General features: G+C 65.1%; 109 protein-coding genes (2 of these 109 only partly in view). 61 read left to right on the forward strand and 48 right to left on the reverse strand.

Features of this window, described 5'->3' with window-relative positions:
- The 12 genes from oxlT (XH90_RS23715) to XH90_RS23770 form a co-directional block, all read left to right on the forward strand.
- Positions 1-568, forward strand: the final stretch of a protein-coding gene (gene oxlT / locus XH90_RS23715; protein WP_194476733.1) for an oxalate/formate MFS antiporter. 722 nt of this gene lie to the left of the window's left edge; the window shows 568 of its 1,290 coding nt (coding positions 723-1,290); its start codon lies beyond the left edge, outside the window; its stop codon occupies positions 566-568.
- A 233-nt stretch (positions 569-801) separates the two neighbouring features.
- On the forward strand, positions 802-2,103 hold the full coding sequence (oxlT, locus tag XH90_RS23720; RefSeq protein WP_194476734.1) for an oxalate/formate MFS antiporter: 1,302 nt from the start codon (positions 802-804) through the stop codon (positions 2,101-2,103).
- A 183-nt stretch (positions 2,104-2,286) separates the two neighbouring features.
- Positions 2,287-2,712, forward strand: coding sequence for a CBS domain-containing protein (locus XH90_RS23725; protein ID WP_194476735.1), 426 nt, complete (start codon positions 2,287-2,289; stop codon positions 2,710-2,712).
- A gap of 111 nt (positions 2,713-2,823) precedes the next feature.
- Complete coding sequence (locus XH90_RS23730; RefSeq protein WP_194476736.1) at positions 2,824-3,843, forward strand: 2-dehydropantoate 2-reductase; 1,020 nt, start codon at positions 2,824-2,826, stop codon at positions 3,841-3,843.
- The gene (locus tag XH90_RS23735) at positions 3,843-4,628 is read left to right on the forward strand and encodes a fumarylacetoacetate hydrolase family protein (protein ID WP_194476737.1); all 786 of its coding nucleotides are present in this window, start codon (positions 3,843-3,845) and stop codon (positions 4,626-4,628) included. The genes XH90_RS23730 and XH90_RS23735 overlap by 1 nt, the downstream gene beginning before the upstream one ends.
- A 161-nt stretch (positions 4,629-4,789) precedes the next feature.
- Positions 4,790-5,506, forward strand: a complete 717-nt coding sequence (locus XH90_RS23740; RefSeq protein WP_194476738.1) for a hypothetical protein — start codon at positions 4,790-4,792, stop codon at positions 5,504-5,506.
- A gap of 170 nt (positions 5,507-5,676) precedes the next feature.
- On the forward strand, positions 5,677-5,880 hold the full coding sequence (locus XH90_RS23745; protein ID WP_018647766.1) for a hypothetical protein: 204 nt from the start codon (positions 5,677-5,679) through the stop codon (positions 5,878-5,880).
- A gap of 46 nt (positions 5,881-5,926) precedes the next feature.
- Positions 5,927-6,586, forward strand: coding sequence for a hypothetical protein (locus XH90_RS23750; protein ID WP_194476739.1), 660 nt, complete (start codon positions 5,927-5,929; stop codon positions 6,584-6,586).
- Positions 6,587-6,935: 349 nt separating this feature from the next.
- Positions 6,936-7,931, forward strand: a complete 996-nt coding sequence (locus XH90_RS23755) for a nitronate monooxygenase family protein (protein WP_194476740.1) — start codon at positions 6,936-6,938, stop codon at positions 7,929-7,931.
- A 25-nt stretch (positions 7,932-7,956) separates the two neighbouring features.
- The gene (locus XH90_RS23760) at positions 7,957-8,925 is read left to right on the forward strand and encodes a zinc-binding dehydrogenase (RefSeq protein ID WP_194476741.1); all 969 of its coding nucleotides are present in this window, start codon (positions 7,957-7,959) and stop codon (positions 8,923-8,925) included.
- A gap of 196 nt (positions 8,926-9,121) precedes the next feature.
- Positions 9,122-10,513 carry a cation-efflux pump gene (locus XH90_RS23765; protein ID WP_194476742.1) on the forward strand — a complete coding sequence of 464 codons (1,392 nt, stop codon included), beginning with the start codon at positions 9,122-9,124 and terminating at the stop codon, positions 10,511-10,513.
- A 225-nt stretch (positions 10,514-10,738) separates the two neighbouring features.
- Complete coding sequence (locus tag XH90_RS23770) at positions 10,739-13,069, forward strand: PAS domain-containing sensor histidine kinase (protein WP_194476743.1); 2,331 nt, start codon at positions 10,739-10,741, stop codon at positions 13,067-13,069.
- A 3-nt stretch (positions 13,070-13,072) separates the two neighbouring features.
- Here XH90_RS23770 and XH90_RS23775 read toward each other — a convergent pair whose 3' ends face one another.
- Positions 13,073-13,966 (reverse strand): LysR family transcriptional regulator, encoded by an 894-nt coding sequence (locus XH90_RS23775; protein ID WP_194476744.1) that lies wholly within the window; start codon positions 13,964-13,966, stop codon positions 13,073-13,075.
- A gap of 224 nt (positions 13,967-14,190) precedes the next feature.
- Between XH90_RS23775 and XH90_RS23780 the strand changes: the two genes are divergently transcribed.
- Genes XH90_RS23780 through XH90_RS23800 form a run of 5 tightly spaced genes read left to right on the forward strand, consistent with a single transcriptional unit; the run spans position 14,191 to position 20,174 of the window.
- On the forward strand, positions 14,191-14,679 hold the full coding sequence (locus XH90_RS23780; RefSeq protein WP_194476745.1) for a formate dehydrogenase subunit gamma: 489 nt from the start codon (positions 14,191-14,193) through the stop codon (positions 14,677-14,679).
- A complete protein-coding gene (locus tag XH90_RS23785) occupies positions 14,676-16,232 on the forward strand; it encodes an NADH-quinone oxidoreductase subunit NuoF (RefSeq protein WP_194476746.1) in 1,557 nt (518 codons plus the stop codon). Before XH90_RS23780 ends, XH90_RS23785 begins: the two co-directional genes overlap by 4 nt.
- Before the next feature lie 10 nt (positions 16,233-16,242).
- Positions 16,243-19,116, forward strand: a complete 2,874-nt coding sequence (gene fdhF / locus XH90_RS23790; RefSeq protein ID WP_194476747.1) for a formate dehydrogenase subunit alpha — start codon at positions 16,243-16,245, stop codon at positions 19,114-19,116.
- Between the two features lie 4 nt (positions 19,117-19,120).
- On the forward strand, positions 19,121-19,951 hold the full coding sequence (gene fdhD, locus XH90_RS23795; RefSeq protein WP_194476748.1) for a formate dehydrogenase accessory sulfurtransferase FdhD: 831 nt from the start codon (positions 19,121-19,123) through the stop codon (positions 19,949-19,951).
- Complete coding sequence (locus XH90_RS23800; protein WP_194476749.1) at positions 19,938-20,174, forward strand: formate dehydrogenase subunit delta; 237 nt, start codon at positions 19,938-19,940, stop codon at positions 20,172-20,174. The genes fdhD and XH90_RS23800 overlap by 14 nt, the downstream gene beginning before the upstream one ends.
- Here the strand turns inward: XH90_RS23800 and XH90_RS23805 are convergent.
- From XH90_RS23805 to XH90_RS23870, 14 genes are all read right to left on the reverse strand, one after another.
- A complete protein-coding gene (locus tag XH90_RS23805; protein WP_194476750.1) occupies positions 20,140-23,118 on the reverse strand; it encodes a bifunctional [glutamine synthetase] adenylyltransferase/[glutamine synthetase]-adenylyl-L-tyrosine phosphorylase in 2,979 nt (992 codons plus the stop codon). The genes XH90_RS23800 and XH90_RS23805 overlap by 35 nt on opposite strands.
- Positions 23,115-24,575, reverse strand: coding sequence for an ATP-binding protein (locus XH90_RS23810; protein WP_194476751.1), 1,461 nt, complete (start codon positions 24,573-24,575; stop codon positions 23,115-23,117). Before XH90_RS23810 ends, XH90_RS23805 begins: the two co-directional genes overlap by 4 nt.
- Positions 24,559-25,239, reverse strand: a complete 681-nt coding sequence (locus XH90_RS23815; protein ID WP_194476752.1) for a response regulator transcription factor — start codon at positions 25,237-25,239, stop codon at positions 24,559-24,561. The genes XH90_RS23810 and XH90_RS23815 overlap by 17 nt, the downstream gene beginning before the upstream one ends.
- A gap of 272 nt (positions 25,240-25,511) precedes the next feature.
- On the reverse strand, positions 25,512-27,089 hold the full coding sequence (locus XH90_RS23820) for a Do family serine endopeptidase (RefSeq protein ID WP_194476753.1): 1,578 nt from the start codon (positions 27,087-27,089) through the stop codon (positions 25,512-25,514).
- 221 nt (positions 27,090-27,310) lie between these two features.
- The gene (locus XH90_RS23825; protein WP_194476754.1) at positions 27,311-28,654 is read right to left on the reverse strand and encodes a methyl-accepting chemotaxis protein; all 1,344 of its coding nucleotides are present in this window, start codon (positions 28,652-28,654) and stop codon (positions 27,311-27,313) included.
- Between the two features lie 103 nt (positions 28,655-28,757).
- On the reverse strand, positions 28,758-29,246 hold the full coding sequence (locus XH90_RS23830; RefSeq protein WP_194476755.1) for a cytochrome c-type biogenesis protein: 489 nt from the start codon (positions 29,244-29,246) through the stop codon (positions 28,758-28,760).
- Positions 29,247-29,250: 4 nt separating this feature from the next.
- Positions 29,251-31,233 (reverse strand): heme lyase CcmF/NrfE family subunit, encoded by a 1,983-nt coding sequence (locus XH90_RS23835; RefSeq protein WP_194476756.1) that lies wholly within the window; start codon positions 31,231-31,233, stop codon positions 29,251-29,253.
- A complete protein-coding gene (gene ccmE / locus XH90_RS23840; protein ID WP_194476757.1) occupies positions 31,230-31,751 on the reverse strand; it encodes a cytochrome c maturation protein CcmE in 522 nt (173 codons plus the stop codon). The genes XH90_RS23835 and ccmE overlap by 4 nt, the downstream gene beginning before the upstream one ends.
- Positions 31,752-31,788: 37 nt before the next feature.
- Positions 31,789-32,904 (reverse strand): c-type cytochrome biogenesis protein CcmI, encoded by a 1,116-nt coding sequence (gene ccmI / locus XH90_RS23845; RefSeq protein ID WP_194476758.1) that lies wholly within the window; start codon positions 32,902-32,904, stop codon positions 31,789-31,791.
- 131 nt (positions 32,905-33,035) lie between these two features.
- A complete protein-coding gene (locus XH90_RS23850) occupies positions 33,036-33,305 on the reverse strand; it encodes a hypothetical protein (protein ID WP_194476759.1) in 270 nt (89 codons plus the stop codon).
- 99 nt (positions 33,306-33,404) lie between these two features.
- Positions 33,405-34,808 (reverse strand): hypothetical protein, encoded by a 1,404-nt coding sequence (locus tag XH90_RS23855; protein ID WP_194476760.1) that lies wholly within the window; start codon positions 34,806-34,808, stop codon positions 33,405-33,407.
- A 148-nt stretch (positions 34,809-34,956) separates the two neighbouring features.
- A complete protein-coding gene (locus XH90_RS23860; RefSeq protein ID WP_194476761.1) occupies positions 34,957-36,333 on the reverse strand; it encodes a sensor histidine kinase in 1,377 nt (458 codons plus the stop codon).
- Between the two features lie 105 nt (positions 36,334-36,438).
- The gene (locus XH90_RS23865) at positions 36,439-37,113 is read right to left on the reverse strand and encodes a response regulator transcription factor (protein WP_194476762.1); all 675 of its coding nucleotides are present in this window, start codon (positions 37,111-37,113) and stop codon (positions 36,439-36,441) included.
- 242 nt (positions 37,114-37,355) lie between these two features.
- Complete coding sequence (locus XH90_RS23870) at positions 37,356-37,511, reverse strand: hypothetical protein (RefSeq protein WP_194476763.1); 156 nt, start codon at positions 37,509-37,511, stop codon at positions 37,356-37,358.
- A 235-nt stretch (positions 37,512-37,746) separates the two neighbouring features.
- Between XH90_RS23870 and XH90_RS23875 the strand changes: the two genes are divergently transcribed.
- From XH90_RS23875 to XH90_RS23920, 10 genes are all read left to right on the forward strand, one after another.
- Complete coding sequence (locus XH90_RS23875) at positions 37,747-38,733, forward strand: Ku protein (protein ID WP_194476764.1); 987 nt, start codon at positions 37,747-37,749, stop codon at positions 38,731-38,733.
- Between the two features lie 58 nt (positions 38,734-38,791).
- Complete coding sequence (locus XH90_RS23880) at positions 38,792-39,028, forward strand: hypothetical protein (protein ID WP_194476765.1); 237 nt, start codon at positions 38,792-38,794, stop codon at positions 39,026-39,028.
- A 188-nt stretch (positions 39,029-39,216) separates the two neighbouring features.
- Positions 39,217-39,399, forward strand: a complete 183-nt coding sequence (locus XH90_RS23885) for a hypothetical protein (RefSeq protein WP_194476766.1) — start codon at positions 39,217-39,219, stop codon at positions 39,397-39,399.
- A 186-nt stretch (positions 39,400-39,585) separates the two neighbouring features.
- Positions 39,586-39,750, forward strand: a complete 165-nt coding sequence (locus tag XH90_RS23890) for a Flp family type IVb pilin (RefSeq protein WP_194482787.1) — start codon at positions 39,586-39,588, stop codon at positions 39,748-39,750.
- Positions 39,751-39,901: 151 nt separating this feature from the next.
- Positions 39,902-41,443 (forward strand): thymidine phosphorylase family protein, encoded by a 1,542-nt coding sequence (locus tag XH90_RS23895; RefSeq protein WP_194476767.1) that lies wholly within the window; start codon positions 39,902-39,904, stop codon positions 41,441-41,443.
- Entirely contained in the window at positions 41,440-42,360 is a 921-nt protein-coding gene (locus XH90_RS23900) for a ribose-phosphate diphosphokinase (protein ID WP_194476768.1), read from the forward strand. Before XH90_RS23895 ends, XH90_RS23900 begins: the two co-directional genes overlap by 4 nt.
- A complete protein-coding gene (locus XH90_RS23905) occupies positions 42,357-43,952 on the forward strand; it encodes an MBL fold metallo-hydrolase (protein WP_194476769.1) in 1,596 nt (531 codons plus the stop codon). Before XH90_RS23900 ends, XH90_RS23905 begins: the two co-directional genes overlap by 4 nt.
- 202 nt (positions 43,953-44,154) lie before the next feature.
- The gene (locus tag XH90_RS23910; RefSeq protein ID WP_194476770.1) at positions 44,155-44,580 is read left to right on the forward strand and encodes a hypothetical protein; all 426 of its coding nucleotides are present in this window, start codon (positions 44,155-44,157) and stop codon (positions 44,578-44,580) included.
- 33 nt (positions 44,581-44,613) lie between these two features.
- On the forward strand, positions 44,614-46,338 hold the full coding sequence (locus XH90_RS23915) for a thiamine pyrophosphate-requiring protein (RefSeq protein ID WP_256442521.1): 1,725 nt from the start codon (positions 44,614-44,616) through the stop codon (positions 46,336-46,338).
- A 128-nt stretch (positions 46,339-46,466) separates the two neighbouring features.
- Complete coding sequence (locus XH90_RS23920; protein ID WP_194476772.1) at positions 46,467-48,482, forward strand: GAF domain-containing protein; 2,016 nt, start codon at positions 46,467-46,469, stop codon at positions 48,480-48,482.
- 5 nt (positions 48,483-48,487) lie between these two features.
- Here XH90_RS23920 and XH90_RS23925 read toward each other — a convergent pair whose 3' ends face one another.
- On the reverse strand, positions 48,488-50,074 hold the full coding sequence (locus XH90_RS23925) for an MDR family MFS transporter (protein ID WP_194476773.1): 1,587 nt from the start codon (positions 50,072-50,074) through the stop codon (positions 48,488-48,490).
- 162 nt (positions 50,075-50,236) lie between these two features.
- The gene (locus XH90_RS23930) at positions 50,237-50,752 is read right to left on the reverse strand and encodes a YcgN family cysteine cluster protein (RefSeq protein ID WP_194476774.1); all 516 of its coding nucleotides are present in this window, start codon (positions 50,750-50,752) and stop codon (positions 50,237-50,239) included.
- A gap of 293 nt (positions 50,753-51,045) precedes the next feature.
- Between XH90_RS23930 and XH90_RS23935 the strand changes: the two genes are divergently transcribed.
- The 6 genes from XH90_RS23935 (at position 51,046) to XH90_RS23960 (ending at position 60,606) form a co-directional block, all read left to right on the forward strand.
- The gene (locus XH90_RS23935) at positions 51,046-53,334 is read left to right on the forward strand and encodes a transglycosylase domain-containing protein (protein ID WP_194476775.1); all 2,289 of its coding nucleotides are present in this window, start codon (positions 51,046-51,048) and stop codon (positions 53,332-53,334) included.
- A 9-nt stretch (positions 53,335-53,343) separates the two neighbouring features.
- Positions 53,344-53,922: a DUF1214 domain-containing protein gene (locus XH90_RS23940; protein ID WP_194476776.1), complete on the forward strand. Its 579-nt coding sequence runs from the start codon at positions 53,344-53,346 to the stop codon at positions 53,920-53,922.
- Positions 53,919-54,503, forward strand: coding sequence for a DUF1254 domain-containing protein (locus tag XH90_RS23945; protein WP_194476777.1), 585 nt, complete (start codon positions 53,919-53,921; stop codon positions 54,501-54,503). The genes XH90_RS23940 and XH90_RS23945 overlap by 4 nt, the downstream gene beginning before the upstream one ends.
- Before the next feature lie 451 nt (positions 54,504-54,954).
- On the forward strand, positions 54,955-55,794 hold the full coding sequence (locus XH90_RS23950; RefSeq protein WP_194476778.1) for an SAM-dependent methyltransferase: 840 nt from the start codon (positions 54,955-54,957) through the stop codon (positions 55,792-55,794).
- Between the two features lie 241 nt (positions 55,795-56,035).
- On the forward strand, positions 56,036-60,220 hold the full coding sequence (locus tag XH90_RS23955) for a GAF domain-containing protein (protein WP_194476779.1): 4,185 nt from the start codon (positions 56,036-56,038) through the stop codon (positions 60,218-60,220).
- A complete protein-coding gene (locus tag XH90_RS23960) occupies positions 60,217-60,606 on the forward strand; it encodes a response regulator (protein ID WP_194476780.1) in 390 nt (129 codons plus the stop codon). The genes XH90_RS23955 and XH90_RS23960 overlap by 4 nt, the downstream gene beginning before the upstream one ends.
- Positions 60,607-60,814: 208 nt before the next feature.
- Here XH90_RS23960 and XH90_RS23965 read toward each other — a convergent pair whose 3' ends face one another.
- The 3 genes from XH90_RS23965 to XH90_RS23975 form a co-directional block, all read right to left on the reverse strand.
- Entirely contained in the window at positions 60,815-61,993 is a 1,179-nt protein-coding gene (locus XH90_RS23965; protein WP_194476781.1) for an MFS transporter, read from the reverse strand.
- 85 nt (positions 61,994-62,078) lie between these two features.
- Positions 62,079-63,446 (reverse strand): NAD(P)-binding domain-containing protein, encoded by a 1,368-nt coding sequence (locus XH90_RS23970; RefSeq protein WP_194476782.1) that lies wholly within the window; start codon positions 63,444-63,446, stop codon positions 62,079-62,081.
- A 48-nt stretch (positions 63,447-63,494) separates the two neighbouring features.
- Complete coding sequence (locus XH90_RS23975) at positions 63,495-63,812, reverse strand: helix-turn-helix transcriptional regulator (protein ID WP_194476783.1); 318 nt, start codon at positions 63,810-63,812, stop codon at positions 63,495-63,497.
- Between the two features lie 125 nt (positions 63,813-63,937).
- Between XH90_RS23975 and XH90_RS23980 the strand changes: the two genes are divergently transcribed.
- Genes XH90_RS23980 through arsC form a run of 4 tightly spaced genes read left to right on the forward strand, consistent with a single transcriptional unit; the run spans position 63,938 to position 65,919 of the window.
- Positions 63,938-64,300 carry a helix-turn-helix transcriptional regulator gene (locus XH90_RS23980; RefSeq protein WP_194476784.1) on the forward strand — a complete coding sequence of 121 codons (363 nt, stop codon included), beginning with the start codon at positions 63,938-63,940 and terminating at the stop codon, positions 64,298-64,300.
- Entirely contained in the window at positions 64,293-64,820 is a 528-nt protein-coding gene (locus XH90_RS23985; RefSeq protein ID WP_194476785.1) for an arsenate reductase ArsC, read from the forward strand. Before XH90_RS23980 ends, XH90_RS23985 begins: the two co-directional genes overlap by 8 nt.
- A complete protein-coding gene (locus XH90_RS23990; protein WP_194476786.1) occupies positions 64,820-65,521 on the forward strand; it encodes an MIP/aquaporin family protein in 702 nt (233 codons plus the stop codon). Before XH90_RS23985 ends, XH90_RS23990 begins: the two co-directional genes overlap by 1 nt.
- A complete protein-coding gene (gene arsC / locus XH90_RS23995) occupies positions 65,518-65,919 on the forward strand; it encodes an arsenate reductase (glutaredoxin) (RefSeq protein WP_194476787.1) in 402 nt (133 codons plus the stop codon). Before XH90_RS23990 ends, arsC begins: the two co-directional genes overlap by 4 nt.
- Positions 65,920-65,988: 69 nt before the next feature.
- On the opposite strand, the gene XH90_RS24000 is transcribed toward arsC, so the two are convergent.
- From XH90_RS24000 to XH90_RS24040, 9 genes are all read right to left on the reverse strand, one after another.
- Entirely contained in the window at positions 65,989-66,582 is a 594-nt protein-coding gene (locus tag XH90_RS24000) for a class I SAM-dependent methyltransferase (protein WP_194476788.1), read from the reverse strand.
- Positions 66,583-66,646: 64 nt separating this feature from the next.
- On the reverse strand, positions 66,647-67,495 hold the full coding sequence (locus tag XH90_RS24005; protein ID WP_194476789.1) for an SDR family NAD(P)-dependent oxidoreductase: 849 nt from the start codon (positions 67,493-67,495) through the stop codon (positions 66,647-66,649).
- Positions 67,496-67,634: 139 nt separating this feature from the next.
- The gene (locus XH90_RS24010) at positions 67,635-68,651 is read right to left on the reverse strand and encodes an AraC family transcriptional regulator (RefSeq protein WP_194476790.1); all 1,017 of its coding nucleotides are present in this window, start codon (positions 68,649-68,651) and stop codon (positions 67,635-67,637) included.
- 9 nt (positions 68,652-68,660) lie between these two features.
- Complete coding sequence (locus XH90_RS24015; RefSeq protein ID WP_194476791.1) at positions 68,661-69,491, reverse strand: oxidoreductase; 831 nt, start codon at positions 69,489-69,491, stop codon at positions 68,661-68,663.
- Positions 69,492-69,690: 199 nt separating this feature from the next.
- Positions 69,691-70,155 (reverse strand): DUF2147 domain-containing protein, encoded by a 465-nt coding sequence (locus tag XH90_RS24020; protein ID WP_194476792.1) that lies wholly within the window; start codon positions 70,153-70,155, stop codon positions 69,691-69,693.
- 173 nt (positions 70,156-70,328) lie between these two features.
- Positions 70,329-70,754 carry a hypothetical protein gene (locus XH90_RS24025; protein WP_194476793.1) on the reverse strand — a complete coding sequence of 142 codons (426 nt, stop codon included), beginning with the start codon at positions 70,752-70,754 and terminating at the stop codon, positions 70,329-70,331.
- 200 nt (positions 70,755-70,954) lie between these two features.
- A complete protein-coding gene (locus XH90_RS24030) occupies positions 70,955-71,182 on the reverse strand; it encodes a hypothetical protein (RefSeq protein ID WP_194476794.1) in 228 nt (75 codons plus the stop codon).
- Positions 71,183-71,234: 52 nt separating this feature from the next.
- The gene (locus XH90_RS24035; protein ID WP_194476537.1) at positions 71,235-71,417 is read right to left on the reverse strand and encodes a hypothetical protein; all 183 of its coding nucleotides are present in this window, start codon (positions 71,415-71,417) and stop codon (positions 71,235-71,237) included.
- Positions 71,418-71,589: 172 nt separating this feature from the next.
- Positions 71,590-72,216: a LysR family transcriptional regulator gene (locus XH90_RS24040; RefSeq protein WP_194482788.1), complete on the reverse strand. Its 627-nt coding sequence runs from the start codon at positions 72,214-72,216 to the stop codon at positions 71,590-71,592.
- 129 nt (positions 72,217-72,345) lie between these two features.
- Between XH90_RS24040 and XH90_RS24045 the strand changes: the two genes are divergently transcribed.
- Positions 72,346-72,738: a RidA family protein gene (locus tag XH90_RS24045; protein ID WP_194476795.1), complete on the forward strand. Its 393-nt coding sequence runs from the start codon at positions 72,346-72,348 to the stop codon at positions 72,736-72,738.
- Between the two features lie 39 nt (positions 72,739-72,777).
- Positions 72,778-73,467 carry an L-2-amino-thiazoline-4-carboxylic acid hydrolase gene (locus XH90_RS24050; protein ID WP_194476796.1) on the forward strand — a complete coding sequence of 230 codons (690 nt, stop codon included), beginning with the start codon at positions 72,778-72,780 and terminating at the stop codon, positions 73,465-73,467.
- 143 nt (positions 73,468-73,610) lie between these two features.
- Here XH90_RS24050 and XH90_RS24055 read toward each other — a convergent pair whose 3' ends face one another.
- Positions 73,611-74,516 carry a LysR family transcriptional regulator gene (locus tag XH90_RS24055; RefSeq protein WP_194476797.1) on the reverse strand — a complete coding sequence of 302 codons (906 nt, stop codon included), beginning with the start codon at positions 74,514-74,516 and terminating at the stop codon, positions 73,611-73,613.
- Between the two features lie 123 nt (positions 74,517-74,639).
- Between XH90_RS24055 and XH90_RS24060 the strand changes: the two genes are divergently transcribed.
- The 3 genes from XH90_RS24060 (at position 74,640) to XH90_RS24070 (ending at position 77,322) form a co-directional block, all read left to right on the forward strand.
- Positions 74,640-75,527: an alpha/beta fold hydrolase gene (locus XH90_RS24060; protein ID WP_194476798.1), complete on the forward strand. Its 888-nt coding sequence runs from the start codon at positions 74,640-74,642 to the stop codon at positions 75,525-75,527.
- 27 nt (positions 75,528-75,554) lie between these two features.
- Positions 75,555-76,736 carry an MFS transporter gene (locus XH90_RS24065; RefSeq protein WP_194476799.1) on the forward strand — a complete coding sequence of 394 codons (1,182 nt, stop codon included), beginning with the start codon at positions 75,555-75,557 and terminating at the stop codon, positions 76,734-76,736.
- Between the two features lie 79 nt (positions 76,737-76,815).
- Positions 76,816-77,322: a DUF1993 family protein gene (locus tag XH90_RS24070; protein ID WP_194476800.1), complete on the forward strand. Its 507-nt coding sequence runs from the start codon at positions 76,816-76,818 to the stop codon at positions 77,320-77,322.
- 3 nt (positions 77,323-77,325) lie between these two features.
- Here XH90_RS24070 and XH90_RS24075 read toward each other — a convergent pair whose 3' ends face one another.
- Complete coding sequence (locus XH90_RS24075) at positions 77,326-78,156, reverse strand: MBL fold metallo-hydrolase (RefSeq protein WP_194476801.1); 831 nt, start codon at positions 78,154-78,156, stop codon at positions 77,326-77,328.
- A 94-nt stretch (positions 78,157-78,250) separates the two neighbouring features.
- Between XH90_RS24075 and XH90_RS24080 the strand changes: the two genes are divergently transcribed.
- On the forward strand, positions 78,251-79,111 hold the full coding sequence (locus XH90_RS24080) for a LysR family transcriptional regulator (RefSeq protein WP_194476802.1): 861 nt from the start codon (positions 78,251-78,253) through the stop codon (positions 79,109-79,111).
- A 1-nt stretch (position 79,112) separates the two neighbouring features.
- Here XH90_RS24080 and XH90_RS24085 read toward each other — a convergent pair whose 3' ends face one another.
- From XH90_RS24085 to XH90_RS24110, 6 genes are all read right to left on the reverse strand, one after another.
- Complete coding sequence (locus XH90_RS24085; protein ID WP_194476803.1) at positions 79,113-79,877, reverse strand: hypothetical protein; 765 nt, start codon at positions 79,875-79,877, stop codon at positions 79,113-79,115.
- Positions 79,878-79,879: 2 nt separating this feature from the next.
- Complete coding sequence (locus tag XH90_RS24090; protein WP_194476804.1) at positions 79,880-80,077, reverse strand: hypothetical protein; 198 nt, start codon at positions 80,075-80,077, stop codon at positions 79,880-79,882.
- Positions 80,074-80,517: a hypothetical protein gene (locus tag XH90_RS24095; protein ID WP_194476805.1), complete on the reverse strand. Its 444-nt coding sequence runs from the start codon at positions 80,515-80,517 to the stop codon at positions 80,074-80,076. Before XH90_RS24095 ends, XH90_RS24090 begins: the two co-directional genes overlap by 4 nt.
- 25 nt (positions 80,518-80,542) lie before the next feature.
- Positions 80,543-83,950: a CHAT domain-containing protein gene (locus XH90_RS24100; RefSeq protein WP_194476806.1), complete on the reverse strand. Its 3,408-nt coding sequence runs from the start codon at positions 83,948-83,950 to the stop codon at positions 80,543-80,545.
- A 210-nt stretch (positions 83,951-84,160) separates the two neighbouring features.
- Entirely contained in the window at positions 84,161-84,922 is a 762-nt protein-coding gene (locus XH90_RS24105; protein WP_194476807.1) for a hypothetical protein, read from the reverse strand.
- Positions 84,923-84,936: 14 nt separating this feature from the next.
- A complete protein-coding gene (locus tag XH90_RS24110; protein ID WP_194476808.1) occupies positions 84,937-85,125 on the reverse strand; it encodes a hypothetical protein in 189 nt (62 codons plus the stop codon).
- 251 nt (positions 85,126-85,376) lie between these two features.
- On the opposite strand from XH90_RS24110, the gene XH90_RS24115 reads away from it, so the two are divergent.
- On the forward strand, positions 85,377-86,354 hold the full coding sequence (locus tag XH90_RS24115) for a DUF2336 domain-containing protein (RefSeq protein ID WP_194476809.1): 978 nt from the start codon (positions 85,377-85,379) through the stop codon (positions 86,352-86,354).
- Here XH90_RS24115 and XH90_RS24120 read toward each other — a convergent pair whose 3' ends face one another.
- From XH90_RS24120 to XH90_RS24135, 4 genes are all read right to left on the reverse strand, one after another.
- Complete coding sequence (locus XH90_RS24120; RefSeq protein WP_128952824.1) at positions 86,355-86,699, reverse strand: DUF1491 family protein; 345 nt, start codon at positions 86,697-86,699, stop codon at positions 86,355-86,357.
- Between the two features lie 53 nt (positions 86,700-86,752).
- Entirely contained in the window at positions 86,753-86,962 is a 210-nt protein-coding gene (locus XH90_RS24125) for a hypothetical protein (RefSeq protein ID WP_194476810.1), read from the reverse strand.
- A 127-nt stretch (positions 86,963-87,089) separates the two neighbouring features.
- The gene (locus XH90_RS24130; protein WP_194476811.1) at positions 87,090-87,824 is read right to left on the reverse strand and encodes a peptidoglycan-binding domain-containing protein; all 735 of its coding nucleotides are present in this window, start codon (positions 87,822-87,824) and stop codon (positions 87,090-87,092) included.
- Complete coding sequence (locus tag XH90_RS24135; RefSeq protein WP_194476812.1) at positions 87,817-89,646, reverse strand: ATP-binding protein; 1,830 nt, start codon at positions 89,644-89,646, stop codon at positions 87,817-87,819. Before XH90_RS24135 ends, XH90_RS24130 begins: the two co-directional genes overlap by 8 nt.
- Positions 89,647-90,055: 409 nt before the next feature.
- Here XH90_RS24135 and XH90_RS24140 point away from each other — a divergent pair, with 409 nt between their 5' ends.
- Both XH90_RS24140 and XH90_RS24145 read left to right on the forward strand, forming a co-directional pair.
- Positions 90,056-90,493 (forward strand): DUF5330 domain-containing protein, encoded by a 438-nt coding sequence (locus XH90_RS24140; RefSeq protein ID WP_194476813.1) that lies wholly within the window; start codon positions 90,056-90,058, stop codon positions 90,491-90,493.
- A 70-nt stretch (positions 90,494-90,563) separates the two neighbouring features.
- The gene (locus tag XH90_RS24145; RefSeq protein ID WP_194476814.1) at positions 90,564-90,992 is read left to right on the forward strand and encodes a SufE family protein; all 429 of its coding nucleotides are present in this window, start codon (positions 90,564-90,566) and stop codon (positions 90,990-90,992) included.
- A gap of 4 nt (positions 90,993-90,996) precedes the next feature.
- Here the strand turns inward: XH90_RS24145 and XH90_RS24150 are convergent, their stop codons facing one another.
- Positions 90,997-91,413 (reverse strand): MucR family transcriptional regulator, encoded by a 417-nt coding sequence (locus XH90_RS24150; RefSeq protein ID WP_194476815.1) that lies wholly within the window; start codon positions 91,411-91,413, stop codon positions 90,997-90,999.
- A 160-nt stretch (positions 91,414-91,573) separates the two neighbouring features.
- On the reverse strand, positions 91,574-92,446 hold the full coding sequence (locus tag XH90_RS24155) for a DUF308 domain-containing protein (protein WP_194476816.1): 873 nt from the start codon (positions 92,444-92,446) through the stop codon (positions 91,574-91,576).
- Between the two features lie 313 nt (positions 92,447-92,759).
- Here XH90_RS24155 and XH90_RS24160 point away from each other — a divergent pair, with 313 nt between their 5' ends.
- Both XH90_RS24160 and XH90_RS24165 read left to right on the forward strand, forming a co-directional pair.
- Positions 92,760-94,409 carry a glycosyltransferase family 39 protein gene (locus tag XH90_RS24160; protein WP_194476817.1) on the forward strand — a complete coding sequence of 550 codons (1,650 nt, stop codon included), beginning with the start codon at positions 92,760-92,762 and terminating at the stop codon, positions 94,407-94,409.
- Positions 94,410-94,583: 174 nt separating this feature from the next.
- Complete coding sequence (locus tag XH90_RS24165) at positions 94,584-95,363, forward strand: class II aldolase/adducin family protein (protein WP_028153549.1); 780 nt, start codon at positions 94,584-94,586, stop codon at positions 95,361-95,363.
- Between the two features lie 202 nt (positions 95,364-95,565).
- Here XH90_RS24165 and XH90_RS24170 read toward each other — a convergent pair whose 3' ends face one another.
- The 3 genes from XH90_RS24170 to XH90_RS24180 all read right to left on the reverse strand — a co-directional run bounded on the left by XH90_RS24170 (position 95,566) and on the right by XH90_RS24180 (position 100,092).
- Positions 95,566-96,960, reverse strand: coding sequence for a M20/M25/M40 family metallo-hydrolase (locus XH90_RS24170; RefSeq protein WP_194476818.1), 1,395 nt, complete (start codon positions 96,958-96,960; stop codon positions 95,566-95,568).
- Between the two features lie 42 nt (positions 96,961-97,002).
- The gene (locus XH90_RS24175) at positions 97,003-98,328 is read right to left on the reverse strand and encodes a glycosyltransferase family 87 protein (protein WP_194476819.1); all 1,326 of its coding nucleotides are present in this window, start codon (positions 98,326-98,328) and stop codon (positions 97,003-97,005) included.
- A gap of 141 nt (positions 98,329-98,469) precedes the next feature.
- A complete protein-coding gene (locus tag XH90_RS24180; protein WP_194476820.1) occupies positions 98,470-100,092 on the reverse strand; it encodes a helicase HerA-like domain-containing protein in 1,623 nt (540 codons plus the stop codon).
- 349 nt (positions 100,093-100,441) lie between these two features.
- Here XH90_RS24180 and XH90_RS24185 point away from each other — a divergent pair, with 349 nt between their 5' ends.
- The 13 genes from XH90_RS24185 (at position 100,442) to XH90_RS24245 (ending at position 112,984) form a co-directional block, all read left to right on the forward strand.
- The gene (locus XH90_RS24185) at positions 100,442-100,807 is read left to right on the forward strand and encodes a DUF2267 domain-containing protein (protein WP_194476821.1); all 366 of its coding nucleotides are present in this window, start codon (positions 100,442-100,444) and stop codon (positions 100,805-100,807) included.
- Positions 100,808-100,833: 26 nt separating this feature from the next.
- Complete coding sequence (locus XH90_RS24190; RefSeq protein ID WP_194476822.1) at positions 100,834-101,241, forward strand: DUF4332 domain-containing protein; 408 nt, start codon at positions 100,834-100,836, stop codon at positions 101,239-101,241.
- Positions 101,242-101,427: 186 nt separating this feature from the next.
- The gene (gene folP / locus XH90_RS24195; protein ID WP_194482789.1) at positions 101,428-102,288 is read left to right on the forward strand and encodes a dihydropteroate synthase; all 861 of its coding nucleotides are present in this window, start codon (positions 101,428-101,430) and stop codon (positions 102,286-102,288) included.
- Entirely contained in the window at positions 102,285-102,653 is a 369-nt protein-coding gene (gene folB / locus XH90_RS24200; protein WP_194476823.1) for a dihydroneopterin aldolase, read from the forward strand. Before folP ends, folB begins: the two co-directional genes overlap by 4 nt.
- Before the next feature lies 1 nt (position 102,654).
- On the forward strand, positions 102,655-103,146 hold the full coding sequence (folK, locus tag XH90_RS24205) for a 2-amino-4-hydroxy-6-hydroxymethyldihydropteridine diphosphokinase (RefSeq protein ID WP_194476824.1): 492 nt from the start codon (positions 102,655-102,657) through the stop codon (positions 103,144-103,146).
- An 81-nt stretch (positions 103,147-103,227) separates the two neighbouring features.
- Positions 103,228-105,099, forward strand: coding sequence for a methylmalonyl-CoA mutase subunit beta (locus XH90_RS24210; protein WP_194476825.1), 1,872 nt, complete (start codon positions 103,228-103,230; stop codon positions 105,097-105,099).
- Complete coding sequence (locus XH90_RS24215; protein ID WP_194476826.1) at positions 105,096-105,560, forward strand: GFA family protein; 465 nt, start codon at positions 105,096-105,098, stop codon at positions 105,558-105,560. The genes XH90_RS24210 and XH90_RS24215 overlap by 4 nt, the downstream gene beginning before the upstream one ends.
- 23 nt (positions 105,561-105,583) lie before the next feature.
- Positions 105,584-107,740, forward strand: a complete 2,157-nt coding sequence (scpA, locus tag XH90_RS24220; protein ID WP_194476827.1) for a methylmalonyl-CoA mutase — start codon at positions 105,584-105,586, stop codon at positions 107,738-107,740.
- A 175-nt stretch (positions 107,741-107,915) separates the two neighbouring features.
- Positions 107,916-108,731, forward strand: a complete 816-nt coding sequence (locus XH90_RS24225; RefSeq protein WP_194476828.1) for a DUF3298 and DUF4163 domain-containing protein — start codon at positions 107,916-107,918, stop codon at positions 108,729-108,731.
- Positions 108,732-108,848: 117 nt separating this feature from the next.
- Positions 108,849-109,835: a tripartite tricarboxylate transporter substrate binding protein gene (locus XH90_RS24230; RefSeq protein ID WP_194476829.1), complete on the forward strand. Its 987-nt coding sequence runs from the start codon at positions 108,849-108,851 to the stop codon at positions 109,833-109,835.
- A 39-nt stretch (positions 109,836-109,874) separates the two neighbouring features.
- Complete coding sequence (gene meaB / locus XH90_RS24235) at positions 109,875-110,864, forward strand: methylmalonyl Co-A mutase-associated GTPase MeaB (protein WP_194476830.1); 990 nt, start codon at positions 109,875-109,877, stop codon at positions 110,862-110,864.
- The gene (locus tag XH90_RS24240; protein WP_194476831.1) at positions 110,861-111,520 is read left to right on the forward strand and encodes a pyroglutamyl-peptidase I; all 660 of its coding nucleotides are present in this window, start codon (positions 110,861-110,863) and stop codon (positions 111,518-111,520) included. Before meaB ends, XH90_RS24240 begins: the two co-directional genes overlap by 4 nt.
- Positions 111,521-111,613: 93 nt before the next feature.
- Positions 111,614-112,984, forward strand: a complete 1,371-nt coding sequence (locus tag XH90_RS24245; RefSeq protein ID WP_194476832.1) for a TIGR03808 family TAT-translocated repetitive protein — start codon at positions 111,614-111,616, stop codon at positions 112,982-112,984.
- A 19-nt stretch (positions 112,985-113,003) separates the two neighbouring features.
- On the opposite strand, the gene XH90_RS24250 is transcribed toward XH90_RS24245, so the two are convergent.
- Together XH90_RS24250 and XH90_RS24255 are read right to left on the reverse strand one after the other, a co-directional pair.
- Positions 113,004-113,612 carry a TIGR03809 family protein gene (locus XH90_RS24250; RefSeq protein ID WP_194476833.1) on the reverse strand — a complete coding sequence of 203 codons (609 nt, stop codon included), beginning with the start codon at positions 113,610-113,612 and terminating at the stop codon, positions 113,004-113,006.
- A 482-nt stretch (positions 113,613-114,094) separates the two neighbouring features.
- Positions 114,095-115,343 carry the 3' portion of a S8 family serine peptidase gene (locus XH90_RS24255; RefSeq protein ID WP_194476834.1) on the reverse strand. 434 nt of this gene lie beyond the right edge of the window, so only the last 1,249 of its 1,683 coding nucleotides appear in the window; the start codon falls outside the window, past its right edge; the stop codon is at positions 114,095-114,097.

The following is a 115,343-nucleotide window of genomic DNA, read 5'->3' on the forward strand; positions in this document are numbered from 1 at the left end:
CGTCGGCGCCGGCGGTCTGATGGTGACGGCGAACCTGAAGCCGATCGCGGTCGACTGGAAGGTCGACGCCATCCCGGTCACGCTGATCGGCATGACCATGACCGCGGTGACGTTCGCTGCAACCATCGACCGCGTGCTCAACGGCCTGACGCGTCCGTTCTTCGGCTGGATCTCCGACATGATCGGCCGCGAGAACACGATGTTCATCGCCTTCGGCATGGAGGGCGTCGGCATCTGGATGCTCTACCTCTGGGGCCACGATCCGATCTGGTTCGTGATCCTGTCGGGCTTCGTGTTCTTCGCCTGGGGCGAGATCTACTCGCTCTTCCCCTCGACCTGCACCGACACGTTCGGCGCAAAGTTCGCGACCACCAATGCCGGCCTGCTCTACACCGCCAAGGGCACCGCCGCATTGCTGGTGCCGCTGGCGAACTACGTGCAGCAGACGTCGGGCCATTGGGACAACGTGTTCATCCTCGCCGCCGGCGCCAACATCCTGGCCTCGCTGCTGGCGCTGGTGGCGCTGAAACCCTGGCGCAAGGCGGTTGTCGCGAGATCGACGATCTGAACGCATCGGCAAAGCCGTTCCAGACGGACGCCCGGCCTCATGGCCGGGCGTTTTCGTTTTGGCTGCGCCCGGACATCCGCCGGTCTTACCGCAACGCACCCAAAAATTCGCGCTTGCTTCTTGGAATATATTATACCAAGCTTCCTTTGGCGCTTGCGACGATAAGTCACGACATTTGCGACACTCAGTCACAATGAAGACAAGGCGCGTCATTGGGAGCTCAAGGAGGAATCATGGCTGCAAGCATGAATGCGACGTCGCCCACCGGCGGCTTTCGCTGGGTTCAGCTCATTGTCGGCGTCGTCTGCATGGCGATGATCGCGAACCTGCAATATGGGTGGACCTACTTCGTCGGACCGATGTCCAAGGCGAACTCGTGGGACGTGGGCAGCATCCAGATCGCCTTCAGCATCTTCGTCGCACTCGAGACGTGGCTGACGCCGGTTGAAGGCTGGATCGTCGACTCGCTCGGCCCGCAACGCGGACCCAAGCTCATGGTCGCCGCGGGCGGCCTCTTCGTTGCCATTGGCTGGCTCATCAATGCGAAGGCGACTTCGCTCGAAATGCTCTATCTCGGCGCAGTCATCTCCGGCGTCGGCGCGGGCGGCATCTATGCCACCTGTGTCGGCAATGCCGTGAAATGGTTCCCCGATCGCCGCGGCCTCGCGGTGGGCCTCACTGCGGCGGGTTTCGGCGCGGGTGCGGCCGTCACCGTCATTCCGATCCAGAAGATGATCGCATCCATCGGCTATGCCGACACCTTCTTCTGGTTCGCTCTCGGACAGGGCGGCATCATCTTCATCCTGGCCTGGCTGCTGCGTTCGCCGGAGCCGAGCGAAGTGCCTGCCGCCGGCGCCGTGAAGGTTCTGCAGTCGAAGACCAGCAGCACGCCCGGCCAAATGCTGGCTTCTCCGGTATTCTGGCTGCTCTACGTCATGTTCGTGCTGGTGTCTGCGAGCGGACTGATGGTGGCGGCGCAGATCGCGCTGATCGCCAAGGACTATGGCGTGGCGCAGTCGGTGGTGTTGTTCGGAGCGACAACGCTGATCGTCTCGGGCGTGATCGACAACCTTGCCAATGGCGGCGCGCGGCCGTTCTTCGGCTGGGTGTCCGATCAGATCGGCCGCGAATACACGATGGCCATTGCCTTCACCGCCGGCGGCCTCGCCTACTGGCTGCTCGGCACGGCGGGAACGACGCCCTGGACCTTCGTGATTTGTGCGGCGCTGATCTTCTTCACCTGGGGCGAGATCTTCAGTCTGTTCCCGTCGACCTGCACGGATATGTTCGGTCCGAAATATGCGACGACGAACACCAGCCTGCTCTACACCGCCAAGGGACTGTCCGCTTTCGTCGTCCCTCTCGCCAACGTCCTGAAGAGCTATACGGGGAACTGGCATTCGGTGTTCGCCATCGCCGCGATCATGAACTTCGCCGTCGTCGGCCTGGCGCTGTTCGTGGTGCGACCGATGCGGTTGTCGATCAGCGCTTCACAGGACAAGCAGGAGCGCGCGGTCGGCCAGCCTGCCGAGTAGACCGCCTCAACCAGAAGACCAAACGCAAAGGGCGCACTTCGGTGCGCCCTTTCTCGTTTGACCGCGCAACTGACAAACGTCAGCAATGCTGCCGCAAGATTTTTCGGATCAACCAAATCCAGCGCTTGACGATTGGCATTATGTATACCACACTTCCCCCATCATTCACCCAGGGAGGTTGCAATGCTGGTCGGAGACATTCTGCGCAAGAAGACACCGCGCGTTGTCACGGTGCGAATGAACGAAACGGTGGGTATTGCCGCCAAGCTGATGCGGGCCAACAACATCAGCGCGCTGGTGGTGAAGGACGTGGTCCGCTCCGAAGGCAACACCGCGGTCGGCATGTTCACCGAGCGTGACGTGGTGCGCGCGGTCGCCGAGCACGGCGCCAACGCGGTCAACGTCAAGGTCTCGCAACTCATCTCGGTGCAGCAGCTCGTCTCCTGCACCTCCTCGGACACGATCGAGCACGTCAGGCATCTGATGAACCGGAATCACATCCGGCACCTGCCCGTGATCGACGACTACAGCCTCGTCTCCGTCATCAGCATGCGCGACATCGCCGCTGCCGTCGACGAGGCGACCAACAGCACGCCGCAAGCGGCCTGATCGCCTCAGGCGGCCACACCTCTTCCCCTGCGACTACCGGCCCCGGCTCGGATCCATCCGAGCCGGACCGGATCTTTCGTCCCAAAATTCCGGTACTCCCGCGAGGATTTCATGAAGATCTGCATCTACGGCGCCGGCGCGATCGGCGGATATCTCGGCGTGCAGCTGGCGCGCGCAGGCGCCGATGTCAGCCTGGTCGCACGCGGCGCACACCTCGCCGCGATGCGCGAGCGCGGCCTGACTCTGCTCGCCGGCGAGGAGACGCACACCGTCCATCCCCGCTGCACCGACGACGCAGCCGAGCTCGGCGTGCAGGACTACGTCATCGTCACGCTGAAGGCGCATTCGATCACCGGCGTCATCGAGAAGATGCAGCCGCTGCTCGGGCCGCACACCCGCATCGTCACCGCGGTCAACGGCATCCCCTATTGGTACTTCCACAAGCACGGCGGCGCCTACGAGGGCTCGACGCTCGAGAGCATCGATCCCGGCGGCCGGCAATGGCGCGAGATCGGCGCCGAGCGCGCCATCGGCTGCATCGTCTATCCCGCCACCGAGATCGAGGCGCCTGGCGTGATCCGCCACGTCTACGGCAACAATTTCCCGCTCGGCGAGCCCTCCGGCGACATCACCGCCGACGTGCAGCGCCTCGCCGACCTCTTCGTCGCGGCCGGCCTGAAGGCGCCGGTGCTCGACCGCATCCGCGACGAGATCTGGCTCAAGCTGTGGGGCAATGTCTGCTTCAACCCGATCAGCGCGCTGACCCATGCGACGCTCGACGTGATCTGCACCGATCCCGCCACGCGCGCGCTGTCGCGCGCGATCATGGTGGAGACGCAAGCCATCGCCGAAACGTTCGGCGTCAAGTTCCGCGTCGATGTCGAGCGCCGGATCGAGGGCGCCCGCAAGGTCGGCGCGCACAAGACCTCGATGCTCCAGGATCTCGAGCGCGGCCGCCCGATGGAGATCGATCCGCTCGTCACCGTGGTGCAGGAGATGGGCCGCCTCACCAAGATCCCGACGCCCGCGCTCGACTCGGTGCTGGCGATGGTGACCCAGCGCGCCCGCATCGCCGGCCTCTATGACGGCGTCTCCACGCCATCAGATCCTCGCGCACTGGCGGTGGCGTGATGAGCAACGAAACAAAAAAATGGCTCCGCTTCCGTCACGCCGGCACCACCGGCTTCGGCACGCTGACCGCATCGGGCATCAGCGTGCATGACGGCGAGATGTTCGGCCGCAACGCAGGCACAGGCAAGACGCTGGCGCTGTCGGAGGTCGAACTGCTGGCGCCCTGCACACCCAGCAAGATCGTCGCGCTCTGGAATAATTTCCACGCGCTCGCGGCCAAGCTGAACCAGCCCGAGCCGCCTGAGCCGCTCTACCTGCTCAAGGCCACCACCACCATCACGACGCCGGGCGCCGTGATCTGCCGTCCCTCCTACTACGACGGCAAGACCACCTATGAGGGCGAGCTCGGCATCGTGATCGGCAAGACCTGCGCCCGCGTCTCGCCCGCCGAGGCCGACAGCTTCATCTTCGGCTACACCTGCGTCAACGACATCACCGCCAACGACATCCTGACCAGCGATCCCACCTTTCCCCAATGGGCGCGCGCCAAGGGCATCGACGATTACGGCCCGTTCGGCCCCGTCATCGCGACCGGCCTCGACCCGGCCAAGCTCACCGTCCGCACCATCCTCAACGGCGCCGAGCGGCAGAACTATCCGATCTCGGACATGATCTTCAGTGCGCAGGCGCTCGTCAGCAAGATCTCCCACGACATGACCCTGCTCCCCGGCGACCTCATCGCCGTCGGCACCTCGGTCGGCGTCGGCGTCATGAAGGAGCCGGTGAACACGGTGACCGTCGCCATCGACGGCATCGGCGAGCTGACCAACGAGTTTCGGCTATAGCTGCAAACGCGGTGCCGTAGTCCGGATGGAGCGAAGCGCAATCCGCAAGGACATCGGCGGCATCTTCTCGGCCATCCGCAACAGCCTGAACCGGATCGCGTGAAGGGCCGGACATACAGTCCGGTTCGAACCGCGATCAACCTGGCTGCGACTATCAGCACATGCGCTTCATCCTCGGCTTCCTGTCCGGTCTGCTCGGCGCGCTCGCCGGCTGGGCGGGCCTTGCCGCGCTGGTGGTCCTGCTGGCGGGACCGGACCGCGATGGCGGCATCGCCATGAGTGCCTTCTTCGACATCGGCCCGATCGGCGGCGTGGCCGGCCTGATCGCCGGCATCTGGCTGTTCATGCGCTTCGGCCTGGTCCGAAACGCAGCGCCAGAGCCGCCCGCGGAGACCTCCGATGCCACGCCTCGGCGCACAACGCGGCTCTCCTTCCCCTTTGCCGTCACCGTCGCGCTCATCGTGGCCATTCTTGGCTGGTGGGGATGGTACGAACTCATCCGCTCGCCCAATCTCAGTCACGGCTTCATGACGCTCCAGGTCGAGTTTCGCCTGCCGGCCGGCATGAGCCTGCCGGACAAGGAGGAAGACGTGCATATCGAGGTCGAGGAGGCCTCGGGCTACGCCGATGCGATGTTGCCTCCGAACTGGCGTGCCCATGATGGCGATCGCCGGGCGATCATCGCCACGACCTCGCTGATGTACAAGACACGCCACCGCGCCGTCAGCCTGACCCTGCCTGACGTGCCCACGCAACGCTGGTCGATCGACCTTCCCTCCGATCCCGCCCCCACGCCCGGCTTCTCACCGTGGCGCGTCGCGACCGACGGATCGCCTACGAAGATCGAGATGCATTTCCGGCTGAGCGCCGATCGCTGAAGAGCGCGCGACGCGCCGAAATAATTCGACACACATCACATCTGCGCGTGCCCGACAGATGCCGCCAACATGTCGCTGGGGTGCCCCAACTTGGTCGCATTCGGCCGCCCTTGTGGGAGGCGTGTCTGGGGGCACGGCTCGGCCGTGTTTGGACCAAACCTGCTAGGGGTATGACTGTGAAGAAAATCGTATTTGTTCTGGGTGCGACGCTTGCTCTGGTGACGGCCGCCAACGCTGCCGATCTGCCGCGCCGCCAGCCCGTGCCGGTTTATCCGGCCGAGCAGGCCCCGATCGGCAAGATGCCGATCGGCAAGAGCCCGGTTGGCAAGGCCCCGATCGGCAAGGCGCCCGGCCCGGTCGCCGCGCGCTACTGAGCGACGCGCAGGATTTGCGCAAGCGCCGACAGTCGAGGGGCATCGCGTGACGAACGAATTTGATCGATCGGGATCCTGCATCCTGGCGGGCCTCGCGCTTGCGACCATGATCGCCTGCGCGACGCCATCGGCCTCGGCCCAAGAGAAGAACCACCAAACGAACAAGCGCATGGCCGACGCCAGCGCGCTTGTTTCGACCGACGCCGCTTCGCGCGCACCGCAAGCCACGCGGCGCTCGGCTGCGCGGGCGGAGAAGGGCCCCTACTACGTCGACTTCCGCGCGCGGACGGCGGCGAGCTGGGGCCATGCCTTCGTCTGGTATGGCAAGACCAGCGAGCGCGCCGTCGAGGTCGCCGGCCTGACGCCGGCCGGTGATACCTGGACCTATGTGCTCGGCTATCTCACCTGGGTGCCGTCCGAGACCGGTGCGAGCTATGGCGATCTCGACCCGGACTATCTGACCGCGAGCTATCGCGTGTACCTCAACGAAGCCGACGCCAAGCGCGTCTTCGCCTATATCGAGAAGCTGAAGGCGAGCTCGCCGGTCTGGAATGCCGAGACCACCAACTGCACCGGCTTCATCGGCGACATCGCCGAGTACATGGGATTGAAGGTCCCCAACCGCTGGCAACGCCCGGAAAACTTCGTCAACAGCCTTAAAGACATGAACGGCGGCCGCCAGATCGTACGGCTGTCGGCGGAGTAGCTTCTCAGCCGTCATTTCGAGCGCAGCGAGGCGTCAACCAATGACCGTCGCCCTGAGGCGCGCGCCCTGGGGAGCAACGCGCCGCTGGCAAGCCTCGAACGGCGACAGCCCGGCTGCGTCTCGGCCGTTCATCCATCGCGGCTCCGCATGGGACGCGTTGCGTCCCATGCCTCGGGCCTCAGGATGACGGGGTGAGATACCAATTGTCCGCCCCGCGGAATCACCCTCACCGCCCGCATGACGCCCCGCCCGCACCGCACGGCGGCGCAATAGACATTTCCTGACCCCGGCGGCATCCTCCGCCCATCAACCGATAACAGAGCCTGAAACGCAGGCGGGGGAAACAGCGATGTTGCAGACACGGTTCACCAAGCTCGTCGGCGTCGAGCACCCGATCGTCCAGGGCGGGATGCAATGGGTCGGGCGGGCCGAGCTGGTCGCGGCCGTCGCCAACGCCGGCGCGCTCGGCTTCATCACGGCGCTGACCCAGCCGACGCCGGAGGACCTCACCAAGGAGATCGCGCGCTGCCGCGACCTCACCGAGAAGCCGTTCGGCGTCAACCTCACCATCCTGCCCGCAATCAAGCCGCCGCCTTATGCCGAATACCGTGCCGCCATCATCGAAGCCGGCATCAAGGTGGTCGAGACCGCGGGCAACAAGCCGCAGGAGCACGTCGACGAGTTCAGGAAGCACGGCGTCAAGGTCGTGCACAAATGCACCAGCGTCCGCCACGCGCTGTCGGCCGAGCGGATGGGCGTCGACGCCATCTCGATCGACGGCTTCGAATGCGCCGGCCACCCCGGCGAGGACGACACCCCAGGCCTGATCCTGATCCCGGCCGCCGCCAACAAGGTCAAGATCCCGATGATCGCCTCCGGCGGCTTTGCCGACGCCCGCGGCCTCGTCGCGGCGCTGGCGCTCGGGGCCGAAGGCATCAACATGGGCACCCGTTTCATGGCGACCAAGGAGAGCCCGATCCACCAGCTCATCAAGGAGAAGATCGTCGCCAATGACGAGCGCGAGACCGAGCTGATCTTCCGCACCATGCGCAACACCTCGCGCGTCGCCAGGAACGAGATCTCGACCAAGGTCGTCGCGATGGAGAAGGAAGGCGCCAAGTTCGAGGACATCCGCGAGCTCGTCGCCGGCGCCCGCGGCAAGATGGTCTATGCCACAGGCAATTCGGACGAAGGCATCTGGTCGGCCGGCCAGGTGCAGGGCCTGATCCAGGACATCCCGAGCTGCGGCGAGCTCATCTCCCGCATCGTGCGCGAAGCCGAGGCCATCATTCGCAGCCGGCTCGAAGGCATGATCGTTCAACCAAGCGCGCAGGCCGCGGAATAATCACTGCAAGAAGCGAGAGCAATTCATGAAGGCTTACGTCTACGGTCCTGAAGGCGCTCGGATTTCCGACGTCGCTCAACCAAAGCCGAAAGGCACGCAGGTCCTCGTCAAGGTCCGCGCCTGCGGCCTCAATCGCGCCGACACCGGCATGCGCAAGGGCCACGCGCACGGCGCGGCCGGTGGTGCCGGCACCGTGCTCGGCATGGAATGGGCCGGCGAAGTCGCCGAGCTCGGACCTGACGCGAAGGGCGTCAAGGTCGGCGATCGCATCATGGGGTCGGGCGGCGCGGCCTTCGCGGAGTATACGCTCGCCGATCACGGCCGGCTGTTCCGCGCCCCCTCGAACATGAACTTCGAGGAGGCCGCCACCCTGCCCGTCGCGCTCGCGACCATGCACAACGCCGTCGTCACCGTCGGCGGCGTGAAGCCCGGCCAGGCCGTGCTGGTCCAGGGCGCCAGCTCCGGCGTCGGCCTGATGGCGATGCAGATTGCAAAACTCAAGGGCGCGAGACTCGTGATCGGGTCCTCGACCGACGCCTATCGCCGCGGCCGGCTGAAGGAGTATGGCGCCGACCTATCGGTCGACTCCTCCGATCCCAAATGGGTCGACGAGGTGCTGAAGGCGACGAACGGCGAAGGCGTCGATCTCATCGTCGACCAGGTCTCCGGCAAGGTCGCCAACCAGAACCTCGCGGCGACGAAAGTCCTTGGCCGCATCGTCAATGTCGGCCGGCTCGGCGGCACCCATGCCGACTTCAACTTCGACCTCCATGCCGCCCGCCGCATCAGCTATATCGGGGTCACCTTCCGTACCCGCACCATCGAGGAGGTCCGCGAGATCTTCGAGGAGGTCAGGAAGGACATCTGGGGCGCGGTGGAATCGCGAAAACTCCAGCTGCCGATCGACAAGGTCTATCCGCTCGACCAGATCGACCAGGCGTTCGAGCACATGGAGGCGAACAAGCATCTGGGGAAGATCGTGGTGACGCTGTGACGACCGCCGTCCTTCCGGGGGCGGCTCAAAGAGCCGAACTATGCGCAGTTGCGCACCTGAGAATCTCGAGATTCCGGGTTCGCCTTCGGCGCCCCGGAATGACGGTGGTGAAAGGCATCCGCTCCTGCAACTCACTCGCGACTAGTTCTGTGGATGGTCGCTTGATGTTCACGGTCGCCCTGCTAAATCCCCCGCCATGAGCGGACAACACGACAAGACATCGGTCGCGGCCATCTCGATCCTCGCCAGCGGCGGCATGGCGGCGGCCAAATTCGTGGTCGGGATCGCGATCGGATCGCTGGCGCTGATCTCCGAGGCGCTGCATTCCTCGATCGACCTGGTCGCGACCATCATCACCTGGGCGGTAGTGCGGGTCTCCGACAGGCCGGCCGACGACGAGCATCATTACGGTCACGGCAAGCTGGAGAGCATCTCCGCACTCGGCGTCACCGCGATGCTCTACGTGCTCGCGGGCGGCATCCTGGTCGAGGCCTATAGCCGGCTGCGCGAGGGAACCCCACCGCCGACGATTTCGGCCGTGCCGTTCGTGGTGCTGGTGATCGACATCGTCGTCAATCTCTGGCGCGCCCGCGCGCTGCACCGCGCCGCCCGCGAGACCCGAAGCGAGGCGCTCGCCGCCGACGCACTCCATTTCGCCTCCGACGTCATGGGCTCGTGTGCCGTGATCGCGGGCCTGATTCTCGCTGCCTTCGGCTTCTGGTGGGGTGACGCGGCCGCGGCCAGCGCGGTGGCCGTGATGATCGCGGCTCTCGGCCTGCGGATGGCAAGCTCCACGGTGCAGACGCTGGTCGACCGCGCGCCGGAGGGCGCGCAGGAAAAGGCCACCGCCGCGATCCGCGGCGTGCCCGGCGTGATCGACGTCGAGCGCCTGCGCGTGCGCATGGTCGGGGCGACCACGTTCATCGACAGCATCGTCAACGTGCCGCGAACCTACCCGATCGACCGCGTCGAAGCCATCAAGCGCAACGCCGAAGCTGCCGTCAGCAAGGCGTTCGGCGATGCCGATCTCTCCTTCACCGCCGTCCCCGTCGCCCGCAACAACGAAACCGTGCGCGACCGCATCATGGTGATCGCGCGCAATTCCGGCCTCGCCATCCACCATGTCACGGTGCACGATTTGGGCACGGCGCAGAACCTGGGCGCCAAGCTGATCGTCAGCATCGACCTCGAGGTCGACGCCGACATGCAGCTCGAGGCCGCCCATGACGTCGCCAACACGCTGGAGCGGAACATCCAGGAGGAGTTCGGCGAGGACGTCGAGGTCGATGTCCATATCGAACCGCTGGAACCGGAACTGCCGTTCGGGGTCGACGCCGCGCCGGAACGTGTGCAGACCATCGCGGCGGCGCTCACCGAGTACGCCGCGGGCGGGGAGATCCACGACATCCATAATGTGCGCGTGCGCAACACCGACGCCGGCGAGATCGTCAACTTCCACTGCCGCGCCACGCCGTCGATGAGCGTGATCAGGGTGCACGAGCATGTCGACGCGATCGAGCGTCGGCTGCGTCGCGCGTTCCCGAGCGTGAAGCGCGTCATCAGTCACGCCGAACCGCCCCGCACGTGACGCGCAAGGTGCGAGGAGTCACACGTTCTCGTTTCGGACTCCAGATGCACGTGAGTTTGCGGAGTCGAAGCGCGCAGACTCTTCGTTGGATAAGAATTATTTCGCGTTAACGTTTCGTTGACTCTCGACAGCCTGCGAAAACTGGATTCAAATCGCTGTGATTCGAGAGCGATGTGGGGCTGCTTTCGAACCGAGTAGCAAGCAGGTTTTCAGGGGGCCGAAGGCATGGCGCGTGCAGACGCCGCGAACGCATGCGTCCAATCCGATTCGATCAAGGGATTGGCGCAATCGATCGCGAAACCTGCCTATCATCGGCTCCTGATCGCGGAGCCGGCGTTGCGACGCGCCGTGCCGACGCTCATCATCGCCTTCCTCATCACGATTTGCCTCGGTGCATTCGTCCAGGTCGTCGACCAGACGCGCCAGAAGCGCGTGGTGATCCAGAACGACATCTCGGCCCTCGCCGAACTGCTCGCCGAGCGGATCGACCGCGTCACCTCGGTGCGCGCGGAGCGGCTGAAGAACATCGAGAACCTGCCGACGCTGTTGCCCGACATGATCCCGTCCCGGGCCAGAGTGCCGGGCCGACACGTCGTCGTCACCTCGGCCGGCGTCAACGGCCGTATCCTCGCCCGCATCCCGATCGACAACGATCCGCCTGGCAATGATCGCCTGCTGGACGCGATCACCACCGCACAGCTGCTCGCCGCGCCGCCGCGCGATCATGGCGTCTCCCACATGACGCTGCCGAACGGGAATGCCGCGATGGCGACCTCGCGGCCGATCAAGTCGCTGCCCGGCCTCGTCACCGTGATCCAGGAGCGCAACGAGCCTATCTGGGGCTCTGACGCCGCGCTGTCGGTGACGCTGTCGGCCACCACGGGCTTCGTCGTCCTGATCCTCGGCTTCGCCTTCCATTGGCAATCGACCCGCGCCCGGGAAGGCGACCTCATCAACGACGCCGTGCGCGGCCGGATCGACACCGCGCTCAACCGCGGCCGCTGCGGCCTGTGGGACTGGGACCTGTCGCGCGGACGGATCTTCTGGTCGCAATCGATGTTCTCGATGCTGGGCCTCGACGGCCGCAACGAACTCCTCACCTTCGGCGAGGTCAACGCGCTGGTGAAGTCCGACGACATCGACCTGTTCGAGATCGCCGACCAGCTGATCTCCGAGACGATCGATCACATCGACCAGACCTTCCGCATGCAGCACGTCGACGGTCACTGGATCTGGCTGCGCGTCCGCTGCGAGCGGACCCGCGGCGCCAGCGATTCCGGCATGCACCTGATCGGCATCGCGGTCGACATCACCGAGCAGAAGAGCCTTGCCGAGCGCACCGTGGAAGCCGACCTTCGCCTCCGCGACGCCATCGAGACCATTCCGGAAGCCTTCGTGCTGTGGGACGCCAGCGACCGCCTGGTGCTCTGCAACTCGCACTTCCAGCGCCTGCACAAGCTGCCCGACACAGCCGTGATCCCCGGTACCTCCTACGAGACCGTGCTGGAAGTCGGCCGCATGCCGGAAGTCCGCACCCGTCACAACGAGACCGGCGCCCAAGGCCCAGGCGCCCGCACCTTCGAGGCCCAGCTCGACGACGGCAGCTGGCTGCACATCAGCGAGCGCCGCACCAAGGACGGCGGCTACGTCTCCGTCGGCACCGACATCACCCGCATCAAGGAGCACGAGCAGAAGCTGGTCGACAACGACCTGCGGCTACGCGCGACGGTCATCGACCTCAAGCGCTCGCAGGCGGCGCTGGAACGCCAGACCATCGAGCTCGCCGATCTTGCCGAGAAGTATCAGCGCGAGAAGACCCGCGCCGAGGAAGCCAACCAGACCAAGTCGAAATTCCTCGCCAATATGAGCCACGAGCTGCGCACGCCGCTCAACGCCATCATCGGCTTCTCGGAGATCATGGGCTCGGGCATGTTCGGCGAGCTCGGCTCGGAGAAGTACCAGGAATACTGCCACGACATCCTGACCAGCGGGCATTATCTGCTCGAGGTCATCAACGACATCCTCGACATGTCCAAGATCGAGGCAGGCCGGATGAAGCTCGACATGGAAGAGCTCGACCTCGGACAGACGCTCGCGGAATCCCTGCGCGTCGTCTCCAGCCGGGCCCAGGACAAGAACCTGACGCTGGATGCCGATGTCGAGAAGTCGATCTCGGTCGTCGCCGACCGCCGCGCCACCAAGCAGATCATCGTCAACCTGCTGTCCAACGCCGTGAAGTTCACGCCCGACGGCGGACGCATCGTGGTGCGCAGCCGGCAGTTCGAGGACAAGGTCGTGCTGATGATCGCCGACACCGGCATCGGCATCGCGCCGCATTCGCTGGCGCGGCTCGGGCGTCCGTTCGAGCAGGTCGAGAGCCAGCTCACCAAGACCTATCACGGCTCCGGCCTCGGGCTTGCGATCGCCCGCTCGCTGGCGCAGCTCCACGGCGGCTCGATGAAGCTGCGCTCGAGGCTTGAAGTCGGCACCGTCGTCCGCGTGACGCTGCCGCGCGACGCCATCAAGGCGGCGTCAGGAATATCGGCGGCGGCTTGAATCCTACGATTGCAGCGTCGGCGCCACTTCGCGTGCGACGTTGACCAGCGCCGCGATCAGCGGCGTCATCGGATCGCGCTGCGGAATTACGAGGCCAATGCTGTAATTGACCTCCGGATCGGTGATCGGGATCGAACGCACCTTGTCGGACAGGCCGAGCGTCTCGGCGAGCTTGGCCGGCATCACGCTCGCCCACCGCCCGGTCTTGACGTGGGTGAACAGCACCAGCAGCGAGTTCGAGGTCAGTGTCGGCGTCGCCTCCGCGCCGACCGAGCGCAGCGCGCGGTCGATGATGCGGCGGTTCTGCATATCCGGAGTCAGCAGGCACAGCGGCACCTGCCCGACCTCCTTCCAGGTCACCGTCTCGCGATCTCCGAACATGCCATCGGGCGCGGTGAGCAGGCGATAGCTCTCGTTGTAGAGCGGAATGGTGCGCACCTTCCCGATCGGCTCGTTCTCGATATAGGTCAGCCCGGCATCGACCTCGAGATTCTCGAGCAGCCCCAGCACCTCCGATGAGGTCGTCGAGCGGATGCTGAAACGCACCTCGGGATGCCGCGCGCGGAACGGCGTCGTCAGCGAGGCGACCATGCCGAGCACGGTCGGAATCGCCGCGATGCGGATCTCGCCGGAGAGCTGATGCTTCAGTCCGTTGATCTCGTCGCGCATCGCGCGCGCATCGCCGACGATGCGCCGCGCCCAGTCCAGCGCCCGCTCGCCCTCGGGGGTGAAACCCTGGAAGCGCGATCCGCGCTGCACCAGCATTACGCCGAGGATCTCCTCGAGCTGCTTGAGCCCGGTCGACATGGTCGGCTGGGTGACGCCGCAGGCCTCTGCCGCCCGTCCAAAATGCCGTTCCTTGGCCAGCGCCAGCAGCAGTTCAAGCTTGTCGATCAACCGTCCGTCCCCTTGGTCACCGTCGTGGCATGCAAGCTATCACGGCGGGCCTGCACCAACACGCAAAAACCGGCAGCCGATACAAGTTTCATTACCTGATCGTATCGATCGATTGCGCTTTCAAATCGATCTGAATTCGCAATCGCAGCATGAGACAGCTTTATTGATCTTCGAATGATTCCAAATAGTTTGCGCGCAAGGGACGCTCAATTTGAGAACGAAGAATGACAGCGGTTTTTGAGCCTTGTTACGAGCCTTGGAACGACACGCGCGGGGCGGAGATCATCGCCGAACACGCCAGCCAGGAAGGCGCGACGCTGGTGATTCTGCACGCGCTCCAGGAGGCGTTCGGCTATGTGCCGGAGGCCGCAATTCCCATGGTGGCGCAGGCGCTGAATCTGTCGCGCGCCGAAGTCCATGGCGTCTTCACCTTCTATCATGATTTCCGCCACAAGCCGGCCGGCCGCCACGTGCTGAAGCTGTGCCGCGCGGAAGCCTGCCAGGCTGCCGGCGGCGATGCGCTGGCGGCGCGCGCCGAAGCCAAGCTCGGCGTGTCGCTCGGCCATACCACTGCGGACGATCGCGTCACGCTGGAGCCGATCTACTGCCTCGGGCTGTGCGCGACCGCGCCGTCCGCAATGCTCGACGGCCGCCTCATTGGCCGGCTGGACGAGAAGCGCATCGACGCGCTGGTCGCGGAGGCGCAGCGATGAACATGAAGATCTTCGTTCCTCGCGACGCCGCCGCGGTTGCCGTCGGCGCCGACGAGGTTGCCGTTGCGTTCGAGCAGGTTGCGGCCAAGCGCGGCCTGCCCGTCGAGATCGTCAGGACCGGCTCGCGCGGGCTCTGCTGGCTGGAGCCGATGGTCGAGGTCGCGACGCCGAAGGGCCGGTTCGCCTATGGCCCGGTCAGCGCGGAAGACGTCGCCTCCGTATTCGAGTCGATGGCGAGCAACGGCCCGCACGCGTTGCGGCTCGGCATCGCCGACGAAATTTCCTGGCTCAAGCGCCAGACCCGCCTGACGTTCTCCCGCTGCGGCGTGATTGACCCGCGCTCGCTCGAGGACTACCGCGCCCACGGCGGCTACAGGGGCCTCGAGCGCGCGCTCTCGCTCGGCCCGGACGCGATCCTCAACGAAGTGACCGCCTCGGGCCTGCGCGGCCGCGGCGGCGCGGGCTTCCCGACCGGCATCAAGTGGAAGACGGTGGCGCAGGCCAAGGCGGACCGCAAATTCATCGTCTGTAACGCGGACGAAGGCGACAGCGGCACCTTCGCCGACCGCATGATCATGGAAGGCGATCCCTTCCTCGTCATCGAGGGCATGACGACATCAGGCATCACCGTCGGCGCCACCAAGGGTTACATCTACATCCGCAGCGAATATCCGCATGCGGTCGAGGCGATGAATGCAGCCATCGTCGCGGCGCGGCGCGGCGGCTATCTCGGCGACAAGATCGGGGGCTCGACCCACAGCTTCGACATGGAGGTGCGCGTCGGCGCCGGCGCCTATGTCTGCGGCGAAGAGACCTCGCTGCTGGAGAGCCTCGAAGGCCGCCGTGGCCTGGTGCGTGCCAAGCCGCCGCTGCCCGCGCATCACGGCCTATTCGGCAAGCCGACCGTCATCAACAACGTGCTGTCGTTCGCCGCGATCCCCTTCATCCTCGCCGAAGGCGCCAAGGCCTATGCGGATTTCGGCATGGGTCGCTCGCGCGGTACGATGCCGATCCAGCTCGCCGGCAACATCCGCCAGGGCGGCCTGTTCGAGACCGCGTTCGGCGTGACGCTGGGCGAGCTCGTCGACGACATCGGCGGCGGCACCTTCACCGGCCGCCCGGTTCGCGCCGTGCAGGTCGGCGGCCCGCTCGGCGCCTACTTCCCCCGCGCGCTGTTCGACACGCCGTTCGACTACGAGGCGTTCGCCGCACGCGACGGCCTGATCGGCCATGGCGGCATCGTCGTGTTCGACGACAGCGTCGACATGCGCAAGCAGGCGCGTTTCGCCATGGAGTTCTGTGCCGTCGAGTCCTGCGGCAAGTGCACGCCCTGCCGGATCGGCTCGACCCGCGGCGTCGAGACCATCGAGAAGATCATCCGTGGCGAGCGCGTCAGCGAAAACCTCGCGCTCGTCGAAGACCTCTGCAACACCATGAAATTCGGCTCGCTCTGCGCACTCGGCGGCTTCACGCCCTACCCCGTGCTCAGCGCATTGAAGCACTTCCGGGAGGACTTCGCACCCATCCCGACCACGCTTCAGGCCGCGGAATAGGAGAACGACAATGTCTCTGATCGAAGAGATCGACTTCGGCACGCCGCGCTCCAAATCATCAACGATGGTCACGCTGACCATCGACGGCAACGAGGTTACGGTGCCCGAGGGCACCTCGATCATGCGCGCCGCGATGGATGCAGGCCACCAGATCCCGAAGCTCTGCGCGACCGACATGGTCGACGCGTTCGGCTCCTGCCGGCTCTGCGTCGTCGAGATCGAGGGCCGCGCCGGCACGCCGGCCTCCTGCACCACGCCCGTGATGAACGGCCTCGTCGTCCACACCCAGAGCGAGCGGCTGAAGCAGCTGCGCAAGGGCGTGATGGAGCTCTACATCTCCGACCATCCGCTCGACTGCCTCACCTGCGGTGCCAACGGCGATTGCGAGCTGCAGGACATGGCCGGCGCCGTGGGCCTGCGCGAAGTGCGCTATGGCTATGATGGCGAGAACCACGTGTTCGCAAAGTCCAACGGCGAGGTCAACGCCGCCTGGATGCCGAAGGACGAGTCCAACCCCTACTTCACCTACGATCCCTCCAAGTGCATCGTCTGCTCGCGCTGCGTCCGCGCCTGCGAGGAGGTGCAAGGCACCTTCGCGCTGACCATCTCCGGCCGCGGCTTCGACAGCCGCGTCTCGCCCGGCATGAGCGAGAGTTTTCTCGGCTCCGAATGCGTCTCCTGCGGCGCCTGCGTGCAGGCCTGCCCGACCGCGACGCTGACGGAAAAGTCCGTGATCGAGATCGGCCAGCCCGAGCATTCCGTCGTCACCACCTGCGCCTATTGCGGCGTCGGCTGCGCCTTCAAGGCGGAAATGCGCGGCGAGGAAGTCGTGCGCATGGTGCCGTACAAGGACGGCAAGGCCAATCGCGGCCATTCCTGCGTCAAGGGCCGCTTCGCCTGGGGCTACACCAACCACAAGGAACGCATCCTCAATCCGATGATCCGCGAGCGGATCGAGGATCCCTGGAAGGAAGTGTCCTGGGATGAGGCGTTCTCGTTCGCCGCCGCCAAGATGCGCGGCATCCAGGACAAGTACGGCCGCGATGCCATCGGCGGCATCACCTCGTCCCGCTGCACCAATGAAGAAACCTATCTGGTGCAGAAGCTGATCCGCGCCGGCTTCGGCAACAACAACGTCGACACCTGCGCCCGCGTCTGCCACTCGCCGACCGGCTATGGCCTGTCGCAGACCTTCGGCACCTCGGCCGGCACCCAGGATTTCGACTCGGTCGAGGACACCGATGTCGCCGTCATCATCGGCGCCAATCCGGCTTCCGCTCATCCCGTGTTTGCTTCGCGCCTCAAGAAGCGGCTGCGCCAGGGTGCAAAACTGATCGTGATCGATCCGCGCCGCACCGAGATGGTGGAATCGCCGCACGTGAAGGCGCTGCACCTGCCCTTGATGCCCGGCACCAACGTCGCGGTCGTGACCGCGCTGGCGCATGTCATCGTCACCGAAGGCCTCGTCAACGAAGCCTTCGTGCGCGAACGCTGCGACTGGAGCGAGTTCGAGGAATGGGCCACTTTCGTCGCGCAAGCGAAGCACAGCCCGGAAGCCACCGCCATCCTCACCGGCGTCGATCCGAAGACGTTGCGTGAAGCCGCCCGCATCTATGCGACCGGCGGCAACGGCGCGATCTACTACGGGCTCGGCGTCACCGAGCACAGCCAGGGCTCGACCACTGTGATCGCGATCGCCAACCTCGCGATGGCGACCGGCAATATCGGCCGTCCCGGCGTCGGCGTGAACCCGCTGCGTGGCCAGAACAACGTGCAGGGCTCCTGCGACATGGGCTCGTTCCCGCACGAGCTGCCCGGCTATCGCCACATCTCTGGCGATGCCGTGCGCGACCAGTTCGAGGCGCTCTGGAACGTCAAGCTCAACCCGGAGCCGGGCCTGCGCATTCCCAACATGTTCGATGCCGCGATCGAAGGCACGTTCATGGGCCTCTACGTGCAGGGCGAGGACATTCTCCAGTCCGACCCCAACACCAAGCACGTGGTGGCGGCGCTATCGGCGATGGAATGCGTCATCGTCCACGACCTCTTCCTGAACGAGACCGCAAACTACGCCCACGTCTTCCTGCCCGGCTCGAGCTTCCTCGAGAAGGACGGCACCTTCACCAACGCCGAGCGCCGCATCCAGCGCGTCCGCAAGGTGATGTCGCCGAAGAACGGCATGGCCGACTGGGAAGTCACCATTGCCCTCGCCAAGGCGATGGGCTTAGAGATGAACTACAGCCACCCCTCCGAGATCATGGACGAGATCGCGGCGCTGACGCCGACCTTCACCGGCGTTTCCTACGCCAAGCTAGACGAACTCGGCTCGGTGCAGTGGCCCTGCAACGAGAAGGCGCCGGAAGGCACGCCGGTGATGCACATCGACGGCTTCGTGCGCGGCAAGGGCAAGTTCATCGTCACCGAGTATGTCGCAACCGACGAGCGCACAGGCCCCCGCTTCCCGCTGCTGCTCACCACGGGGCGCATCCTCAGCCAGTACAATGTCGGTGCGCAGACGCGGCGCACCGACAACGTGGTCTGGCATGCCGAGGACCGGCTGGAGATCCATCCGCACGACGCCGAGCAGCGCGGCGTGCGCGACGGCGACTGGGTGCGGCTGGCCAGCCGCGCCGGCGAGACCACATTGCGCGCTGAAATCACCGACCGCGTGTCGCCTGGCGTCGTCTACACCACCTTCCACCATCCGGATACGCAGGCCAACGTGATCACGACCGACTATTCGGACTGGGCGACCAACTGCCCCGAATACAAGGTGACGGCCGTGCAGATCTCGCCCTCGAACGGCCCGTCCGACTGGCAGAAGAGCTACGACGAGCAGGCGCGGCACTCCCGCCGCATTGCGCCGGCCGAGGCCGCGGAGTAACGGCATGCACGTGGCGGTCCAGGCCATCGATCGGGAAATCTGGCGCGATGGTGTCGCGTCCGAGGGCACACGGCTGATCCCCGAGGAGACGCCGCTGGCGCTGACCTATAATGGCGGCACCTACGCCGTCATGATGGGGACGCCGCAGAATCTGGAAGATTTCGCCGTCGGCTTCAGCCTGGACGAAGGCATCATCACATCGGTCGACGACATCAAGTCGCTCGACGTGGTCCGCCTCGACGACGGCATCGAGCTGCGCATGTGGCTCGAGCAGGACAACGCTGCGCGCATCAGCGAGCGCCGCCGCCACATTGCCGGCCCCACCGGTTGCGGCATTTGCGGCATCGACTCGATCGCGGAAGCCGTGCGGCCCGCTTCCATCGTGCCGCCGGGCCAGTCCTTCACACCGCAGCAGATCATGACGGCGATGCAGGCGATCGCCCCGCTGCAATCGATCAACATGCAGACCCGCGCGGTGCACGCCGCGGCGTTCTGGTCCCCCTCGAACGGTATCGTGGCCCTGCGCGAGGACGTCGGCCGCCATAACGCGCTCGACAAGCTCGCTGGCTCGCTGGCGCGCAGCCGGACGAGCGCAAGCGCAGGCCTGGTGCTGCTGACGAGCCGCGTCTCGGTCGAAATGGTGCAGAAGACCGCCGCGATCGGCGCGCCCGTGATGGTCGCCGTCTCCGCCCCCACCGCGCTTGCGGTCCGCACCGCAGCGGCTGCCGGTATCACGCTGATTGCCATCGCCCGCAGCGACGGGTTTGAAGTGTTCACACACCAGGGCCGCATCACGGCTCGTCGTGCTCAGGAGATCATCGATGTCGTCGCCTGACCGCCTCGTCTACATGGCAAACCAGATCGGCACCTTCTTCCGCAGCCAGGGCCACGACAAGGCCGTGCCCGGGATCGCCGATCACATCAGGAAGTTCTGGGATCCCAGGATGAAGCGCGCGATCTTCGCGCATCTCGATGCCGGCGGCGCGGGCCTCGAACCGAACGTGCTCGAAGCCCTCACCTCGCTCAAGCAGACGACTTCCCTTCCAGAAGCGCACTGAACACGCGCCGCACCTCGCTTTGCGTCTCCTTCACGCGCGCCTCCAGCGAGGAGAAATCCGGCGCATCGCCGGCGCGCGCCATCACGCGCTGAAGGTCTGTTCCCGCCGTTTCCGGCTTGAAGCGGTCGCTGACGCAGAGCCGCAGGATCTGCGTCAGATCGTGATAGAGCCGCGCCGCGGCGCGGAGGATCTCGGCTTCCGATTGCGGCAGCACGCCGAGCCTGGCGGCATTCTCCAGCACCTGCAGTGTGCTGACATCGAGAATGTCGGGCTTGTCGTGTGCATGGACGAGCTGGAGATATTGCGCGATGAAATCGATGTCGACCATGCCGCCTGAGGCATATTTCAGGTCCCAATGGTCGGTCTCGCCCTTCTCCTGCGCGATCGCACGGCGCATGTCGGCGACGTCGTTGGCGGTAGTCGCAGGGTCGCGCGGGCGGGTCAGCACCTCGCGGATGATGCGCTCGATCCGCGCGGTGAATTCTCCCGAGGCCGACACCACGCGTGCGCGCGTCAGCGCCATGTGCTCCCAGGTCCATGCTTCATTGGCCTGGTAGTCCGCGAAGGAGACGAGGCTGGACGCCACCGGACCCGCGCGCCCCGAAGGTCGCAGTCGCATGTCGATCTCGTACAGCACGCCGTAATTGGTGCGGGTGGTGAACGCGCTGATCAGGCGCTGGGTGAAGCGGGCGAAATAATGCGCGCCCTGGAGCGATTTCCGGCCGTCGGAGTCCGGATCGTCGCTGTCGAAATCATAGAGCAGGATCAGGTCGAGGTCGGAGGATGCGGTCATCTCGCGGCTGCCGAGCCGCCCCATCGCGATGATGGCGGTCTCCTGCCCTTTGATGCGCCCGTGCTGAGCGGCAAAGCGATCGGCGACGAGACCGTGCACGGTATGGACGATGCCCTCGGCGACGTCGGCAAAGGCCGTGCTGGCCTGCTGCGCCGAGACGGTGCCCGAAAGAATGCGCGTGCCGATCAGGAACAAGCTCTCCTGCCCGAACAGGCGCAGCCGGTCCAGAAATTCCTCGTAGGAGCCGGCATCCTGCACCGTGACCGCAAGCCGCGCCGACAATTCCCGCTTGTCGGGCATCGCGCCGAAGAAGCGCGGATCGATCAGGCCGTCCATCAGCTGCGGCTGCCGCGCCAGCATCTCGCCGAGCCGGGGCGCGGCGCCGAGCACGAGCGCAACGAGCGCGACGAGATCGCGGTTCTGGCCGAGCAGCGTGATCAGTCGGCCGCCGCGCTGGAGCGCCTGGAGGAAATGGTCGAAGGCCACGACGGCGCGGTCCGGCTCCTCGGCATGCGCGAGACCGTCGATCAAAGCCGGCACGAACTCGACGAAGGCATTGCGGGTCTGCTCGTTGCGGAAGACGCGGTAGTCGCCGGTGAGCCAGTCGCGGATGGTCTGCGCCACGGCGGCTGGCTTCTTGAAGCCAAGCGTCGTCAGATGCTGGAGCAGGCGCGGATCGTCGGGACCTGCGCGATAGTCGATCGCGGGCAAGCTTGCCGTACCGGTCGGATCGTCGCCTTCGAACAGCTTTTCGTAGTGTCCCTGGACGATCTCGAGCTGACGCAACAAGTCGCGCGCAAACGTCTCGCGGCTTTGATAGCCGAAGAACCAGGCGAAGCGTTCGACCGCCTCCTTGTCCTCAGGCAGCGCATGGGTCTGCTCGTCGGCAATCATCTGGAGACGGTGCTCGGCGCGGCGCAGGAATTCATAGGCCGTGGTCAGCTCGTCGCGGGCCGATGAGGTGATCCAGTTGCGAGCAGCGAGGATGTTCAGCGCGGCAAGCGTCGGTCGCACGCGCAATTCCGGTTGGCGGCCGCCGGCGATCAATTGCTGGGTCTGCGCGAAGAATTCGATCTCGCGGATGCCGCCGCGACCGACCTTGACGTTGTGGCCCTCGACCGCGATCTCGCTCTGGCCGCGATAGGTCTGCATCTGCCGCTTCATGTCGTGCACGTCGGCGAGTGCGGCGAAATCGAGATGCTTGCGCCAGACAAAGGGCGCGATTTCGGCGAGCAGCGCCTCACCCGCTCTGGGATCGCCGGCGCAGGCGCGCGCCTTGATCATCGCCGCACGCTCCCAGGTGCGCCCTTCCCGCTCGTAATAGTTCAGTGCGGCATCGCGCGAGATCGCCACTTGCGTCGAGGACGGATCGGGACGCAGCCTCAGGTCGACACGGAACACGTAGCCGTCATAGGTGCGCTGCTGGAGGATGCGCGCCACGCCTTGCGTTACCCGGACGAAGAACGGCTGCGGCTCGATTTCGGGTGCGAGCGTCGTGGCATCGGGATCGAAGAACACGATCAGATCGATGTCGCTGGAGTAGTTCAGCTCGCCCGCACCCATCTTGCCCATGGCGAGCACGATCAGACCGCAGCCGATCTCCGGCGCCTCTGGATCTGATGGCACGATCTTGCCGCGTGCGGCTTCCTGTCGCAGCAGGTACTGGAGCGCCGCCTGCACCGAGGACACCGCGAGATCGGTCAGCGCAGCCGTCACCCGCATCACCGGCCAAACCCCGCCGATGTCGCACAGCGCGATCAGGAGCGCCGCTTCCGCCTTCATGCGGCGAAGCAGCCGCATCACCTCGGCTTCGTCGGGCGCCGCCAGCACAGCGGCCCTCGCCTCCGCGATCAGCGCGGCGAGATGCGTATCCGGTTCGCTTTCGAGCAGCCGGATCAGGCGCAGCGTATCGGCGCGCACCAGATCGAACAGATAAGGCGAGAATTCTGCGATCCCGGCCAGGATCTCCCGCGCAAAGGGATGGACCAGCAAGGCTTCAAGACGGGTCGATTGTGCCGGCTCGAGCTCGGCCAGCCAGCCTTCGAAACGTCGCTCGTCTGACATGGAAGCGGCAATATGGGGAGCTTCCGCGAAGCGCGCGACCAGGCTCTCACCATGCTTGTCCGCGTTTCCCGGCGCGGAGTGGTTCATGCCACCTTCTGTGGCACATCCGCTACTGCAGGAGCAACCCTGTCGCCGGCCCCCACGCGCGCCGGCAGCAGCAGCGTGGCAACGAGACCGGGCTGGGCGTCGCCCAGGCGCAATTCACCGCCATGCAACGTAGCGACGGCGGAGGCGAGGCTGAGGCCAAGGCCGGAGCCCGGCATGGTGCGGCTCGCCTCCAGCCGGACGAATCGCTCGACGACGTGCTTGCGGTCGGCCTCGGGAATTCCGGGGCCGCGGTCGGCGACGCTGAGCAGCACCTGATCGCCTTCGCGCTTCGCCTCGATCGTGATCTGACGGGCATCCATGCTGATCACGGTTCCCTGGGGCTGAGCGTCCGGCTTGCCGTACTTGATCGCGTTCTCGACCAGATTGGCGAGCGCCTGGCTGATCAATTCGCGATTGCCGTGAATGGGCGCCGCCTGGGTCTTGACCTTCAAGGTCATGCCGTCGTCTTCGGCCAGCGGCTCGTACAGCTCGTGAATGCCGACCGCGACGTCGGCGGCGTCGAAATCATCCATGTTGCCGCGCGCCTGGCCGGATTCGGCGCGCGCGATCATCAAGAGCGCATTGAAGGTGCGGATCAGCCCGTCGGATTCCTCGATGGTCCGCTCCAGCGCGGTGCGATAATCGGCCTCGCAGCCCGATTTCGCCAGCGCCTCCTCGGCGCGATTGCGCAAGCGCGTCAGCGGCGTCTTGAGGTCGTGCGCGATGTTGTCGGAGACCTCCTTCAGCCCCGACATCAGCGCCTCGATCCGCTCCAGCATGGCGTTGAGATTCTCGGCGAGGCGATCAAGCTCGTCGCCGCTGCGGCCGACCGGCAGGCGCTCGCTGAGATCGCCGGTCATGATGCGATGCGCCGTGCCGGACATCGCATCGATGCGCGTCAGCACCCTGCGCGCGACGAAGACGCCGCCGCCGAGGCCGAGCACGACGACGATCAGGATCGACCATTGCGCGGCCTTGGCCACGATGCTGAACAAGCGCCGCCGCTCGGCAAGATCGCGGCCGATCAGGAGGCGGAAGCCGTTTTCGAGCTGGGTGACGCGCACCAGCGCGCGATGGTCGCGATCGTCGGCATCCTCGATCCGACGATAGGCCGTCTCCGACCAGCCGGTCGTTCCCATCACGCCCGGCGCCAGCGAGCCGACATTGCCGGCGATCGCCTGCCCGGTCGGCGTCGTCACGAGATAGAGGTTGGCGCCCGGCCGCAGCGCGCGGTACTCGATCGTTCGCACGAGGCCGACCAAGCCGCGGCGATCATAGATCACGTTGATCTCCGAGGTCTCGGCATTCACCGTCTGGGTGATTTCCTCGGTGATAAGCCGCCGCGTATTCCAGGCGAAATAGCCGAGCAGCGAGGCCGCGAACATCGCGAACAGCAGCAGATAGACCAGCGTCAGCCGGAATGCCGTGGTGCGGACGAGTTTACCGAATGCCGTCACGGATCATGTACCCGGCGCCGCGGATCGTGTGCAGCAGCGGCCGCTCAAATCCCTTGTCGATCTTGGAGCGCAACCGCGAAATGTGCACGTCGATCACGTTGGTTTGCGGATCGAAATGATAGTCCCAGACGTTCTCCAGCAGCATGGTGCGCGTCACCACTTGGCCGGCATGCTTCATGAGATATTCGAGCAGGCGGAATTCGCGCGGTTGCAACGTCAGCTCGTCCTTGCCGCGGGCGACGCGGTGGGAGAGCCGGTCGAGCTCGAGGTCGCCGACGCGATAGAGCGTGTCCTCCGCCGGACCGCCGCGGCGGCGCGACAGCACCTCGACGCGAGCCAGCAGCTCGGCAAAGGAATAAGGCTTCGGCAGGTAGTCGTCGCCGCCGGCGCGCAGACCCTTGATGCGGTCGTCAACCTGCCCGAGTGCGGAGAGAATCAAGACCGGTGTCGTATCGCCCGTGTCGCGCAGCGCGCCGATCAGCGACAGACCGTCGCGCTTGGGGAGCATGCGATCGACCACGAGCACGTCGTAATCGCCGTTCTCGGCCATGGCGAGGCCTTCCTCGCCGTCACCGGCGTGGTCGGCAATGTGTCCGACCTCGCGAAACGCCTTCACGAGATAGTCGGCGGATTCGCGGTCGTCTTCGATGATGAGGAGGCGCATCGTGCGTTCAGCGGCGGTCAAGGAGGTCAACCTTCTCTAAACATGGCGCGAGCGGCAATCGCATGCAAGCCAAGCGAACGGAACGTGGATAGGCAAAAAGGCGGGCGGTGAAGCTGGGGGGACCTCACCGCCCTAGACCTTCCGACGGAGGGGGGCGTGTTTCCACCGGAAGGTAGGTGTGGGGAGCGAGCGTTGCGCTGCTCCCCGGAAGAGTGCCGGCGGCGGGGGCGACCGATGCCGGCGACACTCTTCATCTCGACGGCCTCCTGAAGCTAGCCCTTGGCGATGGGCACCGCGACGAAGCGCGACTGGCCGCCGCTCTTCACGCGCATCAGGACGCTGTTCTTGTTGTCGGACCGCGCCGTGTTGATGGCGTCGCGGACTTCGCCGGCGGTGCTCACGCTCTTGCCGCCGACTTCGAGGATCACGTCTCCTTCCTTGAAGCCGCGTTCGGCCGCAGCGCTCTTCGGATCGACTTCGGTGACCACGACGCCGTCCTTGCCGGCGCCGGCCACGGAGTTGGCGGGCGCAACGGTCATGCCGAGCTTCGGCACATCGGTGCCCCTGCTCGCACCCTTGCCGCTGCCGTTATCAGTGTCGGCCTTGGCCTCGACCGTGTTCGGCAGCTGGCCGAGGGTGAGGTTGACGACCTTGTCCTGGCCCTTGTGCAGCACGTCGAGCTTTACGGTCGCACCGGGCGCCATGCCACCGATGGTGCGGGCGAGTTCGCGCGCATCCTTGACGGAATCGCCGTTGACGGCCGTGATCACGTCGCCGGACTCGATACCGGCCTTCGCGGCCGGACCGTCCTTCTGCGGCTCCGCGACCAGCGCGCCTTCGGCCTTCTTCATCCCCAGGCTGTCGGCGATGTCGGACGTGACGGGCTGGATCTGAACGCCGATCCAGCCGCGGCTGACCGAGCCCTTGTCCTTGAGCTGGGCGACCACGCTCTTGACGGTGTTGGCTGGAATCGAGAACGCAATACCGACGCTGCCGCCGGAGGGCGAGTAGATCGCGGTGTTGACGCCCATCACTTCGCCGTTGGTGTCGAAGGCCGGACCGCCCGAATTGCCCTTGTTCACGGGCGCGTCGATCTGGATGAAATCGTCATAGGGGCCGTTGCCGATGTCGCGGCCGCTGGCCGAGACGATGCCGGCAGTCACGGTGCCGCCGAGGCCGAAGGGATTGCCGACCGCGAGCACCCAGTCGCCGATCCGCGGCTTGCTGTCCGCGAGCTTGGCGAACGGGAAGTTCGAGCCGCCCTCGACCTTGATCAAGGCGAGGTCGGTGCGCTGGTCGGTGCCGATCACCTTGGCGCTGTAGGTCTTGCCGTCGTCGGTGGTGACCTCGACCTTGTCGGCGCCGTCGACCACGTGGTTGTTGGTCACCGCAAAGCCGTCAGCCGAGATGAAGAAGCCGGAGCCCTGGCCCTGCACGACGCGGCCACGACCGCCGCCCCTGAGGCCGGGGATGCCATCCGGACCGCCGAAGCGGCGGAAGAAGCGTTCCATCGGCGAGCCCGGCTGGAATGGCGAGGAATCATCGCCGTCGTCGTTGCTCGTGGCCTTCTCCTTGATGTTGACCTTCACCGAGATCACCGAGGGCTTCACGCGCTCGACGATGTCGGCGAAACCGATCGGACGATCGACCTTCTTGACCTCGTTGTTGACCTGCGCGTGCGCCGGGCTGGAGAACAAATCCGCAGGCGACGTCGACGGGCTGAAGCCGTGGACGGCGATGCCGAGGCCGGCGACGACCGAGGCCATCAGCGCGATCCTGCGGGCGGAAAACACCGAACGGCGGGACTGCCGGTAGGACGGAAGGTTCGTGAGATCGGGACGGTCGGTCATGCAGAGGTCTCCAGGGCCTTGAAATCCTTCGGGTGCCAGTGGCGGCACCGTAGGGACCTGAAGATGGGGGCTTCAGCCTTACCGCGCGCTGGCTGCGGGGTTAAACTTTTGTAATGAAGGCGGGACCGTGCTGCGGCAGTTTAGCGCAGGCCAAAAGTCGCGTTCTTACAGGAGCTTAAAAGGATTCCGGCGAGATCGGCCAAAGCGCCCTCCGCCCTTCGTCAACTTGCCCTGACGCTGGCGATGAATTCGTCGACTTCGCGCTTCAGGGTCTCCGCCTGCTGCGACAGATCGACGGCGGAATCCCGGGCTTCAGCCGCCATGCGGCCGGTCTCGGCCGAGGTCGAGGTGATCTGAACGATGTGGTTGGAGACGTCGAGCGTGCCGCGCGCGGCGTCCTGGACGCTGCGGCTGATGTCCTGCGTGGCATTGCGCTGCTGGGCGGTGTCGACCTCGATGCCGGACATGATCGACGAAATCTCCGACAGCGTCTTCGAGATCGCGTCGATCGCGCCGCGCGTCTCCGCGGTGATGCCCTGGATGCTGGCAACATGCGCGGTGATTTCCTCCGTCGCCTTGCTGGTCTGATGCGCAAGGCTCTTCACTTCCGAAGCAACCACCGCAAAGCCCTTGCCGGATTCGCCAGCCCGCGCCGCCTCGATCGTGGCGTTCAGCGCCAGCAGATTGGTCTGCGATGCGATCGCCTGCACCAGTTGGACGACCTCGCCGATCTTGTCGGCGGCATCCGACAGCGTATGGATGGTGTCGCGGCTCTTCTCGGCTTGCGCCGCCGCGCCCTCGGCGCGCTGCGTCGCGTCCGTGACGCGGCGACTGATCGTGCCGATCGAGTTCGTCATCTCCTCGGCCGAGCCCGCAACCGTCTGCACGCTGGCGCTGGCCTGGCTCGCGCCGCTAGCGACGGCATTGGCCTTGCTGCTGGTATCGTTGGCGGTCTGCGACAGCGTCTCGGCGTTGCGCTTCAGGTGCACGGCCGACGACGCCACGCTGTCGACCACGCTGGCGACGAGCCCGTTGAAGCCCTTGATCCGGTCATCGAGGTATTTTGAACGGTCAGCCTGGTGCTGCGCTTCGTGCAACTGCTGCTCGGTGAGACGGCGCCGCTCGATCCCGTTGGTCTTGAACACTTCCAGCGCACCGGCGAGCAACCCAATCTCGTTGGTGCCGCCGAGACCCGGGACCGGCGTCTCGAATTTCTGGTCGGCAACCTCGCGCATGGCATGCACGATCGCCGCCAGGGGATTGAGAATGCCGTTGCGCACGGCGAACCAAGTGGTGAGGCAGATCGCGACGGCGATGACCGCGATCACGCCGCAGGCGACCAGGAACCAGGAGAACGCGGCCTGCGCCTGCTGGTAGATCTGCATCGCGTGGTCGCGCGCAGGACCGCTCAGCGCGGCGACGTCGGACGAGAGGCTGGTAATCTCGTTGTTGAGATAGAGCACCGCGACGAAACCCGTGCCGCCACCAATGCCCAGCAGGAACAATAATGCAGCGACGACGGCGCCGACCAGAAAACGGATCGTCAAATTGCTGTTCGTGAACATCGCTCGGAGACCCAGAGTCTAGAATCAAATCTCGCGACAAGCTTCCAGACAAAGGTCAACAGAGCATGAAACGCGCTCCGCCCAACATCCTACGTATCATTACTTAGGGCTGGGACGACTTCGCATCTTCGGACATCAACGCCGCGAGCCTCGCCTCTTCGTCCGGCGTCAGCGGCGGCGTCGGCAGATCTGCACCGTCCTGCGTGCGCCGGCGATTCTGCCGCCACAGCGCGAAGCCGCCACCCATCAGCAGCAGCGGCGCGAGCAGCCACAACAGCATGGTCTGTCGCTCGAAGCGCGGCTTCAGCAGCACGAATTCGCCGTAGCGCGCGACCAGGAAGTCGAGCACCTGCGAATTGCTGTCGCCGGCCGCGATCCGCTCGCGCACCAGGAGCCGCAGGTCGCGCGCGAGCGGCGCATCGGAATCGTCGATCGACTGGTTCTGGCAGACCATGCAGCGCAGCTCGCGCGACAATGCGCGCGCGCGCGCTTCCTTGGCCGGATCCGACATGATCTCGTCGGGCTGCACGGCATGCACCGCAGGCACGGCCAGCAGCATCAGCGCGACGAACGCGGCCATCATGCGGCGCATCGGATCACTCCGCCGGCTGCAGGCGCTGCTTGGCTCGCGCCGGCTTCGGCGCGCCGACGCGCAAGCGACGATCCGACAGCGACAGCATGCCGCCGAACGCCATCAGCACCGGCCCCCACCAGATCATCAGCACCAGCGGCTTGTGGTAGATGCGCACGGCGATCCCGCCCTCGGCGGTGACGTCACCGAGCGAGATGTAGAGCTGGCTCGCGCCGCGGGTCAGCAGCGCGGCCTCGGTGGTCGAGGAGCCGCGCGTGGTAAAGCTGCGCTTCGACGGCGTCATCACGCTGAGCGCTTCGCCGCCCCGGCTGACGTTGAACTGCGCGATCATCTCGCGGTAGTTCGGCCCCTGCCGCTCGAGCAGGCCGTCGAGCTTCAGATCATAGCCGGCGACCTGCGCCACGTCGTTCGGCTTCATCGTCGCGATATATTCGCTGTTCCAGGTCGTCTCGCAGACGATCCCGATCAGCGCGACACCGAGACCGGCATGCGCAAACGCGGTGCCCCAGGCCGAGCGAGGCAGGCCGCGGGCGCGGTGCAGCGTGGTCGCGAAAGGCAGGCGAAACAGGCCGGTTCGTTCGGCGATGTCGGTCACGGCGCCGGCGATGACGAAGATGCCAAGCCCGATCGCCAACGGCGCCAGCGCACTGCCGCCACGCGTCCAGGCCCAGACGATGGCGATCACGACGAGGCCTGCGACGCCCGCCGCAAGCAGGCGCTGGGTCACACCGAGCAGGTCGCCGCGCTTCCACGCCAGCATCGGCCCGAACGGCACCGCAAGCAGCAGCAGTGCGAACAGCGGCACGAAGGTGAGATTGTAGAAGGGAGCACCTACCGACATCTTGAAGTCGGCGAGCACTTCCATCGCGAGCGGATAGAGCGTGCCGAACAGCACGACGGCGCAGGCCACCGTGAGCAGCAGATTGTTCAGCACCAGCGCGCCCTCGCGCGAAATCGGCGCGAACAACCCCCCCTGCTTCAACGAGGTCGCGCGTCCCGCGAACAGCGACAGGCTGCCCCCGATGAACAGGCAGAGGATCAGCAGGATGAACACGCCGCGGGTCGGATCGTTGGCGAAGGCATGCACGGAGGTGATGACCCCCGAGCGCACCAGGAAGGTGCCGAGCAGCGACAGCGAGAAGGTCAGGATCGACAGAAGAATGGTCCAGACCTTCAGCGCATTGCGCTTTTCCATCACGAGCGCCGAATGCAAGAGCGCGGTGCCGGCGAGCCACGGCATCAGCGAGGCGTTCTCGACCGGGTCCCAGAACCACCAGCCACCCCAGCCGAGCTCGTAATAGGCCCAGTAGGAGCCCATCGCGATGCCGAGGGTCAGGAAGATCCAGGCGACCAGCGTCCACGGCCGCACCCAGCGCGCCCAGGCCGCATCGATGCGTCCCTCGATCAGGGCCGCGATCGCGAAGGAGAACGAGATCGAGAAGCCGACATAGCCGAGATAGAGCATCGGCGGATGCACGGCGAGACCGATGTCCTGAAGCACCGGATTGAGATCGCGCCCCTCGATCGGCGGATTGGCGATGCGCAGGAACGGATTCGAGGTGATCAGGATGAAGAGATAGAAGGCGCTCGCGATCCAGGCCTGGACCGCCAGCACATGCGCGCGCAGCGACAGCGGCAGATTGTTGCCGAAGGCCGCAACGAGCCCGCCGAACAGCGCCAGGATCGACACCCACAGCAGCATCGAGCCTTCATGGTTTCCCCAGACCCCGGTGATCTTGTAGATCAACGGCTTCATGGAGTGCGAGTTCTCGTAGACGTTGGCGACGGAGAAATCCGAGTTCACGTGCAACGTCACCAGCGCGATGAACGACGCCCCGACGAACAGGAGCTGCGCCAGCGCGGTGGAACGCGCCACGTTCATCAAGGCGGGATCGCGCAGGCGCGCGCCGATGACAGGCACGAAGGACTGGATCAGCGCCAGCGCGAGCGCCAGCACCAGCGCGTAATGTCCGGCTTCCGCAATCACCGCATCGCTCCCTGCGAATTGCCCTGCGCCGTCGTGGCGGCAGGCTTGGCACCACCAGACGCCTTGTCGGAAGCCTGGGCGCCGTAATCGTCCTTCCAATGTCCCTGCTTCTTCAGGGCATCGGCAACGTCCTTGGGCATGTAGGTCTCGTCGTGCTTGGCGAGCACGGTATCGGCCTTGAACACGCCGTTGGCATCGAGCGCGCCTTCGGCGACGACGCCCTGCCCTTCGCGGAACAGATCGGGCAGAATGCCCTTGTAGGCAACGGGCAACTTGGCGCCGCCGTCGGCAACTTCAAACGTCACCGCCAGATTGTCGCCGCGCTGGAGCGAGCCCGGCTGCACCAGGCCGCCCAGGCGAAAACGGGTGCCGGGTTGGACGTGCTTTTCGGCCACCATGGTCGGGGTCGAAAAGAACACGATGGAGTCGCGCAAGGCATTGAGGACCAGCGCGGCCGCGAGCGCGAGAACGGCGAGCGAGCCGCCGATGATGGTCATACGTCGCTGCTTGCGCGTCATGGCGTATCCGTTCTCCGCTCGTCTCGTGCTGCGACCGTCATCCGTCGAGCCCGAGAGTCTTGAGGCCTTCATTGAGCTGGCGCAGCCGCTCGGCGTTGTTGGCGACCGCCTGTCGGGCGTCGCTCGAGGCGCCCATCGCCTTGTCGCGGTCGCCCATCACCAGATAGGCGCGCACCAGACGCAGCCAACCCTCGACGTCGTCGCCGTTCTGCTTCAGCCGCGTGGCGAGCCGTTCGACCATGCCGCGGATCATCGCATTGCGATCGCCATCCTTCATTTCCTTGGACGCTGCGATCGTCTCATCCGACAGCGCCGGCATCGTCACGCCGCCACCGCCGACACGCGCGAGCGAAGTCTGCACCAGCGGCCGCCACGGCGCATCCGCCGGCGCCTTCGCCAGCAGCGCGCGCCAGATATTGGCCGCGTCATCCCTGCGACCGTCCTGCTCGGCGGCGAGCCCGAGGAAATAGTTCGCCTTGGGATCGTCCGCGTTCAGCGCATGCGCGCGCTCGAACTCGGTCTTGGCTTCCGCCGTCACCACGCCGCTGGCGGCAGCCGCGATGGCCTCGCCGAGATCGGAGCGCCGCTCCGCGCTCTCGCCATTGTAGGCGATCGAATTGCGATAGGCGCGCACGGCCTCGTCGAAACGGCCGAGTCGCTCCAGCACCGGCGCAAGCACGTTCCAGCCGCGGCCGTCGGTCGGGTTCTTTTCCAGATGTTGCTGGACCTGCACCACGAGGTTCTCGAGCGACTGCGCCATGCCGGAACCTGCACCGCGCTCGCGCTCCGCCAGCGGGAAATCACGCAGCGTCGGCGAGCCGAGCGGAACGTAGATGGCAATCGCGGCCAGAGGCAGGCCGACCAGCGCCAGCACGGCTGCCGCGCGGCGCCATTTCAGGCTGGTTGCCGGCGCGAGCGCGGACTCGCTGCCGGCAGCGGCGAGCAGCCTGCGGCTGATCTCGACGCGTGCGGCCTCGGCCTCAGGTAGCGCGATCAGCCCTGCGGCAAGATCCCGCTCGATCTCGGCCAGTTGGTCCTTGTAGACCGCGACCTCGCTGCCTTGATCTTGATCGCGCGCGCCACGGCCGAGCGGCCAGAGCACGGCGAAAATCGCCGCGACCGTCATCAGCGCGAACACGAACCATAGCGTCATCTGGCAAGCTTCCGGCAGCGCGTGAGCCGCGCCCATAGGTGGCTTTACACCACGGCCGGACGATGCGGCAATTGACAATTGTCAATTTGGCGCGAGCACACCCTGTCCCGAAAGGGTGATAATCCAACGGCTTAGCTGATCTCGAAGTCGACGCTTTGAGCGGCGTCCTCGCCATGCCCGTTGAGAGCCCTCAAGAAGTATGTTCCCGGCTCGATGGCCTCGGGCAATCTGATGCGCAACGCCCCGACGGGAACGGGCGATGCGACCCTGGTGACGGTCTCGGGCAGTTGTCGACCGCTCGCCTTTTCGACCAGCACCACCTTCGCACCGACCATCAGTCGTTGATATTTGGCAACAATGACGCGGTTTTCGATTTCGATGGAGCTGATAATGGGTTTCATGCGCCCACAGATAGAAATTCCAATGCTTGCACGGCGACCGTAGGGCCCGCAGCAGGCACCGTCAACCACAAATTGTGATCACGAAAAGATGCGCTTGAATCAGCTCGCGCGCGTCGATTTGCGTTCGCCCGTCGCGGCGTTCTCCGCGGCTCGGCTCATCAGCGAGGCGTAATCGTCGCCGAACAGCACCTGGCAGAAGCGGATCGCCGCCTGCACCTGCTGCTGCCGGTAGGCGCGGACCTTGTGGTCGGCGCCGCGCAACGACTGCACCACCTGCTCGGTCGAGCGTTCGACATATTGCTGGAGGTCGGAATAGGTGCGCAGCGTCACCTCGTTGATGGCGAGCTCGCTGGCGAAATTGCGGCAGGTCGCGACGAAGTCGATCAGCGCGACGGTTTCCTCGACCTCGGTGCTGTCGATCCGCGCGCCAGGCGGAATGTCCTTCTCGGGGCGCTGGCGCAGGATGCGGCGAACGCGGCCGGGAACGCTGTCGATTTCCGATTGCAGCGCATTGGAGATGTCGGCCCGGATCGAGGTCAGCTGCTTGCCCCAGGCGGAATCGTTGCGCAGGTCGAGCTCGGTGCGCAGGCCGCGGACGCCGTCATGCAGCGCCTTGAGATTGTCGGCGACGGTCTCGAAATGGCCGCGCTTGATGTCCATGCGCAAATTGGCGGCAACGCGGGACAGATCGTGCAGGGCCATCGTGACGGCGACGCCATAGGGCGTGGCTGCGACGCGAATCTCGTCGTCGGAGGCGGCGATCTTGATGGCGAGGCGAATGATCTGCCACGGCGCGGTCATGCGCTGGACCACCACCGACAGCGCAAAGGGCAGCATCTGCGGGGTCTGGAGCACCGGAATGTTCAGCGCTGCGGTCACCGAGGCGATCTGGGGATCTCCGAACGCACGCAGGAAGCGCGGCAGTTTTTCTTTCAACGTGCCCATGGCCTCGCGAACGGCGAGCACCGCGCCGATCGAATAGAGGTCCTCGATCACGTTGGGCGGACCGACCCGGGCGAGCGCGCGCGACTTGTCGCCGCCGCCAGGCCCCGTCAGCTCGAAGATGGCGTCCGCAGCCACGGCCTGAAGCTTGAGCGCCAGCGCCTCGACCTGCCCGGAACTGTCCGTGGCCGGCATGCGCGCCAGCGCCGCCTCGAATTCGTTGATCTTGTCCGGGGCGCCATCGCGGCCGAGCCATTGCCAGATCGGATGAAGCGAGGAGCGGCGGATCTGCCCGACCCGAATTGGCGCGCCAGCCTCGATCAGGAACGGTTCCAGCACCTGGAACAGCAACCGCGACAGATCGTCGGTGCGCGGCGGCGTGGCCTCGTCGGCCTCTGTCTTCCGCACGATCTTGCGGAGCTGTTCGAGCACCAGGGTCGCCACAGCCGTGTCCTGGCCGCGCTCGAGCGCGCGCTCGAACTCCCGCATCAGCAGCGCCTGCGCCTGCGGCGGGAGCTGCGCGAGATATTCCCTCAGCCGCTCGATCGATGTCTGGCTCATGCGCCCGGGTAATGCACGGTAAAATGGCGGACGTAGGATGCGTCCTTGCCGATCATAGATGGGTGCGCCTTAAGAAGCCGTTGAGGAAGTCGCTCCGAAACCCTCCGGTTTCGCCCGGAAGCCAAAATAAGCGTTTCGGATCAGAGGATTATATTCCCGGCAGGACCAGCTCGGCCCGCAAGCCTCCGATCGGCGCGTGGCCGAGTGAGAGGCTGCCGCCATAGAGCGCGGCAAGATCGGTCACGATCGACAGCCCCAGCCCTGAACCCGGCTTCGATTCGTCGAGCCGCTGGCCGCGGCGGGAAACCTGGGCGCGCTCGGCCTCCGAGAGGCCGCGCCCGTCGTCGTCGACGATCAGCCGCAGCCTGGGGGCTGCGCCCGTCTCGGTCGGGGCCTCCACCAGCACCTCGATGAAGACGCGCGAGGCCGCCCATTTGCAGGCGTTGTCGACGAGATTGCCGACCATCTCCTCCAGGTCCTGCCGCTCGCCCCGGAATTTCGCCGAGGGATCGGCCTTCGCCTCAACAGCGATGCCGCGGCCGCGGTGGATCTTCTCCATGGTCCGCCGCAACGCCTCGATGGCGGGCGCCACCTCCGTCACGGTGCCGACGATCGAGACCCTCGCCGCGATGCGGGCGCGCTCCAGGTGATGGGCGAGCTGGTTGCGCATCACGTCGGCCTGCTCCATCACCTTGGCCGCGAACGGATCGGCGGCGTGCGTTCCGGCCTCGTTGACGATCACCGAAAGCGGCGTCTTGATCGCATGGGCGAGATTGCCGACATGGGTGCGGGCCCGCTCGACGATCTCCCTGTTGGCGTCGATCAGCGCGTTGGTCTCGCGCGCGAGCGGCGCGATCTCGACCGGGAATTCGCCCTCGAGCCGCTCGGCCCGCCCGGAGCGAATGTCGGCGATGGATTCGGAAATCCGCTTGAGCGGCGCAAGGCCGAAGCGGACCTGGAACACCGTCGTCAGCAGCAGCACGATGCCGAGCGCGGTGAAGGTGCCGCCGAGGTAGTAGTCAAAACTGCGCGTCTCGTCGAAGATCTCGGTGTCGTCGCCGGCGACGCTGACCAGATATTTGCCGTCGGCGCCGAGGTCGACGGGACGTTCGACCATGCGCAGATTCTGGCCTTCCGGCCCATCGACATAGGCGAGACGAATGCCGGCCGCGGTGAGTTCGGCGCCCTTGTCTTCGAGCTTCGGCAGCTTCTTGTCCCAGAGCGAGCGCGACGAGCGCACCTCCGGCTTCTCGGTGTCGGTGCGCGTGATCTGCCAGTACCAGCCCGACAGCGGCAGCTCGAACAGCGGCTCCCCGAGCGACTGGAACTGGCGATCCGGCGGCTCGTCGGGGGTGGCGACCTCGGCGATCAGGGTGCGCAGATAGAGGTTGAGCCGGCGGTCGAAGGCACGCTCGGTAGCGTTCTTGTAGACCGATGACAGCACCACGCCGGTGATCGCCAGGATCACCACCAGCCAGGCGGTCGCCGACAGGAACAGTCGGTTGGCAAGCGAGCTGGCGGGCATCGGAATGATCCCGGAGGCGCGAGATGGCGGCATGGCGTCGGCGGTCATGTCAGGACCAAGGCCCGTGTCGGGCAGCCCGTCAAGCCAATATCCTTCGAAAGGCTCTCAGGCGCCCGGTGCCGGCGGCGGGGTCAGGAGATAGCCGAGGCCGCGGACGGTCTGGATGATGTCGACGTCGAGCTTCTTGCGGATGCGGCCGACAAAGACTTCAATCGTGTTGGAGTCGCGATCGAAATCCTGGTCGTAGAGGTGCTCGACCAGCTCGGTGCGCGACACCACGCGCCCCGAATGGTGCATGAGGTAGGCCAGAAGCCGATATTCGTGCGAGGTCATCTTGACCGGATTGCCCGACACGCTGACACGGCCGGTGCGGGTGTCGAGCGTGACGGGGCCGCAGCTCAATTCGCTCTGGGCATGGCCGGCCGAGCGGCGCAGCAGCGCACGGATGCGCGCCAGCACTTCCTCCAGATGGAACGGCTTGGGCACGTAATCGTCGGCACCGGCATCAAAACCCTGGACCTTGTCGCTCCAGCGGTCGCGCGCGGTGAGAATCAAGACCGGCATGGTGCGGCCGTTGCGGCGCCAGGCTTCCAGCACCGAGATGCCGTCCTTCTTGGGCAGACCGATATCGAGCACCACGGCGTCGTACGGTTCGTTGTCGCCGAGATAGTGCCCCTCCTCTCCGTCGAAGGCGCGGTCGACGACATAGCCGGCGTCCGTCAGCGCCTTGGTGAGCTGGCGATTGAGATCGGGGTCGTCCTCAACAACAAGCAGGCGCACGCTTCTCTCCAGAAATAAGCCGCATGAACACCGCTCCAGATGAGCAATTCCGGCGTGAACTGAATATGAACGCCGGGAACCACCCGCGTTACTTTTTGGTCATATAAGATTTGGCGCGAGTCAATGCGACTGCGCCCGCCAGGCCACCGGAAGAACCGGCGGCATGGCGGGCGCGGTGTGCCGCTGATGGCGGCGAGGCGGAAGGTCCGCCCTTCCTGTTCGATCTGCCCGTCAGATTGCCGTCAGGTCCGGAAGAACACGAACCAGATGACGGCGAGGATCAGGATCGCGAGCCCGGTCGAGATGGCGAGCAGTGCGGCCACCGACGGCCCCGGTTCGCCCTGGCGCGCCTCGGTCGCAGTTTCGACGATCTGATGCTCCTCGCGCGTGGTTGCCATGGTGACCTCGATCCCTGGATGTCGCCTCCGATGGCCGCGACTTCCTCGCAGCCTGTGTCCCGAGCCAACGCCCGATCCGATTTGATGTTCCGGCTCTTGCGCCCCGCATCGGGCCGAACCGCTGAGGTCAGCGACTGGTTAACGCAGTTGCAAGATTCCGCCCGAACCTGTGTATGATTCGGTGTTCCCCGATGGTATCCTCATAGGTCTGTCCCCGTTGCGTTTGGAGTAGCCCATGGCCCCCCGCGCCAATTGGAAGGGTTTTCTGCGTCTCTCGCTCGTGACCTGCCCGGTCGCGCTGTATCCGGCCACATCGGATACCGAGAAGGTCTCGTTCAACCAGATCAACCGCAAGACCGGCCACCGGATCAAATATCTCAAGGTCGACGCCGAGACCGGTGACGAGGTGACCTCCGAGGACATCGTCAAGGGCTACAAGGTCGACACCGACACCTACATCGAGGTCACCAAGGACGAGCTCGACGACATCGCGCTGGACTCCACCCACACGATCGAGATCGACGAATTCGTGCCGAAGTCCGACATCGACAACCGCTATCTGATCCGCCCCTATTACCTCGTGCCCGACGGCAAGGTCGGCCACGACGCCTTCGCGGTGATCCGCGAGACCATCCGCAGCATGGACAAGGTCGCCATCGGCCGCGTGGTGCTGACCAACCGCGAGCACATCATCGCACTCGAGCCGCTCGACAGCGGCCTGATGGGCACGCTGCTGCGCTACCCGTACGAGGTGCGCAGCGAGAAGGAGTATTTCGACGACATCCAGGACGTGAAGCTGACGAAGGATATGCTCGACCTCGCCAAGCACATCGTCGAGAAGAAGTCCGGCGCGTTCGAGCCGGAGCTGTTCGAGGATCACTACGAGACCGCGCTGATCGATCTGATCAACAAGAAGCGCGCAGGCACGCCGATCGCGGCCAGGTCCACGCCGAAGAGCGGCGGCAACGTCATCAATCTGATGGACGCGCTGAAGAAGAGCCTGGCAAGCGAAAAGGATGCAGTTCCGGCGGCGAAGGTCGCCAAAGAAACCGCCAAGGAAACCGCAAAAGCCAAGAAGCCGAAGAAGCGCGTCGAGGGCCAGCGCGAGATGCTGCTGCCGATCTCCGGCAAGGGCGGCAAGGACGCCGCGGCCAGGGAAACCGCGCCGAAGAAGGCCGACAAGCCTGTACGCGCGACCACGCGAACCAAGAAGGCCGGCTGACGGCATCGCATCACCGACCGCGCCGTGACGCCTCCCCTCACCGATCGGGCAGACTGATATGCCCTGGTCGACGCCGTTCGACGATCCGATCGGATTGCGCGGCGGCGCCAGGCTGCGCACGTTGCAGGAGGCCGCGGACTTCATCATGCAGCTGTCCGAAGACGAGCAGCAGGAGCCGCGCTGGCAAACCGCCATCGAGATGCTGATCAACGCGGCAGAGACCGGCGGCGGCTGGCTGATATTCGCCCGCATCGGCATGCTGCGCGCATTGAACGCGGATCGCCGGCCTCGATGAGGCCTCGCTCGGCATGCTTGCCGATCGGTTGACGAACAGCCTCAACAGACCCTTAAGCGGCAGCTCACTTGTCACGTCACGTTGCCATCATGCCGCACCCGGGTATTCCTACGGGACGCAAAATTAACCGTTGATTCCCCTTGCGCGCAGCATGGTCCGGCCATCGAAAAAGCAGGGCTCGCACGACTGTGCCGCAGCAGGACGTCAGAAAAAACTACATCGGCATCGTGAATGAAACGGCCGAGGACGAGCGTATCGCCGACGCGGCGGTGCGGGCGCAGGCGCATGTCGTTGGCTATCTGATCGGACGCCTCGCGGCCGCGCTGGGACGGCCTCCAAAGGCGGCGCCGGGACGCACCACCACGAGTTGAGGCATGCGCGCTTCCGTTCATTTGAATGGATCATGAAACCTTCGCTTAACGGCTGTCACGTTAAGACACATCAGGTCGGGTCGGCCGAACCCGCCTTTATTGATGCGCGACAAGCGCCTCGTCGATCACTTTACCACTTTGATAACGCCGCGCGCCTACATTGGACCGGATGAACAGGAGTTGGCGATGACTTTGCTCAGGTCTTTTCTTGCCGATGAGAGTGCCGCCACCGCGATCGAGTATGGCCTGATCGCCGCCGGCATCGCGCTCGCCATCGTCACCGTCGTGACCAACACGGGCAGCGTCCTCCTCAGCAACAAGTTCAACTCGATCAGCACGGCCATGAAGTAGACCCGACGCGCCGTCGTGGCCACCAGCGGGCCCGTCCCAGGCGCGGCCCGACGACCGGCTGGTTTGGCTGACCCAGCGGACCATGATCTGGGTCAAGCCTGTCGCGTCAGCGACAGTTTAGCATGAGCGACCCGACTTTTGTGGTCCGTCCATGCCCCCCGATCCCTCGCGTTCCCAGCTCAAGATACGCCGCGTCCATCTCGATACGGGCCGCGAGAACGTCGTCGTCGTTTCCAGGCGATCGAAGGCACTGCGCGCGGATATCTTTCGCGGCTTCAGCCGCGTCGAGCTTCGCCTCGACGACAAGACGCTGCTTGCGACACTCCTGATCACCGACGACGATGCGCTGGCGGCCCAGGACGAAATCGGCCTCTCCGAGCCCGCCTTCCACCGCTTCGCCAAACCGGTCGGCACGCTGGTCACGGTCGCACCCGCCGCGCCGCCGGAGAGTCTCGAAGCCGTGCGCGCCAAGATCCGCGGTCGAACGCTCGACAAGGCCGAGATCGACGCCATCATCAGCGACCTCGCGCATTTTCGCTATTCCGACATGGAGATCGCCGCCTTCCTGATCGGCTCGGCGAGCTTCATCACCAGTGACGAGCTCCTGGCCCTGACAGGCGCCATGGCGCAGGCCGGCACGCAGCTCGTATGGCCCGACCAGATCGTGGTCGACAAGCACTGCATCGGCGGCATTCCCGGTAACCGCACCTCGATGATCGTGGTGCCGATCGTCGCAGCCCACGGTCTCCCGATCCCGAAGACATCCTCGCGCGCCATCACCTCGCCGGCCGGAACGGCCGACACGATGGAGGTTCTGGCCCGCGTGAATGTCGGCGTCGAGGAAATGAAGTCGATCGTCTCGTCCTGCAACGGATGCCTGATCTGGGGCGGACACGTGAACCTGTCGCCGGCCGACGACGTGCTGATCTCGGTCGAACGCCCGCTCAGCCTGGACACCCGCGAGCAGATGGTCGCCTCCATCATGTCGAAGAAGATCGCGGCGGGATCGACGCACCTGCTGATCGACATTCCGGTCGGGCCGACCGCGAAAGTCACCACCGCCATGGACGCGATGAGGCTGCGAAAGCTGTTCGAATTCGTCGGCGACCGGTTCGGCCGCACGGTCGAGGTGATCACGACCGACGGCCGCCAGCCGATCGGCAACGGCATCGGGCCGGTGCTCGAGGCCAACGACGTGATGGCGGTGCTCGGCAACGAGGAAGATGCGCCGCGCGACCTGCGCGAGAAATCGCTGCGGCTCGCCGCCCATCTCCTGGAATACGATCCGAAGCTGCGCGGCGGCGCCGGCTATGCCCGCGCGCGTGAACTGCTCGACAGCGGCGCCGCCCTGAAGCAGATGCAGAAGATCATCGACGCCCAGGGTCCGTCGAAATGCAGCACCGATCTCGGACCCAGCAGCTTCGACGTCAAGGCGGCGCATGACGGCACGGTCGCCACGATCGACTGCCTCCGTCTCAACCGCCTCGCCCGCACCGCCGGCGCGCCACTCGACAAGGGCGCCGGCATTCGCCTCTTCAAGAAGATCGGCGACCGGGTCGAGCAGGGCGAGCCGCTCTACCGTGTCTACACGTTCGAAGGGCCGGAGCATGATCTGGCCGCGTCTGCCGCCCAGCAGGAGACCGGCTACATCGTCAACGGTCACGAGGCCCCACCGGGCAGGACGCCGTCGTGAGCACGGTCGTGTTCCAGACCTTGCCCTCCGGCGCCGGCGCGGCGAAGCGCATCGCGGCGCGGCTCGGACTGGCCTGCGAGGAGGTCGCCCTGCACCGCTTTCCGGACGGCGAACTGCGCGTGACGGTCGCGCCGGCGGCCGACACCACCATCCTCTATGCGTCGCTCGATCAACCCAATGACAAGCTGATCGCCGTGCTGTTCGCCGCGGAAGCGCTGCGGCGCGGAGGCGCGAAGCGGCTGGTGCTGGTCGCGCCCTATCTCTGCTACATGCGGCAGGACATCGCGTTTCATGCCGGCGAAGCCGTCAGCCAGCGCGCCGTGGGCACCCTGCTTGCGGCGATCGTCGATCGCGTCGTCACCGTGGATGCACATCTGCATCGCACCGCCGACATCGCTTCCGTGTTCCCTGGCATCGAAGCCGAGAATCTCTCCGCCATGCCGGCGATCGCAGACGCGCTCGCCGCCGGCGGCGTCGATCCCGCCACCATCGTGATCGGTCCCGATGCGGAGTCCGAGCCCTGGGTCAAGGACCTGGCCGGACGGCTGGGCCTGCGGCACGCCGTCGCGCGCAAGATCCGGCGCGGTGATCGTGCCGTGGACATTGCGTTCGCAGATGCCGGGCTGCTGGCAGGACGGCCGGCCCTGATGGTCGACGATATCGTATCGTCCGGGACCACGCTGATGGCCGCGGCGAAGGCGTTACTGTCGATGGGCGCGACGACCGTGGATTCGATCGTGACGCATGCGCTGTTTCCACCCGCGATGATCGCTGCATTCATCAACGCCGGCGTCCGCTCCGTCCGCTCGACGGAAAGCGTACCGCATCCGACCAACGCGATCGCCCTCGACGCGCCTCTCGCGGCCGCCTTGCGGTCCGAACTCGGTACCACACCTTCGCCGGAGACAACGACATGAGCATCACCGTCCGTTTCTGCGGTGCCGCGCGCACCGTGACCGGCTCGAGCTATCTGTTCCAGACCGCAACCGGCCGCTTTCTGGTGGATTGCGGCCTGTTCCAGGGCCAGAAAACGCTCAAGGAGCTCAACTACGGCGCCTTCCCCTTCCGGCCGACCGATATCGACGCCGTCGTGCTGACGCACGCTCATATCGACCACAGCGGATTGCTGCCAAAACTCGTGCGCGAAGGATTTGACGGACCGATCCTGGCGACGCGCGGCACGATCGACCTCTGCTCCTACATGCTGCCGGACGCCGGCAGCATCCAGGAGTCCGAAGTCGCGCAGCTTAACCGGCGCAACAAGGCCCGCGGCCGCAAGGAGGTGCAGCCGATCTACACGCAGGCGGACGCGGTCGCGTCGCTGCAATCGTTTCGCGCCGTCGACTATGAACGCTGGATCGATGTCATCCCGGGCGTCCGTGCGCGCTACTGGAATGCCGGTCATCTGCTCGGCTCCGCCTCGATCGAGCTCGAGATCGCCCAACGAGGCTCCCCGCGCCCGCTGCGCGTGCTGCTCTCCGGCGATGTCGGGCCGGAAGCCAAGCTGCTCCAGCCCGATCCCGAAGCACCGAGCGACCTCGACTACGTGATCTCCGAATCCACCTATGGCGACCGGGTGCGCGCCGCCACGACGCCTGCGCTCCGCCGGCAGCATCTCGCGGCCGAGGTACGCGACGCTGCCGCAGCCGGAGGCGCGCTGCTGATACCCGCCTTCGCGGTCGAACGCACGCAGGAGCTGATCGTCGACCTCGTCGACCTGATGGAGCACGGCGAGATTCCGAAAGCGCCGATCTTCCTCGACTCGCCGCTGGCGATCCGCGCCACCGAAGTGTTTCGCCGGCACGCCGCGAGCCTCGACCCGAGCGTCGACGCCGAACGCCTGCTCAACTCGCCGCATCTCAAATTCACCGAGACCGCGGACGAGAGCAAGGCGATCATGCGGCTCAGCGGATTTCACATCATCATCGCGGCCAGCGGCATGTGCGACGCCGGACGCATCCGCCACCATCTGAAGCGCTGGCTCTGGAACGAGCGCGCGACCGTGCTGCTCGCCGGCTTCCAGGCGAGCGGCACGCTCGGCCGCTTCCTGCAGGACGGCGCCAAAGCCGTGCGGATCCAGGGAGAGGAAATCAGGGTCGCGGCACGGATCCGCATGATCGACGAATATTCGGGTCACGCCGACGGCGCAGGCATGGCCGGCTGGATTGCCGCACGGCGCCCCATCGCCCGCGGGCTGTTCCTGGTCCATGGCGAGGAAGGCGCCATCGCAGGTCTCGCCGAGCGAGTCGCCGAACGGATCATTCCGGCGGCCAAGGTGTACCAGCCGGTGCTGGACGACATCTATGAACTCGCAGCCCCCGAACCGCGCGTGATCGACGTCGATCATCGCCGGCGGCTCGCGCCGGAGGCTGTGACCCACCTCGACTGGCACAACGAGATGTCGGAGCTGATGCTCGACATCAACGACAGGGTCGGCGCAGCTGCCGACGACCGTGCCCGCGGCGTCATCATCCGAAAGCTGCGCCGCGCGCTGGAAGACAAAGTATAGCTGCGCTCGCAACGACGGAATGTGAGGCGACAGCCCGCTCGATCAACACCGTTTCATCGGCACGCATACTCTCGCGTTCTCGCGCCTGTTTTCGCCCGAGCTTTGCCAACTTTGACGATCGTGTCAGTGCTGATAGTCTTCATACCCTGGCGCGATAGGCCATGCAGTCAGTCATTGAACCATAACCATCTGAAGGACGCCGATGAAACGCACGACGCTTCTGGCCCTCGGCCTCATGTTGATCGGCGTCTGGTCGCAGGACAGCGCGCGCGGACAGAATTCCTCCACGGCGCCGGTTTCCCTCACTCCGCCCAACGCATCTTCGCAGCACGCGAGTCCCAGGAATTCCAAACCCAAGCGCGAGCCGACAGTGCTCACGAACGCTAGGACCTCACCGGCCAGAGAGCCGTCTCCACCCGTGATCGGCGGTTTTCCGGCAATGCCGAACCCGGCCGCCGATTACGACGGCTTCAACGCCAGTACCGACGACAGCGACGCGCCGAGCCAGGTCACGCCGCCTGCGAGGTCGCGCGCGGCATCCGGCTCCGGTCTGGACCCGCAGACGCTGGTCGATCAGGAGGACGAGGCGTTGAAGCGCAAGCTGACGATTTGCCAGAAGTGCAAATAGAGCTGCCGCCAGGTCGCTGCATGGCTGATTGTCATTTGCTCACGCTTTACGCCTCCGGCATTTCCTGATCCTCTCTCCTCCAATGGGCCGGAGCAACCGGCCAGGCCTGAGGAGAGAGACGCCATGAAGCTCGGCACCGCCATTGCGGAAATCATGCGGCGCGAGGGGATCGAGATCCTCTGCGGTTATCCGGTCAATCATCTGATCGAGCACGCGGCCAAGGCCGAGATTCGGCCCGTGATGGTGCGGCAGGAGCGCGTCGGCGTTCACATGGCGGATGCGATCTCGCGGGTGACGTCTGGGCGCACGATCGGCGCGTTCTGCATGCAGCACGGGCCCGGCGCCGAGAACGCGATGGGCGGCGTCGCGCAGTGCTTTGGCGAATCCGTGCCCGTGCTGGTGCTGCCGATGGGCTATCAGCGCAGGCTCGCGCATATCGAGCCGAACTTCAATTCGAGCGAGGCGATGAAGCCGTTTGCGAAATCGTCCGAGCCGATCATCCTGGCGGCCGAGGTCGCCAACATCTTTCGACGCGCCTTCACCAAGCTGAAGAACGGCCGCGGCGGGCCTGTGATCGTCGAAATCCCCTCCGACATGTGGAACGAGGAAGTGCCGGAACCGCTGAACTACACGCCGGTGCTGCGCACGCGCTACGGCGCCGACCCTGTTCATGTGAAGGAGGCTGCCGCCCTGCTCGTGAATGCAAAACGGCCGGTGCTCTATGCCGGCCAGGGCGTGCACTACGCGCAGGCCTGGCCGCAGTTGAAGCGGTTGGCGGAACGGCTGGCCATCCCCGTCACTACCAGCCTCGGCGGTAAATCATCGTTCCCCGAGACGCATCCGCTCTCGCTCGGCTCGGGCGGCCTTGCCGTGCCGCGCGCGGTGCCGAAGTTCCTGGCCGAGGCCGACGTCATCTTCGGCATCGGCTGCTCCTTCACCGAGACCAGCTTTGGCATCGCCATGCCGAAGGGCAAGACCGTCATCCATTCCACGCTCGATCCCAACCATCTCAACAAGGATGTCGAAGCGAAGATCGGCCTCGTCGGCGATGCCGGTCTCGTGCTCGATGCGCTGCTGGAGGAGATCGGCAAGACCGTCACGAAGGATCGCGATGCATCGACGGTCGCCGCCGAGATCGCGACCTCGCACAAGGAATGGCTGGCGAAATGGATGCCGAAGCTGACCAGCAATGACGCGCCGCTCAATCCCTATCGCGTGCTGTGGGATCTGCAGCACACCATCGACATCGACAACACCATCATCACCCATGATGCCGGCAGCCCGCGCGACCAGCTATCGCCGTTCTGGAAGGCGGTGACGCCGCTCTCCTATCTCGGCTGGGGCAAGACGACGCAGCTCGGCTACGGCCTTGGCCTGGCGATGGGTGCAAAGTTGGCGAAGCCCGACAAGCTCTGCATCAATGTCTGGGGCGATGCGGCGATCGGCTTCACCGGCATGGATTTCGAGACCGCTGTGCGCGAGCGCATCCCGATCATGTCTATTCTTCTGAACAACTTCTCGATGGCGATCGAGCTGAAGGTGATGCCGATCTCGACCGAGAAATATCGCTCGACCGACATCTCCGGCGACTATGCGGCGATGGCGCGCGCCTTCGGCGGCCATGGCGAGCGGGTGACAAGGCCTGAGGACATCATCCCCGCGATCAAGCGCGGGATCCAGAAGACGAAGGAAGGCGTGCCGGTGCTGCTGGAATTCATCACCAGCAAGGAAACCGAGGTATCGCGCCCGGGCACGTGAGCGGCGTTAACGGTCGGACGTATTTCTGCAATGATATCGCTGGCGCCCTTGATTTGACGGTGGAATACTGGCGTTCCGGATAGTTTGAGATCTGCACCTGCGGGCGCCTGCCCGATATGGAATTGTCGATGAATGCGCTCGCCCAGGACGCTGATATTGCGCGCCAGACTGCCGAGCTTGAGCAGAGGCTACAATGGAGCGCCGCCGAGACCGAGCGCCTGCGGCATGAGCTCGCCCTGTCGCGCGAACGCCAGACCGCCGGCGCGGACGTCCTGGCGACAATTGCCAGCACCTCGGGCGACGCCGATCATGCCTTGCAGCAAATCGCGGAGACCACGGCGCGGCTGTTCGGCGCCTCCAGCGTCTCGATCCAGCTCGCCGAGAACGGCGAATGGGGCAAGGCCTACCGCTACGGCGCAAGCGCGCAGCGCATCCGCGCCGCGGTACCGCTCACCGACATCAAGGTCGGCGGCCGCAACATGCCCGGCGCGGTCGTCGGACGAAACCAGCAGATCCATGCGCCGGACCTCGACAATCTCGAAGGCGATCTGGCCGACTTTCCGGGCTTGCCGCACGCCCGCGCCGCCGGCACGCGAACCATCTGCGGAACGCCCTTGCGCAGCAAAGGCAGGGCGATCGGCTCGTTGATCGTTCACCGGGACCGCCTGGAGCCCTTCTCCGACGAAGAGCTGGCGCTGCAGCAGAGCTTTGCCGACCAGGCGGCGATCGCCATCGAGAACGCGCGGCTGTTCAACGAAACCAGGGAGACGCTGCAGCAGCAAACCGCAACCGCCGACGTCCTCAAGGTCATCAGCCGCTCCGCCTTTGACCTCGAGACCGTGCTCAACACGCTCACGGAATCGGCGGCACGGCTCTGCAATGCAGATATGGCTGCGATCACGCGCCAGCAGGCCGACGGCGGATACGCGCATGCCACGCGTTATAATTTTGCGCCGGAATGGGACCGCGTATCCAGCACCGTAAGGCTTTACCCCGGCCGCGGCAGCCTGGTGGGGCGGGTGCTGCTAGAAGGCAAAGCGGTGCAGATCACCGACGTGCTGATTGACCCCGAATACGCCTTTCCCGAGCAGCAGCGGGCCGGCGGCTATCGCACCCTACTTGGCGTCCCCTTGCTCCGCGAAGGGCAGCCGATCGGCGTTCTCTTCCTCGGACGTGCTACCGTCAACCCGTTCTCCAACCGGCAGATCGAGCTGGTGCAGAGCTTCGCCGACCAGGCCGTGATAGCGATCGAGAACGTCCGCCTGTTCGACGAGGTGCAAGCGCGCACCCGCGAACTCGCCCAATCGCTTGAAGATCTCCGCGCGGCGCAGGACCGGCTGATCCAGACCGAGAAGCTGGCCTCGCTCGGCCAGCTCACCGCGGGCATCGCGCACGAGATCAAGAATCCGCTCAACTTCGTCAACAATTTTGCTGCGCTGTCGGCCGAGCTGACGGACGAGCTGAACGAGGTGCTGGCACCCGTCCCGCTCGGCGACGCTCTCCGCAACGACGTCGACGAGTTGACGGGCATGCTGAAGGACAATCTGCAAAAGGTCGTGCAGCACGGTAAGCGCGCCGATTCCATCGTCAAGAACATGCTGCTGCATTCGCGCGAAGGCGGCGGCGAGCATCGCTTGAGCGACATCAACGCACTGGTCGAGGAGAGCCTCAACCTTTCTTATCACGGCGCGCGCGCCGAGCAGCCGCAGTTCGACGTCACGCTGAAACGCACGTTCGATCCGGCGGCAGGTTCCGCCGAGGTGTTCCCGCAGGAGATCACGCGGGTGCTGCTGAACCTGGTCTCGAACGGGTTCTATGCGGTGGCCAAACGCAAGGCCGAGAGCGGCGCCGGCACGTTCGAGCCTGTCGTGACTGTCACGACCCGCGATCGTGGCGATACCATCGAGATCCGCATCCGCGACAACGGCACCGGCATTCCCGACGACGTGAAGGCGAAGATGTTCAATCCGTTCTTCACCACAAAGCCGGCCGGCGAAGGCACCGGCCTCGGGCTGTCGATGAGCCACGACATCGTGGTGAAGCAGCATGGCGGCACGATCGACGTCGCGACGGAGCCGGGCCAGTTCACGGAGTTCACGATCGTGTTGCCGCGCAAGAGCGGCTTCGTGGGTGGAGGCGGCTAGCGCCGTTACTCCGCCATCTCGACGGCCTGCGTGGTGGTGGGACCGGCCAACGGCCGCTCCTCCATCATGATCAGGCAGAGCGAGGCGGTGGCCATCAGCGCGGTCGCGGCCGCGAAGACATAGCGGAAGGCGTGCCGCATGTCTTCAGTCGGAATCGCCGGGATGCCGCCTGCTACGTGATGCTCGCCGGCCAGCGGAATGTCGGCGCCGAGCGAGATCAGCAGGATCGCGGCGAACGCGGCGACCGTGAACGAGGACATCAGCGAGCGGAAGAAGTTCATCGCACCGGTGATGGTGCCGACCTGCGGGCGGGCCACCGAATTCTGCAGCGAGACCACGCAGACCGGGAAAGTCGTGCCGAGGCCAAGTGCAAAGGCGGCCATCAGCGTCAGAAGCCCCCATAGCGGCAGCGTGGTGACGGTGAGGCCGAGCGCGCAGATCGCGGCCCAGGAGGTGCCGATGATGGCGACGCGCTTGTAATGCTTGGCGCGCGCCATGGTGCGGCCGGCGATCGCAGCACCGCAGGTCGAGACCGCCGCGAGCGGGATCAGCGCAAGGCCCGCCTCGCTGGCGCTGAGGTGATAGACCGACTCGTAATAGAGCGGCAGCTGCACGGTGAGGCCGGTGATGGCGCCGAGGCCGCAGCCGCCGGCGGTCAGCGCGAACGGCGCGACCGATCCCGAGAGCAGCGGCAACGGCAGGAACGGCTCGTCGGCGCGGCGCGCGTGCCAGACGAAGGTGAGCGCGAGCGCGACGGCACCGCCCACCATCGCAAGAATGGTCGGCGACAGCCATGTGTAGCGCGTGCCGCCCCAGGTCAGCACCAGCATGAAGACGACGGCGGAAGCCATCAGCAGGACGCCGCCGAGCCAGTCGACCTTGCGCTTGCGGTGGAACACCGGGATCTTGCTCATCTTCGGCAGCAGCAGCGCGAGTGCTGCCGCCGCGAGCGGCAGATTGATCCAGAAGATCATCGACCAGTGCAGATGCTCCGCAAACACGCCGCCGATGACGGGGCCCAAGATGCCGCCGACCATCCAGACGCTGGAGAAATAGGCTTGGTATTGCCCGCGCTCGCGCGGGCTCACGACGTCGGAGATCACGGTCTGCACGACGGGCATGATGCCGCCGCCGCCGAGCCCCTGGAGGCCGCGGGCCAGGATCAGCATCGGCATGCTCGGCGCGATCGCGCACAGGATCGAGCCGGCGATGAAAAGGCTCAGCGAGACGATGATCATCACCTTGCGGCCGTAGATGTCGCTCAGCGTTCCGAACACCGGTGCAACCGCGGTCGAGGCGAGCAGATAGGCGGTGATGACCCAGGACAGGTTCGACACATCCTGGAACTGGCGCCCGATGGTCGGCAGCGCCGTGGCGACGATGGTCTGGTCGAGCGCGGCCAGGAACATCGTCAGCATCAGGCTGATGACGATGGTGCGTACCTCGTCCGAGGTCAGCGGTGCCGGCGGCGAGATCGGCGGCGCGTCACTCACGCTGATGACCTCGCCTGGAAGGCGGGTCAGTTCCTCGGCAATATCGTCGGGCAAGGTCTGGATCTCGGCAGAGCTGCTCTGCCGTGTGAACTGGTTCATCTCGGGCGTGTCAGATCGAGCGTGTTGCGGCGCAAAGCCGCGAAGGATTCGTTCTATGAAGCCAATCTAGACAGCAAAGTTCTTCTCAGGCAGGCACCGCCGCGCATGGGTGCATCCCGCCCCGGGGTCATCCCGATGATGTGATCCGGGATTACCGGCAGATCAGTCTTTGGGACGTCGCTTCAGGCGCGCCCGCTTCGGCAGCTGCCCCGGCCATTGCACCAGATAATGCTCGAGCTCTTCGTCAGGGATCTCCACTTCGGTGCCGGCGACCCGGCCGCGCACGGAGACGCCGGCCTCGTGCACCGTATTGGGATCGCCTGAGACCAGCGGGTGCCACCAATAGAGATCGCGGCCCTCGGCCACGAGCTTGTAGCCGCAGCTCGGCGGCAGCCATTTCAGGTCCCGGACACTCTCGGGAGTCATGACCACGCAATCGGGAACGGAGTCGAAGCGATTCGCGTAGCTCTTGCAGCCGGCCGTGCAGGAATCGAGCAATTTGCAGCTCACGTCGGTGAAATAGATCTCGCCGGTATCCTCATCTTCGAGCTTGTTCAGGCAGCAGCGGCCGCAGCCGTCGCAAAGGCTCTCCCATTCGGCCGGCGACATGTCCTCCATCTTCTTGGTTTTCCAGAAGAATCCATCCTGGTCTGAAGGTCGTTTTGGAGCTGCGGTCATGCGCCTGATACTGATCCAAAGAGCTGCGGCCGGCACTTTCTAGGGCGGGCTGCCCAAAAGCTGCAAGCAAGGCCCGCAAAAGACCCGTAATGAACCGGGGTTCAATTAGGCCTGTTGTTCAAATTGCGAGCGTGACCATTGGTTTATAGGCCCCGCTCGGCTAGAAGAACAGCAAGTCCCCTGAGGTGCGCGACACGGGCGCCTTGGGTTTGCCGCAACAATCCCGCAAGACGTCTCGATGCCGCCCCGGCCGGGTGCTTGAACGCTGTCGAAGCGAGCCTCAAGGGTTCTAGGTGGTCCAGAACACACCATCCAACTGGAAGAGCAGAGTCCGGAACTTCTTCCTGGACCTCGATGCGCGCATCGACTCCTCGCTGTTCTCCTCCGCCAAGGGCATCCGCGAGCTCTACGAGCGCTACTCGACCTTCATGGACCGCTTCTATGTCGGGCGGTGGAAGCGCTGGGTGTTCATCGAGCCGCTGTCGGAGGCCGCAACGATCGGCCTCGGCGGCATGGTGCTGATGCTGATCCTGGCCATCCCCGCTTTCCGCGAGACCGCGGACGAGGACTGGCTGAAGAAGTCCGACCTCGCCGTGACCTTCCTCGACCGTTACGGCAACCCGATCGGCAGCCGCGGTATCAAACATAACGACTCGATCCCGCTGGAAGACTTTCCGGACGTGCTGATCAAGGCGACGCTCGCCACCGAAGACCGCCGCTTCTACGACCATTTCGGCATCGACATCGCCGGCACCGCGCGCGCGCTCGTCACCAACGCGCAAGCCGGCGGCGTCCGCCAGGGCGGCTCCTCGATCACCCAGCAGCTCGCCAAGAACCTGTTCCTGAGCAACGAGCGCACCATCGAGCGCAAGATCAACGAGGCGTTCCTCGCGGTCTGGCTGGAATGGCGCCTGACCAAGAACGAGATCCTCAAGCTTTACCTGGACCGCGCCTATATGGGCGGCGGCACCTTCGGCGTCGATGGCGCTGCGCATTTCTACTTCAACAAGTCCGCGCGCGACGTGACGCTGGCCGAGGCCGCGATGCTCGCCGGCCTGTTCAAGGCGCCGACCAAATACGCCCCCCACATCAACCTGCCCGCCGCGCGCGCCCGCGCCAACGTCGTGCTCGACAACCTCGTCGATGCCGGCTTCATGACCGAGGGCCAGGTGTTCGGCGCCCGTCGCAACCCGGCCTTCGCGGTCGACCGCCGCGACGAGGCCTCGCCGAACTATTACCTCGACTACGCCTTCGACGAGATGCGCAAGCTCGTCGACACCTTCCCGAAGTCCTACACCGAGCGCGTGTTCGTCGTTCGCCTCGCGATCGACACCAACGTGCAGAAGGCCGCCGAAGACGCGATCGAGAACCAGCTGCGCCAGTTCGGCCGCGACTACCACGCCACGCAAGCCGCGACCGTCGTCGCTGATCTCGACGGCGGCATCCGCGCCATGGTCGGCGGCCGCGATTACGGCGCGAGCCAGTTCAACCGCGCCACCGACGCCTATCGCCAGCCCGGCTCCTCGTTCAAGCCCTACGTCTACACGACGGCTCTCCTCAACGGCTTCACGCCGAACTCGATCGTGGTCGACGGCCCGGTCTGCATCGGCAATTGGTGCCCGCAGAACTATGGCCATTCCTATTCCGGCCCGGTGACGCTGACGCAGGCGATCACGCGCTCGATCAACGTCGTGCCGGTCAAGCTGTCGATCGCGATCGGACAGAAGGAACAGCCGAAGGCGCCGAACCCGGCCAAGATCGGCCGCGCCAAGATCGTCGAGGTCGCGCGCCGCTTCGGCATCAAGGCGCCGCTGCCCGACACGCCGTCCATGCCGATCGGCTCGGACGAAGTCACCGTGCTCGAGCACGCCGTGGCCTACGCGACCTTCCCGAACCGCGGCAAGGCGGTGACGCCGCATGCAATCCTCGAGGTGCGCACCGGCGCCGGCGACCTGGTCTGGCGCTGGGACCGCGACGGTCCGAAGCCGAAGCAGGCGATCCCGCCGAACATCGCCGCCGACATGGCCGGCATGATGAGCCACGTCGTCAGCGAAGGCACTGCGCGCCGCGCCGCACTCGACGGCATTCCGACCGCCGGCAAGACCGGCACGACCAATGCGTATCGCGACGCCTGGTTCGTCGGCTACACCGGCAATTTCACCTGCGCGGTCTGGTACGGCAATGACGACTATTCGCCGACCAACCGCATGACCGGCGGCTCGCTGCCGGCGCAGACCTGGCACGACATCATGGTCGCGGCGCATCAGGGCGTCGAGGTCCGGGAGATTCCCGGCGTCGGCATGGGCCAGAAGCTGCCGCCGCAGCCGAGGGACGCGCAGGCCAACGCGGCGCCGAAGGTGCTTGAGACCAAGCCCGGTCCGCCGCCGGTGCTGACCAAGCGCGGCGCCGACATCCTGGTGCGCGTCGAGAAGATGCTCGACGACGCCGCCAAGACCGCGAACAAATCGGCTGATAACGACAGCCAGCCGGCCAGGCCGGCGTCCTCGACGAGCGCGCTCGCCTTCCCGCAGAATTACGCGGCGGAGGAGAACGCGAACGCATCCACCCCGCGCAAGAACTGATCTGGTCCCGTGCGGCTGATCCTGATCACATTGACGGCCCTTCTGCTCGCGACCGTGGTCGGCGTCGGCGCGACCTGGATGACGACGACCCGCGGCACCGAGATCGGCACACTGACCATCGGCGCCTGGACCGCCCGCCCCCGCACCGGCACCGGCGACGTCGATCCCTATTCGCGCGCCACCATCGTCCGCAACGGCGAACTGCCGATCGGCACCGGCGACGGCGTCGCCTTCACCGCGACCACCGACGACAGGAAGAAGGCGCTCGACGGCCGCTGCGACGTCGTCGTGTCGGGCGTGACGCCGCCGGCGCGGTTCTGGACGCTGACGCTGTACGACCGCAAGGGCCATCTCGTCGCCAACTCGCTTGCCCGCTACGGCTTCACCAGCCAGGAAATCGTGCGCGCCTCGGACGGCTCGTTCGAGATCCACATCGCCGCGCGCTCGCGCGCCGGCAACTGGCTGCCGACCGGCGGCATCGAGCGCTACGCGCTGATGTTCCGCCTCTACGACACGCCGGTCGGGGTGGCGACGCGCACCAAGCGCGACGCGCCGATGCCCAACATTTCGACGGTCGGCTGCTCATGATCCGCCTGGCGTTCACGATTCTTGCCGGTGTGTTGCTGGGCCTCGTGGTCCATCTCGTCAGCGTGCTCGCCCTGCCGCGCATCGCAACCCAGGACGCCTATTCGCGCCTGACGCCGATGACCAAGCTCAACGGCGTGACGCAGCTGCCGCTGGCCGATCCGCAGACGTCACCGATGCCGTTCATGGACCCGGCCTTCGCGCTCGCGATCTGCCGCTATGACCTCGCGGGCGGGCCGATCAAGCTCACCGTGCCGGTGAGCCAGGCCTACACGTCGGTGTCGTTCTACACCCGCAACGAGATCGCCTATTACGCCATCAACGACCGCTCGGCCGGCAAGAAGGTGATCGAGCTTGACCTGATGACGGAAGCGCAGCACAGCGCCCTGCCCGAGGACGAGGAGGTCACCGCGGCCGACCGCCTGATCATCGATTCCCCGACGACGACCGGCCTGATCCTGATGAAGGCGCTCGCCGCCGAGCCCGGCCTGATGCCGCAGGCGCAGGCCACGTTGCAAGCCGCGACCTGCACCCCGCAGACCGAAGCGCCGGCGAAAGCCGAGGCGCCGCGCGGCCGGCGCTGAGGCGCGGGCGTTGCGGCGCCCTCGAAGCAAAAGCTGAAAAACAACCCCATGCACAGTAGCGGCGGCGTTGAAGCGATTGGCAATTCTGACGTCGCATCAAGGAAGGCGTTTGTGCGGCCGAGATTCCCCTTGCTCAGTCGCAGTTTTCCACTTTGACACGTCGGGCAAAACACTGGCAGGATGGCATCATCGAAAATTCTCGGAGCCCGCGCGGAGCAATCCGTCGCGGGCGATTTCATTTCGAGGACAGCTTGCCATGATCAGCCGTCGTCAGTTGGGCGGTCCGGCGTGCCTATGGCATCGCCATCTTGTGCACACACCCGAGAGCCGAGCAGACAAGCCGGCCAAGGTAGCTTTTGACCCTGCAGCGGACGTCGCAGTCCCTGCGGGGGTGCTATAGTTTAAGCCACAACGATGCCGTGAGATCTGCACGCTTTTGGGATAGATCACCATGCGCGATGGACAACCAAGTCAGACGGCTCGGGGAGCGGCGGCTTATCGTGCCATCCACCAAAAACTGGAAGGCGGAGCGATCTTCAAAGACCCACTTGCGTTGAAAATTTTAGACGAAGAGACCGCCGCTGTCTTGGACGAGATCGCTGCCAATGACTCGCTACGACCGTGGCGTTTGTTCATAGCCGCGCGCAGCCGATTTTCCGAGGACGTATTGTCCGATTGCATCACGAGCGGCGTACGTCAGGTCGTGGTGCTGGGTGCGGGCCTCGATACCTTCTCGCTGCGAAATCCTTACGCTGATCTCGGCGTTCGCACATTCGAGGTCGACTACGCCGGGACACAAATGTGGAAACGTGATCGGATGCGGGCCGCAGGTCTCGCCGAGCCGCCGTCACTCGTTTTCGCCCCGGTAAATTTTGAACGAGAAAGCCTCGCGGAGGGGCTGACAAGAGCGGGGTTCAACCTGGACGAGCCTGCGTTCTTTCAATGGCTTGGCGTCGTGCCTTATCTGACGAAAGATGCAGTCTCTTCCACCCTGAAATTCATTTCCAAGGTGCCGCAAACCGCGGTCGTTTTTGACTATGCCGAACCATTCCGCAACTATCCTGCCGAGCGCCGCGCCGACGTCATGGCAACGGCCGCAAGGGCAGCGGCGCGGGGTGAACCTTGGCTCAGCTTTTTCGATCCCATCGAGTTGCTGCAATTGCTGCACGGCGAGGGCTTTAGTGTGATAGAAGATCTTGGACTTCCCGAAATAGCCGAGCGGTTCTACGGCGTCCTGAGGCAAGATATCGTGCTCGGACCCGGTCCGCACATCGTGCGTGCACATCGGTAGTCGATGGCAAATCGGAAAACCGTTCAGGCCAATCTGGACTTCCGGTCATTGTCAATCGAGAAGGCCGTGGCCCCGTATATCCGTTCGCCGGGGTTAGGCCGGACAGTCGTGTGGGCCTCCGCCAGCCCGCATTTTGACGCGGCCATCAGCCGGCTCGGCAGCCGCGATTCCGCTCGTTCACCCCTTCCGGAGTGGTGCGTTCGCCCGATATGATGGCCTTGTTCACCCTCGGGGGGCGGATATGGCGCGGTCAACAAAAGCGGGCGGCAAGAAGAGCGCGACGAAAACGCGCAACGCGCGCTCAGCGAGCGAGTGCGCCCCCGCCGTGACCAAGCGTCCTGTTCGGTCCGCCACCCGCTTGAAGCTTTCAACGGCGTCCGACGTAGAATTGAAAGAGGCCCGTGAGCAGCAGGCAGCGACGGCCGACATCCTCAGGATCATCGCCAGTTCGCCCTCTGACGTGCAGCGGGCTTTTGATGCGATTGCGAAGACTGCAAATCGGCTGCTCGGCGGCTTCTCAACTGCTGTGTTTCGCTTCATCGACAACGCCGCTCACCTCGCGGCCTTCACTCCGATTAGTCCGCTTGCGGACGAAACACTGAGAGCTTCGTTCCCGCGCCCTATTGCCGGCTTTGCGGCGCAGGAACTGGTATACGAAGGCAAAACGATACAAATCCCAGACACCGAGCAGACGCCCCGCGCGCGCACCTTGGCCAGGACGCTCGGCTTTCGGAGTATGGTTTTCGTGCCTTTGCTCAGCAATAGGTCTCCAATCGGCTACATCAGCGTCACGCGCGTAAAAACCGGATCGTTCTCTGAACGCCACCTGGATCTCCTGAAGACATTCGCCAGTCAGGCCGTGATCGCGATCGAGAACGCTCGGCTGTTCAACGAGACACAGGAAGCACTGGAGCAGCAGACGGCGACCTCGGAAGTTCTCGAGGTTATCAGCAGCTCTCCGGGCGATCTGCAGCCGGTCTTCAGGTCGATGCTGAACAACGCTTTGCGGATTTGTGAAGCGAAGTTCGGCCAATTGCTCCTGTTCGATGGCAGGGGATTGTTGCCCGCCGAACTGCACAATACTCCTGCTGAGTACGCTGAACTCTTCAAACGCGGACCACTTGTTGCCGGACCCGACACGGGTCTGGGAAGGCTTGTTGCAAGCAAAGCGGTCATACACATTCCCGACGTGATGTCGGGAACGCTGTATTCTGAAGGCGATCCTCTACGCATTGCGACGGTTGACATATTGCAGGCTCGAACCCTTCTTGCTGTGCCAATGCTCAAGGACGCCGAGCTTGTCGGAGCCGTCGTCATCTATCGTCAGGAAGTTCGACCGTTTAGCGATAGACAAATAAAGCTCGTAACCAATTTCGCGGCCCAGGCGGTCATCGCCATTGAAAACACACGGCTGCTGAAGGAATTGCGCCAACGTACGGACGACCTGCAGGAGTCTCTCCAGCAGCAGACCGCGACCGCCGACGTGCTGAAGGTCATTAGCCGTTCGGCCTTCGACCTGCAAACCGTTCTCGATACGCTGACGGAATCGGCTGCGCGGCTGTGCGAAGCCGAGCGCGGCATGGTCTACCTTCGGCAAGGCGACCAGCTTCACATGTCTGCCAATTTCGGCTTCCCACCCGAGTTGGAGATCTTTGCAAGGACGCATCCTTTCTCCCTCGATGGGTGCAGCACGACCGCGCGCGCGGCCGTGTCCGGGCTCCCTGTCCAAACCGTTGACATCCTTGCGGATGAAACGCAGGGCGATCTTGCGCGCCGCTATCAGCAACTCGGGGAGCACCGAACCAATCTCGGCGTCCCGCTGCGGCGCGACGGCCAGACCATCGGCGTCTTCACGTTGACACGGCAGGTCGTGCGCGCATTCACCGACAAGCAGATCGAATTGGTCCAGACCTTCGCTGACCAGGCTGTCATCGCCATCCAGAACGTCCGCCTGTTCGACGAAGTGCAGGCCAAGACCCGCGACCTCGAGGAAGCCCTGACCTATCAGACCGGCAGCTCCAACATCCTGAACGTGATCGCCTCCTCGCCCACGGACGTCACTCCAGTGCTGCAGGCCATCGTCGAGAGCGCGTGCGAGCTATGCGGAGCTTACGACGCGGCAGTGATGCTGAAGGAGGGCGAGGAGCTATGCCTTGGCGCGCATCATGGCCCAATTCCAATGGGGCGGAGGCGCTGGTCCAACGACCGGACCACGGTCTCTGGCCGCGCAATGGCCGATGGGATTCCGGTACACGTCCACGATATGCTCTCCGACGAATCTGCAGAATTTGTCATCGGGCGTGAAATGTCGCTCGCCGACGGTTGTCATACGCTCGTGGCTGCGCCTCTCTTGCGTGAGGGAGAGGCGATCGGCGCGATCTTGCTACGCCGTACCGATGTGCATCCGTTCAGCGCCAAGCAGATCGCCTTGCTTCAGACCTTCGCCGACCAAGCGGTGATCGCCATCGGCAATGTCCGGTTGTTCGACGAGGTTCAGGCCAAGACGCGCGATCTCGAGGAAGCCCTGACCTACCAGACCGGCAGCTCCAACATACTGAACGTGATCGCCTCCTCGCCGACGAACGTCGCGCCGGTGCTGAAGGCCATCACCGACAGCGCCTGCCAGGTCTGCGAGGCCTACGATGCGGCGGTATTGCTCAAGGACGGCGACGACCTGCGTTTTTCCGCTCATCACGGACCGATCCCGATCGGGTTGGAGAAGTGGCCGATCAACCGCCGCTGGACCGCCGGACGCGCCTTCATCGACAGGAAGCCGGTGCATATCGCCGATCTCCGCGACGAGATAAACGAGGACCTTTCCGACGGCCGGCAGCTCGCGATCACGATGGGACATCGCACCATTCTCAGCGTGCCCCTGCTGCGCGACGAGGAAAGCATCGGCGCGATCGTGCTCCGGCGTACCGAGGTGCATCCCTTCACTGAGAAGCAGGTTGCGCTCCTGCAGACCTTCGCGGACCAGGCGGTGATTGCCATCGGCAATGTCCGCCTGTTCGAGGAGGTGCAAATCAGGACTCGCGAGCTGCAGGAATCGCTGCAACAGCAGACTGCGACGGCGGAGGTGCTCAAGGTCATCAGCCGTGCAACCTTCGATCTGCCGGCCGTCCTGCATGCGTTGGTCGAGACGGCTGCGCGGCTTTGCGCAGCCGACAAGGGAACCATAACTCGGCAGAAGGACGGCATCTTCTATCGTGCCGAATCGTTCGGCTTCTCGGAAGATTTCATGAACTACGTCCGTAGCATACCTGTTGTCGTCGACCGGCATTCAGTGACCGGACGCGCCCTCTTCGAGGGGATCGTCGTCCACATTCCCGACGTCGAGGCAGACGAGGATTATACTTTCCGCGAAGGGCAGCGGCTTGGAGACTTCCGTGCGCTCCTGGGCGTGCCGATGCTGCGCGAGGGTGTACCAATCGGCGTCATCACATTGACACGGACTGACCCGGAGGCGTTCACGGACAAGCAGATCGAGCTCGCCATTACCTTCGCCGACCAAGCGGCGATCGCCATCGAAAACGTCCGGCTGTTCGACGAGGTCCAGGCCCGTACTCGGGAGTTGTCGCAGTCGCTCGACGACCTCCGCAAGGCGCAGGATCGCCTAGTCCAGACCGAGAAGCTCGCGTCGCTCGGCCAGCTCACCGCTGGTATCGCGCACGAGATCAAGAACCCGCTTAATTTTGTCAACAACTTCTCCGCGCTCTCGATCGAGCTCGCTGACGAGCTCGAAGAACTGCTCGATCAAGCAGCGCTCGCCGGGAAACTCCGCGCAGAGGTCGGCGAGCTGACCGGGCTGCTGAAGGACAATCTTTCCAAGATCGTGCAGCACGGCCAGCGCGCCGACTCGATCGTGAAGAACATGCTGCTTCACTCGCGCGAGGGTTCGAGCGAACACCGGCCCACCGATCTGAACGCCTTGGTCGAGGAGAGCCTCAACCTTGCCTATCACGGCGCACGCGCAGAGAGGCCGACGTTCAACGTCACGCTGAGGCGCGACTTCGATCCGGACGCCGGCGCGGTCGAGGTGTTTCCGCAGGAGATCACACGGGTATTGCTCAACCTGATTTCCAACGGTTTTTATGCCGTCAGCAGGCGGGCTGCGGAAGCTGGCGCCGGCTTCGAGCCGGAGCTTACCGCCAGCACGCGTGGCAGCGGCCTGCGTGTCGAGATTCGCATCCGCGACAACGGCACCGGCATCCCGCCGGAGGTCAAGGAGCAGATGTTCAACCCTTTCTTCACGACCAAACCCGCCGGCGAAGGCACCGGACTCGGACTTTCCATTAGCCACGACATCGTCGTGAAACAACATGGTGGCACCATTCACGTCGAAAGTGAGCCCGGCGTATTCACCGAATTCGTCGTTACGTTGCCGCGAGCGACGTCCGCGCAGAAACCAGGGAGCGCGAATTGAGCACGTACATTGTCGTCGTCGACGACGAACCCGATGTCGAAAGCATGTTCCGACAGCATTTCCGGCGGGATCTTCGATCCGGGCGTTTTGCGATGGAATTCGCGCTTTCCGCGCCGTCTGCTCTGGAGCGCGTGAAAGCAATTCCCGATCCATCACTGATCCTGATCCTCTCCGACATCAACATGCCCGGGATGACCGGTCTCGAGATGCTTCCAAAGGTCAGGGCGGAACGTCCGAACGTGCCAGTCATCATGATTACCGCCTACGGGGATGATGCGACCAGAAAGAGGGCGACCGAACTCGGGGCAGCCGGATTGCTTCCCAAGCCGATCGACTTCGACTTGCTCCGCAATGAGATCGACCACCGCCTCGAGGGATCGGTGTAGCTCGTCTATTGGCCCGAAGCTGCGCGGTTTGCGGGTGTCCGCTAGTCCGCCGCAGCCAGTGGACAAGCTGGAGCCTCCTCCGCACAAGGCGCCGGCTCATCTTGACATCAACTGATCCGGCTTAGGCCATGATGCGATGGATCAGTCCGCTCCAATTAAGGGTCCGTGCATGAACGATACGGTGATCCCCGGAGGTTTGAGGCTGCGCTCATGATGGCCGCTTTTCCAAACGCACCATCCGCGCCCAGAGCAGCGCCAGCGGCCCCACCGCGATCCCCACTGCAAGAACGATGAACACCAGCAGCCAGCCGGTTGCGCTCTGCGGGCCGCCGGCGGCGTCGAGCGCGGCGCCCGTCCCCCACGCACCGAGTGCCGACAGGCCGAAACCGACGGTCGAGTGCAGGGCCAGCGTCGCGCCACGATGTTCGGACACCGCGGCGGCCGACATGCCCGCGGTCAGCGCGCCGGAATCGGCCGGCACGGTCAGGCCATAGGCGAGCAGCAGCAGCGCGAGCACTCCTGCCGGCGCCGTCGCGTTGAACCCGATGACCAGCGCGACGCAGGCCGACGCAATCATGACCATCGTGATGGCGCGATGTCGTCCGATTTTCAGCGCGGCCTCGTTGCCGAGGATGCTGGCCGGCATGGAGATCACCGCGAAGCAGAAGCTCATCACGACAGGGCTTAGCCATGACGGCGCCCCCTGATGCGCGATGACGAAGGTCCAGAATCCGACCAGCCAGGTGCGGATGCCGTAGAGCTCGAAACAATGCGCGCCGTAGCCGAGGATGTAACCGAGCGCCTCGCGGTTGGCGAAGACGGGGACGAAGTTGAGCAATCGCCCCACCTTCGGCGCGGGTCGCTGCGCCTGCATCAGAAGGCACGCGACCACCATTGCGACGGGACCGAAGCCGGTCACGACGAAAGCAGTCCGCCATCCCCAACGATCGGCGATGATTTGCGCCACCAGGAACGAGAGGCCGACGCCGACCGAGAAGCTCGACGTGTACAACGTGACGGCCCGCGAGGTGTCGCCGGCAGGCAACCGATCCGTCAGCGCCTTCAATCCCGGCATGTAGGCCCCGGCAAATCCGAGGCCCGCCATGGACCAGATCGCCGTACCCGACCAGAAGCCCTGTGCAAACATGCCGAAAGCCACGGTCGCGAGCCCGCTGGCGATCGAGCCCCAGAGCAGCACGAGCCGCGCATCGATGCGGTCGGTCAACGTCGTCAGCAGAGGCACCGCAAGCATGTAGCCGAAGGCGTAGCCGCTCGCCATCAATCCGCCTTCAGCGGCGGACAACCCCCACGCCGGCATCAAATGCTGCGCCAGATTTGCGGACAACGTGACATGCGGCAGCAAATTGCCGACCTGGCCGATGCACATCACCGCGATGAGAGACCGACCGCGCAGACTACGAATGGCTTCCCCCCTCCTACGACCAAAAAGACGGCGCCCCAGCCGGCACCGCTTAGGCGCAACCGCAGCCGGAAGCGCCGGCCTTCCTTGCCGTTTCGTCGGCGGCACAGCACGCCGTCGCGTCTTGCTTCGCCGGTCCGCCGCAGCAACCTGCGTCCCCGGCCGTCTCGACGCCGCCGCGCGTGCAGACGCCGGTTTCCGGCAGCACGAGCTCGACCCTCGCTGCCGCTTTCTTGTCGCCGGCGATGTCGGCTGCGATCGAGCGGACCTGCTCGTAGCCCGTCATCATCAGGAAGGTCGGCGCGCGGCCGTACGACTTCATGCCGGCGATATAGAAGCCCGGCTCGTCATGAGAGAGCTCACGCGCGCCGTGCGGGCGCACGGTGCCGCAGCTATGTTCGTTGGGATCGATCAGCGGCGCCAGCGCGACCGGCGCCTCGATGGCCGGATCGAGCCGCAGGCGCAGCTCGGACAGAAATGAAAAATCGGGACGGAAGCCCGTCGACACCACCAGTTCGTCCACGACAACGCTGCGCGCACCGCAGCAGGCACCGGCCGATATCTTGAGGCGGCCTTCGGAGTCCGACAGATGCGTGACGCCAAATCCGGTCTCGACCCTGATCTTTCCGGCAGCGACGAGCGCCGCAAAATGAGAACCGAGCTCGCCGCGCGCGGCGAGCTTGTCGTTGCTGCCGCCGCCAAAAGCCTTTGCGGGATCGGCACCGCGCAGCAACCAGATGGCCTTCGTGCCGGACACCTCGTCGGCGAGTTGCACCAGATCGATCAGTGTGCCCACAGCGGAATGGCCGGCGCCGAGCACGGCGACGGTCTTGCCGGCATATCTGGAACGATCGCCGCCGCGCACGTCAGGCATGCCGTAAGCGATGCGGTCCGCGCGCTCGCGTTCACCGATCGCGGGCAGGCCGTTGCTGCCGGCCGGATTGGGAGAGAACCATGTGCCCGACGTGTCGATCACGGCATCAGCGCGCAGCACCTCCGGCCCCTTGCCGTTCTGGTAGCGGATTTCGAAAGGCGCCTGCTCCCTGCCCCTCGTCTTCGCCTTGTCGAAGCCGACGCGGCTGATGGCCGAGACGCGGCTGGAGGTGCGGATCACGTCGCGCAGCGGCGTCCGCGTCGCGAGCGGCTCGAGATATCCCTCCAGCAGTTCGCCGCCGGTGGGATAGGCCTGAGGGTCCGGCGAATTCCAGCCCGTCGGCGCGAGCAGACGCGCTGCGGCCTTGTCGACATTGTATTCCCATGGCGAGAACAGCTGCACGTGCTGCCACTGGCGGATCGCATGCCCCGCTTCCGGCCCGGCCTCCAGCACGATGGGCGACATGCCACGCTCCAGCACATGCGCGGCCGCTGCAAGGCCGACCGGCCCGGCCCCGATGATGGCCACCTTCTTTGCGTCGCTCATCCCGCTACTCCCGTCATTCTAGAATCATCGAATAATTCGGCAAAAAAATCAGGCCGCCGACTGGGCGCCCCCGCACTCGGCTTCGTCCGCGCAACATTCAGCAGCCAGAAAATCCACCAGCCCGCGCATCGCCTCGAAGTTCGCGTGACAAACGAGGGTGGTGGATTCGCGGACCTGGCTGACCAGCCCGACCGCAACCAGAGACTTGATGTGATGAGACAGCGTCGATGCCGGAATCTTCAGCTTGTCCTGCAGGCGGCCGACCGGCATGCCGGAGTGTCCTGCCCGCACCAGGGCGCGATAGATCTGGAGCCGGGTCCGGTTACCCAAGGCTTCCAGGCGTGCTGCTGCGTCGTCGATCTTCATGGCACGCATCATGCGCCCGTCCGCACCCGGCCGTCAACCGTATTTCTAGAATGTTCGAAATACCGTTGCGATCCACGCGAGGTTTCGGATTGACGCCCCGCCAATAATTCCATAAGTCTGGATATATGGAAACTGAAGAAGCCGTGCTTGCGCTCGCTGCGCTGTCGCAGTCGACCCGTCTGGAGGCGTTCCGGACGCTGGTCAGGCACGAACCCGACGGTCTGGCGGCCGGCGACCTCGCCCGCCTCCTGGAGGTGCCCCAGAACACCCTCTCGGCGCATCTGTCGATCCTGAGCCGCGCGCGCCTCGTGTCGTCCGAACGGCAGAGCCGCTCGATCATCTACCGCGCCAATCTCGGCGAGTTTCGCGACGTCGCGGTTTTCCTGCTGCGCGATTGCTGCGGCGGGCGGCCGGAAGTCTGCGAGCCGGTCGTCGAGAGCCTGCAAGCCTGCTGCTCTCCAAAGCGAAGGGGGAAGGCCCGTGCCTGATCAAACCTACAATGTCCTGTTTCTGTGCACCGGCAATTCGGCGCGCTCGATCCTCGCCGAGTCGATTCTTCGCAAGGACGGCGCCGGCCGCTTCCAGTCCTTCTCCGCCGGCAGCACGCCGAAAGGCGCGGTGCATCCACTGGCACTGCGCACGCTGGCAAGCATGGACTATCCCGCCGACGGGATGCGGTCGAAAAGCTGGCTGGAGTTCGCCGCTCCGGATGCGCCGGTGATGGATTTCGTCTTCACCGTTTGCGACAACGCCGCAGGTGAAGCTTGTCCGATCTGGCCGGGTCAGCCGATGACGGCGCACTGGGGCATCGAGGATCCCGCCGCCGCAGAGGGCTCGGACCTGGAAAGGCAGGCGGCCTTCGTCACGGCCTTCCGCTATCTCAAGAATCGGATCGACACCTTTGTGAACCTCCCGATGAGAAGCATCGACAAGCTCTCGCTCGGCACCAGGCTGCGCGAGATCGGCCGCTCCGATGGCGCGACACGTCCAGAGCCGAAGGCCGGCTGATGGACAGTTTCGATCTTTCGCGGCGCCTCGCGGCCGAGGCGCTCGGCACCGGCATTCTCGTCGCCACCGTGGTCGGCTCCGGTATCATGGCGGAAACGCTGACCAAGGACGTCGCGCTTGCACTGCTCTGCAACACCTTGCCGACCGGCGCCATCCTGGTCGTCCTGATCACGGTGCTCGGTCCGATCTCCGGCGCGCATTTCAATCCGGCGGTCACGCTGGTCTTCACCGGCAAGCGCGAGCTTCCGGTGAATGAGGCCGCCCTCTACGTGATGGCGCAGATTGCCGGCGGCATCGCAGGCACGATGGCGGCGCACCTGATGTTCGGACTGCCCCTGCTCGATGTCTCGACGAAGGTTCGAACCGGCGGACCGCAATGGTTCGCCGAAGCCGTCGCCGCCTTCGGCCTGGTCGCGACGATCCTGGCCGGGATCCGCTTTCAGCGGACGGCGGTCCCCTGGCTGGTCGGGCTCTACATCACCGCGGCCTACTGGTTCACCGCCTCGACCTCGTTCGCCAACCCGGCCGTCGCCATCGCGCGGTCTCTGACAAACACGTTCTCGGGCATTCGTCCCGTCGACCTGACCGGATTCATTCTCGCGGAACTCTGCGGAGCGTTCGCCGGCATGCTGTTGATGAACTGGCTGCTCGGACATTCCAATGCACGCGGCCCCGTCCCAATCGCGGAAACAAACCGATGAGCGTCACGATCTATCACAACCCCGACTGCGGCACCTCGCGCAATACGCTGGCGATGATCCGGCAGAGCGGCGTCGAGCCTGACGTCATCGAATACCTCAAGACGCCGCCTTCGCGCGAAACGCTCGAGCAGCTGATCGCGGCGATGGGAGTGCCCGTCCGGGCGTTGCTGCGCGAGAAAGGCACGCCCTACAAGGACCTCGGCCTCGCCGATCCCAAATGGACGGACGACGAACTGATCGACCGGATGCTCGCGCACCCGATCCTGATCAACCGCCCGATCGTGGTGACGCCGAAGGGTACGCGCTTGTGCAGGCCCTCGGAGGCGGTCGTCGATCTCCTGGACAATCCCGTCGGCCGGTTCGTGAAGGAAGACGGCGAGGTCGTCGAAGCGCGATAGGCCCCTTCGGCCTACCGCTCCTCGGTCGGATGCACCCATTTGTATGGCGTGATGCTGCGGGTCGCTTTTTCAGGACATCGCCGATGATCGATGGCGACGCCGGATGCGATAGACGGACGCCGGAGGGACGTTCAATGCCGTTCGTCCGACGAGGCTCGCCTTCAGGCCGAGCCGATCGAGGATCGGCCGAGGCACCGGACAGCGCGGTCCATAGGTGAACTGGTAGAGCGCGCCGCCTTCCTGCATGTGACGGAATGCCCCGGAGAGAATGGCTATCACCTTTCGCGGCGACATCGACAGAAGCGGCAGGCCGCTGACGACAGCGGACGCAGGCGCCGTGAAACGTTCGTATTGAGAGAGCCGGCGTGCATCCATCCAGAGCACGCGCGCCCTCGGGAACCGCTCCTGCAAGAGCCGGACGAAATCCGAGCCGTATTCCACGAGCAGCAAATCGCGCTCCGGCACACCGCGTTGAATGAGCGCCTTCGTGAAGATACCGGTGCCTGGCCCGAGCTCGATCACCGGCCCCCGGCCAGGTACGACCTCCTGCGTGATCAGCCGGGCGAGCGACTGCCCCGATGGCGCGATGGCGGAGACCTGCCAGGGATTGGAGATGTACGAGCGGAAGAACTGGAAAAAGTCTGCGACTGCGGTGGCGTTCATCACAATCCTCTCTCCGTTCGCGGCAGGCGAACGGACGCGGTTTCACGGAAGGCGCCTCGGGCTTCTACGACGCGATGTTGTGCTGCCTGGCCTCGCCCTGGGCGGCGTTGGATACCGTCTCCCAGGCTTCCCAGATGGCGAGACGATCGGCATAAGCGGCGCGGGCGCGCGGCAGGCCTTCCGTGCCGACGAAGAGACGTAACGGAGGCGCCTCGGAGTCCACTACCTTCAAGACGGCATCCGCTGTTGCTTCCGGATCGCCAAACGCGAACCTGGCGCCCGCCGCGAACACCTCCGCGCGGATGTTGCCGTAGGCGTTGATGGCGGGTGAAATCCTGAGCGATGCCATGCTGGCGAACCCGGTGGCATAGGCGCCAGGCTCGAGCAGCGTGACCTTGATCCCGAACCCCTTGACTTCCTGCGCCAGGCTCTCGTGCAGCGCTTCGACCGCGAATTTGGAGGCGTTGTAGAAACCGGTGATGGGACCTGCGACGATGCCCGCGACGCTCGACACACCAATGATATGCCCATAGCCCTGTCGCCGCAGCAGGGGAAGCGCGGCCTGAATGACCCGGAGGGAGCCGAAGAAGTTCGTATCGAACTCGGCGCGGACATCCGCCTCGTGCGCCTCCTCGATCGCCCCAACCAGCGCATAGCCCGCGTTGTTGAGGACGACGTCAAGCTTTCCGAAATGCGCGTGAGCCCTGGTCACGGCATTTTGCACCGCCTGGGCGTTGGTGACATCAAGCGCGACCGGCAGCACCGCATCGCCGTAACTTTCCGAGAGGTCCGCGACATCTGCGAAGATTCGGGCTGTTGCCGCGACCTTGTCGCCGCGCTTGAGCGCAGCCTCCGCCCAGATGCGCCCAAAGCCGCGGGATGCCCCCGTGATGAACCAGACTTTACCAGACATGTCGATTTCCTCGTTCGTTGAACTTCAACTCTCGGGGGTGTCGTACAGCCGAACCATCCTGATGACAGCGACAGAGCACGCCAACCAACTTGCGACACGCGCCAAAGCCAGTGTGGAGAGAGCGTCCCCGGTCTGCGACTTAGTGAAGCTTGTCGCCGTGCAGCTCTCGCCAGCGGCTGGGCGTCACGCCTTCCCAATAACGAAAGGCGCGATAGAAGGAGCTCGCATCCTGATAGCCGAGCAGGCACGCGACCTCGTCGATGTCGGTGGTCGGATCCGACAGCAATTGCCGTCCGAGCTCCTGGCGCGCCTCGACCAGCAGCTCACGGAAGCTCGAACCTTCCTCGGTAATGCGGCGCTGAAGGGTCCGGTCGCTGGTGCCGAGGTCGCGCGCGACGTCCGACAATTCAGGGCGCCCGCTCGCAAGGCTCCTCTTCAGGACAACCTTCACCTGCTCCTTGATGGAGCTGCGGGCTTGCAGCTCGCCCAACGCCGACGCCAATGCCGGCGTCAGGATATCGAGCAGCTCCTGGTTGTGCCCGGGAAACGGACGGTCGAGGTCCGCAGATTTCAGAATGAGACTATTTCGTGCCGCGCCATAGCGGATCGGGCAATCAAAATAGTTCTGATAGACGTCGCTCCTGGGTCGAGCACGTACCAGCTCGACCCGCTTCGGTGTCACATGCTGCCCCGTACCCCGGCGCCCTAGTTCAACGAGGGACGCAAAGGTCACGTCCGTCGAGATCGCGGGCTCCGGATCGGTCGCGTACGGCCATTCGACCGTGATCGTGCACTCGCCCTTGCCTTCCTTCAGCCGCGGCTGCTCGGGCGAGCAAAGCCGCTTGAACCGCGCGATGCGATGCAGTCCGTCACGATAGTCTCTCGCATAGAATGCAGCGAGGCTCGATGGCGGATGAACGGCCGTGTCGGCGCTCTGGACCAGCTTGAGGCCGAGCCCGGGCTCCGGCTTCAGCTCCTCAAGGGCCCGCCAAAGCGCAAAGAACTGGTCCGTGGTGACCAGCCCCTGTTCGTTCAGATGCAAGGTCGCCGGCAATTTGGCTTGCCGCAACAGTGCGGCCGGCGGAACGCCGATATGATCGACGGCCTGCCAAAAGGCGCGGGGAACCTTGCATCTGTCTGCGGCTGCTCCACTCATCGTCGATCCCTAGCGCATCTGGCTCATGATGACGCGGTCGAACACACGGTCGCCGAGCCAGGCGCGAATCTTGATCATGGGCAAGGCATACTTGCCCGCAACGTAACGTGTACGCGGCTTGGCCGCTTTCAGGGCCCAGGATACAACACCGGCGATGACATCCGGCTTCGTGCCGCGTCCGTGATCGTAGGCATCCCGCGTCGATTTCGCGACCGCTTGCGTGAGCTTGGCATAAGGCCCCGTACCGGAGCGATCGAGCAGCCCCCCGGCAACCACGTCACCGAACCCCGTCTCGATCAGGCCGGGCTCGATGATGACGACCTTGATGCCGAACGGGGCGAGTTCGAGCCTCAGGCAATCGGACCAGCCTTCCAATGCATGCTTGGTCGCGTGATACCAGGCGCCCAGCAGGGTGTAGATCTTGCCGCCCATCGAGGTGACGTTGACGATGGTTCCCGAGCGCCTCTCTCTCATCTTCGGCAGCAGAAGCTGCGTTAACCGGGCAGCGCCGAACAGATTCACTTCGAACTGATATCGCGCCTCGTCGAGGCCGACGTCCTCAACGGGACCGTAGAGCCCGAACCCCGCGTTGTTCACCAGCACATCCACGCCATCGGCTTCGTCGAGGATGGTTTGAACGGCTGCCGTGATGTCGGCGTCCCTGGAGATGTCCATGCGCAACGTCCTCGCACCGAGCCGTGCGAGATCGTCCATCTTCTCGACGCTGCGCGCGGCGGCGTAGACCTGGAAGCCGTCCTTGATCAGACGCCTGGCGATTTCCTTCCCCATGCCGGATGAGGCTCCGGTCACAAGCGCCGTTCGTTTCGATGTCGTGGACATGATGACCTCTCTTCATTCTGATTTTTGTTCTGCTGCCTCCACGAACCGAAGTGACTAGCCGAGTGCGCCAATAGACTTGCACATCACGCCATTGCTGGCGATAGCGTCAAACGCCTGGACTTCCTCGTTTTTCAAAAGGAAAAGCGCGACACCAGGGGGTCGCGCTTTCGAAAGAACGGTTTGAGATGCCAGAAACGACTTACCCGCGAGCGCGGTGGAAAGAGCGGGTCTGCCCCATCGCCGGGAGCCCGAGATATCCTCTGAGGTGCATCTTGCCGTCCTTGACGGTGGCCTTGCAGTTGTAGCCGGATGAGGCGTCATAGATCGAGCCGCCGCTCCACTCGCCGTCCTCCCAGCGCAATCCGGTGATGAAGATGATGTTCTTCAGCGACCGCGCGCGCAAACCCGGATCGGGATTCCTGGCGTCCTTCTTGAAGGTGACGTTGTCGGCTTCCACGATCTCGTTGCCGTAGAGCATGCGCGCCTGGAACTCCGTTCCAGCCCTGAACATGTCGAGCTTCACCGTGCCGTCGTCTGCTTCCCATGTTCCGACAATTGCCTCGGGACCTGCCGGCTCGCCATGGGCCATCGGAATGAGCCCGACGTTCAAGGCTGCCATGAGCAGGAAGATGGAGGATCGACGCGTGAACGTAGAGCTTTGCATAATGCGTTTCCAGATTTGCGGGGACACAGGAGTGATCGAGCCTTGGCTCGTGGTCTCGCAGGCATCTGTAGATTTCGCTGTCGGCCGCGGCAGCGGCAGAAAGCGCCAGCCGAATTGCGCGGCGCGCCAATTGGGGCCGGCGTCAAGCTCGGCGGAGCGCTGCCATCATGGCTCTACCGCTCCTCGGTCGGATGCACCCATTTGTACGGCGTGATGCTGCGGGTTTCGGTCAGCTTGATCATGTGGACCGGCGGTGCGGAGCGTCCCTTCCGGCATGACCGGCACTTCAGCGACGCTTCGAGCTTCCAGATCGGCGTATCGCGCGGACGGCGGATCGCATCGAGCGGCAGGCTCGCGCGCGACTTGCACCTGTTGCACTCGACCTCGAGCCAGCCCAGGCCGCCGTTGAGACATTGCGCGATCGTCGGCGACGGCTGCGAGGGACCGCCGTAGCCTTCCATCCGCACCGACCAGGCTTCCGCCTCGGCGCGATCGGCCTCGCGCACGGCTTTCTTCGCTTCCTCGCGCGCATGCTTGGCGGAAATCTCCGCACCCATGATGCGGCCGCTCCAGATGACCTCGCGTGATTTGGTGCTCATGCCGCGATCAAAGCAACGTGACAACGCGCTGGCAAATTATCGATCGCTGGTAGGTCGGATCCGCAAGTCGCTACTGCGTGTCGTGGGTGTGGACAACCGATCGCTCGGGCCGCATGGCGACGCGACAACAGGGCCGAAAAAGAAAGAGGCCGCCAACCGAGGCAGCCTCTCCTTTCGCGATCGAGTTTAAGGCGATGGGATCAGAAGGGCGGCTGGCCGGGGCCCGATCCCGGACCGAACGGGCCGCGCTGGTTGCCCGGGCCCTGCAAGCCGCCAAAGATCAGGCCGCCGACCCACTCGACGGCACTCTTGATGGCGCCGCCGATGGCGCGGAAGGCGTCGCCGAGCCAGTTGCCGCCGACGATCGTTTCGAGCTCCGCATCGGTCAGTTCGATGATTTCCGATTTTCCATGGTCGAGGTTCAGCATTGTGGTCACTCCGGTTCAAATTGTGTGTGTCAGAAAGGTTGAGGTGTGGTGCTCAGCCGTGAAAGATGCCGCCGGGCAGCCAGGGGTTCGGGCCGGCGGGCTGATGGGTGGTGATCCGTCCATTGACGATCCACGGACCGATGCAGCCGCCATCATTGATGAAGCCACCGCACACGGTCTCCAGTTCACGGTCGTCCAGCTCTTTGTGGTTCCGATTGCTGCTGCGCTCAGTCATTTCTCTCTCCCGTTGTCCAAGGAGGGTGCCATCCCCTCGCATCTGGTGGTCACAGGAGTAGCGCAGGCGGTTCTGTTAGACTGTGATACGGGTCACGCAGGCAAAAGAGCCGCTTTCAAGCGCAAATGATCAAGCCGGAAATGACGAAGTGGCCGATTGCGCGCCTGCTTTCTCAGCTTCCGACACCGCCGACCAATCGCGGACGGCCGACAGCGTGCGCCTTCTCATCCGCCATAGTGCGCAGCCAGGCGCGAAAGCCGACGATCTCGGGGCAATCCGCGGTGCCCTCGGGCGCGATCAGCCAATCGCCGCGACCTGTTCCTTCGCTGATCCTGTTGCAGCGATAGCCGGGATGATGGCCGAGGCTGCGGGCGATCAAGAGGTCGACCTTGCCCTCGACCAGTTCGTGCAGGCCGGCGGGCTGGAGCACGCGCAAGCCGATCTCCGCATGCACGTCGCGAAACGCTGCCAGATCGAGCCGGCGCAGATCGAAGCCGGCATGGACGCCCAATTGCAGCAGCAACGCACCTGACGGCTTCAATTGCGAGGTCGCCTCCGCGATGTGGCGAAAGCCCTCGGAGACGCCGGGCAGATAGGCCTGGCCTGCCGCGGTCAGGATGAGCTGCTTGTGCAGCCGTTCGAACAGCTGCACGCCGAGGCGCGCCTCCAGTGCCTTCACCTGCTGCCCGACAGCGGCGGGCGTCACATGCAACTCGTGCGCGGCCAGCTTGAAACTGAGATGGCGCGCGGCGGCCTCGAAGGCGCGGAGCGCGTTGAGCGGTGGAAGGGCGTAGGTCATCGCGACGGAGTTTGACACTGATGGACCGCCGTCTTGCAATAGATTTTCTTGCGCTGAACCGCAGGAATGATGCTTTGCGCCGCCGTGATGTCGCCGGATACGGTCGGCCCGCAATCAGGAGAAACCCCCATGGCCCCAGCCCACATCGTCAGCCACAATCCCGCAACGGTCCACCCGCCCGCCGGCGGCTACTGCATGGGACTTGAACTGAAGCAGCATCGCCGCCTGCTGTTCATCAGCGGTCAGGTGCCCGAGAGACCTGACGGCACCGTGCCCGAAGGATTCGAGGCGCAATGCGAGCAAGCCTGGCGCAACGTCAAGGAGGTGCTCGCCTCCGCCGGTCTTGGCGTCGAGCATCTGGTCAAGGTCAACACGTTCCTGACCGACCGGGCTCAACTCGTGACCAACCGCACCATTCGCCGCGCGGCGCTCGGGGACCATCAGCCTGCGCTAACGGTCATCGTCGCCGAGACCGTCAACGGCAAATGGCTGCTCGAGATCGAGGCGATCGCCGCGGAATGACGTGCCTGATGTCCAACAAGCCAGAGATGCGAGGCTGCCATGGCTGAGATCCATCCCTTCTACCAGCAGCATCGCGGCGCGATGGAAGCCGCGATGCGCCATCGGCTCGACCTGGCCGAGGCGATGCTGCGCGAGCGCGCTGACATCACCGGCATCGACGGCATCAGGCGCGAGGTGATGGACGAATTCGCCATCGTGCTCACCCAGACGCCCTATGTCGGCGGCACCGCAAGCCGCATGACCGATTTCTTCATGCGCCTGATCGGCTTCATGGCGATCAGCCGCGTGCTGCGGCGGCACGGCGTGCCGCTGCCCGTGATCGGCGAGATCGAGCGGGAAACCTACAAGGCGCAATTGCTCGACGTGCCCGAAGCGGAACGTCTCGCCGCGGGCGATCAATTCATGTCCGCGGAGAACCAGGCGCTGCTGCGCGAGCACGCGGCAAAGAGCACGACAGAAAGCCATCAGGCGGAGTTTCCGGAGGACTTCGTCTACGATTTCGTCGCGCCGGGCCCGGATGACGGTTTCGAATTCGGTATCAACTACCGTGCCTGCGGCTTCTGCAAATTCGCTGGCCGCCATGGCGACGAGGAGATTTTGCCCAACATTTGCGGGCTCGATTTCGACGCCTATGCAACGCGCGGCATCCGCCTGGAACGGACGCAGACGCTGGCGGGCGGCGCCAGCCACTGCAATTTCCGCTTCTCGCGGCTGCAACGCGACGGTTGATTTCACCCTCCATGGCGTCAACGTCGCGTGCCTCGACGGAACGAGCCCGTTCGATTTCGCCGACGCGCGTCATGGACGGCGTCAACCACACCAGCGACACCGACAAGCCGCCAGGCCGGCACGCTGCGCTTCGTCCCCGAGGACTAAAGCCTCGCCTGCGCCAGCCGTTCGCGCAGGCGCGGGACGACGAAATCGACGAAGGCGCGGAGCTTGAGCGGCAAGCGGCTTTGCGTGTCGTAGACGAGATGCACGGGGCGAAGCTGCGGCTCGAAGGCCTCGAGCACGACGGCGAGACGCCCTGCCCGCACGTGCTCGGCGATCTGATACGACACCGCCCGCACGAGGCCAGCGCCCGCGAGCGCGGCATCGATGGCGGCATCGATGGTGTTGACGCCGAGGCGCGAGCGGAACGAGACGGTCTTCTCGGTGCCGTCATGCTCGAAGGTCCAGGTGCTCAGCGCCGACACGCTCTGGAACGAGACCAGACGATGTTTTTCCAGATCGTCGAGCGTTTCAGGAATTCCGTTGGCGGCGAGATAGTCCGGGCTCGCACAGATGACATGCCGGACCTCGCCGACGCGCGTTGCGATCAGACTGCTGTCCGGCAAGAGACCAAGACGCAGGGCGACATCGACCTGGTCTTCGAGGAAATGCGCAACGCGGTCGGTGAGGACCAGCCCGACCGACACCTCGGAAAACGCCTCAAGGAAGCGCGTCACCACCGGCAGCACGTGCATCCGGCCGAACATGATCGGCGCGGTGACGACGAGGTCGCCCTTCGGCTCGCTGTATTCGCCTGCGGCCGCGCGCTCGGCCTCGGACAGCTGTTCGAGGATCGATTTCGCTGAGGTGACGTAGGACCGCCCGGCCGGGGTCAGCTCCAGGCCCTTGGCGGAGCGGATCAGCAGTGTCGCCTTCAGATGCGCTTCCAGCTCGGCAACCTTGCGGCTGACGGTCGCCAGCGGCAGCCGCAATTCGCGGCTGGCCTTGGACAGACTGCCGTTCTCGACGGCCGCGAGCAGCACCGACATGGCATCCAGGCGGTCCATAGGGCCTTCCACTAAACGAGAGGGTTCCTCCCGATCCTAGCGGCTGCCGGGCATTCCCGGAAAGCCCCAAAAGAGCGGCACCGCTCGCCGCCGGCGGCCGGACAGCCAAAAAAAGGGAAACCCATGCCCCACCCGACGCTCCATCGCACCGCCACCGTGAACGGCCGCAAGGTGTTTTACCGCGAGGCCGGAGACCCGGCGTCCCCGACCATCCTGCTCCTGCACGGCCTGCCGACCTCCAGCCAGATGTTCCGCGATCTGATGCCGGCACTGGCCGACCGCTTCCATCTAATCGCGCCCGACTACATCGGCTTCGGACATTCCGACGCGCCGCCGCGCAATGAGTTCACCTACACCTTCGACAATCTCGCCGCCCATGTCGCCGGCCTCATCGAGGCCCTCGGGCTTACCTCCTACATTCTCTACATGCAGGACTATGGTGGCCCGATCGGCTTCCGCCTGTTCACACAGCGGCCTTCGCAGGTGAAGGGCTTCATCATCCAGAACGCCAACGCCTACATGGAAGGCGTCGGCGACGCGCCCAGGAAGGTGCTGCTGCCGCTGTGGGAGAACCGCAACGCCGAGACGGAGAAGCCCGCGCGGGAGTTCGTCAGCATCGAGGGCACCAAGTTTCATTGGCTCGTCGGCGCGAAGAACCCCGAGGCCATCAATCCCGACAACTGGATCCTCGACCAGGCACTGCTCGATCGGCCGGGCACGCAGGATTACCAGGTCGACCTGCTCGAGAATTACAAGAGCAACGTCGCGCTCTATCCGGAGTGGCAGGCCGCCTTCCGCCAGCACCAGCCGAAGACGCTCATTGTCTGGGGCAAGCACGACCCGTTCTTCATCCCGCCCGGCGCCCGCGCCTACCTCAACGACCTGCCGGATACAAAGCTGGTCTGGCTCGATAGCGGACATTTCGTGCTCGACGAAAACGTCGCGCAGGTCGCCTGCGAGATCAAGGCGCGGTTCGCGCCACAGCATCCAGCGGCAAACGCTGCCGCCTGAACAATCCAGACATCAAGGACAACGACAATGGACCGCCGTCTTCTCGTTCTCTCGATCGGCATGTTCGCGCTCGGCACCGATAGTTTTGTCGTGGCTGGCGTGCTGCCCGAAATCGCCCGCCATTTCGACGTCAGCATTGGCGCTGCCGGGCAGATGACCACGATCTACTCGGTCACCTTCGCGCTGCTGTCGCCGACCATCGCCGCGCTCGCGGCGGGCGTCTCGCGCAAGACCATGCTGATCGCGGGCGCCGCCGTCTTCGTGCTGGCGAACCTTGCGACAGCGGTCTCGCCGACCTTCGCCATAGCGCTAATGACTCGCGCGCTCGCCGGCGTTGGTGCCGCGATGTTCTCACCGACCGCGACGGGATCCGCCGCCATGCTGGTGCCGCCGGAGCGACGCGGCTACGCGCTCTCCATCGTGGTCGCCGGCCTGACCCTGTCGACCGCGTTGGGCTCGCCTGCCGGCGCCGTCATCGGCGGCCTCGGCGACTGGCGCTACACGATGCTGTTCGTGGCCGCGCTTGGCACGGCGGCCGGTCTCGGTGTCTGGACTTTCCTCGCTGAAGTGCCGCTGCCGCCGGCGGTCTCGCTGTCGAAGCGCCTCGCACCACTGGCCGACTCCCGGATTCTGCTGACGCTGGCGACGACGCTCGTCAATCTCAGCGGCATCTTCACGGTCTACACCTACTTCGCCGTGGCCTTCGACCGCGCCATCGGCAACGACGCGCTGGTGCTGGGAACCCTGCTCGTGCTCTGGGGCGCCGGCGGCACGATCGCAAACCTCGCCTTCGGTCGGCTCATCGATCGTATCGGTTCGCGCATGGTGATCCTGTCGACGCTGGTCGTGCTCGCCATCGTCAGCGCCTCGATGCCTTGGACCAGCGCCAGCCTGTGGACCGCCATTCCGGTCGTCGCGATCTGGGGCGCCGCTGGCTGGGGCCTGCTGGTGCCGCAGCAATATCGCCTCGTTGCGCTCGCTCCGTCGATTGCGCCCGTCCTGCTTGGGCTCAACACCGCCGGTTCGTTCTTCGGCATGTCGGCGGCGGGCCTGATCGGTGCGGTGGCGATCCCGCTGGTCGGCGCGCACCATCTCGGCTTTGTCGGCGCAGGGCTTGCGGTTCTCGCTTTCATCCTCGCAGAACTCGCGACACTCCGCATCTCCGCTGCCGATAATTCCCGTACCGCGACGTGCAGTGTGCCGGCGTAGCGCGTAAAGAATCCATCGGGGCCGGTGCCACAGGCATCGGCCTCCGCGACGTGACCGCTCAATGTCAGGGAAGACGCCCATGTATTACGACGTCGTTTCACAGTGCAGGCAAAACCTCGCCAATCTGCTGACCTGCCTAGACAAAGCCGAGCAGCATGCGGCCGCAAAAAAGTTCGATGTCGCGGTGCTCATGCACAGCCGCCTCGCACCCGACATGCAGGACTTCACCTATCAGGTCCAAAGCGCTTGCAACTACGTCAAGGCCGCGGCCGCCTGGTTGTCGGGTCAGACGCCGCCACGACATGAAGACAACGAACGCACCATCGACGAGCTGCGCGCCCGCATCAAAAAGACGATCGCCTTCGTGGAGAGCGTCCCCGAGAGGGAATATGCCAATGCGAGCGAGCAGAAGGTGAGGCTCTCCTGGGCACCAGGAAGGTTTCTCGGCGGCCGGGATTATTTCCTGCAGATGACGATCCCTAACACCTACTTCCACATCTCCATGGCCTACGCCATCCTGCGTCACAACGGCGTCGACATCGGCAAGCAGGATTATCTGAGACCGATCAATTTCGTCGAAGGGTGAGACTCATATGTGCGCCCCGCACCGGCAGTTCTCGTAGTCGACCGGATCGTGGCTGTTGAAAATCGTCACGCGGATGCTATGGCTGAGCTTCAGCTCGCGCAGGCGCGCCTGGTTGGCGAGGCGGGCGTTGCGGTCCATGTCGACGCGGCGCTGGAAATAACGGAGCATCAGCGGCGCGCGCGGCGACGCGTCGAGCTGGGCGTGATGGAAATAGCTGTCGCCGGCATGCAGCAGCCATGTGTCGCCGGAGCGGACCGCGATGCCGCAATGGCCGAGCGTGTGACCCGCGAGCGGAATCGTCAGGATGTCACCCTCGCGATCGCCGAGCGCGCGCACGCCCTTGAAGCCGAACCAGTCTTCGCCGGCCTCGCCATAGAAACTCCAGCGCGGTCCGTGGCTCCACTGCGCCATGACGTAACGCCCTTCGGGCGGCGCGGGCTCGCGCAGTACCGCCATGTCGTACTCGGTGCGGTGAACATGGATCGCCGCGCGGGGAAAGTCGGGCACACCGCCGGCGTGGTCGCGGTCGAGATGCGTCAGCAGCACGTGGCGCACGTCGTCAGGCGAATAACCGAGCGCCCTCACCTGCTGCACCGCCGTCTCTGCCGGATCGAGCCTTGGCGCGGTCTGGCGCACCCAGCGCTTGCCGAGCCGATCCGGCGTCGCGATGTCGCCGAGCCCGATGCCGGTGTCGACCAGCGCGAGACCATCGCTGGTCTCGATCAGGAGGCAATGGCAGACCATGCGGGCGCGCTGGAACAGGCCGCCGATGCCGTTCACGAGCCGGCGGCCCATGGGGCACATCGTGCCGGTATTGAGGTGATGGATCTTCATCGCGCTTCCCTGCCTGTTGAGGACAGGCTGTTCTTGTCATCCTTCGATCCATAGGTAAAATATCTAATATTGATACTATCTCTAGGCATATCCTATGGACATCCGCGAGCTCCGCTATTTCGCCGCCGTCTACCGCGAGCGCAACCTGACGGCTGCGGCGCGCAGCTGCTTCGTGTCGCAGCCGTCGATCTCGACCGCGATCACCAATCTGGAGGCGGAGCTCGGCACCACTCTCTTCATCCGGCACAAGAAGGGCGTCGCACCGACCGCCTCGGCCGAGCAGTTTCACACCGTCGCCCGCCGCATCATCGACGAGGCCGACGCCGCGCGAAAGCTGTTCCGCAAACCGAGCACCAAGACCACTGTCACGCTCGGCCTGATGCGGACGCTCGACGTGCCCAGAACCATCGCGCTGCTCAAGCCGCTGACGGCGCGCAACGACATCGCGCTCCGGCTCGTCGGCAGCGACGAGCGCGCGGACGCCAGAATCATCTCGAAGAGCATGCTTGATGACGAGGAGCATTTCGTCCCGCTCTGGAGCGAGCGCTACGTCGCGGCGCTGCCGCCGTCGCATCCGCTGACGCTCAAGGACAAACTCCGCTCCGCCGACCTCGCCGACGTGGCCATGATCGACCGCTGCCATTGCGAGCAGAGCGCGTTCTTCGGCCGCGCGTCGCAGCGGCGTCCGTCCGCGGCGATCGCGCAATCGGAGGAATGGGCGATGGCGCTGGTCGCGGCCGGCGTCGGCATCGCCATCGTCCCCGAAGGCGTGGCGAAAGGCGTTTCCGACATCGCCGTCAGGGAGATCGAAATGAAGGTCAAACGCGAGGTTGGGCTCGCCTATCGCGCGTCGGTGCCGCTCGTCGATGCGTTGAGGGATCTCGTCGGGAAGCTGCAGCGCGGGCGCGCAACGTCCCGGCGCGCGCCGCAAGGGCTCACCGGGCGCCGCAAATGAGCTAGCCGAGCAGGCCCTTCAGGCCGGCGTAGATCGAGCCGACAGCCGTCGCGGCGACACCGGCCAGCGGTCCGACCGTCTGCATCAGATCCTGGATCAACCGCGCGCGGCGGCGCAGCTGCTCCTCGCCGACATGCTGCCCGAGCAGGCGCGCCATCCTGAAGGCGAAAGCATTGGGCTTGCCGCCCTGGCCGAGAACGCGCGGCAGGACCTGGAAGACGACGAGTCCCAGGATGTTTCCGGACACGAAGGCCAGCAGGATGCTGGCGCCGTATTCGAACACTTCGCGCCATTCGACCCACACGGTGGGAAGGATCGGAACGCCATCGTGGAATCCGGTCACCGTCAGCATCGCCTGGATGCTGACGCTGGCGAGAAGCAACGCCAGCACGAACGCTCCCAGCGTCGAGACCCGATGCAGAGGATAGGCTGCGAAACCGAACAGCAGGGGGATCACGATCGACGCGATCCGCAGCGGGATCGGAGAGAGATCGAAGGTGATGGTGACCAGAACATGCGCGATCGTCAGCAGGACGGCCGGAACGACGACGTAGAGAACGGCATGCGTCGCGAAATAGCGCAGCGGATTCCTGTAGCGCTCGAGTCGGACGTTGACCCGGTCGAGGTCGCGCCTGAGCCTGTCCAGCTCGGCAACGATGTCTTCGATCTCCAGGAGCGTCGGCCGCACGAAGCGCAGATCGCGCGAGCAATGCTTGCACGCGATGGCCTCGTCCTTGATCGTCTCGGCGCAGAACGGACACTCCATCGTCAGCGCGACTTCCTGCGCAGCATGATGGCTTCGACCTCGTCTCTGGCCCGCGCCAGCTCATCGCGTAGCTGGTCCCGCTTGCGCAGGAGATCGTCGCGCTCCGCAATCAGCGTCGCGGGCACGGCGATGTCCCGGGAACAGGAGGCGCAAACCAGCACGCTGTCCGCGTTCTCGGCCTGGCAGTAGGGACACGTCACTTCGGTGCGACCTTGAGGGTAAAGATGGCCGTGCCCGGCCGTCCGTCACTGTCCTTGATGTCGACCCGCATGGTGTAGTCGCCGGGCGGCAATTCCGCATTCTGCATGTTGATCCCGTCGGCCTGGACGAACGGCTTGATCCGGGTCGTCAGATCGACGTTCGGCGTGCGCAGGAAGGTCACCTTGACCGAGTCAGGATCGATCTTGGCGCCCCCGAACGACTCGAACTTCAATTGGAGTCGCATCGGCGAGGACACCGATTCGCCGGGCGAGATGTACTCCACCTTCGGACCGCGCAGGATACCGCGCCGGTCTGCCGCAATCGCGCCCTTCGGCGGTGGCAGCTTGGCTTCCTCTTCGGTGATCAATTGCGTTGCCCGCGACGTTCCCGAAAACAGGAGACCTGCCGCAACCAGCCCTAGCAAGATATTCCGCGTCATTGTCCTTCCAACCTTCCCACGTCGATCATCGCACGCCGCCATCGCCGATGATCGTATACGGCGCCCAGAACAGCGGATGCGCGTAGGCGAACTCGGTCTTGCCCTCGTCGTCGAGGTAACCGGGACCATCGACCAGGGCCATCATCGCCTGCCGCAGCGCTTCGCTCCGCGACAGTTTCGGATCGTCGGCCTGTCGCTTGAACAGATCGGTCACCAGCTGCCGCGCGGATTGCGAATGCACCGACCAGTTCGTCACCAGCAGGGCGCGTGTTCCGGCATAGAAGAACGCGCGGCCAAGGCCGGACGCCGCTTCGGCGCCGGCGCCTGCACCCGCACCGGTGTTGCAGGCGGACAGGATGACCCAGTCGGCGTCGAGCTTGAGGCCGAGAATCTCCTCCATGGTCAGGAGGCCGTCGCCGCTCTCGCCCGTCACCGCCGGCGACGACAGCGCTAGCGCGGGCTGCGTCAGTCCGTTGAGTTCGCCCGGGACCAGACCGTGGGTGGCGAATGCAAGGATGCGAAAACCGGACAGGTTCATGGTCTTGACCGCGCTCTCGGTCGCGTTCTTGCCGAGGAACAGGACCTTCGAGGGATCCGCCTGCAAGGCCAGCGCGATCGATTTGAGCTCGTCGGCCGTATCAGGGAGCCGCGGCAGGAGGCCAAGCTCGGCGCTGTCGACGCCTTCGAGCTTCGGGCTGCTGCGACGCTTCAGCGGCATGCCGCGGGTGACGTTGCCGCCGACCTCGGCGACCTGAACCTTGCTGTCGGCGCTCTCTGCCTCGGCCTGCTGATCCTTGTTGAAATAGGGATCGCCGAACGCGACGAGATCGCCGCGGCCGGGCTTGCCGGGCGGCAACTGCCGCAGCGTGCGCAACGCGGCCGCTGAAGGCACCGTCGACACGGCATGGGTCCGGGCCAGCCACGGCACCTTGCGATAGCCGACGAACAGCGGATCCTCGTCCGCCGCCACCTCCGCCGGGGCGGTCGGCAACAGCGACAGCGGCAACAGGCCGAGCGCGCCGTTGGTCACCACGATCAAGTTCCTGGCCGGCTTCCATCCGCTCTCGACCGGCTTCAGCAGCAGCTCGTAGAGCTCGTAGCCGAGCTTGAGATCGAACGGAGGAATGTCCGAGATCATCGCCGCCTGCGGCTCGAGCGCCTCGCGCAGCTTGCGGATCTTGGTCTCGATGTCGCCGATCTTGGCCTTGACGGCAGCGAACGCCACCGGGCCCGATTTCGGCACGGCCCAGACGAAGCTGCCGTTCTGGCCGAAATAGAACGACAACATGGCTTCATTGTCAGACAACGTCGCGCGGATTTCGGCAACGCTCGGCGGCTTCGGCGAAACCAGATCGGCGTAGACAGGGAATTTCTGCTTGATCTCCAGGCGCGCCTTGTCCCGTTCACTGCGCAAGGCCGCGATCGACGCCTGGATTTGCTGCGCCCCCTTCTCGTCGCGATCCGCCGAGGGAATGGCGAGGACGTTGTTGAGCGTGCCGAGCTGGGCGTTGACCTGCTTGGTGAGGTCCTGCTCCTTGCGCACGAGATCGGCCAGCGCCGGATCCTTGGCAGCCGCGCGGGCGCTCGATGCCGCCAGAGCCTGCTGAACCGAATGACCGCGGATGGCATCGGCGAGACTGAAGGTCTCCTCACCGACGGCGCCGCCGGTGCCCTCGGCCCGCGCGAGCAGCAGCAGATAGCTCTCGACGATGGTCTGAAGTCGCTGGCTGCGCGCGGCCACCACGGTCGTGTTCTCGTCGTCGGCATTCTCGTTCGCGTTCGCCATCATGACCGGGATGGCGGCCTTGAACTCGCGGATCGCGTCGGCATCGCGCCGCGCGAGCATCAAGCCCACAGCCAGGGTGCCGCGCGCCGAGGCGGTGTCGAAATGGCTTTCGCCGACCCGTCCGATCTGCTTCTTGACCAGTTGCTCGGCAGCGGCGATGCCGGCGTCGAGCTGACCTGAATTGTAGAGCGCGAGAATGCGCGCCGGGTTGAGCTCGATGACCTGGCGCCGCTGCGGGTCCCAATTGGCAACGGCCCTGTCGATCTGCGCAAACATCTCGTTGGCTTCGGCATTCTTGCGTCGCAGGTTGAGAATGCCGGCGAGCCGCGAGAGCAGCTGCACAGTCGATTGCGAGTCATCAGGCACGCCGACCGTCTTGTTGATCTCGAGCGCGACGCGGCCAAGCTGCTCGGCTTCCTCGTAGCGGCCCTCGTCGACCAAGATGCCGGCCAGCCCCATCACGTAGCGCGGCATGACCGGGTTGTACTTGCCAGTATCTTTCAACCGCGACAGCAGAGCGCGGCGGGCGTCGACCTCCGCTTCAGCAAGCCGGCCTTGCCGTGCCTTCATGCGGGCCTGACTGAGCACGAAATTGTCGATCGCCTGAAGCACGACGGTTTCAGCCGGCGGATTGTCCGAGTCCAGCAAGGCCTTCATGGCGGCTCGCTTGCGTTGCTCTGCCACGCGATAGGCGGCCTCGGCCTCGACGAACTGCCCGCGCGCCTCGAAGATCAATGCCCGTGTGCCTTCGAGATCCGACTCCCAGCTTTGCCCCATGCGCGCATAGGAGGTGCGCCAGCCTGGAAGACCGCTGGTTCGCGCTTCTTGGATGGCACTCATGGTCCGGCGCAGATAGGCCTCGGCCTGGGCGATGTCACCCATCTGGATGAGAATGCCGACAATGGACCTGTTGGCACTGAGTTGATACCCCTTGGCACCCGGCAGGCTCGCGGTGTCGCGCAACAGCCGCTGCATGACTTCGAGCGAGCGTTTCGGATCGCCAGCCGCAGCATATTGCAGCGAGAGGAGCTGCATCAGGCGGCCCATCATGTTGGGCTCCACTGCACCGCGGCCGATCTCGACAGCCTTGTTGGCGTCGGCGATGGATTCGGCGAGCCGGCCGAGTTGGGCGCGCGCATTGGCGCGATCGAAATAGAACTGAGCGAGGTCCTCGCGGGACTCCTTGCCCGTGGGCGTCGAATCCGCGTCCGCCTTCAGCTCCGCAATCAGCTTGTCGTTCGGCTTTTCGCTGTCGAGGATCGCGGTGATGTCGGAGATGGTGCGCGGCGGGGCGATGAAATCCTTCGGCAGCGCCGTGCCGGGGACCAGCTTCGGTGCGGCCTCCTTGGGAAGCTCGACGGCGACGTTGGCGCGGCCGTTGGCGGCGTTCAAAGCCGCCATCACGCAGGCCCGGACCTGCGGCGAGGCCTTGGCGCGGCATGCTTCCCGATCGGCACCCCCGCCCGCACGCATGCAGGCCTGCACGATCGGCCTGCCGACGGTCATCCGGCAGTTCTCGAATGCCGCCTCCTTGGTCAGCGCGGCAGCCGAGCCGGTCCATCCCAGGAGAACGGCCAAGACTAGCAATTGTCGCGGCAGGGTGACGTCCAGGCGGCTCTTGACCGGGCTCGCGGCGTCTACGCTCATCGCGAAGGACCTTTGGGTGAAATGACTTGAAGAAAACGAGCCAATCCTACCTCTATTGCCGCGGAGAACAATCACCAATCGGTAGGGTGGTGGGATGCCCGGGAGGGTCGGCGACAGCTGTGGGCACCGGTTCCTCGGTTGCGCGTCGCGGCAGGACCTGCCGGCAGGGGCAGCTGAGGCTGATGCCAGCGCGGCCGTGGCGGCCGCCGCTCAGCCCTTCGAGATCACCGCGCGGCCGTAGGCCGGCTGCGACTGCACCGGCGGATTGGCGGTCTGGGCGGCGAGTTCGCCGATCAGGCGATCGGCATCGGCGGCCATGCTGTCGGGCGCCTGGATCACCAGCCGCTCCAGCGCCCAGCGATAGGACGAGACGCGCTGTTCCAGCGACAGCTGTACCCACTGGACGATCAGCGAGTTCTCCTGCATGCGCTCGACGGCATCCGCCTTCTCCCTCGGCGAGAGCTCGGAGACGCGCGCCATGCTGGCGTCACGCTTCCTGTCGAGATCGATGACGCGAATCGCGCATGCGAAGAACGGCTCGAAGCGGGTGATATCGTTGCGCACGTCCTCGATCAGCTGCGCATAGCGCGAGGATTGCGAGCGATGCGGCTCGTCGATCAGCGTGCGCCCGTACATGGTGCGGTCGAACACGATCTTCTGGCGCCACGGCGACGGCAGGGCCTTGTAGTCGCCGAACACGCTCTTCCAGGCCGGCCGCGACAGCGGCGGCTCGATCATGGGATAAGCGAGGTCGCGAAGCTGGCGCTCTTCGTCGGTAAGCTGGAATTGAGAGGGCGTCAGGCCGAGGCTGCCGGTGACCTCGGCACCCAACCAGCGATGCATGTCGTCGCTGCGCATGTCGGCTCGGGTGCGGCCGAAATCACCGCCGCTGCAGGCTGCGAGCGAGGCGCCCATCAGCATCAGCAGGATGGCCGATGCGAGGGTACGAATCCGGTGGATGGAATCCGGCATTGCAAATGCCGGAACTAGCGGCGACGACGACGGCGCCCCGGCGCGGTGCCCTGCTCCGGTCCACGGTCGCCGCTGGTTTCGTCCGCCTCGCGCTCGATGCGAATGACGGGAAGGATCAGGATCGTCCCCGTGTCCGCGCGCGGTGCGACGTCCCCCGACGAGCCCACCCGGCGACCGGCCGGAAATTCGATGATGGTCCCCATGTCAGCTCTCTCAATTGCCGCGCGACCAAACGCGCCCCTGCAACATGAGAGTCATTAGGATCAGTTTATGGTTAACGGGGTGTAAACACGGCCTTCGGACCGTAACCGCACGGGCCGCGCGGCCGTCCCGCGACGGCACGAGATCTGCTGAAATGAGCGGGTTTGCTTCACACTTCATTTTCCTTAAGGAGCCTTTAAAGGAACCGCTGATAGGCTGAGGCAACAGTCCTTCCCGAGTTGCGTACGCCTCCATGACCAAGTCGCTGTTTCCCGGATTCGACGGGCTGATGACCCTCTCGCGCCGCGAAGGCGTCGATGTTCGTCCGACGCTGCTGCGCGTGTTGACCGATCTGTATGTCCAGGCGCCCACCCACAGCGAGGACGAGCAGCGGCAATTCATCGAGCTTGCGACGCGGCTGATCGACCAGGTCGACGACGCGACGCGCGCAGCCGTCAAGGCGCGGCTCGCGATCTATCCCCAGACGCCCGTCCCCGTCCTCCAGAAGCTCGGGCTGGTCGCAGCGCAGGAAGGCCGCCGGGTGCCGCTCGCGCGCGAGATCCCGCGGCCTGCGCCAGCTCCCTCGCCTGCCCGCACGCCGACCGACGCGGAAGCGCGCATGGCCGCCAACATGGCGATGCAGCCGAAAGAGGCGGCCGAGATCCACGACATGTTCTTCCGCGCCGATGCGAGCCAGCGCGCGCTGATCCTGCACAACCTGGCGCAAACACCGCTGAAGGCCGCGCCGCGGATTCCGACCGTGCACGCCAGGCGCGCGATCCAGGTCCTGGAGATGGCGGCGATCGCGGGCGATGTCGAGAGCTTCACCCACGAGCTCGGCGATACCCTGATCCTGCCCGCGCGCGTCGCGGCGCAGATCGTCGACGATGCCGGCGGCGAAGCGCTTGCGGTCGCCGCCCGCGCGCTCGACATGCCGAGTCCGAACTTCCAGCGCATTCTGCTGTTCTTCAAGCCCGCGATCGGCAATTCCGTGAACGAGGTCTACCGGCTGTCGCGGCTGTATGACCGCCTCAGCGATCGCTCCGCGCTGGTGATGCTGGCCGCCTGGCGCGGCTCGACGCTCGCCGTCACCCGCGCCAAGTACCAGCCGGCGCTGCACGACAGCGACCGTCAGCGCGCTCGCGCGGGCGCAAGCCAGTCGCGGCCGAGCGTGCAGCCCGGCTCGAGCCCGGCGGTGCGCACCGGCAGCGGCGGGTCGTCGGAGCGCTAGTCAGGTTTTCGCCAGATCGAGGAAGTGCCGTCCTGCACGGTCTTCGGTCTCGACGATCCAGGCGTCCGGATCGAAACGCAGCTCTTTGGTCAGGCGCTCCTCCACGGCCGGCTCAGGCACCGGCTGCGGCGCGATCGGCACAAAGAAGCGATCGACGGGACGGCCATCGTCATAAGACGTCTGCGGCGCCGGCACGTAGAGCATTGCGTTGCCGTCGAGCAGCGACACCTTCACGAACACCGCGCCCGCTTCCTCGGCGCCGCGACGGCGCACGGCGCCGAACACGCCTTCGGTCTGGCAACGGCGCAAGTAGGCTGAGACCCAGATATTTGATTTCAAACGCATGAATCGAACGATAGGCCAGCGTGACGAGCGCCGCCAGTGTCAGCGCCGGCTTGTTATGCCTTGCCGGCGCCCTGCCCGCCACCGATCTGGCGCGCAACGAGGTATGACAGTGGCATTGCCAGCGCAAATCCCACGGCGACCGCGTACGGGATGTTCCTGATGGCGCCAGCGGCAAAGCTCGGCACCATCAGCACCACGATGAGGCTGATGCCCGCGAGTACCGTGCCGAGCATGATCCAGACGAGAATCGAGACCTTGAACATGACGACCTCTCTCCCTTGATGAGATGGAGACGATCATGTTCACCGAGGGTTCCCACCGTCATTGATCCCACGCAAATCGCTCCTCCGGTCCGAGGATTGATCGGCGTCAATGACAGCGGACGTTCGATTATTCGACGGGATGGCCGATCGCGGCGGCAAGCTCGCGCAGCAGGCGGTCCGTCACCTGGCCGGTCACCGGCATCTTGTGCTGGCGCTCGAACGTCTGGATCGCGGACTGGGTCTCGCCGCTCATCGCGCCCGTGATCTTCAGATTGCCATAGCCATATTCGGACAGCGCGCGCTGCACGCCGGCGAGGCGACGCGCCGCCGGGCTTTGCTGCAGCGGAATCGGCGCCGGCGGCCGCGCGACCGCCATCGCAGACGGCGTCTGCGTCGGCGCCATGGACTTGATCACCAGATTGGTCATGGGATCGCCGGAGCGCGACGTCGAGGCCGTGGTCTCGGCGGGCCTCTCCGGCGCCTTCTCGGCCGGCTTCGGCTCGACGCGAAACTCGGTCGCCTTCGGCTCGAGCGGCGAGGTGTCGGCGCCGACGGGACGCGGGCGCGGCAAGGGATTGGACAGAGAGATCGACGAAGGCGCGGGAAGGTTGATCACGGTGCCGAACATCGGCGCCGGATGCCGGCCGGTCTGGAGAAACAGCGCGTTCGCAACGATGGCACTGACGGCCGCGGCGGCGACGAGGCCGGCGAGCGTGTCCTTGGGGCTGTGCAGCAGCACGCGCATCACCAGATTGCGCTCGGTCTCGACATCCAGGACCGCGGCCTTGGCCCCACCCTTGGCACCACCCTTGGCGCCACGGCGGCGCGGAGCAGCTTCGTCGTTGGCAGACTTTCTAGGCACTTTTCTTCACCAGAGCAGGTTGGTCCTGAACTTCATGACGCGGCACCGGCGTCAGCGTCGCGATCTTGCTGTCCGCCGGCCTGGCTTGCGGCGGCGTGTAGACGAGCGGCAGCTTGACCGTGACGGCGGTGCCCTCGCCGAGTTTGCTTTGTACCGTCAATTCGCCGAGATGCAACGCCACGAGGCTCTTCACGATCGAAAGACCGAGGCCGGTGCCTTCGTGACGGCGCTCATAGGTCTTGCCGCACTGGAAGAACGGCGCGCCGATGCGCTTGAGATCGTCAGGCGCGATGCCGACGCCGGTGTCGCTGATGCGCAGCGTCAGCTGCGAGGCGGATGCTGACGCGGATACGGTGACCTGACCGCCACGCTCGGTGAATTTGACGGCGTTGGCGACGAGATTGAGCACGATCTGCTTGAAGGCCCTGGGATCGCCGTTCATCAGGGGAAGATCCTGCGGCGCATCGGTGATCAGATCGATGCCGTTTTCGCGTGCCTTCAGCGCCAGCAGATTGCAGCAATGCATCAGCGAGGCGCGCGGCGCGAACGGTTCCGACGCGATCTCGAAATTGCCCGATTCCATCTTCGACATGTCGAGGATGCCGTTGACGACCGACAGAAGATGCTGGCCGGACGCATTGATCAGCTCGGCATATTCCTTGCGCTGGTGAGCGGCCAGCATCAAGCTCTGCTCCTGCGCGATCATCTCGGAGAAGCCGATGATGGCGTTGAGCGGCGTGCGCAGCTCGTGGCTCATGGTGGCGAGGAAGCGCGTCTTGGCGGCGTCGGCCGATTCCGCCGCGCTCCGGGCCTGGTCGAGCGCCTGCTCGGACAGCTTACGATCGGTGACGTCGCGCATCACCGCGACGACTTCGAGCTCAGCGGTGATATCGCGATGCTGGTCCTGCTCGAGCGGCCGGCAGCGCATCTCGACCCAGATGAAATCGACCTGACCGCGCTCGGAGCCGGCGGGCTCGCGCCGCAGGCGGAATTCGACGCTGCGCACGTCGCCGCGGGCGGCATCCGAGAGCGCGGTGAGATAGGCCGGACGATCGGCGACATGGACCCGGTCGAACAGGCCGTGGCCGAGCAGCTGGGCGACGGGCATGCCGAGCATGGCTTCCGCCGCCGGCGAGATGAACTGCACCGCGCCGTTGCGCTGATGCCGAGAGATCACGTCGCTCATGTTGCGCGCCAGGAGGCGATAGCGCTCCTCCTCGCGCGACAGCAGCGTCACGCTGGTCCGCGCAAGCGACTCGGCGCCAAAGGCGAGGCCCGCGGCATAGAGCGTTGCGGAGGCAACCCCGAACGCCATCATCATACCGCGTTCCGCGCCGCCGAGCTCGCCGGCCGGCAGCCAGCCGAACTGGCCGAGCAGGATCAACAGGCCCGCGCAGGACAGCGCGAGCAAGGAGGCAAAGGCTGCAACGCGACGCGACGCCGACAGCGAGGCCTCGAGCGGAACCACGACCAGCCAGATCGCGGCGAATGATTCGATGCCGCCGGTCGTGGCGGCGACCGCCATGATCAGGCCGGCGAGCGCCAGCGACGACAGCACGTGGGCGCCTTCATAGCGGCCGGTGCGCGACAGGAACCAGGACAACAGGATCGGCGCGATCAGCCAGGCGAAGGCCGCGACCTCGATCGCGCTCGGCGCGCCGCGCAGCACGAGATAGACGGGAAATGCGGCAAAGGCGGCCAGGCTTCCGAGAAGCCGCGGCGCCATGAAGGCCCGATGGCGCGCACGCGTCAGCGCATCGTAACGCGCGGAGGGATGCAGCAGTGCATCGAGACAATCGCGGATGATACTCAAAACTGTCACGGGTCTCGCGCTTCGGCTCAATCGTCTTTGGAAGACGCGCCGGAACGCCTCCTTGTCGTTGAGCCACCGTGTCAGAGCGACCTTAAACGAGTGCTAAGGCGGATCGGCGTGCGGCCGGACACCGCGCCATCGCGGAGATTTTTAGGCGATTTGGCGACGTCATCATCGGTGATGGTGAACACAGGGTTTCACCGCCCCGCTCATGGTTTCGAATTGGTGGACATGCAGGTCCGGACAACCACGGCCGCCCTCGTCAATCGAATCTTTACGAGACCTCGTCTTGCGAAGATTTTTGCGTCAATTTTCCGCGAATTAAGCTCAAGGCAATCACTTGCGATTTATCGAGAGTTGCTAGGTCGAAACGCGCGCGGACAACGCCGCCGCGGGATCTAACGTACAGGTCGATAAGATGCGCTTTCTGCTCCGCATCACATTCTGGCTCGGGCTGGTGCTGGTGCTCCTGCCGCGGGACAAGACGCCCGAATCGGAGAAGCTGCCGCAGATCGGCGCTGCCGACGCGGTGCAGGCTGCGACCGCGGCCGTCTCCGACATGAGCCAGTTCTGCAAGCGCCAGCCGGCGGCCTGCGAGGTCGGCGGCCAGGCCGCGACCATCATCGGCCAGCGGGCCCAGGACGGCGCGCGCAAGATCTACCAGATCATCAACGACAAGAAAGAGCAGATCACCGACGAGAAGAACGAGAAGACCAACAAGAAGGCGCCCGACCATACCGGCTCGATCACCGTCGCCGGTGAAGGCGACGCGGCCGCCACCGAGGCGCCGCGCGACACGCTGACCCAGGACGATCTTGCGCTGGAATGGCACGGACCCGAGCCGACGCCGAATTAGGGCCCCAATCCTATCGATTTCACGGCCTCGCGTGCCTATATTGGCGGGAAGCGGGAACCACGGGCCATCAATGACTTCGATCGACGACATCAGGGACAATTTCGAGCTTCTGGACGACTGGGACGACCGCTACCGGTACGTCATCGAGCTCGGCCGCACCCTGGAACCGATGCCCGAGGAAGAGCATTCGGCCGAGAACAAGGTGAACGGCTGCGTCAGCCAGGTCTGGCTCCAGAAGCTGGTCGATCGCGGCAATGGCGTACCGATCCTGAGATATCGCGGCGACAGCGACGCGCACATCGTGCGCGGGCTGGTCGCGATCGTACTCGCGCTCTATTCCGGCCGCACGCCGCAGGAAATTCTCGCGACCGACGCGATTTCGGTGTTCAACGAGTTCGGCTTCCGCGACCACCTGACGCCGCAGCGCTCCAACGGCCTGCGCTCGATGGTCGAGCGCATCAAGACCGACGCGAAAGAGGCGCTCGCGGAAGCGTCTTGAGGAGTTACTTCCCCTTCTTCCGCTGCTGCTGCCCGAGGCCCATCTTCTTTGCCAGTTGCGAACGGGCCACCGCGTAGTTCGGCGCGACCATGGGATAGTCGGCCGGCAAGCCCCATTTCTCGCGATATTGCTCGGGCGTCATGTTGTACTGGGTGCGCAGATGGCGCTTCAGCGACTTGAATCGCTTGCCGTCTTCGAGACACACCAGATAGTCCGGCGCGATCGACTTCTTCAGCGACACCGCGGGCTTTGCCGGCTCGAGCGGCGTCTCGACACGTCCCGAGGACACCCGCGTCAAGGCGCCGTGCACCTGGCTGATCAGGTTCGAAATTTCGGCGGCCGGTGTCGGGTTGTTGCCGACATAGGCCGACACGATGCTCGCCGTCAGCTCGATGAAACTCTTGGCCCCTGCATCCGACATGGGCGCGCCCCTCTCCAATCAGGCTCCGTCGCGGCATGAGCGACGGTGAAGTATTCTGTGTCGACAATACTTTTGGCCGAAATAGGACAACTTGGAAAGTTGTATCGATTACTGATCTCGCGACAAGAACCGGAAGATTTGACTTGGACGCGCGAGGTCGTCAGCCACCACGCTGGTCGAGATGGGCGCGCAGTTCATCGATCGAGGCAAAGCGCATCATGCCTTCGGGCATCTGCGCCTCGATCGAGCCGTCGGAATAGAGCGAATAGGCCATGCCGTCGACGATACCGGATTTGAGCACCGTCACCTGCGGCTGTTCGGCCGGCGGCGGCTCGGACGCCGGCAGAGGCGCGGCGGGCTGAGGCGCGGCAGGCTCGAAGGTCGACGATGGGCGCTGCAGCGGCCGACGCACCGCAGACGGCTCCGGCGGCCGCGCGCGGTCCGGCTTCGGCCAGGCGTCGTCGAAGCTCGCGTGTGGAGTGTCGGGCGCGGCCGGCTCCGCGGGCTCGGTGCGCGCCTGCGGCGGTGGACCTTCGGCAGCCTTCGCCTCGGCGCGCTCGCGCTCCTTGCGCGAGCTCGAGGCGAACATCAGGTTGCGCCGGCGCGGTGGCTCCTGCGCTGTGGGCGGCTGCGGAGGCACTTCCGCCTCGGCCGTCGCCTCGGCGCCTGGGCGCACGGGCGCTTCAGCCTGCCATGGCAGCCCAGCCGGCGATGGCGGCTCGGCCCGCACCGCCGCAGCAAGCTCCGGCGCAGGCGCACTCAGTCCATTTGGCGACGCAAGGCCCGGCGGGAGCACCGGCCTGACGCGTACCTCCGATGCCGCGCCCGCCCCGGCCAGGCGACGCGCGATGGCCTTCAGCTCGAGCACCACGGCGTAGAGCCCGACCAGTAACATTCCGGAGCAGACGCCAATCGTTCCGCTGGTTATGAGCGTGCTGCCGAGGCTGAAATCCCTGATCGAATAGCCAAACGCGACCGCAAGGAGGCCCGCCACCACGGCGAAGATCCCAGCGATCAACAAAGCCACGTTCATCGAACACACCCCCGGCCACGCATCAACGCGCGACACCCGCTACGCCACGATACCGTCATACTGCGTCCCTCGCCAACGACCAATTGCCGCCACCGTTCCTAAAGGGAAGGATATCAGGGACTTATTCACATTCCCTTCAGCAACGTTCAGCTAGCTGTCAGGTGCTCCAAATTGGTCGGAAATTGCTGCGTCGCATCAGGAATTTAGCCATAATGCCCAATTACTTGGTAATGGAACTGCGCTATAGGGATTCCGGGGAGCAGGCCCGCGCGCACCAGCAGGGCCGAGAGGGTCGTCCGGGTCACCAGCAGCCATGACATCCATCACGACTTCGGCGATCGACACGCCACTCGGGCGCTCGGTTGAACGGACTTGCGACGACATCGCCATGCTGGTGCTGGCTGCCGTCGCCGTCGTCGCAGGCCTGACCTTCCGCGACTACGGGCTCGGCTGGGACGACTATACCCACGCCGAATATGCCGACCTGCTGCTGCGCATGTACGGCTCCGGCTTCAGGGACACCGGCGCGCTCTCTTTCGCCAACCTCTACATGTATGGCGGCGGCTTCGACATGGCCGCAGCGCTGCTGCACAAGGTCATTCCGCTCGAGCTGTTCGAGACGCGACGCCTGGTCGGCGCGATCGTCGGCGTGATCGGGCTCGCGGTGACGTGGCGGCTCGGCCGCCGCATCGGCGGCCCTCTTGCGGGCCTCGCCTCGCTCCTGCTGCTCGCGCTCTGCCCGATCTTCTACGGCCACATGTTCATGAACCCGAAGGATGCGCCCTTCGCGGTGGCGATGATCATCCTGATGCTCGGCCTGGTCCGGCTTGCCGAGGAATATCCAAAGCCGACGCCGCGCACCATCCTGATCGTGGGCCTGGGCGCGGGTCTCTCGATCGGCTGCCGCATCCTCGGCGGTCTCGCGCTGGTCTACGCCATGATCGGCTTCGTGCCGCTGTTCCTGGAGGAGCTGCGCACCGAAGGCGCGCGCGAAGCGATCAGGCGGTTCGCCCATGTCGTCTACGTGCTGTTGCCCGGCCTCGTGTTCGGCTATCTCGTGATGGGCCTGATCTGGCCGTGGTCGATCATGGAGCCCGGCAATCCCTTCGAGGCGCTGACGTATTTCTCGCACTTCTTCGAGAAGCCCTGGAAGGAGATGTTCGACGGCGCGCTCGTGTCCGTGCCCGACATGCCCTGGTCCTACCTGCCGACGCTGTTCGCGCTGCAGCTGCCCGAAGTGATGCTGGTGCTGACGGCCGGCGCCGTGGTCGGCACCTTCGCCATGCTGCCGCGCCGCGAGGTTCCGGCGCGCCGGAAGACCATCATGCTGATGCTGACGCTGGCGGCGGCCCTGCCGCTCGCGATCGCGATGGTGAAGCGTCCGGCGCTCTACAACGGCATCCGCCACTTCGTGTTCGTGATCCCGCCGATGGCGGTGCTGGGCGGCGTCGCCTTCGCCTGGACCATGGAGCGGCTGCGCGCCAACCATCGCGCCTGGCAGCCGGCCGTGCTCGCGTTGTTCTGCTTTGGCCTCGCGTTGCCGCTTGCCGAGATGATCCGGCTGCATCCCTATCAGTACACCCACTTCAACCACATCGCCGGCACGGTGCGCGGCGCCGACGAACGCTTCATGCTGGACTATTGGGGCCTCGCGCTGAAGCAGGCCTCCGACGAGCTGCGCGAGCAGCTGGTCGAGCGCCAGGAAGCGCCGCCGCGCAATCGCAAATGGAAGGTCGCGGTGTGCGGTCCGCAGCGCCCGGCCCAGGTCGCGCTCGGCCCCGACTTCACCATCGGCTGGGATTCCAATGCCGCCGATTTCGCCATGACGCTCGGCGAATTCTACTGCAAGGGTCTCACCGCGCCCGTGATGGTCGAGATCAAACGCGACGACGTGGTGTTCGCCCGCGTCTACGACATCCGCGGCCGCAGCATTTCCAGCCTGCTGTCGATCCCGGCGCCGTAGAATTCTCTCCCTAGCCCGGACAGAGTGCAGCGAATCCGGGGCCGTGAGAGTGTCGCGCATTCCGCTCCGCTCCATGCGGGCTACGCTTGGCTGCCGCGATTTCGTCGCCTTGCCGCCCGCCCCTTGCGAGACTAGGGTACCTCCCCGCAACAACGAAGTTCGGAGAGATTTGCCATGTCGCCAGCGGAAGCCCGCCTCAAGGAAGTGCCGTCAAACATGACGGAGGCCGAGTGGCAGCAACGGGTCAATCTCGCTGCCTGCTATCGTCTGGTGTCGCTGTATGGCTGGGACGACCTGGTCGACACCCACATCTCAGCGCGCGTGCCCGGGCCCGACCATCACTTCCTCATCAATCCCTACGGGCTGATGTTCGACGAGATCACGGCCTCGAGCCTCGTCAAGGTCGACCTGCACGGCAACCAGCTCTCCGAGAGCGAGTACAGCATCAACCCGGCCGGCTTCACCATCCATTCGGCGATCCACGAGGTGCGCGAGGACGCGATCTGCGTGCTGCATCTCCACACCCTCGACGGCACCGCGGTGTCGAGCAGCGCAGAAGGCCTGTTGCCGCTGAACCAGACCGCGCAGCTCGTGACCCACGACCTCGCCTATCACGACTATGAAGGCATTGCGCTCGATCACGACGAACGGCCGCGGCTCCAGAAGGATCTCGGCGATCACAACCACATGCTCCTGCGCAACCACGGCACGCTCACCGTCGGCCGCTCGGTCGCCTCCGCCTTCGAGCGCATGTACCACCTCGAGCGTGCCTGCTCGATGCAGGTGCGCACACGCGCGCTCGGCACGCCGGTCTATCCGGTCGAGGAGATCGCGATCGAGAAGAACACGGAGCTGCTCGCCAACCGCGACCGCGCCGAGCTGCGCGCGACCAACCTCGTCTGGCCGCCGCTGCTGCGCAAGCTCGACCGCGAGCTGCCGGGCTACCGATCTTGAGATTTGCGGGGTTTCGTGTAGGGTAGATGTCACCTACCTCTGCACGTTTTGGAATGAAACGCCGCCCAATTCCGGGCGGCGTTTTTATTTGGTGAGCTTCGTGGGGTGGATGAGCGAAGCGTAATCCACCCCACACACGCGTATGCGGAACGAAGTTGGTGGATTACGCCTTCGGCTAATCCACGCTACGGCACCGGTGCCCTTACTTCACCTCCGCCAGCGCCGCGAGGATCCTTGCCCAGGAGCGGATGCCCTTCTGGAAGCTGCGCAGATCGTACTTCTCGTTCGGCGAGTGGATGTTGTCGTCGTCAAGGCCGAAGCCGACCAGCAGCGAGTCCAGCCCGAGCGTCCGCTTGAAGTCGGCGACGATCGGGATCGAGGCGCCGGAGCCCATCAGTACGGTCTCCTTGCCCCACTCTTCGGTCAGCGCCTTGCGGGCGGCGGCCAGCGGCTTCATGTTCCAGTCGAGCGCAACGGCGGGCGCGGCGGAATGGTCGCCGAACTCCACCTTGCAGTCGCCGGGAAGTCGCGCCGTCACGTAGTCGCGGAAGGCCTTGCGGATCTTCTGCGGGTCCTGTCCCTCGACCAGGCGGAACGAGACCTTGGCGGACGCATGCGAGGGGATCACCGTCTTGGAGCCTTCGCCGATATAGCCGCCCCAGATGCCGTTGACGTCGCAGGTCGGGCGCGAGGAGGCCTGCTCGATCAAGAGCCGCCCCTTCTCGCCGGCCGGGATCGAGAGCCCGATCGGCTTCAAGAACATCTCAGGCGTCAGATTGAGCTTCTTCCACTGCTCCAGAATGTCGGGCGGCAGGTCTTTCACGCCGTCGTAGAAGCCGGGGATGGTGATGCGGTTGTCGTCGTCGAACAGACCGCCCAGAATTTTCGTCAGCACCCGGATCGGGTTCATCGCGCTGCCGCCGAACACGCCCGAATGCAAATCGCGATTGGCCGCCGTGATCTTCAGCTCTTCATAGAGCAGGCCGCGCAGCGACGTCGTGATCGCCGGCGTGTTGCGGTCCCACATGCCGGTGTCGCAGACCAGCACGTAGTCCGCCCTGAACTCGTCCTTGTTGGCCTCGATGAACGGCACGAAGTTCTTCGAGCCGACCTCCTCCTCGCCTTCGATCAGGAAGGTGACGTCGATCGGCAGCGAGCCCGTCACCGTCTTCCAGGCGCGGCAGGCCTCGACGAAGGTCATCACCTGGCCCTTGTCGTCCTCGGCGCCGCGCGCGACGATGATCTTGCGGCCGTCGGCATGGTCGGTCACCACTGGCTCGAACGGCGGACGGTGCCAGAGGTCGAGCGGATCGACCGGCTGCACGTCGTAATGGCCATAGAAGATCACGTGCGGCCGTCCGCCCGCCCCCGTCTTGCCGACGATCGCGGGATGGCCGGCGGTCGGCCTCACCTCGGTCGCAACGCCGAGGCTGGCGATGTCCCCGGCGAGATGTTCGGCGGCCGCCCTGCAATCGCCGGCAAAGGCCGGATCCGCGGAGATCGACTTGATGCGCAGCAGCGAAAACAGCCTCTCCAGGCTGTTGTCGAAGTCCTTGTCGATGTGGTCGAGCACGGATTGAAGCTGCGCGTTGGCCATGGTCGCATTCCCTGACTTCTGGAGTCTCAAGATGGCTTGAGTTCAAGCTGCTTTGGCTTTTAACCCTGCCGGGGCGTCGGAGCTAGCCGCATCAGGCGGATGCCGGAGATGCCAGGCGAGGCAAACCGCCAGAACCGCCGTGGCGGCGAGGTTGTTGCCCCAGGCCTGAAAGGCGTTGGGAAATGGGGGCAGCGACAGCAGCATGAGAATGCCGGCCGCGGCGAGCGCAAGCCAGGTTCCCAACCGCACCCTCGGCCGCAGATCGAACGCGGCCCGATGCATCAGCACCGTGAACGGCAGGAACAGCCACATGAAGTAGTATTGTCGCGCCAGCGGCGAGGCCACCGTCATCAGGCAGAACAGGATGCCGAGCTCCTCGGCATCCGAGTGCGCCGTTCGCCGCCGCCGTGACGGCATGACCGCAACGAAGCCAAGTCCCAGCAGAACCGATACCGCGACCACGATCCAGTTCGCCGTCCTGTAGCCGACGTCGATGACATTCATGGTCCGCACGGGCTTGGCGGGATCATCCAGATTGTAGTTGATCGGCCGCACCAGCCGGTGCGTCACCGCGATGATGGACTGGTTGACCCATGACCAGTTCTGCTCGTCACGCTGGCCGAACCCCTTTTCCGAGCTCGAAGCGACCATGCCCTGGTACCAGGTGTTGAGCTCGGCGGCATTGCGCTCGAAGCCGCGGATCGGCGCCGGCACGACAAAGAGCAGGATGCAGGTGAAGGCGATCATCCCGATGACTGCGGCCCACTGCCGGCGCCAGACGAGATAAGGCAGCACCGCTACCGGAAACATCTTGATGCCGGTGGCGAGCGCGAACATGAAGCCGGCAAGCCAGGGCCGATTATGCTGCAGGCTCCAGAAGCCGTAGAGCATCATCGCCAGCAGCAGCAGGTTCGGCTGACCGAGATCGAACATGTCGAACACGAAGGTCACGGTGGCGAACGCCGGCAACGCTTCGAGCCATGGCCCGGGCTTTCGATCCGAGCCGGTCATCGCGTTGGAGAGGATGCCCGTGTACCACCACGCCACCGCGTTCAGGACTGACAGCACGAGATAAAGCGGGATCTTGCCGAACCAGCTCGGGATCGCGAGCAGGATCGCCGGCAGCGGCGGGTAGATATAGGCAAACAGCTCGGTGATTTTTGGGTAGAGCGGGCCACCATGCAGCACCTGCTGCCCGGCCCAGAACCACAGCGCGTAGTCCTTGGTCTTGCCGTGGCCGAAGATCTCGGGACCAAGGACATCGGCGGTGAGGATGACGCAACAAAACAGGAAAAGCAGATCGAGCGGCGCGCGCAGGGACGGCAGGCGCAATGCGCGATGTTCATCTGAGGGCTTCGAGAGTGTCACATCATGTCCAGTCGGAAACAGACAGCACGTAGCAGACCGACGGAAGCTTGGAGAGTCCCCCTGACCCGAATTTGTGCCTGTCCCGGTACCGGTCGCGGTGCCCCTGGCCGAGGATGAATTGCCCCAAATGGGGCTGGCTGCCTACCTTCGCAGCAATCCGCCGAGCGCACCACGGACGAGCGCGCGGCCGACCGAGCCGCCGAGCTGGCCGCCGACCGATTTGCCGAGATCGGCGACGACGCCGCCGACCACCTTGTCGGTGACCGTACGCGTGACGTCGCGCGCGATGCGCTGTCCCGTCGTCAGCCGGTTGCGCCCGGTATTGGTGCCGAAGATGGTGCCGACCATCGAGCCGATCTGACCGAGGATACCGCCGCCGCTCGCCCCCGCCTGGCCGTCGGCCGTCACAGCGGTGCCGGCAATGCGCTTCTGAAGGATTTCATAGGCGGACTCGGAATCAACAGCGGTGTCGTATTTGCCCTTCACGGGGCTCGCATCCATGATCGCCTTGCGCTCCTCAGGAGTGATCGACCCGATGCGGGCCGAAGGCGGGCGGATCAGCACACGCTCGACCATCGCCGGCGTGCCGTTGCCTTCGAGGAACGACACCAGCGCCTCGCCCTTGCCGAGCTCCATGATCACCTTGGTCGTGTCGAGCTTCGGGTTGGGCCGAAAGGTCTGGGCGGCGGCTGCGACCGCCTTCTGGTCCCGCGGGGTGAAGGCGCGCAACGCGTGCTGCACCCGGTTGCCCATCTGCCCGAGCACGCGGTCGGGCACGTCGATCGGATTCTGCGTGACGAAATAGACGCCGACGCCCTTGGAGCGGATCAGGCGGACCACCTGCTCGATCTTGTCCATCAGCGCCTTCGGCGCGTCGTTGAACAACAGATGCGCCTCGTCGAAGAAGAACACCAGCTTGGGCTTGGGCAGGTCGCCGGCCTCGGGCAATTCCTCGAACAGCTCCGACAGCATCCACAGCAGGAATGTCGCGTAAAGCCGTGGACTCTGCATCAGCTTGTCGGCGACGAGGATATTGATCATGCCGCGGCCGTCGCGGTCGGTCTTCATGAAGTCCTTCAGGGTCAGCGCCGGCTCGCCGAAGAATTTGGTGCCGCCCTGGTTCTCCAGCACCAGGAGCTGGCGCTGGATGGTGCCGACGGTGGCCTTGGTGACGTTGCCAAAACCCTGGGCGGCCTTGCGGATCGGCGCGAGCGGATCTTCCTCCGCGTCCGGCCCCTTCTTGCCGCTATCGGGCACGATGGCATCGAGCAATGCCCTCAGATCCTTCATGTCGATCAACGCAAGGCCGTTGTCGTCGGCCACGCGGAAGGCGACGTTGAGCACGCCCTCCTGTACGTCGTTGAGATCGAGCATGCGCGACAGCAACAGCGGCCCCATTTCGGTGACGGTCGCCCGCACCGGGTGGCCCTGCTCGCCGAACACGTCCCAGAACACCGTCGAGAACTGGTCGGGCTCGAAATTCAGCCCGATCTCGGTAGCGCGCTTGATGATGAAATCCTTTGCTTCCCCGACCTCGGAAATGCCGGAGAGATCGCCTTTGATGTCGGCGGCGAACACCGGAACACCGGCCCGCGCAAATCCTTCCGCCATCACTTGCAGCGTGACCGTCTTGCCGGTACCGGTCGCTCCGGTGACAAGGCCGTGACGATTGGCGAGCGCCAGCGTCAGCCAGGCCAGCTCGTCTCCCTTGCCGACGAAGATCTTGTCGTCGGTATCGCCGAGCTTGTTGTCCTGCGCCGTCATCACACTCTCTATCTCTTTAGTTGGTTTCGCGTATTGAAACTCAAGCCGATCAGTTCCGTAGTTTAACGCATGTCGCAAGCCGATTGAAACCGTGCAAGACACCCTCGACATGCGACATTGTCGGAGGATGAGCGCGCGGCATCCGCCAAAAGTCGGACGCGCGCATTCGCACCGCGGCAATTTCTGATGAATTTTTTCTCCGCTCTTGCATCGCTGCAACACTTTACGCGTCTTCGAGAATGAATCGGAACGCCGCGTGCGTTCATCGCTTGTATTTCACATCGCACCGGCTCAAGATCATTTTTCGGAATAATACTCCGGCATGCAACCGGCTGAGGGGCGGGTCAATATGGACGAGCTGATCGGGCGGCTGGCGACAAACGCCAGCATAGATGGTGCTGTCGCTGAAAAGACCGTCGGCATTATCCTGGGCTTCCTTCGCAGCGAAGGTCCCTCCGACAGCGTGCAGGCCCTGATCGACCAGATCCCCGGTGCAGAAGGCGCGATCGAAGCATCCAGGAGCGGCGGCGGACTGTCGCGGCTGATGGGCGGCGGGCTGATGGCCGTCGGCACACGCCTGATGGGCCTCGGGCTTGGCATGTCCGACATCCAGAACGTGGCCCGTGAACTTTTCCGCTACGGTCGAGACAAAATCGGAGCGGATCAGATGGGCAAGATCATCGCGGGCACGCCGGGCCTCAGCCAGTTCGCTTGAAGCCGTCGCATTTCATACCGAGTATCATGACATATCCGATCTCCGAGATTGAGAGCCTGCCGGCCTTTGCCGCCAACAAGCTGAAGGCGCACGGCATCCGCACCACCGACGCGCTGCTGGAAGCCGCGAGCACGGCCAAGGGCCGCAAGGCGCTCTCGGCCAAGACCGGCATCAGCGAGCAGCTGCTGCTGGAGTGGGCCAACGTCTCCGACTACATGCGCATTCCCGGCATGGGCCGGGCCAAGGTCGGCCTGGTCCGCGCCGCCGGCGTCACCACCGTGCGCGAGCTCGCCTTTCGGAATCCGGCCAGGTTGGCGCAGAGCATGCGCGAGGCCAACGACCGGAAGAAGCTCGTCCGTATCCTTCCTTCCGAGAAGTCGGTTGGCGACATCATCGCCAAGGCCAAGAAGCTGCCGCCGAAGATTACGTACTAGGTCTCTTTCGGCATACGATCTGCAGCGTTGGCTTTCGGTGTCATACCCCGCGAAAGCGGGGTATCCAGTGCGCCGCAGTTCCTCCGCATCACGGCACGGCCTCGGAGTACTGGATTGCCCGCCTTCGCGGGCAATGGCAGGAGGGTGGTCTTGACTCCCCCTGCCCGACCGCGCAAAGCCACGCGCATGAATGCTTCGCCCTCCCCATCCGTCCAACAGGCCGGCTCGGCCGGGCCTGATGCGCTGCGGACGCTCGTGGGCCGGCCGCTCCCGGCGGTGATGGGCGTGCTCAACATCACCCCGGACTCCTTCTCCGACGGCGGCGACTTCATCGCGCCGGACCAGGCGCTTGCGCGGGCGCGGGCGATGATCGATGCCGGCGTCGACATCATCGATATCGGCGCCGAGTCTACCCGGCCCTACAAGGGCGCCCAGCCGGTCACGGCCGCGGATGAACTGGCCCGGCTGAAGCCGGTGCTGGCTGATATCGTGGCGCTCGGCGTGCCTGTTTCGATCGACAGCATGAAGGCGGAGGTCGTGGCCTTCGCGCTCGCCGAGGGTGCCGCCATTGCCAACGACGTCTGGGGCCTGCAGCGCGACGCCGGCATGGCGCCGCTGGTCGCCGCCAAAGGCGTCCCCGTCATCGTCATGCACAATCGTGACAGCGTCGACTCCGCCATCGACATCGTCGCCGACATGAAGGCGTTCTTCATGCGCTCGCTCGACATCGCTGCCAAGGCCGGTATCGCACGCGACAAGGTCGTGCTCGATCCCGGCATCGGCTTCGGCAAGACCGCCGAGCAGAGCATGATCGCGCTGGCGCGCTTGCGCGAGCTCGACATGTTCGGCCTGCCAATCCTCGTTGGTGCCTCGCGAAAACGCTTCATCGCCTCGGTGTCGCCGTCGGAGCCGAAAGAGCGGCTCGCCGGCTCTATCGCCGCGCATCTGATCGCCGCGCAGAAGGGCGCCAAGATCATCCGGACCCATGACGTCGCCGAGACCTTGCAGGCCCTGCGAGTCGCAAACGCAATCGAGAGCAAGCAATGACAGATACGATCTTCGTCACCGGCCTGTCGATCCACGCCCGCCATGGCGTGATGGATCACGAAACCGAAGTCGGCCAGCGCTTCGTGATCGACCTCGAACTCTACACCGATTTGTCGGGGCCTGCGCGCAGCGACCGGCTCTCCGATACGGTCTCGTATGCCGAAGTCGTGGCAACCACCACGGCGGCGTTCAAGAACACCAATTACAAGCTGCTCGAGGGCGCGGCGGGCGCGGTCGCCGACGCCATCCTGTCGCACTTCCCGCGCATCCGCGCCGTGAAGATCACCGTGCACAAGCCGCATGCGCCGATCGCGGCGATCTTCGACGATGTCGGCATCATGCTGACGCGCTCGCGGCATCCCTGATATGGCGAGCGTGCTGATCGCCCTCGGCGGCAATGTCGGCGATGTCCGCGCGACATTCAAAAAGGCGATCGCCCATGTCTGCGGCATGGCGCAGGGCGCATTGGTCGCACGCTCGTCGGACTACACCACGCCGCCCTGGGGCGACGAGGACCAGGATCCCTTCATCAACGCCTGCGCCGAGATCGAGACCGACCTCGATCCGCACGCGCTGTTGTTCGTCATGCAGAAAGTCGAGCAGAAATTCGGCCGCACGCGCAACAAGGACCGGCGCTGGGGCCCGCGCACGCTCGATCTCGACATGATCGCCTATGACGATGTGTCGATGAACAAGCCCGATCTGACCCTGCCGCATCCGCACCTGTTCGAGCGGGCGTTCGTGCTGGTGCCGCTCAACGAAATCGCGCCGGATCGCGTGATATCGGGCATTCGTGTGCGTGACGGGCTCGCCAGCGTCTCAACGCAAGGCATTGAGCGGCTTCCGGATACCGGTTAACCAAAAACAACCGTTTGCAGGGACGGTCCGCCGTGGCAATTTCGCCTGCGAATGTCGAGATTTTCGGGAGCCCTTGGCCGTATGACCTCCGTGACTGACGATCTGCCGCTGGCGGCCGATTTTCCCAAGGCGACGGACGCGGACTGGCGCAAGCTGGTTGATGGCGTGCTGAAAGGCGCGCCGTTCGAGAAGCTGATCGGCAGGACCTATGACGGTCTCAAGATCGAGCCGCTCTATCCACGCGCCAAGGGGGCTGCGCTGGTGGCGGGACGGTCTGCCGCCGCGCCGTGGCAGATCATGCAACGGATCGACCATCCCGATGCGGTGGCCGCGAATGCGCAGGCGCTCACTGACCTCGAGAATGGCGCGACGGGACTCTCGCTGGTGTTCGCCAGCGGCAATGGTAGTCACGGTTTCGGCCTGGAACCGACGGCCGACGCGGTTGCAAAGGTGTTGAAGGACGTTCATCTCGATGCCGGTATCGGTATCGAGCTTCAGGTCGGTCAGGAATCGCGGATGGCCGCGATCCACGTCGCGGAATACGTGAAGAGCAACGGCATCGATCCCGCGGCCTGCGACATCCGCTTCGGGCTCGATCCGCTCGCGGCCTGCGCCGTGTGGGGCTCCAGCCCCTACAACTGGGAGGAGATCGTTCCCGCCGTCACAGGCGGGATCAAAGGCCTCGCCGCGCTAGGCTTCAAGGGGCCGTTTGCCTCTGCCGACGGGCGCGTGATCCATGATGCCGGCGGCTCCGAGGTGCAGGAGCTGGCCTTCGCGCTCGCCTGCGGCGTCGCCCATCTGCGCGCGATCGAATCGGCCGGCGTTCCGCTGGAAGCCGCGCAAGGCATGGTCTATGCGCGGCTTGCCGCTGATGCCGATCAGTTCTTGACCATGGCAAAGTTTCGCGCGCTGCGATTGTTGTGGGCACGCGTCGAGGCTGCGTGCGGGCTGGCACCAAAACCGCTGTTCATTGCCGCCGATACCGCCTGGCGCATGCTGACGCAGCGCGATCCCTACGTGAACATGCTGCGCGCGACCATGGCGACGTTCGCAGCCGGGCTCGCCGGCGCCAATGCGATCACCGTGCTGCCGCACACGCTGGCGCTCGGCCTGCCCGATCCATTCGCGCGGCGCATTGCGCGGAACACGCAGCTTCTGCTGCTGGACGAGAGCAACCTCGCCAAGGTCAGCGATCCCGCGGCCGGCTCCGGCGGCATCGAGACGCTGACGGCGCAGCTCTGTGAAGCAGCGTGGGCGTTGTTCCAGGAGAGCGAGAAAGCCGGCGGTGCCTTCGCAGCACTTCAACAGGGCCTGTTCCAGGGTAGGGTCGCAGCCGCACGAAAGGCGCGCGATGCCAGCATCGCAAAGCGCCGTGACGTGCTGACCGGCGCGAGCGAGTTTCCGAACCTGCATGAGAATGAGGTGACGGTGCTGAAGGCAACGCCCGTCGCGCTGCCCCCCTATGGCGAAGCCAAATACAAGTTCGACGCCCTCGTCCCGATCCGGCTTGCGCAACCGTTCGAGGCGCTGCGCGACAAATCCGATGCGGCACTGAAAGTGAGCGGCAAGCGGCCGAGCGTGTTCCTGGCCAATCTCGGCACGCCCGCGGACTTCACCGCGCGCGCGACCTTCGCCAAGAGCTTCTTCGAGACAGGCGGCATTCAGGCCCTCGACAGCGAAGGTTTTGCCGATCCGGCCAGACTGGCAGCCGCCTTCAGGGCTTCCGGCGCGGCGCTTGTCTGCCTTTGTTCCAGCGACAAGGTCTATGCGGAACACGCCGAAGCCGCGGCGAAGGCCCTGCAAACGGCGGGGGCGCGACATATCTATCTGGCAGGCCGTCCGGCTGAAGCCGAGGCGACATTACGTGCGGCCGGCGTCACGGGCTTCGTCTTCGCCGGTGTTGACGCGCTCGCCACGCTGCAAGACGCTTATGTGCGGATGGAACAGGCATGACCGACGCCAGCAAACCCGTTCTCACCGGCGGCTGCCAATGTGGCGCGGTGCGCTTTGCGATCTCGGCGACGCCGAACCGGGTGTCGATCTGCCACTGCCGGATGTGCCAGAAGGCGAGCGGCGCGCCGTTCGCTTCCTTCGCCGATGTCAACCGCACGGATTTTGCATGGACCAAGGGGCAGCCGTCGTTCTTCCGCTCGTCCACGATCGCCGACCGCGGCTACTGCGCCGCCTGCGGCACGCCGCTGAGCTTCGGCCGCATCAATGGTGACCGGATCGAGATCATGACCGGCGCCTTCGACCGGCCCGATCGGTTGGTGCCGACGCGGCAGTACGGAACGGAATCCCGCCTCGGCTGGGTCGTTGGCATTTCGAACCTGCCGAGCCAGACCACGCAGCAGAATTACGGACCGGAGAAGATGGCGACCATCGTCAGCCATCAGCATCCGGACCACGATTGAGCGTCCATGATATGGTTGAAGCCATGAGCCGCATTCCGAACTTCGCCGATGTCGCCTTCGAGCGCGCGGCAACCGCCGCACCGTCAGGCAGCGCCGAGCCGTGGCTGACGCCGGAGGGCATTCTGGTGAAACCCGCTTATGGCGAGGCTGATCTGGCTGGGCTCGATTTCCTCGAGACCTATCCGGGCATCGCGCCTTACCTGCGCGGACCCTACCCGACCATGTATGTCAACCAGCCCTGGACCGTCAGGCAATATGCCGGCTTTTCCACGGCAGAGGATTCCAACGCGTTCTACCGCCGCAACCTCGCGGCCGGACAGAAAGGCCTCTCGGTCGCGTTCGATCTCGCCACCCATCGCGGCTATGACTCGGATCATCCGCGCGTCGGCGGCGACGTCGGCATGGCCGGCGTCGCCATCGATTCCATCTACGACATGCGCACGCTGTTCGCCGGCATCCCGCTCGACCAGATGAGCGTGTCGATGACCATGAACGGCGCGGTGCTGCCGATCCTAGCGCTCTATGTCGCCGCCGCAGGCGAACAGGGCGTCGCACCGGAAAAGCTGTCGGGCACCATTCAGAACGACATTCTGAAAGAGTTCATGGTGCGCAACACCTATATCTATCCGCCCGCGCCCTCGATGCGGATCATCTCGGACATCTTCGCCTACACCTCGCAAAAGATGCCGAAGTACAATTCGATCTCGATCTCCGGCTATCACATGCAGGAGGCCGGCGCGACGCAGGATCTCGAGCTCGCCTACACGCTCGCCGACGGCGTCGAATATCTTCGCGCCGGTCTTGCCGCAGGCCTCGACGTCGACCGCTTCGCCCCGCGCCTGTCGTTCTTCTGGGCGATCGGCATGAACTTCTTCATGGAGGTCGCCAAGCTGCGCGCCGCGCGCCTGCTCTGGGCGAAGCTCCTGAAGCCGTTCAATCCGAAAGACCCGCGCTCGCTGTCGCTGCGTACGCATAGCCAGACCTCCGGCTGGTCGCTGACCGCGCAGGACGTCTTCAACAACGTGATGCGCACGACCGTCGAAGCGATGGCGGCGACGCAGGGCCACACCCAGTCGCTTCACACCAATGCGCTGGATGAGGCCTTGGCGCTGCCGACGGATTTCTCGGCGCGCATTGCCCGCAACACCCAGCTGTTCCTCCAGCAGGAGAGCGGCACCACCCGCATCATCGATCCCTGGGGCGGCTCCTATTATGTCGAGCGGCTCACGCGCGACCTCGCCGCGAAGGCCTGGAGCCACATCCAGGAGGTCGAGGAACTCGGTGGCATGGCCAAGGCGATCGAGGCTGGCGTGCCCAAGCTGCGCATCGAGGAGGCATCCGCGAAGACCCAGGCCCGCATCGACGCCGGCAAGCAGGCGGTGATCGGCGTCAACAAGTACAAGCCGACGGACGAAACGCCGATCGACATCCTCAAGGTCGACAACACCAATGTCCGGCGCCTGCAGATCGACAAGCTGACGCGGCTGAAGTCCGAGCGTAACCAGAAGGACGTCGACGCCGCACTCGCTGCGATCACGCGCTCGGCCGGGGAAGGCAACGGCAATCTGCTCGCGCTCGCCATCGACGCGGCGCGGGCCAAGGCGACCGTTGGCGAAATTTCGGACGCGATGGAAAAAGTGTTCGGCCGGCACCGCGCCGAGATCAAATCCATCACCGGCGTCTACAAGCGGGAGGCGTCCAGCATGGGCAACCAGGTCGAGAAGGTCCAGGCGCTGATCGACGCCTTCGAGGAGGCGGAAGGCCGCCGCCCGCGCATCCTGGTGGCCAAGATCGGCCAGGACGGCCATGACCGCGGCCAGAAGGTGATTGCGTCGGCGTTTGCCGATATCGGCTTCGACGTCGACATCGGGCCATTGTTTGCGACCGCCGACGAAGCCGCCCGACAGGCGGTCGAAAACGACGTTCACATCCTCGGCGTCTCCTCGCTCGCCGCCGCCCACCTCACCGCGGTGCCCGAACTGAAGGCCGCGCTGAAGAAGCAGGGCCGCGAGGACATCATGATCATCGTCGGCGGCGTGGTGCCGCCGCAGGACTACGACGCGCTCAACGCCGCCGGCGCCGAAGCCATCTTCCCGCCGGGCACGGTGATTGCGGAGGCCGCCGAGGAGCTGATCCGGAAGCTGAATGCGCGGCTCGGGCATAGCGAGGCGGCGGAGTAATTCCGCCACCTCTCGCTCCCGCTATCAAACCCGCGGGCTTGCTGCCGCGACCAATCTTCACGTCCCAGTGTTGGCGCCGCGCATTCCGCGCCGGTTCATCTTGCGGTCATTACGCTCATGCAGACGGTCGAGCGCCGCGACGGCATCGCCGCGACGGCGGTCGGATAGAGAATTGATGGATATTGAAGTGACATATCATCGTGCCAATGTGCGGGCCGGGTTGCTCGTTATCCTTTCGGCCATCGCGACGATCGTCTTGGCCTCCCCCTCCCTCGCCGCCGACCCCAAGCCCGACGCAATCATCAAGAACAAGAACATCGAGGCGCGGGTAGTCCTCGACGACAAGATCAAGGCCGATGTGCCGCTCGCGGCGGATTGCCTCGCTGAGGGAAAGAAGTGGCTCGACAAGAACGCAGCCGACGCCGCCGCTTCGCGCAAGCAGGATCCGCAATTCTTCAAGGACGGCGGCTGGGAGTTCGAGCGCAAATATACGATCCGCTCCGTCGTTGCCGACCGCTATGTCAGCCTCCTGCGCGACGACTACATGGATACCCACGGCGCCCATCCCAATTCGGACGTGAACACGGTGCTGTGGGATAGGTCGGAGAACAAGCGCATCTCGATCCGGCCGTTCTTCACCGAGACCGCCGACGACGGCGCGACCATGAAGGCGATGGTGAAGGCCATCATCGCCTCGCTGAAGATCGAGAAGAAGAAGCGCGACAGCAGCGAGACCGCGACCAATGAATGGTTCAAGGGCCTCACACCGAGCCTGCTCAAGATCGGCGCCGTGACGCTCGCGCCGTCGACCGAAGCGGGCAAGAGCTCCGGCCTGACCTTCCACTATCCGCCCTATGCCGTCGGCCCCTATGCGGAGGGCCAATATGTCGCGTTCGTTCCGTGGGAGGCTTTGAAGCCCTATCTGACGCCGGAAGGGGTACGCATTTTCGGCGGTGCGCGGCCAAAAGGCGACGCTGAGGAGCAGCAATAGCGAGGGAACCGGTTGCTCACAGCTGCTCGGGTCGGCCGCTTGCGACGTCCGTGCAAAGCTGCGTAGCATATTGCATTGGTACGAGCCCGATTCCCGAGGGCGCCGCCGGGATCATTGATGCGACGAATCACGCGCCGCAGTTTCGCGGTCTCTTCCGTGGCCGCGGCCACATCTGCACTGTTCACGCCCGCACACGCGCAAGCCTACCCGGCGCGGCCGGTGACCTTGATCGTTCCCTGGGGTGCGGGCGGCGGCTCTGATGCAACCGCGCGCATCGTCGCAACGCTGCTGGAGAAAGAGCTCGGCCAACCGTTCAACGTCGTCAATCGCACCGGCGGGTCCGGCGTCACCGGCCATGCCGAGATCGCAGCCGCAGCGCCGGACGGCTACACCATCGGCATGCTGACGGTGGAAATCGCGATGCTGCATTGGCAGGCCCTGACGCAGTTGGCGCCGCGAAACTTCACGCCGCTGGCGCTGATGAACGAAGACCCGCCGGGCGTCCAGGTCTCGACGTCCTCGCCGTACAGGACGGCGAAGGAGCTGATGGATGCCATCAAGCTGGCAGCGCCGGGACGGTTCAAGGCCTCGGGCACCGGACAAGGCGGCATCTGGCATCTCGCACTCGTCGGCTGGATGCAGGCGATGGGATTGCCGGCAAACCAGGTCGCATGGTCGGCGTCGAATGGCGCGGCACCCGCCATGCAGGATCTCGTCGCGGGCAGCCTCGATCTCACCACCTGCTCGGTGCCGGAGGCGCGCGCCACCATCGAGGCTCACCAGGCGCGCAGCCTGGCGGTCATGGCGCTTGCGCGCAATCCGAGCTTCCCCGATGTCCCGACTCTGAAAGAGACGCTCGGCGTCGACTATTCGACCAGCTCATGGCGCGGCATCGGCGCCCCCAGGGGCCTTGCCCCTGATATCGCGACCAGGCTGACCGGGGCTCTGAAGAAGGTTTACGATTCCACTGCATTCAAGGAATTCATGACCGGACGCGGCTTTGGCACCGTCTGGCGCGATGCCGGTCAGTTCGAAACCTTTATGGACCAGGCGGATCGCCAGATGGGGCAAGCCATGAAGGCCGCCGGATTTGCCAAAGCCTGAGGCCCTCGCCTGCCTGCTTCGGCCGTTGTAAAGCAGGGCATGGTTGAGAAGAAGACTTCGCTCGATATCACGACCCTCGCCCGCGACCTCCGCGCCGGCCATCGTGCGGCCCTGGCGCGCGCCATCACGCTGGTGGAGAGCCGGCGTGGCGATCATCAGGCGCAGGCGCGCGAACTCGTGCAGATGCTGCTGCCGGACACCGGCAAGGCGGTCCGCGTCGGCATCACGGGCGCGCCCGGTGTCGGCAAATCCACCACCATCGACGTGCTTGGCACCTATCTGATCGAGCAGGGCAACAAGGTCGCCGTGCTCGCGGTCGATCCGTCCTCGGCGCGCAGCGGCGGCTCGATCCTCGGCGACAAGACGCGGATGGCGCGGCTGTCGGCGTCGGACGCGGCCTTCATCCGTCCCTCGCCGTCCTCGGGCACGCTCGGCGGCGTCGCGGCCAAGACGCGCGAGGCGATGCTGCTGTGCGAGGCCGCCGGCTTCGACGTCGTGCTCGTCGAGACCGTCGGCATCGGCCAGTCCGAGACGGCAGTCTGCGACATGACCGATTTCTTCCTCGCACTGATGCTGCCGGGCGGTGGCGACGAGCTGCAGGGCATCAAGAAGGGTCTGGTCGAGCTCGCCGACATGATCGCGATCAACAAGGCCGACGGCGACAACCTCAAGCGCGCCAACATCACCGCCGCCGACTATCGCGGCGCGTTGCACATCCTCAGCCCCCGCTCCGAGCATTGGCACCCGCCTGTGATCACCTATTCGGCGCTGACCGGCACCGGCATCGCGGAACTCTGGCAGAAGGTTCTGGATCACCGCAGGGCGATGAACGCATCCGGCGAATTCGCCGCCCGCCGGCGTGACCAACAGGTCAAATGGATGTGGTCGATGCTGGAGCAGCGTATGCTGTCGCGGCTGCGCAGCGAGGCTTCGGTGCGCACCAAGGTACGGAAGATCGAGTCCGAAGTGGCGGACGGCCATCTCACCCCGGCGCTCGCCGCCGAGCGGATCCTGGAGTTGCTGCAATGAGCGACAAGCTCCGTATTCTCCTCACCGGCTTCGGTCCGTTTCCCGGCGCGCCGCATAATCCGACCCAGCCCCTGGTCGCGCGACTGGCGCTGTTGCGCCGCCCGGCACTCGACGATGTCGATATCTCGCGCCATATCTTTCCGGTGACCTATGCTGCAGTCGACCGGCAATTGCCTGACGTTCTGGCGGAGGTGAAGCCGGATGCGCTTTTGATGTTCGGCCTCGCCGCGCGCACACCATACCTGCGCATCGAGAGCCGCGCGCGCAACGCCGTCACCATGCTCTGGCCCGATGCGGCCAACACCCGTTCGAGCAAGCGTGGCATCGCCGGTCATGCCGACGCGATGACGTTCGGCCCGCACACGGCACGGCTGCTGCGTGCCGCGCGCCTCACCGGCATCGACGCGCGGCCCTCGCGCGATGCCGGCGCCTATCTCTGCAACTATCTGAGCTGGCGCGCGATCGAAAACGTCAGGGCTGGCGGACCGAAGCTGGCGGCGTTCATCCACATTCCCCTGCTAGCGCGCAGCGGTGCAGCGCGGCGCAAAGGCGCGCCGCGGATCACGCTGGAGGAACTGGTGGACGCGGGAGAAGCGATGCTGATGGAGATGGTGGGTTTGGCGAGGAAGGCGCGGAACACGCGCGCTTTGCGGTAAACATTTAACCCTACCGCGAACAATCCCGACGGCGTCGTCCGCCCTGCGCTACCTAACTTCCGCGGACACCCCGCGTCCGCCGAAGGACGCGCCATGAACCTCAATCGCCGTCACCTCATCGGAGCCTCGACTGCCGGCATCGCCGGTGCGCTCGCCATGCCCTCGGACGCCGCTCGCGCGGCGCCGCTGACGTCGCTGCTCGGCCGCGACGCAACCCAGTACGGCGTGCGGCCCGGCAGCAGCGAGGACCAGACGCGCGTTCTCCAGCGCGCGATCGACGAAGCCGCGCGCGCACAGATGCCGCTGGCGCTTCCGCCCGGGCTCTACCGGGCCGGGCTGCTGCGGCTACCGAACGGCGCGCAGGTGATCGGCGTGCGCGGTGCGACCAAACTCATCTTCACCGGCGGAGCCTCGGCGATCCAAAGCGACGGCTCTGACTCAATCGGCCTCACCGGCCTCACCTTCGACGGCGGCGGCATTCCGCTGCCGACGCGGCGCGGGCTCGTCCATGTGCTCGGCGGCCGCGACGTCCGTATAACCGATTGCGAGATCACCGGCTCCGGCGGCAGCGGCATCTGGCTCGAGCAGGTGTCAGGCGACATCTCCGGCAACATCCTTACCAACATCGCCGTGACGGCGGTCGTCTCGTTCGACGCGAGAGGACTCAGCGTGTCCCGCAACACCATCGTCGGCACCAACGACAACGGCATCGAGATCCTGCGCACCGCGATCGGCGATGACGGCACCATCGTCGCGGACAACCGCATCGAGGACATCAAGGCCGGCCCCGGCGGCTCCGGCCAGTACGGCAACGCCATCAACGCCTTCCGCGCCGGCAACGTGATCGTGCGCGGCAACCGCATCAGGAATTGCGATTACTCCGCGGTGCGCGGCAACTCGGCCTCCAACATCCACATATCGGGCAACAGCGTCAGCGACGTCCGCGAGGTCGCGCTCTATTCCGAGTTCTCGTTCGAGGCCGCGGTGATAGCCAACAACACGGTCGATGGCGCCGCCGTCGGCGTCTCCGTCTGCAATTTCAACGAAGGCGGCCGCATCGCGGTGGTCCAGGGCAACATCATCCGCAATCTGATCCCGAAGCGGCCGATCGGCACCGCGCCTGACGACGACGCCGGGGTCGGCATCTACATCGAGGCGGACACGTCGGTCACAGGCAATGTGATCGAGAACGCGCCGTCCTACGGCATCGTCGCCGGCTGGGGCAAATATCTGCGCGACGTCGCGATCACGGGCAACGTGATCCGCAAGGCGCTCGCCGGCATCGGCGTCTCTGTCGTGCCGGGCGCCGGCATCGCCCTCGTCAACAACAACATGATCTCGGAAACCCCGCGCGGCGCCGTGGTCGGCCTCGACCATGCACGGGCCGTGACCTCAGACCTGTCGGCCGACGGCGCGCAGCGCTTTGCGCAGGTGGTGATCGGCGGAAATGCGGTGCGGCAGTAGCGGGACGCCCGGCCTTGCGCTAGAACGTATTCCGCAGCAAGGGGTACTTCGCTTCGATGCCATCGAGGCTGAAGGTGAATTCGACCACGCGCTCGGGGGCCGCGACGATTTCATCGGCGGGTGGCGAGAAGGTCTGAAGGAACGATGCGATCGACGGCGCAGCCAGAGCGGCTGGCGCAGGCGGTGCCGCCGGCGCCCCCTGAACAACCGGTGCAATCGGCGCATCGAGGACTTCGGCAAGCACGTCCAGCGTGGGCTCGAGCCTGACCGGGACGGCGGTCTCGGGTGCGATGTGCACGGCTTTTGGCTGAACGGTCTGAACCTGCTCGCGCGGAAACACGCGCGGCATCGTCGCCGGTGACCAGCCGAATGCGGAGGTCACACTGGCGGCGGCCGCGGCGACATCCCCGCCACTCGCCAGCGCGCGCCAGGTCTGGACCGCGCGCTTGGCTTCCTGGATGTTTTCGAGAAATGCGAGCTCCGAGTGATAGCGGCGCCAGCGGCCGGTCTCGAACATTTCGGAGAGATGCTCCAGCCGCTGTTCGGCGAGAGCGCACCAGCGCGCCGCAATCTCGCGGGTGGCCGCGCCTTGGCCAACCTCTTGGCCAACCCCATTGCGATGTGTCATGAATCAGCCCGTCTTGAGAAGAATACGGACGCGACGCAACGCACACGAATCAATTTAGACGCGACGTGAATATTTTGTGGAAAAGTTTTGACTTGTCCAGCAACGACACGGCCGTCGTCATCAAAGACCGTAGTCGCGCGGAGTTTTCAGGGATTTCAGAGTCAAGCTTCGCGCAAGCATAGCGGGCTTGCCGCGTGCCGGTGCGGCCTCGCAACGACGAGGCGCGTCCGCGGGCTCAACCGCAAGCTGATCTCGCATTGCGCTTCAAGAAATCGGATGCCCAAAAGAAAAGACCCGTCCGGGGGGACAACCGGACGGGTCGAGCCATATGGGCGCTTGGGGTGGATGGGCGCTCGCGCCTGATATGACTGATGGGGAGGGATGACCGCTCCCACATAGATTGGTCGTGGCAGCGGGCTGGACGTTCAAAAGCGGCGTTCGAATTTTTGACCTTTGGCCGGCGCGCAAAGTTGTCGCAGGCGCTAGCGCGACGCCGGTCTATCCACCTGAGAAATCGTGGATTTATCGTCGGCGCTCGACAGCGAGGGCTGCGCGATCGCGCGGATGCCGGGGTCGTCGCGACGCTTGCCGGCATCTTCACGTTTAGTTGTACCGGCAGCAGCGACCGGCGTCGTGCTGTCGACCGGAACGGCCATGACCGCGGCAAACGCATCGGCCTCGCCGTCACCGTAGAGATCATCGCGCCCGGGTGAACCGAGATCGCGGGCGGTCTTAGCCAGCGTCATCCGCAACGCTTCCGGCTTGAGCGTGTAGTTGCGCTCCAGTAGCAGTGCCGCGACGCCGGAGACGTAGGCCGCCGAGAAGGAGGTGCCTGATGTCATCTGGTACTTACCGTCAGGCGCTGGCAGGAAGATGTCGACGCCGGGCGCCGCCAGCGCGATGTAATTGCCGCGGTTCGATGCCGTGAACAGCTTGTCCTGCTGGTCAGTCGCGCTGACCGCGATCACGTTGGGATTGGCCGCAGGATAGAGCGGCGGCGATTTGGCACCGGCATTGCCGGCGGCTGCTATCAGCACAAGCCCGCGCTCGGCGCTCGCCGCGATCGCGCGCTCGATCACCGCGTCCTTGGGACCTGCAAAGCTCATATTGACGATCTGGGCGCCGTGCTCGGCGGCATAATTGAGCGAGCGCAGGATGATGTAGGACGAGCTCTCGGCGCTGCCGCCGGTGCCGCCGAAGGCCCTGATGGCGATGATGCGCGCCTCCGGCGCGCTGCCCATCAGCCTCGCATGCGCCACGATGGCCCCCGCAATACCGGTGCCATGGACATGGGCGCCCTCGCTGCTGCCCAGCGCGTCGAAATTGTCGGCAATGGAGTTGGCGAGTTCGGGATGTTTGGCGTCGATGCCGGAATCGATCACGGCAACCGTGACATTGGCGCCGTGCGCCAGCGTATGCGCCTGGGGCAGACGCAGCTTCGACAGCGCGTATTGCGCCGGATCGCCCTCGGTCGGCACCGACGGCTTCTGATCCTGGAGCACGTAGCGGAAGTTCGGCTGAAGCGAGCGCACGCTGCCGTCGGCGGCGAATTCGCGCCGCACCGTCTCATATGGCCGTCCGTCCGTGATGCGGAACAGGCCAACCGTAGCCCCGATCAGCGGAAAATTCTCCGATGCAATTCGCGCGAGCCCATGACGCCGCGCGAGTTCATCGGCCTCGGTCAGTGACAGCGCGCTGTCGATTTCGGCCACGAATTCGTTGGCGTAGGTG

The sequence above is a fragment of the Bradyrhizobium sp. CCBAU 53338 genome, from assembly GCF_015291665.1.
In the GTDB taxonomy this organism is placed as follows: domain Bacteria; phylum Pseudomonadota; class Alphaproteobacteria; order Rhizobiales; family Xanthobacteraceae; genus Bradyrhizobium.

Bases quoted from the DNA above. Each gene is read 5' to 3' on its own strand.
- XH90_RS24140 (WP_194476813.1), top strand. From the start codon at position 90,056: ATGCGCTTTCTGCTCCGCATCACATTCTGGCTCGGGCTGGTGCTGGTG.
- meaB (WP_194476830.1), top strand. From the start codon at position 109,875: ATGGTTGAGAAGAAGACTTCGCTCGATATCACGACCCTCGCCCGCGAC.
- arsC (WP_194476787.1), top strand. From the start codon at position 65,518: ATGAGCGTCACGATCTATCACAACCCCGACTGCGGCACCTCGCGCAAT.
- XH90_RS24120 (WP_128952824.1), bottom strand. From the start codon at position 86,699: ATGCGTTTGAAATCAAATATCTGGGTCTCAGCCTACTTGCGCCGTTGC.
- XH90_RS23970 (WP_194476782.1), bottom strand. From the start codon at position 63,446: ATGAGCGACGCAAAGAAGGTGGCCATCATCGGGGCCGGGCCGGTCGGC.
- XH90_RS24170 (WP_194476818.1), bottom strand. From the start codon at position 96,960: ATGGCCAACGCGCAGCTTCAATCCGTGCTCGACCACATCGACAAGGAC.
- XH90_RS23965 (WP_194476781.1), bottom strand. From the start codon at position 61,993: ATGTGCATCGGCCAGGTCGGCAATTTGCTGCCGCATGTCACGTTGTCC.
- XH90_RS24045 (WP_194476795.1), top strand. From the start codon at position 72,346: ATGGCCCCAGCCCACATCGTCAGCCACAATCCCGCAACGGTCCACCCG.
- XH90_RS24000 (WP_194476788.1), bottom strand. From the start codon at position 66,582: ATGAACGCCACCGCAGTCGCAGACTTTTTCCAGTTCTTCCGCTCGTAC.
- XH90_RS23890 (WP_194482787.1), top strand. From the start codon at position 39,586: ATGACTTTGCTCAGGTCTTTTCTTGCCGATGAGAGTGCCGCCACCGCG.
- XH90_RS24210 (WP_194476825.1), top strand. From the start codon at position 103,228: ATGACCTCCGTGACTGACGATCTGCCGCTGGCGGCCGATTTTCCCAAG.
- XH90_RS23735 (WP_194476737.1), top strand. From the start codon at position 3,843: ATGAGCAACGAAACAAAAAAATGGCTCCGCTTCCGTCACGCCGGCACC.
- XH90_RS24160 (WP_194476817.1), top strand. From the start codon at position 92,760: ATGACATCCATCACGACTTCGGCGATCGACACGCCACTCGGGCGCTCG.
- XH90_RS23975 (WP_194476783.1), bottom strand. From the start codon at position 63,812: ATGAAGATCGACGACGCAGCAGCACGCCTGGAAGCCTTGGGTAACCGG.
- XH90_RS23725 (WP_194476735.1), top strand. From the start codon at position 2,287: ATGCTGGTCGGAGACATTCTGCGCAAGAAGACACCGCGCGTTGTCACG.
- XH90_RS24215 (WP_194476826.1), top strand. From the start codon at position 105,096: ATGACCGACGCCAGCAAACCCGTTCTCACCGGCGGCTGCCAATGTGGC.
- XH90_RS24085 (WP_194476803.1), bottom strand. From the start codon at position 79,877: ATGGAGTGTCCGTTCTGCGCCGAGACGATCAAGGACGAGGCCATCGCG.
- XH90_RS24250 (WP_194476833.1), bottom strand. From the start codon at position 113,612: ATGACACATCGCAATGGGGTTGGCCAAGAGGTTGGCCAAGGCGCGGCC.
- XH90_RS23730 (WP_194476736.1), top strand. From the start codon at position 2,824: ATGAAGATCTGCATCTACGGCGCCGGCGCGATCGGCGGATATCTCGGC.
- XH90_RS23850 (WP_194476759.1), bottom strand. From the start codon at position 33,305: ATGAAACCCATTATCAGCTCCATCGAAATCGAAAACCGCGTCATTGTT.
- folB (WP_194476823.1), top strand. From the start codon at position 102,285: ATGACAGATACGATCTTCGTCACCGGCCTGTCGATCCACGCCCGCCAT.
- XH90_RS23955 (WP_194476779.1), top strand. From the start codon at position 56,036: ATGGCGCGGTCAACAAAAGCGGGCGGCAAGAAGAGCGCGACGAAAACG.
- ccmE (WP_194476757.1), bottom strand. From the start codon at position 31,751: ATGACGCGCAAGCAGCGACGTATGACCATCATCGGCGGCTCGCTCGCC.
- XH90_RS23905 (WP_194476769.1), top strand. From the start codon at position 42,357: ATGAGCATCACCGTCCGTTTCTGCGGTGCCGCGCGCACCGTGACCGGC.
- scpA (WP_194476827.1), top strand. From the start codon at position 105,584: ATGAGCCGCATTCCGAACTTCGCCGATGTCGCCTTCGAGCGCGCGGCA.
- XH90_RS23895 (WP_194476767.1), top strand. From the start codon at position 39,902: ATGCCCCCCGATCCCTCGCGTTCCCAGCTCAAGATACGCCGCGTCCAT.
- XH90_RS23760 (WP_194476741.1), top strand. From the start codon at position 7,957: ATGAAGGCTTACGTCTACGGTCCTGAAGGCGCTCGGATTTCCGACGTC.
- XH90_RS23980 (WP_194476784.1), top strand. From the start codon at position 63,938: ATGGAAACTGAAGAAGCCGTGCTTGCGCTCGCTGCGCTGTCGCAGTCG.
- XH90_RS24165 (WP_028153549.1), top strand. From the start codon at position 94,584: ATGTCGCCAGCGGAAGCCCGCCTCAAGGAAGTGCCGTCAAACATGACG.
- XH90_RS24185 (WP_194476821.1), top strand. From the start codon at position 100,442: ATGGACGAGCTGATCGGGCGGCTGGCGACAAACGCCAGCATAGATGGT.
- XH90_RS24150 (WP_194476815.1), bottom strand. From the start codon at position 91,413: ATGTCGGATGCAGGGGCCAAGAGTTTCATCGAGCTGACGGCGAGCATC.
- XH90_RS24070 (WP_194476800.1), top strand. From the start codon at position 76,816: ATGTATTACGACGTCGTTTCACAGTGCAGGCAAAACCTCGCCAATCTG.
- XH90_RS24020 (WP_194476792.1), bottom strand. From the start codon at position 70,155: ATGCAAAGCTCTACGTTCACGCGTCGATCCTCCATCTTCCTGCTCATG.
- XH90_RS24035 (WP_194476537.1), bottom strand. From the start codon at position 71,417: ATGACTGAGCGCAGCAGCAATCGGAACCACAAAGAGCTGGACGACCGT.
- XH90_RS23880 (WP_194476765.1), top strand. From the start codon at position 38,792: ATGCCCTGGTCGACGCCGTTCGACGATCCGATCGGATTGCGCGGCGGC.
- XH90_RS24025 (WP_194476793.1), bottom strand. From the start codon at position 70,754: ATGAGCACCAAATCACGCGAGGTCATCTGGAGCGGCCGCATCATGGGT.
- fdhD (WP_194476748.1), top strand. From the start codon at position 19,121: ATGCACGTGGCGGTCCAGGCCATCGATCGGGAAATCTGGCGCGATGGT.
- XH90_RS24040 (WP_194482788.1), bottom strand. From the start codon at position 72,216: ATGACCTACGCCCTTCCACCGCTCAACGCGCTCCGCGCCTTCGAGGCC.
- XH90_RS23805 (WP_194476750.1), bottom strand. From the start codon at position 23,118: ATGAACCACTCCGCGCCGGGAAACGCGGACAAGCATGGTGAGAGCCTG.
- XH90_RS24190 (WP_194476822.1), top strand. From the start codon at position 100,834: ATGACATATCCGATCTCCGAGATTGAGAGCCTGCCGGCCTTTGCCGCC.
- XH90_RS23945 (WP_194476777.1), top strand. From the start codon at position 53,919: ATGATCCGCCTGGCGTTCACGATTCTTGCCGGTGTGTTGCTGGGCCTC.
- ccmI (WP_194476758.1), bottom strand. From the start codon at position 32,904: ATGACGCTATGGTTCGTGTTCGCGCTGATGACGGTCGCGGCGATTTTC.
- XH90_RS23815 (WP_194476752.1), bottom strand. From the start codon at position 25,239: ATGCGCCTCCTCATCATCGAAGACGACCGCGAATCCGCCGACTATCTC.
- XH90_RS24005 (WP_194476789.1), bottom strand. From the start codon at position 67,495: ATGTCTGGTAAAGTCTGGTTCATCACGGGGGCATCCCGCGGCTTTGGG.
- XH90_RS23925 (WP_194476773.1), bottom strand. From the start codon at position 50,074: ATGAACCAGTTCACACGGCAGAGCAGCTCTGCCGAGATCCAGACCTTG.
- XH90_RS24095 (WP_194476805.1), bottom strand. From the start codon at position 80,517: ATGACGCGGAATATCTTGCTAGGGCTGGTTGCGGCAGGTCTCCTGTTT.
- XH90_RS23875 (WP_194476764.1), top strand. From the start codon at position 37,747: ATGGCCCCCCGCGCCAATTGGAAGGGTTTTCTGCGTCTCTCGCTCGTG.
- XH90_RS24110 (WP_194476808.1), bottom strand. From the start codon at position 85,125: ATGGGGACCATCATCGAATTTCCGGCCGGTCGCCGGGTGGGCTCGTCG.
- XH90_RS24010 (WP_194476790.1), bottom strand. From the start codon at position 68,651: ATGAGTGGAGCAGCCGCAGACAGATGCAAGGTTCCCCGCGCCTTTTGG.
- XH90_RS24145 (WP_194476814.1), top strand. From the start codon at position 90,564: ATGACTTCGATCGACGACATCAGGGACAATTTCGAGCTTCTGGACGAC.
- XH90_RS24125 (WP_194476810.1), bottom strand. From the start codon at position 86,962: ATGTTCAAGGTCTCGATTCTCGTCTGGATCATGCTCGGCACGGTACTC.
- XH90_RS24075 (WP_194476801.1), bottom strand. From the start codon at position 78,156: ATGAAGATCCATCACCTCAATACCGGCACGATGTGCCCCATGGGCCGC.
- oxlT (WP_194476734.1), top strand. From the start codon at position 802: ATGGCTGCAAGCATGAATGCGACGTCGCCCACCGGCGGCTTTCGCTGG.
- XH90_RS24240 (WP_194476831.1), top strand. From the start codon at position 110,861: ATGAGCGACAAGCTCCGTATTCTCCTCACCGGCTTCGGTCCGTTTCCC.
- folP (WP_194482789.1), top strand. From the start codon at position 101,428: ATGAATGCTTCGCCCTCCCCATCCGTCCAACAGGCCGGCTCGGCCGGG.
- XH90_RS23855 (WP_194476760.1), bottom strand. From the start codon at position 34,808: ATGAGCCAGACATCGATCGAGCGGCTGAGGGAATATCTCGCGCAGCTC.
- XH90_RS23745 (WP_018647766.1), top strand. From the start codon at position 5,677: ATGACTGTGAAGAAAATCGTATTTGTTCTGGGTGCGACGCTTGCTCTG.
- XH90_RS23950 (WP_194476778.1), top strand. From the start codon at position 54,955: ATGCGCGATGGACAACCAAGTCAGACGGCTCGGGGAGCGGCGGCTTAT.
- XH90_RS23870 (WP_194476763.1), bottom strand. From the start codon at position 37,511: ATGGCAACCACGCGCGAGGAGCATCAGATCGTCGAAACTGCGACCGAG.
- XH90_RS23755 (WP_194476740.1), top strand. From the start codon at position 6,936: ATGTTGCAGACACGGTTCACCAAGCTCGTCGGCGTCGAGCACCCGATC.
- XH90_RS24055 (WP_194476797.1), bottom strand. From the start codon at position 74,516: ATGGACCGCCTGGATGCCATGTCGGTGCTGCTCGCGGCCGTCGAGAAC.
- XH90_RS23830 (WP_194476755.1), bottom strand. From the start codon at position 29,246: ATGCGCCGCATGATGGCCGCGTTCGTCGCGCTGATGCTGCTGGCCGTG.
- XH90_RS24015 (WP_194476791.1), bottom strand. From the start codon at position 69,491: ATGTCCACGACATCGAAACGAACGGCGCTTGTGACCGGAGCCTCATCC.
- fdhF (WP_194476747.1), top strand. From the start codon at position 16,243: ATGTCTCTGATCGAAGAGATCGACTTCGGCACGCCGCGCTCCAAATCA.
- XH90_RS24060 (WP_194476798.1), top strand. From the start codon at position 74,640: ATGCCCCACCCGACGCTCCATCGCACCGCCACCGTGAACGGCCGCAAG.
- XH90_RS24065 (WP_194476799.1), top strand. From the start codon at position 75,555: ATGGACCGCCGTCTTCTCGTTCTCTCGATCGGCATGTTCGCGCTCGGC.
- XH90_RS24230 (WP_194476829.1), top strand. From the start codon at position 108,849: ATGCGACGAATCACGCGCCGCAGTTTCGCGGTCTCTTCCGTGGCCGCG.
- XH90_RS23825 (WP_194476754.1), bottom strand. From the start codon at position 28,654: ATGTTCACGAACAGCAATTTGACGATCCGTTTTCTGGTCGGCGCCGTC.
- XH90_RS24080 (WP_194476802.1), top strand. From the start codon at position 78,251: ATGGACATCCGCGAGCTCCGCTATTTCGCCGCCGTCTACCGCGAGCGC.
- XH90_RS24180 (WP_194476820.1), bottom strand. From the start codon at position 100,092: ATGACGGCGCAGGACAACAAGCTCGGCGATACCGACGACAAGATCTTC.
- XH90_RS23770 (WP_194476743.1), top strand. From the start codon at position 10,739: ATGGCGCGTGCAGACGCCGCGAACGCATGCGTCCAATCCGATTCGATC.
- XH90_RS24225 (WP_194476828.1), top strand. From the start codon at position 107,916: ATGGATATTGAAGTGACATATCATCGTGCCAATGTGCGGGCCGGGTTG.
- XH90_RS23820 (WP_194476753.1), bottom strand. From the start codon at position 27,089: ATGACCGACCGTCCCGATCTCACGAACCTTCCGTCCTACCGGCAGTCC.
- XH90_RS23740 (WP_194476738.1), top strand. From the start codon at position 4,790: ATGCGCTTCATCCTCGGCTTCCTGTCCGGTCTGCTCGGCGCGCTCGCC.
- XH90_RS24155 (WP_194476816.1), bottom strand. From the start codon at position 92,446: ATGAACGTGGCTTTGTTGATCGCTGGGATCTTCGCCGTGGTGGCGGGC.
- XH90_RS24050 (WP_194476796.1), top strand. From the start codon at position 72,778: ATGGCTGAGATCCATCCCTTCTACCAGCAGCATCGCGGCGCGATGGAA.
- XH90_RS24100 (WP_194476806.1), bottom strand. From the start codon at position 83,950: ATGAGCGTAGACGCCGCGAGCCCGGTCAAGAGCCGCCTGGACGTCACC.
- XH90_RS24115 (WP_194476809.1), top strand. From the start codon at position 85,377: ATGACCAAGTCGCTGTTTCCCGGATTCGACGGGCTGATGACCCTCTCG.
- XH90_RS23800 (WP_194476749.1), top strand. From the start codon at position 19,938: ATGTCGTCGCCTGACCGCCTCGTCTACATGGCAAACCAGATCGGCACC.
- XH90_RS24105 (WP_194476807.1), bottom strand. From the start codon at position 84,922: ATGCCGGATTCCATCCACCGGATTCGTACCCTCGCATCGGCCATCCTG.
- XH90_RS23930 (WP_194476774.1), bottom strand. From the start codon at position 50,752: ATGACCGCAGCTCCAAAACGACCTTCAGACCAGGATGGATTCTTCTGG.
- XH90_RS23785 (WP_194476746.1), top strand. From the start codon at position 14,676: ATGAACATGAAGATCTTCGTTCCTCGCGACGCCGCCGCGGTTGCCGTC.
- XH90_RS23910 (WP_194476770.1), top strand. From the start codon at position 44,155: ATGAAACGCACGACGCTTCTGGCCCTCGGCCTCATGTTGATCGGCGTC.
- XH90_RS23780 (WP_194476745.1), top strand. From the start codon at position 14,191: ATGACAGCGGTTTTTGAGCCTTGTTACGAGCCTTGGAACGACACGCGC.
- XH90_RS23920 (WP_194476772.1), top strand. From the start codon at position 46,467: ATGAATGCGCTCGCCCAGGACGCTGATATTGCGCGCCAGACTGCCGAG.
- XH90_RS23990 (WP_194476786.1), top strand. From the start codon at position 64,820: ATGGACAGTTTCGATCTTTCGCGGCGCCTCGCGGCCGAGGCGCTCGGC.
- XH90_RS23860 (WP_194476761.1), bottom strand. From the start codon at position 36,333: ATGCCCGCCAGCTCGCTTGCCAACCGACTGTTCCTGTCGGCGACCGCC.
- folK (WP_194476824.1), top strand. From the start codon at position 102,655: ATGGCGAGCGTGCTGATCGCCCTCGGCGGCAATGTCGGCGATGTCCGC.
- XH90_RS24245 (WP_194476832.1), top strand. From the start codon at position 111,614: ATGAACCTCAATCGCCGTCACCTCATCGGAGCCTCGACTGCCGGCATC.
- XH90_RS24030 (WP_194476794.1), bottom strand. From the start codon at position 71,182: ATGCTGAACCTCGACCATGGAAAATCGGAAATCATCGAACTGACCGAT.
- XH90_RS23765 (WP_194476742.1), top strand. From the start codon at position 9,122: ATGAGCGGACAACACGACAAGACATCGGTCGCGGCCATCTCGATCCTC.